This window comes from Stutzerimonas sp. VN223-3 (assembly GCF_045999685.1).
In the GTDB taxonomy this organism is placed as follows: Bacteria; Pseudomonadota; Gammaproteobacteria; order Pseudomonadales; family Pseudomonadaceae; genus Stutzerimonas; species Stutzerimonas stutzeri_AR.
In genome coordinates this window covers 738094-841023 of sequence record NZ_RBEC01000003.1, presented here as the reverse complement: position 1 = coordinate 841023, position 102930 = coordinate 738094, and the positions used below count along the sequence as shown (strand labels likewise).

At 59.2% G+C, this 102930-nt stretch carries 88 protein-coding genes, 2 tRNA genes, 1 other RNA gene, 1 pseudogene and 1 riboswitch; of the genes and pseudogenes, 47 read left to right on the top strand and 45 right to left on the bottom strand.

The window, feature by feature from the left end:
- Positions 1–10: 10 nt before the first annotated feature.
- Positions 11–82: pseudogene (locus D7241_RS19825) on the top strand (hypothetical protein); the annotation flags it as partial.
- A gap of 1052 nt (positions 83–1134) precedes the next feature.
- Here the strand turns inward: D7241_RS19825 and D7241_RS19820 are convergent.
- On the bottom strand, positions 1135–1374 hold the full coding sequence (locus D7241_RS19820) for a helix-turn-helix domain-containing protein (RefSeq protein WP_408102938.1): 240 nt from the start codon (positions 1372–1374) through the stop codon (positions 1135–1137).
- A gap of 105 nt (positions 1375–1479) precedes the next feature.
- On the opposite strand from D7241_RS19820, the gene D7241_RS19815 reads away from it, so the two are divergent.
- A complete protein-coding gene (locus D7241_RS19815) occupies positions 1480–1902 on the top strand; it encodes a hypothetical protein (protein WP_408102937.1) in 423 nt (140 codons plus the stop codon).
- A 548-nt stretch (positions 1903–2450) separates the two neighbouring features.
- Here D7241_RS19815 and D7241_RS19810 read toward each other — a convergent pair.
- The 4 genes from D7241_RS19810 to D7241_RS19795 form a co-directional block, all read right to left on the bottom strand.
- Positions 2451–3854 (bottom strand): hypothetical protein, encoded by a 1404-nt coding sequence (locus tag D7241_RS19810; protein ID WP_408102936.1) that lies wholly within the window; start codon positions 3852–3854, stop codon positions 2451–2453.
- 158 nt (positions 3855–4012) lie between these two features.
- Positions 4013–4600 (bottom strand): helix-turn-helix domain-containing protein, encoded by a 588-nt coding sequence (locus D7241_RS19805; protein WP_408102935.1) that lies wholly within the window; start codon positions 4598–4600, stop codon positions 4013–4015.
- 5 nt (positions 4601–4605) lie between these two features.
- Positions 4606–5025: a hypothetical protein gene (locus D7241_RS19800; protein ID WP_408102934.1), complete on the bottom strand. Its 420-nt coding sequence runs from the start codon at positions 5023–5025 to the stop codon at positions 4606–4608.
- A 152-nt stretch (positions 5026–5177) separates the two neighbouring features.
- Positions 5178–5804 (bottom strand): recombinase family protein, encoded by a 627-nt coding sequence (locus D7241_RS19795; protein WP_408102933.1) that lies wholly within the window; start codon positions 5802–5804, stop codon positions 5178–5180.
- A gap of 198 nt (positions 5805–6002) precedes the next feature.
- On the opposite strand from D7241_RS19795, the gene D7241_RS19790 reads away from it, so the two are divergent.
- Positions 6003–6674 carry an HNH endonuclease gene (locus tag D7241_RS19790; RefSeq protein ID WP_408102932.1) on the top strand — a complete coding sequence of 224 codons (672 nt, stop codon included), beginning with the start codon at positions 6003–6005 and terminating at the stop codon, positions 6672–6674.
- A 42-nt stretch (positions 6675–6716) separates the two neighbouring features.
- On the opposite strand, the gene D7241_RS19785 is transcribed toward D7241_RS19790, so the two are convergent.
- The 6 genes from D7241_RS19785 to D7241_RS19760 all read right to left on the bottom strand — a co-directional run bounded on the left by D7241_RS19785 (position 6717) and on the right by D7241_RS19760 (position 15654).
- Positions 6717–8618, bottom strand: coding sequence for a DUF6538 domain-containing protein (locus tag D7241_RS19785; RefSeq protein WP_408102931.1), 1902 nt, complete (start codon positions 8616–8618; stop codon positions 6717–6719).
- A 112-nt stretch (positions 8619–8730) separates the two neighbouring features.
- Positions 8731–9109, bottom strand: a transfer-messenger RNA (tmRNA) gene (ssrA, locus tag D7241_RS19780).
- A gap of 153 nt (positions 9110–9262) precedes the next feature.
- Positions 9263–9559: a hypothetical protein gene (locus D7241_RS19775; RefSeq protein WP_408102930.1), complete on the bottom strand. Its 297-nt coding sequence runs from the start codon at positions 9557–9559 to the stop codon at positions 9263–9265.
- A gap of 164 nt (positions 9560–9723) precedes the next feature.
- A complete protein-coding gene (locus tag D7241_RS19770) occupies positions 9724–12561 on the bottom strand; it encodes an FAD-binding and (Fe-S)-binding domain-containing protein (RefSeq protein WP_408102929.1) in 2838 nt (945 codons plus the stop codon).
- 54 nt (positions 12562–12615) lie between these two features.
- Positions 12616–13785, bottom strand: a complete 1170-nt coding sequence (gene lldD / locus D7241_RS19765) for an FMN-dependent L-lactate dehydrogenase LldD (protein WP_408102928.1) — start codon at positions 13783–13785, stop codon at positions 12616–12618.
- A gap of 174 nt (positions 13786–13959) precedes the next feature.
- The gene (locus D7241_RS19760; protein WP_408102927.1) at positions 13960–15654 is read right to left on the bottom strand and encodes an L-lactate permease; all 1695 of its coding nucleotides are present in this window, start codon (positions 15652–15654) and stop codon (positions 13960–13962) included.
- A 279-nt stretch (positions 15655–15933) separates the two neighbouring features.
- Between D7241_RS19760 and D7241_RS19755 the strand changes: the two genes are divergently transcribed.
- On the top strand, positions 15934–16722 hold the full coding sequence (locus tag D7241_RS19755) for a GntR family transcriptional regulator (protein WP_408102967.1): 789 nt from the start codon (positions 15934–15936) through the stop codon (positions 16720–16722).
- Positions 16723–16806: 84 nt separating this feature from the next.
- Here D7241_RS19755 and smpB read toward each other — a convergent pair whose 3' ends face one another.
- On the bottom strand, positions 16807–17289 hold the full coding sequence (smpB, locus tag D7241_RS19750; RefSeq protein ID WP_255981108.1) for an SsrA-binding protein SmpB: 483 nt from the start codon (positions 17287–17289) through the stop codon (positions 16807–16809).
- A gap of 217 nt (positions 17290–17506) precedes the next feature.
- Between smpB and D7241_RS19745 the strand changes: the two genes are divergently transcribed.
- Both D7241_RS19745 and D7241_RS19740 read left to right on the top strand, forming a co-directional pair.
- Positions 17507–17941, top strand: a complete 435-nt coding sequence (locus tag D7241_RS19745) for a type II toxin-antitoxin system RatA family toxin (protein WP_255981628.1) — start codon at positions 17507–17509, stop codon at positions 17939–17941.
- Positions 17934–18266: an RnfH family protein gene (locus tag D7241_RS19740; RefSeq protein WP_408102926.1), complete on the top strand. Its 333-nt coding sequence runs from the start codon at positions 17934–17936 to the stop codon at positions 18264–18266. Before D7241_RS19745 ends, D7241_RS19740 begins: the two co-directional genes overlap by 8 nt.
- Before the next feature lie 58 nt (positions 18267–18324).
- Here D7241_RS19740 and D7241_RS19735 read toward each other — a convergent pair whose 3' ends face one another.
- Positions 18325–18828, bottom strand: a complete 504-nt coding sequence (locus D7241_RS19735) for an outer membrane protein assembly factor BamE (RefSeq protein ID WP_408102925.1) — start codon at positions 18826–18828, stop codon at positions 18325–18327.
- A gap of 94 nt (positions 18829–18922) precedes the next feature.
- On the opposite strand from D7241_RS19735, the gene fur reads away from it, so the two are divergent.
- Positions 18923–19330 carry a ferric iron uptake transcriptional regulator gene (gene fur, locus D7241_RS19730; protein WP_255981111.1) on the top strand — a complete coding sequence of 136 codons (408 nt, stop codon included), beginning with the start codon at positions 18923–18925 and terminating at the stop codon, positions 19328–19330.
- A gap of 53 nt (positions 19331–19383) precedes the next feature.
- Here the strand turns inward: fur and recN are convergent, their stop codons facing one another.
- Entirely contained in the window at positions 19384–21060 is a 1677-nt protein-coding gene (recN, locus tag D7241_RS19725; protein WP_408102924.1) for a DNA repair protein RecN, read from the bottom strand.
- Between the two features lie 226 nt (positions 21061–21286).
- Between recN and grpE the strand changes: the two genes are divergently transcribed.
- The 8 genes from grpE (at position 21287) to D7241_RS19685 (ending at position 31534) form a co-directional block, all read left to right on the top strand.
- On the top strand, positions 21287–21856 hold the full coding sequence (gene grpE / locus D7241_RS19720) for a nucleotide exchange factor GrpE (protein ID WP_408102923.1): 570 nt from the start codon (positions 21287–21289) through the stop codon (positions 21854–21856).
- 95 nt (positions 21857–21951) lie between these two features.
- On the top strand, positions 21952–23865 hold the full coding sequence (gene dnaK, locus D7241_RS19715; protein WP_408102922.1) for a molecular chaperone DnaK: 1914 nt from the start codon (positions 21952–21954) through the stop codon (positions 23863–23865).
- Between the two features lie 174 nt (positions 23866–24039).
- The gene (gene dnaJ / locus D7241_RS19710) at positions 24040–25167 is read left to right on the top strand and encodes a molecular chaperone DnaJ (RefSeq protein WP_408102921.1); all 1128 of its coding nucleotides are present in this window, start codon (positions 24040–24042) and stop codon (positions 25165–25167) included.
- 78 nt (positions 25168–25245) lie between these two features.
- On the top strand, positions 25246–26052 hold the full coding sequence (gene dapB / locus D7241_RS19705; RefSeq protein ID WP_408102920.1) for a 4-hydroxy-tetrahydrodipicolinate reductase: 807 nt from the start codon (positions 25246–25248) through the stop codon (positions 26050–26052).
- A 193-nt stretch (positions 26053–26245) separates the two neighbouring features.
- A complete protein-coding gene (gene carA, locus D7241_RS19700; RefSeq protein ID WP_408102919.1) occupies positions 26246–27394 on the top strand; it encodes a glutamine-hydrolyzing carbamoyl-phosphate synthase small subunit in 1149 nt (382 codons plus the stop codon).
- 36 nt (positions 27395–27430) lie between these two features.
- On the top strand, positions 27431–30652 hold the full coding sequence (carB, locus tag D7241_RS19695; protein WP_408102918.1) for a carbamoyl-phosphate synthase large subunit: 3222 nt from the start codon (positions 27431–27433) through the stop codon (positions 30650–30652).
- A complete protein-coding gene (greA, locus tag D7241_RS19690; protein WP_255981127.1) occupies positions 30649–31125 on the top strand; it encodes a transcription elongation factor GreA in 477 nt (158 codons plus the stop codon). The genes carB and greA overlap by 4 nt, the downstream gene beginning before the upstream one ends.
- A 10-nt stretch (positions 31126–31135) precedes the next feature.
- Positions 31136–31534: a DUF4149 domain-containing protein gene (locus D7241_RS19685; protein ID WP_408102917.1), complete on the top strand. Its 399-nt coding sequence runs from the start codon at positions 31136–31138 to the stop codon at positions 31532–31534.
- A gap of 23 nt (positions 31535–31557) precedes the next feature.
- On the opposite strand, the gene yhbY is transcribed toward D7241_RS19685, so the two are convergent.
- Entirely contained in the window at positions 31558–31869 is a 312-nt protein-coding gene (gene yhbY / locus D7241_RS19680; RefSeq protein ID WP_408102916.1) for a ribosome assembly RNA-binding protein YhbY, read from the bottom strand.
- Positions 31870–31951: 82 nt separating this feature from the next.
- On the opposite strand from yhbY, the gene rlmE reads away from it, so the two are divergent.
- The 16 genes from rlmE to D7241_RS19600 all read left to right on the top strand — a co-directional run bounded on the left by rlmE (position 31952) and on the right by D7241_RS19600 (position 47803).
- Positions 31952–32602 (top strand): 23S rRNA (uridine(2552)-2'-O)-methyltransferase RlmE, encoded by a 651-nt coding sequence (gene rlmE / locus D7241_RS19675; protein WP_408102915.1) that lies wholly within the window; start codon positions 31952–31954, stop codon positions 32600–32602.
- Between the two features lie 189 nt (positions 32603–32791).
- Positions 32792–34702, top strand: a complete 1911-nt coding sequence (gene ftsH, locus D7241_RS19670) for an ATP-dependent zinc metalloprotease FtsH (protein WP_408102914.1) — start codon at positions 32792–32794, stop codon at positions 34700–34702.
- Positions 34703–34720: 18 nt separating this feature from the next.
- The gene (folP, locus tag D7241_RS19665; RefSeq protein WP_255981133.1) at positions 34721–35572 is read left to right on the top strand and encodes a dihydropteroate synthase; all 852 of its coding nucleotides are present in this window, start codon (positions 34721–34723) and stop codon (positions 35570–35572) included.
- 9 nt (positions 35573–35581) lie between these two features.
- Positions 35582–36919 (top strand): phosphoglucosamine mutase, encoded by a 1338-nt coding sequence (gene glmM / locus D7241_RS19660; RefSeq protein ID WP_408102913.1) that lies wholly within the window; start codon positions 35582–35584, stop codon positions 36917–36919.
- Positions 36920–36985: 66 nt separating this feature from the next.
- Entirely contained in the window at positions 36986–37741 is a 756-nt protein-coding gene (tpiA, locus tag D7241_RS19655) for a triose-phosphate isomerase (RefSeq protein WP_408102912.1), read from the top strand.
- 4 nt (positions 37742–37745) lie between these two features.
- Positions 37746–38126, top strand: a complete 381-nt coding sequence (gene secG / locus D7241_RS19650) for a preprotein translocase subunit SecG (protein ID WP_255981136.1) — start codon at positions 37746–37748, stop codon at positions 38124–38126.
- A gap of 11 nt (positions 38127–38137) precedes the next feature.
- A tRNA-Leu gene (locus tag D7241_RS19645) sits at positions 38138–38223 on the top strand.
- Positions 38224–38313: 90 nt separating this feature from the next.
- Positions 38314–38390, top strand: a tRNA-Met gene (locus tag D7241_RS19640).
- 130 nt (positions 38391–38520) lie between these two features.
- Complete coding sequence (gene rimP, locus D7241_RS19635) at positions 38521–38979, top strand: ribosome maturation factor RimP (protein ID WP_408102911.1); 459 nt, start codon at positions 38521–38523, stop codon at positions 38977–38979.
- Positions 38980–39026: 47 nt separating this feature from the next.
- On the top strand, positions 39027–40508 hold the full coding sequence (gene nusA / locus D7241_RS19630) for a transcription termination factor NusA (RefSeq protein WP_255981139.1): 1482 nt from the start codon (positions 39027–39029) through the stop codon (positions 40506–40508).
- A gap of 29 nt (positions 40509–40537) precedes the next feature.
- A complete protein-coding gene (gene infB / locus D7241_RS19625; RefSeq protein ID WP_255981141.1) occupies positions 40538–43033 on the top strand; it encodes a translation initiation factor IF-2 in 2496 nt (831 codons plus the stop codon).
- A 123-nt stretch (positions 43034–43156) separates the two neighbouring features.
- The gene (gene rbfA, locus D7241_RS19620) at positions 43157–43546 is read left to right on the top strand and encodes a 30S ribosome-binding factor RbfA (RefSeq protein ID WP_408102910.1); all 390 of its coding nucleotides are present in this window, start codon (positions 43157–43159) and stop codon (positions 43544–43546) included.
- A gap of 3 nt (positions 43547–43549) precedes the next feature.
- Complete coding sequence (gene truB, locus D7241_RS19615) at positions 43550–44467, top strand: tRNA pseudouridine(55) synthase TruB (protein WP_408102909.1); 918 nt, start codon at positions 43550–43552, stop codon at positions 44465–44467.
- 117 nt (positions 44468–44584) lie between these two features.
- Positions 44585–44854, top strand: coding sequence for a 30S ribosomal protein S15 (rpsO, locus tag D7241_RS19610; RefSeq protein WP_255981147.1), 270 nt, complete (start codon positions 44585–44587; stop codon positions 44852–44854).
- Between the two features lie 170 nt (positions 44855–45024).
- Complete coding sequence (pnp, locus tag D7241_RS19605; protein ID WP_255981149.1) at positions 45025–47130, top strand: polyribonucleotide nucleotidyltransferase; 2106 nt, start codon at positions 45025–45027, stop codon at positions 47128–47130.
- A gap of 298 nt (positions 47131–47428) precedes the next feature.
- Positions 47429–47803 carry a BON domain-containing protein gene (locus D7241_RS19600; protein WP_255981151.1) on the top strand — a complete coding sequence of 125 codons (375 nt, stop codon included), beginning with the start codon at positions 47429–47431 and terminating at the stop codon, positions 47801–47803.
- 66 nt (positions 47804–47869) lie between these two features.
- On the opposite strand, the gene D7241_RS19595 is transcribed toward D7241_RS19600, so the two are convergent.
- The 16 genes from D7241_RS19595 to dksA all read right to left on the bottom strand — a co-directional run bounded on the left by D7241_RS19595 (position 47870) and on the right by dksA (position 66817).
- Positions 47870–48178, bottom strand: a complete 309-nt coding sequence (locus D7241_RS19595) for a DUF2845 domain-containing protein (protein ID WP_408102908.1) — start codon at positions 48176–48178, stop codon at positions 47870–47872.
- A gap of 15 nt (positions 48179–48193) precedes the next feature.
- Positions 48194–48493: a DUF2845 domain-containing protein gene (locus D7241_RS19590; protein ID WP_408102907.1), complete on the bottom strand. Its 300-nt coding sequence runs from the start codon at positions 48491–48493 to the stop codon at positions 48194–48196.
- A 1-nt stretch (position 48494) separates the two neighbouring features.
- On the bottom strand, positions 48495–51443 hold the full coding sequence (locus D7241_RS19585; protein ID WP_408102906.1) for a DUF748 domain-containing protein: 2949 nt from the start codon (positions 51441–51443) through the stop codon (positions 48495–48497).
- Between the two features lie 84 nt (positions 51444–51527).
- A complete protein-coding gene (locus D7241_RS19580) occupies positions 51528–52544 on the bottom strand; it encodes a class I SAM-dependent rRNA methyltransferase (protein WP_408102905.1) in 1017 nt (338 codons plus the stop codon).
- Positions 52545–52658: 114 nt separating this feature from the next.
- Positions 52659–53534, bottom strand: a complete 876-nt coding sequence (locus D7241_RS19575) for an oxygenase MpaB family protein (protein ID WP_408102904.1) — start codon at positions 53532–53534, stop codon at positions 52659–52661.
- Between the two features lie 142 nt (positions 53535–53676).
- The gene (gene pgi / locus D7241_RS19570) at positions 53677–55341 is read right to left on the bottom strand and encodes a glucose-6-phosphate isomerase (RefSeq protein ID WP_408102903.1); all 1665 of its coding nucleotides are present in this window, start codon (positions 55339–55341) and stop codon (positions 53677–53679) included.
- Between the two features lie 357 nt (positions 55342–55698).
- The gene (gene panD, locus D7241_RS19565; protein WP_025240609.1) at positions 55699–56079 is read right to left on the bottom strand and encodes an aspartate 1-decarboxylase; all 381 of its coding nucleotides are present in this window, start codon (positions 56077–56079) and stop codon (positions 55699–55701) included.
- Positions 56080–56178: 99 nt separating this feature from the next.
- Positions 56179–57042 carry a pantoate--beta-alanine ligase gene (gene panC, locus D7241_RS19560; protein ID WP_408102902.1) on the bottom strand — a complete coding sequence of 288 codons (864 nt, stop codon included), beginning with the start codon at positions 57040–57042 and terminating at the stop codon, positions 56179–56181.
- The gene (panB, locus tag D7241_RS19555) at positions 57039–57839 is read right to left on the bottom strand and encodes a 3-methyl-2-oxobutanoate hydroxymethyltransferase (RefSeq protein WP_408102901.1); all 801 of its coding nucleotides are present in this window, start codon (positions 57837–57839) and stop codon (positions 57039–57041) included. Before panB ends, panC begins: the two co-directional genes overlap by 4 nt.
- A gap of 170 nt (positions 57840–58009) precedes the next feature.
- On the bottom strand, positions 58010–58504 hold the full coding sequence (gene folK, locus D7241_RS19550) for a 2-amino-4-hydroxy-6-hydroxymethyldihydropteridine diphosphokinase (protein ID WP_255981172.1): 495 nt from the start codon (positions 58502–58504) through the stop codon (positions 58010–58012).
- A complete protein-coding gene (locus D7241_RS19545) occupies positions 58504–59901 on the bottom strand; it encodes a polynucleotide adenylyltransferase PcnB (RefSeq protein WP_408102900.1) in 1398 nt (465 codons plus the stop codon). Before D7241_RS19545 ends, folK begins: the two co-directional genes overlap by 1 nt.
- Before the next feature lie 658 nt (positions 59902–60559).
- Positions 60560–61987 (bottom strand): sigma-54 dependent transcriptional regulator, encoded by a 1428-nt coding sequence (locus D7241_RS19540; protein ID WP_255981176.1) that lies wholly within the window; start codon positions 61985–61987, stop codon positions 60560–60562.
- 172 nt (positions 61988–62159) lie between these two features.
- Positions 62160–65114 carry a sensor histidine kinase gene (locus D7241_RS19535; protein ID WP_408102899.1) on the bottom strand — a complete coding sequence of 985 codons (2955 nt, stop codon included), beginning with the start codon at positions 65112–65114 and terminating at the stop codon, positions 62160–62162.
- On the bottom strand, positions 65098–65274 hold the full coding sequence (locus D7241_RS19530) for a hypothetical protein (protein ID WP_003095129.1): 177 nt from the start codon (positions 65272–65274) through the stop codon (positions 65098–65100). The genes D7241_RS19535 and D7241_RS19530 overlap by 17 nt, the downstream gene beginning before the upstream one ends.
- Positions 65275–65377: 103 nt before the next feature.
- Positions 65378–66280, bottom strand: coding sequence for a tRNA glutamyl-Q(34) synthetase GluQRS (gene gluQRS / locus D7241_RS19525; protein ID WP_408102898.1), 903 nt, complete (start codon positions 66278–66280; stop codon positions 65378–65380).
- Positions 66281–66373: 93 nt separating this feature from the next.
- On the bottom strand, positions 66374–66817 hold the full coding sequence (gene dksA, locus D7241_RS19520) for an RNA polymerase-binding protein DksA (protein WP_408102897.1): 444 nt from the start codon (positions 66815–66817) through the stop codon (positions 66374–66376).
- Positions 66818–67009: 192 nt separating this feature from the next.
- Here dksA and D7241_RS19515 point away from each other — a divergent pair, with 192 nt between their 5' ends.
- Positions 67010–68182, top strand: a complete 1173-nt coding sequence (locus D7241_RS19515; protein ID WP_408102896.1) for a pyridoxal phosphate-dependent aminotransferase — start codon at positions 67010–67012, stop codon at positions 68180–68182.
- Complete coding sequence (gene sfsA / locus D7241_RS19510; protein ID WP_408102895.1) at positions 68182–68889, top strand: DNA/RNA nuclease SfsA; 708 nt, start codon at positions 68182–68184, stop codon at positions 68887–68889. Before D7241_RS19515 ends, sfsA begins: the two co-directional genes overlap by 1 nt.
- A gap of 118 nt (positions 68890–69007) precedes the next feature.
- Here the strand turns inward: sfsA and D7241_RS19505 are convergent, their stop codons facing one another.
- The 5 genes from D7241_RS19505 to D7241_RS19485 form a co-directional block, all read right to left on the bottom strand.
- Positions 69008–70330, bottom strand: coding sequence for a PQQ-dependent sugar dehydrogenase (locus D7241_RS19505; protein ID WP_408102894.1), 1323 nt, complete (start codon positions 70328–70330; stop codon positions 69008–69010).
- Between the two features lie 42 nt (positions 70331–70372).
- Positions 70373–70900, bottom strand: coding sequence for an MgtC/SapB family protein (locus D7241_RS19500; RefSeq protein ID WP_408102893.1), 528 nt, complete (start codon positions 70898–70900; stop codon positions 70373–70375).
- A gap of 65 nt (positions 70901–70965) precedes the next feature.
- Complete coding sequence (locus D7241_RS19495; protein ID WP_408102892.1) at positions 70966–71988, bottom strand: DUF5924 family protein; 1023 nt, start codon at positions 71986–71988, stop codon at positions 70966–70968.
- A gap of 105 nt (positions 71989–72093) precedes the next feature.
- On the bottom strand, positions 72094–72579 hold the full coding sequence (locus D7241_RS19490; RefSeq protein ID WP_408102891.1) for a DUF2726 domain-containing protein: 486 nt from the start codon (positions 72577–72579) through the stop codon (positions 72094–72096).
- 469 nt (positions 72580–73048) lie between these two features.
- Positions 73049–73636: a TIGR00730 family Rossman fold protein gene (locus D7241_RS19485; RefSeq protein WP_408102890.1), complete on the bottom strand. Its 588-nt coding sequence runs from the start codon at positions 73634–73636 to the stop codon at positions 73049–73051.
- A 730-nt stretch (positions 73637–74366) separates the two neighbouring features.
- Between D7241_RS19485 and D7241_RS19480 the strand changes: the two genes are divergently transcribed.
- The 4 genes from D7241_RS19480 (at position 74367) to D7241_RS19465 (ending at position 78527) form a co-directional block, all read left to right on the top strand.
- A complete protein-coding gene (locus D7241_RS19480) occupies positions 74367–75278 on the top strand; it encodes an SDR family oxidoreductase (RefSeq protein WP_408102889.1) in 912 nt (303 codons plus the stop codon).
- Positions 75279–75615: 337 nt separating this feature from the next.
- The gene (locus D7241_RS19475) at positions 75616–75903 is read left to right on the top strand and encodes a PA4642 family protein (RefSeq protein WP_408102888.1); all 288 of its coding nucleotides are present in this window, start codon (positions 75616–75618) and stop codon (positions 75901–75903) included.
- A gap of 311 nt (positions 75904–76214) precedes the next feature.
- Positions 76215–77726, top strand: a complete 1512-nt coding sequence (gene mqo / locus D7241_RS19470) for a malate dehydrogenase (quinone) (protein WP_408102887.1) — start codon at positions 76215–76217, stop codon at positions 77724–77726.
- Between the two features lie 216 nt (positions 77727–77942).
- A complete protein-coding gene (locus D7241_RS19465; protein ID WP_408102886.1) occupies positions 77943–78527 on the top strand; it encodes a YajG family lipoprotein in 585 nt (194 codons plus the stop codon).
- Between the two features lie 224 nt (positions 78528–78751).
- On the opposite strand, the gene D7241_RS19460 is transcribed toward D7241_RS19465, so the two are convergent.
- Entirely contained in the window at positions 78752–80128 is a 1377-nt protein-coding gene (locus tag D7241_RS19460) for a DUF1329 domain-containing protein (protein WP_408102885.1), read from the bottom strand.
- Positions 80129–80581: 453 nt separating this feature from the next.
- On the opposite strand from D7241_RS19460, the gene D7241_RS19455 reads away from it, so the two are divergent.
- Complete coding sequence (locus tag D7241_RS19455) at positions 80582–80854, top strand: hypothetical protein (RefSeq protein WP_255981207.1); 273 nt, start codon at positions 80582–80584, stop codon at positions 80852–80854.
- Between the two features lie 19 nt (positions 80855–80873).
- Here the strand turns inward: D7241_RS19455 and D7241_RS19450 are convergent, their stop codons facing one another.
- Positions 80874–82037, bottom strand: a complete 1164-nt coding sequence (locus tag D7241_RS19450) for a 1-acyl-sn-glycerol-3-phosphate acyltransferase (RefSeq protein ID WP_408102884.1) — start codon at positions 82035–82037, stop codon at positions 80874–80876.
- A 95-nt stretch (positions 82038–82132) separates the two neighbouring features.
- On the opposite strand from D7241_RS19450, the gene D7241_RS19445 reads away from it, so the two are divergent.
- The 4 genes from D7241_RS19445 (at position 82133) to D7241_RS19430 (ending at position 84214) form a co-directional block, all read left to right on the top strand.
- A complete protein-coding gene (locus D7241_RS19445; RefSeq protein WP_255981210.1) occupies positions 82133–82315 on the top strand; it encodes a CPXCG motif-containing cysteine-rich protein in 183 nt (60 codons plus the stop codon).
- Positions 82315–82575: a DUF2007 domain-containing protein gene (locus D7241_RS19440; RefSeq protein WP_255981636.1), complete on the top strand. Its 261-nt coding sequence runs from the start codon at positions 82315–82317 to the stop codon at positions 82573–82575. Before D7241_RS19445 ends, D7241_RS19440 begins: the two co-directional genes overlap by 1 nt.
- 75 nt (positions 82576–82650) lie before the next feature.
- A complete protein-coding gene (locus tag D7241_RS19435; protein ID WP_408102883.1) occupies positions 82651–83271 on the top strand; it encodes an SOS response-associated peptidase in 621 nt (206 codons plus the stop codon).
- A gap of 133 nt (positions 83272–83404) precedes the next feature.
- Positions 83405–84214 carry a M48 family metallopeptidase gene (locus D7241_RS19430; RefSeq protein ID WP_255981214.1) on the top strand — a complete coding sequence of 270 codons (810 nt, stop codon included), beginning with the start codon at positions 83405–83407 and terminating at the stop codon, positions 84212–84214.
- Positions 84215–84237: 23 nt separating this feature from the next.
- Here D7241_RS19430 and D7241_RS19425 read toward each other — a convergent pair whose 3' ends face one another.
- The 4 genes from D7241_RS19425 to D7241_RS19410 form a co-directional block, all read right to left on the bottom strand.
- Positions 84238–84681 carry an ester cyclase gene (locus D7241_RS19425; protein ID WP_408102882.1) on the bottom strand — a complete coding sequence of 148 codons (444 nt, stop codon included), beginning with the start codon at positions 84679–84681 and terminating at the stop codon, positions 84238–84240.
- 85 nt (positions 84682–84766) lie between these two features.
- On the bottom strand, positions 84767–85354 hold the full coding sequence (locus tag D7241_RS19420) for a TMEM165/GDT1 family protein (protein ID WP_255981218.1): 588 nt from the start codon (positions 85352–85354) through the stop codon (positions 84767–84769).
- 18 nt (positions 85355–85372) lie between these two features.
- Positions 85373–85577: riboswitch (yybP-ykoY riboswitch) on the bottom strand.
- Between the two features lie 40 nt (positions 85578–85617).
- Positions 85618–86616 carry a methyltransferase gene (locus tag D7241_RS19415; protein WP_408102881.1) on the bottom strand — a complete coding sequence of 333 codons (999 nt, stop codon included), beginning with the start codon at positions 86614–86616 and terminating at the stop codon, positions 85618–85620.
- Positions 86617–86675: 59 nt separating this feature from the next.
- On the bottom strand, positions 86676–87638 hold the full coding sequence (locus D7241_RS19410) for a 2-hydroxyacid dehydrogenase (protein WP_408102880.1): 963 nt from the start codon (positions 87636–87638) through the stop codon (positions 86676–86678).
- Between the two features lie 60 nt (positions 87639–87698).
- On the opposite strand from D7241_RS19410, the gene D7241_RS19405 reads away from it, so the two are divergent.
- Together D7241_RS19405 and D7241_RS19400 are read left to right on the top strand one after the other, a co-directional pair.
- Positions 87699–88328 (top strand): LysE family translocator, encoded by a 630-nt coding sequence (locus D7241_RS19405; protein WP_408102879.1) that lies wholly within the window; start codon positions 87699–87701, stop codon positions 88326–88328.
- Positions 88329–88534: 206 nt separating this feature from the next.
- Positions 88535–90217: a fatty acid--CoA ligase gene (locus D7241_RS19400; RefSeq protein WP_408102878.1), complete on the top strand. Its 1683-nt coding sequence runs from the start codon at positions 88535–88537 to the stop codon at positions 90215–90217.
- Here the strand turns inward: D7241_RS19400 and D7241_RS19395 are convergent.
- Complete coding sequence (locus D7241_RS19395) at positions 90214–92259, bottom strand: ATP-binding protein (protein ID WP_408102877.1); 2046 nt, start codon at positions 92257–92259, stop codon at positions 90214–90216. The two genes, D7241_RS19400 and D7241_RS19395, sit on opposite strands and share 4 nt — an antisense overlap.
- Before the next feature lie 364 nt (positions 92260–92623).
- On the opposite strand from D7241_RS19395, the gene D7241_RS19390 reads away from it, so the two are divergent.
- The 3 genes from D7241_RS19390 (at position 92624) to D7241_RS19380 (ending at position 99382) form a co-directional block, all read left to right on the top strand.
- Positions 92624–93280, top strand: a complete 657-nt coding sequence (locus D7241_RS19390) for an OmpA family protein (RefSeq protein WP_408102876.1) — start codon at positions 92624–92626, stop codon at positions 93278–93280.
- Positions 93281–93437: 157 nt separating this feature from the next.
- A complete protein-coding gene (locus tag D7241_RS19385; protein WP_408102875.1) occupies positions 93438–97142 on the top strand; it encodes a CHASE domain-containing protein in 3705 nt (1234 codons plus the stop codon).
- A gap of 98 nt (positions 97143–97240) precedes the next feature.
- Positions 97241–99382 (top strand): putative bifunctional diguanylate cyclase/phosphodiesterase, encoded by a 2142-nt coding sequence (locus D7241_RS19380; protein ID WP_408102874.1) that lies wholly within the window; start codon positions 97241–97243, stop codon positions 99380–99382.
- Positions 99383–99561: 179 nt separating this feature from the next.
- On the opposite strand, the gene D7241_RS19375 is transcribed toward D7241_RS19380, so the two are convergent.
- Both D7241_RS19375 and pta read right to left on the bottom strand, forming a co-directional pair.
- On the bottom strand, positions 99562–100476 hold the full coding sequence (locus D7241_RS19375; RefSeq protein ID WP_408102873.1) for an acyltransferase: 915 nt from the start codon (positions 100474–100476) through the stop codon (positions 99562–99564).
- Positions 100477–100805: 329 nt separating this feature from the next.
- Positions 100806–102908 carry a phosphate acetyltransferase gene (gene pta / locus D7241_RS19370; protein WP_408102872.1) on the bottom strand — a complete coding sequence of 701 codons (2103 nt, stop codon included), beginning with the start codon at positions 102906–102908 and terminating at the stop codon, positions 100806–100808.
- Positions 102909–102930: the final 22 nt, after the last annotated feature.

Genomic DNA, 102930 nt, shown 5'->3' with positions numbered 1-102930 from the left:
GAACGATTTACTGCAGCTGCTCGCTGATGGCCGCTTTCATTCCGGTGAAGAGCTTGGAGCCGTCCTGGGTGTGAGTCTCTCGATTCGCTACATCGAGACTGGCGGAGGCTGGTATCGAGCCCTTGGCCGAGACCACTAACGGACTGTACAAGGCCGAGTTGTTTTACCATCAATCATGGAAAAGTCGCGAGGCCGTGGGATGGCCAATCTGCAGTGAGTACACTAGTGCAGGAGTGGGCGAGCAATGTCAATGCGCGCACGGGAGCCGTCTGGCCATCGAGCTGATGACCTCGACAGATGGAGCCGACCACGCGGTAATTTGACCTTTTCCGTATCGGCACCATAAGCATGGCCTGGGTCATACACGGCTTCAAACCAGAACGCGTTCTGACGACGAGGCGGCGTACCTGCAGGTCTGTTCATCGATGCCCAAACAATCAGAAAGTCCTGGGATCACCGCCGCGACTGCCTTCCTTGTGGACGAGCACCGTGCGGTGAAGAGATCCTTGCGTTCATCAATGGCGCGCCGCTCAAGCTGTTCACCGCGTCGCTCCGTGCGAGCGCTAGGGTAAATGTCTGCGCTGCCCGTCCAAGCCGAATGCCGCGATGCTGAGCGCGCCGTTCTCGCTATACTCCGCGCATTGCAGGGCTATTTGAAAAAGTTTGAGCGACTCCCACTAATAAGCGAATGATAACCTACAGAATCTCATGATTCAGTAGACGAGCTCATCGTGATGAAGGACGGGCAGGGCTGTTGGCTTGCTGCCCAGCTGGAAAACTCGCGAGCTTTTCCAGGTCTAGAGGTGGACTAACGCATAGATGCTGATGGACACCATGGATGTCGGCGGCGCTGAAAGACCTGTATTTTCTCAATTTCAGGGCACAAAAAAGGACGTCCGTGGACGCCCTTTTTTGTGTATTTGGTGGAGCCGGGGGGATGGTCAACCGCGTCTCCGTTCCCCCACTGCAAGCCGCTGGTCCGTACGCTTGAGCCGCAGCGCTTACGCTGCGATGTCACACCTTCGTGGGCGTGGTTGATGGTTCAAGCGGAATCTACGCTGCAGTCTAAAACGTCGCAAGTGGGGATTTGAACTCGCGTCCGGTACGGCATTCCGTACGGCTGACTTCACGCCCTCATGAAGTCTCATGGCGGACTAAAAGCGAAGCTGGCTCAACCCTTAGCGCCATCGCAATGCGCTCGATGTTGTAGATCGTCACGTTCTTCTCACTCCGCTCAAGCATGCCGATGTATGTGCGATGCACGCCAGCTCGCTCTGCCAGCGCTTCCTGCGATAGGCCAAGGTGAAGGCGCATGCTTCGCACGTTCGCGGCGAATACGTTGACCAGCGGTGAGAGTTCGGGTTTGAGTGGCATGCGGCCACTCTCGCTAGGTGCATACCATGGTTCTACATACTATGATTAGCGTACGGCTATTGGCGGATGTAGCCGGAGCTGTCTGAATCACAAAAAGGAGTCGCGATGAGCTTTAGGGGGCTAGTACTAACCGTGGTTGCGCCGGTTATGATCGGCGTAGGTTATTGGGGGAATGCCGAGGCGGCGATTGAAAGTAACTGTTCGGCAAATCTAGGCGGAGCGGTAAGTTGTGAATTCACTAATACAGGCGCTAAGAAGGACGGCGCATGTATCGTGATGGAAGTTGTTCGCAGCTATGATGCGAAAAATTACTCTTACCCTTCTATGGGTGGGAAAGGCGCAGTTTTAACGTCTAATAAAATCTGCTCGGGTCTTGTGGAAGCGGGTGACATCCGTGAGCGCAACCCAGAAGTTACGTGGAATATTGGCGAAAGAGTTACGTCGCCAATGGGTTTTTGTGCTTCTGACAACCCATGGTTTAAGGCCTCAAATAACTGCACAATCCAGACGAAAGAAATACCGCTTTAACTAGCCAAGTGGAGCATTACTTCAATAAGGCTGTTTAAGCGACAACCTAGCGGTGTGTTCAATAGCGCGCCGCAGTTTCGCCATCGGAGGGCGTATGAAGCTGAGAAATACAGTTGGTCTTGCAGTTGTGGCGATGGTGTTGTCGGGGTGCTCAATCACTCCCGTTGAGCAGCGGGCGCCATTCAAAGTGGTTGAAGTCAACATGCTTCAAAGCAGCTTTACAAGGCGCTACGAAATCCGGTGCCATGTGCGAGTTCATACAGCTCAAGCGGCGAGTTTGATTCGGACGATCGCAGCTTCCATATTTACTATATCTACTCGCCCTGGAATCACGGCCCCGTCAAGGCTGATTTCGTTACTGGCACAGCCATGGGCGATGATAAAACCCTTTTGAGGATGCATAGCGCGCAGTCAAAGCCTGCGTCGTTGCGCTATCTGCGCCGAGCTACAACCGGCAGCTGCGAGTAACCCGCCTACGCCTCGATCTTTGCCTTGCATGCGCTCGCGAGAGCGCGTACAGCAAAACGGAAAGCGCGAGCGCTGGGTAGTTAGCTCTCACCGCTCAAAAGCTCTTCTAGGCCTTGGTGGAGCGCTCTGCCGCCATTTCTCGTTGAGGTACAGGCATAGTCCGGCACAGTGCTCCTCCCCCTAACTTTCTTGAGGATATCGGCGGTTAGCTGGTGCTCCTTGATGCAGTAGCCAGCCCACCAACGGTGGTTTGTGATTGCTTCGATGTGAACGGCAAGATTGTCGAAGCGTTGCCGATATTCCTTGGCAAGTGCTGACTTGAGCGCCAGCCTTACCGCTTCGAGGCGGTCAGCCGGGATGCATACAATCCCGTGCAGGTGAAGTGGGTGGTTCTCGGCGCTGGCGCCGTGTGTGTATTCAAGGTTGAAACCAAGATCAGTGCTTATCCCCAGTTTTGCCAGTGTCCGCTGGATGACTTCCGCAATGTGGTTGGCCGGGCCTCGCTTCGCAGCGAGCGCCTTTTTCGCTGTGGGATGACCTAGCCGAATGGTCACGGCGACCGCATTAGGTTGGCGTGCCAGCCAGAGCAGCCGGAAGAATTGTTTGGTGTCTGCCGGCACATGCTTCGACCAGTCAGCCAGCTGACCGGGGCCTTTCCCTGCGTATGACTGCGCCACTTTAACGATGAAACTGATTCTTGCTTCAATCTGAGCTATCTGCTCATGATCAAGGTCTGGGTCTAGGTTGCTAATAGCTACTACGTTCTGCTCTCGCATGCTTTGGAAGTTCGCTAGAAGCCCCGCCTTATGGGCGGTTGAGAGCTTTACGTAGCTGGCGCGTCGCCTGCTGTTTTTTGCATCTGCTCCAGAAATGGCCAATGCCGGCTCAGAAGGTTTTTTTGCTAGTGGACGCTGTCCTTCGCCTGTTTCGGCGGATGAAAAGGCTCCCCACTCTGCTGGTCTAGAAGCGTTCACTGGCAAAAAGCTGTGCTCGTTCTCTTCGTGCGCGCCGAGCTTCGCTATTTCCGGGTGCGCTTCCGTTCGAGCGTGAGCTTCATCTAGTAAGCTATCCAACGCCGCCAGATCTTTCTCTAGCTCTTCGTCTACCGGCTCACTCTCCACGAAGCCGCCAAATAGCACTTCTATGAGGCCTCGTTCACTTGGTCTTTCGTACGGAACATCTTCGCTAGGTGGTCCGACTTGAGCATTAGCTTGCGATGATTGCTCGCTCTGCGAATTCGGCAGCTGTCTTACTAGCGAGTGGTGATGCTCGGCCAGAAGCTCGTCGCACATACGATCAAGCTCTTGCTCTAGCTCCTCGGGGGTCTTATGAAGTCGGTCGTCCTCGGCTTCAGTAAGGCTGCTTGTCTCGTCGGCATGCTCTCGGACGGTTAGCGAGTGGCTGTGATAAAGCGTCGCTTCTAGCTCGTCAAAAAGCGCTTCGCGCTCCTCCGGGCTCAATGTCGTGGCTATCGTCTCGCGCATTGTCCATGCTCGCTGTCATCGCCCGTTCCTCTGCCAGATTTTCAAAATCTGGTCGTGCGCAGAGATCGCTATGGGGTCGGGTCGACATTACTTTTCTAAGGGTTCGACAACCAGGCCTGCCGTATCAGGTTCGGCCCGGTGTCGGCTCTTTGTGGTCTTCAGTTCTGCACCAGCTCCACTACCCCGGTGTCTTCTTCGGTCAGCAGTGAGTTGCCAGAGATGCGCTCGGCTGCTTCGCGGCGCTGCTGCTCTCGAATCTCCCGGACGTCATCGTCGGTCATGATTCGAATGCGAAGCTCGGACAGCTCTTCAACGTGTGTGGCTTCTGCCAAGCGATCAAGCGGCAGGGCGCGTCGCGCCACCTTCTGCGTAAGATCAAGCGCTGTGGCTGCTGCCACCACTGTTCGCATCATCTGATAAGGCGTGCTGGTGCTGGGGTCCAGCGCTTCCATAGCTTCTACTACCTTCCCCCGGATCATGCGGGAAAATGCGAGATCGTCCAGCACCAGCGCGGCGGCGTGCTGTTGTACCGCGTCCAGATCGAAGGCGGTGTTGAGCATGCCTTGACGTGCTTGCTCGACAAGAATTTCGGTTGCAGCACCAGCAACAGCGCTGCGGCGCTTCAGAATGCGCTTAGTGGTAGATAGGGATAGGTCGAGCTTTTCAGCGATGGCCGGGCAGGAATAACCCGCTTCGCGAAGTATGACGGCTTGGGCTTCGATGTCCGGCGTGGTCTTCGTGCTCATTCCGCTTACTCTTCAACGATAAGCAGGGACGGTGGCAGGTTTGCCAGCGCATTGAGTTCATTCGCTAGCTCGTGCCAGTTGTTGCGCACGTTGTACATCGGCGCGCCTGACAGCCTAACGATTGTTTTCAGCTCTACCGGAGCTATATCGAAGATGGTTTTTCCATCGGCTGTGAGTGCGTCGAGAGTTGCGGTGATGATGGCTTGGCGAGTTTTAGCGCGTTGAGTGCAACCGGCAGTTGGCTGATTGCGGCATCGTCGACTCGATTTAATGCCATGGGTTCGGCAGAAGTGGTAAGCGGAATTTCTTGTCCAACGGGAACCGTCAGAGCGGGGAGCAAGTTTGTTGAGTAGATCGGCAAGGCGCGAATAGCTGCCATTGTCGGATTGCATGAACTGCTTAGAAGTTGTCTCTATGTATTGCATTCGTTACCCCTTAGCAACGATGTGAAAAATTCTTCCCGATAGGGCGTCCTCCAAGTGTTTGTGGTTCATGGTTAAGGCGCTGTTTAATTCAGCGCCAATATTCTATTGCGTTTGGCGTCTTGTGTCTAGAGTTGTGCTTGACTTTGGCTTGCTTATATGTGTAAGGATTTTGGGAGTTCGGCCTTGGCTCGATAAACAGTCGCCACGCCGCACTTTGCAAGTCTTGCTATCTCCTCAGCAGAGGCGTCCGGGAACTTCAACAACATCTCTTGGGCTGTAACCCATGATTTCGACTTGCCACGGGTTTTAATCATCTCGCCACGCTCCTTGCGGCGCTCAAGCCCTTGTTTGATCCGCTCGACTCGTTTCTGTTGGTCGAGTCGGGCCATGGTTGCCATCAGGTCAAGAAGCATATCGTTGATAACCCTCAGAACCTGGCTAGCGATGTCGTCGCTGTTGGCTAGCTGGTGCGTGGTCGGAAGGTCTACCACTACTAACCTGAGTCCCTTGCATTCGATCATGCTGCGAAGCTGTTTCCATTCGTCCTGAGACAAGCGGGACAGCCTGTCCACGCTTTCGCATAGCAGCACATCAGCCGGCTCAGCTTCGTCGAGCAGGCGAATCAGCTCCGGGCGCTCCAACTTCGTGCCGCTGATGTTCTCGGCGTAGATGGCGGCAATGGTCATGCCTCGGTCAGCCGCAAACTCTCGCAAGATTTGCTCTGCGCGGTGGCTGTCTTGTTCCTTCGTCGATGCTCTCAGGTACAGGCGGGCTTTCACGGTGGACGTTCTCAAGTAACTATATAGTTGATTGTCAAATGATAGTTCGATCAATTGCCCTGCGTCTACAGGTTTTTTGATAGTCCCGATGCGAGAGCTTGGCGTCTCTCAGATGGGTATAGACATCTGATAAGGTAAAGCTTGCTAGGTTTCGGCCCGGCTACATGCAAGGCCAAGGACTGGGGGCTGAGAGCTGAGATGGCAAATCTTTACGCTGATAAAAAATGGGCAGCGTTCAGGGAGCGGGTAATAGCTCTCGATGGTGGGGAGTGTGTTGTCTGTAGCCGCTCAAGGTTAGATGGGGTGGTATTACAAGTCCACCATAAACGTTACATCAGCGGTAGGAAGCCTTGGGAGTACGATACGCTTGATTGCGAAACTCTGTGCCGAGGGTGCCACGCTCGCGAGCATGGCGAGATAATGCCGGATACTGGGTGGGAGTACGTTGGCGAAGATGACCTGGGGGAACTAGTCGGTAATTGTGAACTTTGCGATACCGCAATTCGCTACGTTCACTATGTCCAGCACATGCACTGGGAGCAAATGGGGGTGGGAACCGATTGCTGCGATAGCTTGACTGGGACAAAAGAGGCTAGCGAGGCGAAGAAGCGGATGGGGCGGTTTAAGCGCTTTATGAGCCCCGAAAGATGGCGTCCGGACTCCGGCGGGCAAAGAGCTACGTACAAGGGGTTTCACGTCGTTGTGGTGGTTGATAAGGGTGCCTATAAGCTGCGGATCAATGGAGTAACAGGCAGTAAGCAGCACGAGAGCTTGGCAGCGGCGCAGAGCTATCTGTTTGACTTTATCGATGAAGGAGAAGCGAAGGACTTCTTCGAAAAAAAGAAAGCCGGTCAGGTTAAGCGGAGATGACTCCCTGGGAGCCATCTTGGCAAATCCTCATAGCTAAGTTAACTAAACAATTCTCTTTCTGGCCTTTGATGCCCGTCCCTTACCATTTCGCCAACCTTTAATGCTTCCATCGAGCTTTTCCCCAAGGCGAAGAGCAAAGTCAGTGTTGTATCCTTGTAAGTCACGTATGGCTTGGGGAATGGGCATGTGCTCAATCGCGGTAAGCATTTGTCGTGGGGTGGCCGGCTGATCGTAGTGCTTGTGCATCACGATGCTAGGTGCGTGCCCGATAATAGTTTGTATTGTTCTTTCGGCAATACTTTTGCCATCTCGAATAGCATCATTCAGAGCGGTGGTTAGAGTCTTGCGGAAAGAGTACAAGGTCTTTCCATCCTCAGCTTCTGTATGAACGCCTACACGCCAGAAGTAGCCTAGTTTTTTCTCGCCACTGCTAGGGATTGAGTTGAAGTGGCGGCCAGCGTTTTTCAGCCAACCCTCTTTATTGTTTTCGGCTCCCTCTTCTGGCTCGGCATAGCTGAGCCCATCGCCGTATAATTTTTTCTGGCCAGACCTACGCTGTTCGTCAACGTACGCCAAAAATCCTAATTCAAGTATTCGAGGATGTAATGGGACGATTCGATCTTCTCCAGTCTTGATGCGTTTACGTTCGGAAGTACCCGGTGGGTCTTCGCGGAAACTAATACACCAGACTAACTCTTTGCTTTTCCCCCGCTCGCTATTTAGAAGTTGCAGTGATATGTCGTCAACGTCAAGTTGAGCCAGTTCATTTGCCCTGGCCCCGGTGAAATAACCAAGCAACGGTAGCCAATAGTGAAAGGGATAAACCACTCGTAACCTAGGGGGTAACTTGCCTTTATATGTATATCCACCAAAGATTTTGTTTAAATCATCATCTGTAAATGGCTTGGCTGACTCAGTTTCTTCATCGGGTCGGCGCTCTAACTTCGTATAGCTGATGGCGTCCACCGGGAGACTAGTTAGGTCATTCTCACGGGAAAATCTATGCTGCCGTTTGAGCGCGGTGATCAAGCCATTCATGGTTTCCGTATACGTCAACTCTTCTCGGTCACTGGTCTTAAGCTCTTCCAGTGCGGTCAGCCTGCCAGCTTCAACTGAGGCGGTTGCGCCGCGCTTTAGCTTGCACGCGTTTCGGTAGGCTTGCCGCCAGTCGTCTTTAGTGAGGGAGCCGACAGGCTTGTGATTGGTCAGGATGGTGGCGCAGCGGGCTTTCCGGTCGTAATCCTTCCGGGTTCCTTCGTTGTTGACTGGCCCGCCGCTCTTAGTGTCTTTCAGTTCATGCTCTTGGCGTAGTTCTTCTTCCCATACCTGATACAGCGTCCATTCGCTTGCCTCGGGCTTCAGGCCGCTTGCTGGGGTTGGCGCTGATGCGGCTATCGCGGCAGCGGGGGCGATGTCGCGCAGAGCGAGTGCATCCCGGAGCTTAGGCAGGGCGGTTCGCAGCTCGGTTGGCTGATAGGGTCGGGAAAGTTCCAGCAACTGCTGCGCCAGTGTTTTTTGCGCGTTAGGGATAGGGCGGTCGTGCCGTCCTGTCAGCAGCTCAGCGATGCAATGGCGGCGCTGGCGCTCTTCGATCTCCGAGTCAGACAGCGGTTGCTTTATCGCTTGCGGTTGGCTCGCAGCGCTGGACCACAGGCCAGCGCCGTTGCTCGTTCTACCGCAGAGCTCCTCGAAAACGTCGAAGTCTTCCTGGCTGGGTTCGTAGTTGTTGTGCTCTGTCATGCGCGAAGCTCTGTCGAAGATCGAATCGAAGCGCACAGCATGCTGTCGGGCGCGTTTGAGCGCCAGCCTTTCGCTATCAGTTTTCAGCGAGCGCCGAATCTCTCTTTTGCCGTTGACTAATGGGCGCAGCGTAGCGGGAATTACCATGCGGAAGTAGAAGGTTCCGTGGCGGTTCCTGGTGAGGTAGGTGGGGGCGAATTTCATCCTAGGCACCTGCAGATGCCTCACTTGGATGTGACTGCTCAATGTCACACCTGCCGAAAACGGCAGGCTCAGACAGCACAAAGCCCCGGAGTACGGGGCTCTGCGCTTAAAGTGGTGGAGCCGGGGGGATTTGAACCCCCGTCCGCCAGCTCTCCACTGTCGGTACTACATGCGTAGCCAAATCTATTGAATTAACTCCGCGCCGCCCGATTGGCAGGGTGCTTGGAGCGAGCTGCATGAGTTTTAGCCGTTACGTCTGCAGCGAACTTGGCGGCGATCCTGTTCTATCTGACAGTCATTTCGGGTTTACAGGCATCCCCTAGTGACCGCTGGCGCCGAAGCGACCAGATGAAGGTTAGGCGGCTAGCGCGTACCCTTCGTAGTTGTCGTCGTTGGCAACTATAAGTTTGCAACAGTGGATTTACGAGTTCTGTTACCAACTCGGCATGCACCTAGAGTTTTGTTACCGGCGTCGAATCCTAATCGGCCCCATGAAGCGTGTTGCGGCCTCATGTACTGGCGCAGTGTACGCCAGAACCTCTGGCTCGTCGAACGCTTCATTGGTCAGTTGGGAAGCTTTGTCGGCTTTCAGAACGGAACAGAAATCGGCAAGGCCAACAAGCGGTGACCTTGCCTGTCCTGGCTCAGTTGCCGGTGCCGCTAGTGCTGGAGCTGCCGGAGCTGCCGGGGCCTTCTAGTTCCTGTAGTGCCTTGGTGGAATGTGCGATGCAGGCTTCGGTATCGCCAGATTGCTGAGCCTGGCGCGCCTGTTTGACCAAATCCTCAACTTCGCTAAGAGCAGGCTCGCCGAGGGTCGCCTGGCTGGTGGCCATATTGTCGTCGATTTCCTGCATATTGAGCTGGCAGAGGTCTTTATCGGCAGCAAATGCAGCGGGACTGGCGATCAGAGCTGCAGCAGCAAGTAGGGCAAATTTTTTCATGAGCATCCTCCAGGGAGTTAACTTCCCGGCGGGCCTGCCTGATTGTGCAATTGCGCGGCGGCGCCGAGGCGAGTCGAGCCTCTTTCAATACCGGGCTCATATCTTCCGACTACGGCTTCGCTCGAGCGTTTCATCTTTTGTGTCCAGCATCGCTACGAGCCTGCTTAAACAGAGGTGTCAGCGGCTCTGGCCCGGCTGTTGCGGTTCACCAGATAAATCAGTCCGTGGTAGTCGATGCCGCCGTGTTGCGACAGGCCGATCTCGCAGGTGCGGCTGGTAGAGATGCCTTCGCTGCAGTCCCGCACGGCATCTTTCAAGTTACGCAACGAGTAAGCGTTGAGCTCTGGCGTAGTGAAGCCCTTATCGCCGGCGAAACCGCAGCAATGCATGCCCTCTGGTACCACAACGTCGCTGGCGCAGCGGCGGGCGATATCGATCAGGGCCTGTGCTTCGCCAAGATGTTGTGTGCTGCATGTGACATGCACGGCGATGGGTGCCTGTTGCGGCTCGAAGTCCAGCCTGTTGAGCAAATGCGTGCGAATGAAGCGCACCGGATCGAAGATCTGTAGGCGCTCTTCAGCCAGCCCTTGAACTAGTCGCAGTGTGCAGGGGCTAGTGTCGCAGTAGATCGGGTCGAGCCCGCCACGGCTGGCCTTGAGCAGAGCATCCAGGAGTTCCTGCCGCTTGTGCTCGGCCTGTTCGGCATAACCTTTGGAAGCGAATGGCTGACCGCAGCAGAGGGTGTTCAGATCATCGGGAAATACGACCTGATAGCCACCCTTCTCAAGCAGCGTGCGAGTGGCGTCGAGCAATGACTCTTGTTCCTGATCGCGTGCGGCCGGTCCCATGGCGCGGGACACACAAGCGGCCAGATAGACCACACGCGGTCGTTCGTCCCGCGTTGTCGGCTTAGGTAGATGAAGGCGCTGCAGCGGCTGCGGCATGGCCGGCGTCCACTGCGGTACGCGCCCCTTGCTGGCCTTGCTGAATGCTTTGGACGTCTTGCTCAACAGACGCGTGCCCATCATCAGATGCGCGCCGTTGGCCACGTGCAGCATGAAGCGGGTGCCTTGGACGGCTGTGCTGAAATGATCGGCCAGCCAGTTGGCAGTACCGGTCTTGGTCGCTTCCTTGCCACGCAGCTTGCGTACCAGATCGCCGGTATTGATGCCCACCGGGCAGCGCTGGGCGCACAGGCCGGTGGCGGCGCAGGTCTCGACGCCGTGGTAGTGATAGAGGCGTTCGATCTCGGTGGTATCGATACCCGCCCGCTTGCGTGCCTGGATATCGCGCCAGACAACGATGCGTTGGCGTGGCGTCAAAGTCAGTCCGCTAGACGGGCAGACTGGTTCGCAGAAGCCGCATTCGATGCACTTGTCAACGATCTCATCGGCAGCCGGCATCGGTTTGAGGTGCTTGAGGTGGATCTGCGGATCCTCACTGAGCACCACGTCCGGATTGAGGATGCCCTGGGGGTCGAGCAGGCGCTTGATCTTCCACATCAGCTGATAGGCGTCGCGCCCCCATTCCAGCTCGACGAAGGGCGCCATATTGCGGCCGGTGCCATGCTCGGCTTTGAGCGCGCCGCCGAACTCCACAGCAACCAGCTGCGTGACGTCCTGCATGAAAGCTTCGTAGCGCGCCACTTGCTGCGGTTCATCGAAGCCCTGGGTGAAAACGAAGTGCAGATTCCCTTCCAGTGCGTGGCCGAACAGGATCGCCTCGTTGTAGGCGTGCTTGTCGAACAGCTGAATCAGACGATTGACACCCTCGGCTAGACGCTCGATAGGAAAGGTGACGTCTTCGATGATCACGGTGGTGCCAGTCTGACGCACCGCGCCCACGGCCGGAAAAGTGTCCTTGCGAATCTTCCAGAGCTGGTCGTAGACCAGCGGGTCTTCGCTAAAGTCGACCTGTTTCTCCACCGGGAAATGAGCAATGGAATTCATGATCAGGTTGATCTGCTCATGCAGCAACGAGTGGCTGGCGGCACGCGACTCGATCAGCAAGGCGCACGCGTTGGGCGACAGCGCCTTGACCCACTCGGGCATGCCGGCCTTGTTCTCAACCGAGCGCAGGCTGCGGCGGTCGAGCAGTTCCACCGCGGAAACCGGCTGCTGTTTGAGTACCGGCACGGCCAGGCAGCAGGTTTCCACGTCGGGAAAGACAACGAGCGCGCTGGCCTTGTGCGGATGATCCGGCACGGTGTCGTAGGTCACCGCGCTGATGAAGCCGAGCGTGCCTTCGGAGCCAACCATCAAATGGTTGAGGATGTCGAGCGGCTCGTCATAGTCGATCAGCGCATTGAGCGAAAAGCCGGTGGTGTTCTTCAGGCGGTACTTATGGCGAATCTTCGCAGCCAGTTCGGTATTGGCGCGAGTGGTGCGGCCAAGCTCGGCGAGCTGTTCGAGCAAGGCGCCATGGCTTTGGCGAAAGGTCGTAACGCTGGCGGCATCTTCACTGTCGACGACGGTGCCATCGGCCAGCACAAGGCGCAGACCGGCCAGGGTCTTGTAGCTGTTTTGCGAGGTGCCACAACACATGCCGCTGGAGTTGTTGGCGACGATGCCGCCGATCTTCGCTGCGTTGATTGATGCCGGATCGGGTCCGATCTTGCGCTGGAAAGGTGCTAGCACGGCATTGGCGTTGGCGCCGATCACGCCCGGCTGAAGGCGGATCTGCGCTCCATCGTTGCGGATTTCTCGGCCGTTCCAGTTATCCCCGAGTACGATCAGCACGGAGTCGGAAATCGCTTGGCCAGAGAGACTGGTGCCGGCGGCACGAAAGGTCACCGGTACGTTTTGGGCGTGGGCCAGTTGCAGCAATCCCACCACTTCGGCTTCGGATTCGACGCGCACCACCAGTTTCGGAATCAACCGGTAGAAGCTAGCGTCGGTGCCGAACGCCAGCGTGGATAGCGGGTCGTCGAAGCGCCGTTCCGCCGGAATCAACCGTTCGACGGCAGCGAGAAAGTCGTTCGGCAGAGCGGCAGGCGCGTTCATATAGGCTCCAGGAAATGAAGCGGGCCGCGGCGGGGATCGCGCGGCCTTGTAGGCTTATTCGACGTGTTTGGTCGTCTGGTACTGTCCAAGTTCGCGAACTAGCGAATCGGTGGTGATTTCGCTGATGGCCTTGGCGCCGGTCAGCACCATCGCCACGCGCATTTCCTTGTCGATCAGATTCAGCAGGTTGGTGACACCGGCCTCGCCGTCGGCCGCCAGTGCATAGGCGAAAGCCCGGCCGAGCAGCACAGTATCCGCGCCTAGGGCGATCATCCGCACCACGTCCAGGCCGCTGCGAATGCCGGAGTCAGCGAGAATCTTCAGATCACCTTTAACCGCATCGGCAATAGCTGGCATTGCGCGAGCGCTGGACAGAACGCCGTCGAGCTGACGGCCGCCGTGGTTGGAGACGATGATGCCGTCGGCGCCAAAGGTGACGGCGTCGCGGGCGTCTTCGGCATCGAGGATTCCCTTGATTACCATCGGGCCGTCCCAGAATTCGCGGATCCATTCCAGATCCTTCCAGGAAATCGAAGGATCGAAGTTTGCCGCGAGCCAGCCGATGTAATCCTCCAGCCCGGTCGGATGGCCGCGGTAAGTGGAAATATTGCCCAGATCGTGCGGTTTGCCGTGCAGGCCCACATCCCAGGCCCAGAACGGGTGGGTCATGGACTGAAGCATGCGGCGAATGTTGGCGTTCGGGCCGCTCATGCCCGAATGTGCATCGCGGTAGCGGGCGCCTGGGGTGGGCATGTCCACGGTGAAGACCAGCGTGGTGACGCCTGCTGCCTTGGCACGTTCCAGGGCATTCTTCATGAAACCTCGGTCCTTCAGCACATAAAGCTGGAACCACATCGGCCGCTTGATCGCCGGGGCCACTTCCTCGATCGGGCAGACCGATACGGTGGACAGTGTAAATGGAATACCTTTCTTGTCGGCGGCGCGGGCAGCCTGGACTTCGCCTCGGCGAGCAAGCATGCCGGTTAGGCCGACAGGGGCCAACGCGACCGGCATTGACAGGGTCTCGCCGAACAGCTGGGTCTCCAGGCTGAGTTCCGACATGTTGCGCAGGACGCGCTGGCGCAGGGCGAGGCTGGCCAAATCGTCGACATTGCGACGCAGTGTGTATTCGGCATAGGCGCCGCCGTCGACATAGTGGAACAGAAACGGCGGGAGTTTGCGTTTTGCTGCGGCGCGGTAATCCGTAGAGGCGGAGATGATCATCGTTGTTCTCACCGGTTAAAAACGAGGTAGTCTCGAGGTGCTCCCCGTCTTCGACGAAGGAATCGTTATCGGTTGGCTTTACCCTATCAACGCGTGATTTGGGATGCGCGATGATACGGGCGAGGATCAAACGTCTTTACCCCGAACATTTCGGGGCAAAGGCCATACATGGAGTCAGGTGCCGACCAGCGGGTCCGTCACACCCATCAGGTAGATTGCCACCATGCCGATCACTCCTGTGAACAGTACGTAATAAAGCGTAGGCCAAACGGTCTTGCGCAGGGTGACCCCCTCGCGACCCAAAAGGCCGACGGTGGCGGACGCGGCGACCACGTTATGGATCGCGATCATGTTGCCCGCGGCCGCGCCGACAGCCTGGACGGCTACGATCATTGCGCCGGAAATACCCAGCGAATGAGCGACGCTGAATTGGAACTGGCTGAACATCATATTGCTGACGGTGTTCGATCCGGCGATGAACGCACCCAGTGCACCCACGGAAGGGGCGAGCAACGGGTAAATGCCACCGACGCTGTCGGCAACATAGCGCGCCATGGCGATCGGCATGCTTGGCAAATCGCTGGCGTTAACGCCGGAATTGATCAAGATGCGCACCATCGGCACGGTGAACAGCAGGACGAAGCCTGCACTAAGCAGCACGCCGCTGGATTCCTTGACTGCGGCTTTCAGCTCGGCGGCGCGCATGCCATGCATGAAGAAGGTCATCAGTACGACTGCGACAAGAATGCCGCCTGGCAGATACAGCGGCTCGATACTGGCGCTGACACCGCTCTCGCCGAGGATGTTGGCGAAGGCCATGGAGACCGACTTCAATGCTGCGGTCACCTCTGGGAAGACCCGACTGATAACCAGAATCGCACCCACTAGCACGTAGGGCAGCCAGGCGCGAAAGGCACTCATTGGTCGTGCGGCCAGGTCGTCCAGCTTCATCTCGACGGTGCCCACCCATGCGGCCGGCCAGTCTTTAGCATCAGCGAAGTCCCAGGTGGTCTTCGGTACCAGAAAGTTGAAGCGAGCAGCGGTGGTGACGATAGCCAAGCCGATCAGGCCGCCGAGCAGCGAGGGGAATTCTGGGCCGAGCAGCACTCCCGTGGCTACGTAGGGCAGGGTAAAGGCCAGGCCGGCGAAGATTGCGAAGGGCAGGACCTCGAAGCCAGCCTTCCAGCTTTTTTCCTTGCCGAAGAAGCGCGTCAGCATCATCGCCATGATCAACGGCATTACGGTGCCAACGATGGCGTGGGTGATTGCCACACTGCTGGTGATCTGCTGCAGGAAGGCTTGCCAGCTCGCGCCTTGAACGACCAGCTGAGCACCGAGCGTGGCGGTATCCAGTCCGCTGTTGACACCCACTACGATAGGTGTGCCTACCGCACCGAAAGACACCGGTGTGCTCTGTACCAACATTCCCATTAGTACGGCGGCCATGGCCGGAAAGCCAACCGCGACCAGCAGCGGCGCGGCGATGGCGGCCGGAGTGCCGAAGCCGGAAGCGCCCTCGATAAAGCAACCGAACAACCAGGCGATGATAATCGCCTGGATTCGGCGGTCGGGGCTGATGGTGGTGAAGCCTGCACGAATGGCAGTGATCCCCCCCGAATGCTTGAGAGTATTCAACAGCAGGATTGCGCCGAAAATGATCCACAGTAGGCCGAGGGTGATGACCAGGCCCTGCAGGCTGGAGGCGATGATCCGGGTAAAACTCATGTCCCAGACGAACAGGCCGATGGCGGCGGTGAACAGAAACACCACTGGCATGGCGCGGCTGGCGGGCCAGCGCAGGCCGATCAATAGTACGGCAGCGAGCAGAATTGGAGTAAAGGCGAATAGGGCGAGCAGTCCGTTAGACATGTTCCGGCTCCCAACGTCGCGTGGAGCGGATGAGGCCCGGCTGGGCCTGTAACGAGCGAAAATCTGGAGACCGCATTAATTAGTCCTCTTTTTGTTAATACTCTGAACTTGTAAATTGGTAATACCAATTATCCATAGAGCTCGGCCAGCGTAAGAGTTCGGTCGCCCTTGCGTCAATTAGCAAGCTATATACTTTGGTCGCACCGAACCGTTGTTGCGGCGCATGGAATGCCTGACTACGCTGGCATTCGTTCAGTGGTCAAACCAATCGAGGAAGTCATGGAAGTGGGAATGGTGCGTCAGCGGAGGCTGGCCGATAACATCGTGGAACAGCTCGAAACCATGATTCTCGAGGGCACGCTCAAGGCTGGGGAGCGCCTGCCAGCGGAACGAGTGCTGGCCGAGCAGTTTGGCGTATCCCGTCCTTCCTTGCGGGAGGCCATTCAAAAGCTCGCGGCGAAGGGGCTGTTGATCAGCCGCCATGGCGGCGGCAATTTCGTTGCCGAATCCCTGGGTTCTACCTTCAGCGATCCGCTGCTCCATTTGTTGGAGAACAACGCGGACGCACAGCGCGATCTGCTGGAATTCCGTCATACGTTGGAAGGCAGTTGCGCCTATTACGCCGCGCTACGGGCTACGGAGGTCGATCAGCAGCGGCTCGGCGAGGCATTCGCAGTGCTGCAGGACTGCTATCTGCGTGACGGCATGGTGACTCGAGCCGAGGAGGGCGCAGCCGATGCGCGCTTTCATCTGGCTATCGCCGAGGCCAGTCACAACGCTGTGCTATTGCATACGATTCGGGGCCTGTTCGATCTGCTCAAGCGCAACGTGGTGACCAACATCGGTGGCATGTACGCGCTGCGCAAGGAGACTCGCAACATGCTCATGCAGCAGCATCAGGAACTTTACGACGCGATTATCGCTCGTCGGGCCAACGAGGCGCGCGAAGTGACCCATCGTCATATCAGCTACGTGCAGGAAGTGCTTGCCGAAGGGCAACAGGAAGCGCAGCGGCTAGCGCGAGCGCAGCGACGACAGGGTAGGGCTGAGAAGCCCACTGAGGGCTAAGGCGATGGGGCCGAGGAAGGCTGGAAGCTGAGTTGCTGAAGCAGCACGGGCGAGAAAGACGCTTCCTTGCTAGAGCTGATCCGGTCAGTCTTCCTTGCCTTTGGTGCGCATAGCGCGCTGGATTTCCCGGTCGGAGTCGCGCTCTTTCTCCGTGTGGCGCTTGTCGAACTCTTTCTTGCCTTTGCCTAAGGCGATGTCACACTTGATCAGGTGCTTTTTCCAGTAAATCGACAGGGCAACACAGGCGTAGCCCTTTTGCTGCACCGCGCCGAACAGCTTGCCCAGCTCGCGCTTGTTCAACAGCAATTTGCGGGTGCGGGTGGGGTCGGCGATGACGTGAGTGCTGGCTGCGGTGAGTGGTGTGATATGACAGCCCATGAGCCAGGCTTCGCCATCCTTCAGCAGAACGTAGCTATCGACGAGTTGCGCCTTGCCGGCACGCAGACTCTTTACTTCCCAGCCGGCCAGAACGAGACCCGCCTCGAATTTCTGTTCGATGAAGTAATCGTGTAGCGCTTTCTTGTTTAGCGCGATGGTCCCGGGGGACTGTTTCTTCTGTTTGGCCATAGGCTGCGCATTATAGGGAGTCCCGCTGCGGCTGGCGATAACCAGCACGCTACGATGGTATGAAACTTGAGAGGGGCGCGCTTATCCCAGACAATATGCTCTTTGCGCGCGTTCAGGCCCGGTGCGGCGGAACCTGCGTATGGCTCTTGCTCTCGGTGATCGCTCGTCGCCGCTTGCTGTGGCGGTCTCTGACCGTCGAATGACGAAGAAGGTCTGCATGACGACGCATATTCAACGCTCGGCGCTACTGCCGTATCCGGCGCACGCGCTGTTCGACATGGTCAATGACGTAGCCAGCTATCCGCAGTTTCTGCCTTGGTGTTCCGCTACCGAGGTGCTGTCCAGCAGCGAGACTCAGATGCAAGCAAGCATGACGGTAGCGAAAGCCGGCATTAGTCAGCGTTTCCTCACGTGTAACGAGTTGCAGGCCGGTAAACGCATCGAGATGACTCTCGAAGAGGGGCCATTCAGTCATCTGCATGGCATCTGGGAGTTCAAAGCGCTGGGTGAGAAGGCCTGCAAGATCAGCCTTGACCTAACCTTCGATTACGCCGGTCCGTTGGTCCGGGCTACTCTTGGTCCGCTGTTCAATCAGGCCGCTAATACGTTGGTCGATGCGTTCTGTGATCGGGCGAAACAGCTCTATGGATAAGCCGATCATCGCGATTGAGGTGGTCTACGCGCTTGCCGATAAGCAGAAGCTGCTGCGCCTGACAGTCCCTCAAGACACAACGGTGCGTCAGGCTGCGGTCCTTTCAGGAATGGACGGTTTCTTTCCGGGACTTGATTTGGCAACCGCACCGCTTGGTGTTTTCGGTAAGGCGGTACCCAAGCCGGACGAACGTGTGCTTGAAGAGGGTGAGCGGGTGGAAATCTATAGGCCGCTGATCGCCGATCCGAAGGAAGTGCGTAAGCAGCGCGCGGCGAAGGCGGCGCAGAACAAGGCTGGCGATTCGCGCGGCGGATCGGCTGCTTAGGGTTGTGGTAACAGAAAGCGAGAAAGCCCGGGGTGCCGGGCTTTCTTTTATCTCGCGCTCAGTTTGTTTCCAAACTGTCCGGAGTTGGCACCGGGACCGGCTCGGCAGCGTCGACGTCACGCTGAATCTGCTCGAGCAGTGAGCCGGGTTCGGTAGCCTCTGGCTCGGTGCGAACCGGTGTTTCGGTGGCCGGCTGATCAGTGCCGAGGATGGCCTCGTCGCGGCTGACGCCCGGCTTGAAGTCGCCGGCCAGGCCTGCCAATTGGTCGTTGGCGTTGAATACGAGGCTTACGCCTTCCTGCTGGCGCTGACTGCCACCCGGCTGGATGCTGTACAGGTAATCCCAGCGGTCGGCATGAAAGGTGTCGGTGATCAGCGGGTTGCCCATGATAAACCGTACTTGCGAGCGGGTCATTCCGGGGCGTAACTGGTCTATCATGTCCTGTGTAACGACATTGCCCTGTTGAATGTCGACCTTGTAAACCCCGGGGAATGAACAACCGGCGAGTGCGAACAGGCCCACAAGCGTGAGACTGGACAGCATGAGCTTGGTGTTTTGCATCGGTAGGTGACTTCCACTATCTTGGCTGGGCAAAGACCCGGATCATACCCGTATTGAAGGAGGCTGCGAAACAGCAGCAGCGAGAAAGCCAACCATGGTTGAAAATAGCGAACTACGCAAAGCTGGCCTCAAAGTGACCCTCCCTCGGGTCAAAATCCTGCAGATGCTGGATACCACTGACCGGCGCCATATGAGCGCTGAAGACGTCTACAAGGCGCTGATGGAGGCCGGCGAGGATGTCGGTCTGGCAACTGTCTACCGAGTGTTGACCCAATTCGAGGCCGCCGGCCTCGTGGTTCGGCATAATTTCGATGGTGGTCATGCGGTGTTCGAGCTTGCTGACAGTGGCCATCACGACCATATGGTCTGTGTCGACAGTGGCGATGTCATCGAGTTTTTCGATTCCGAGATCGAAAAGCTGCAGAAAGAAATCGTCAAGCGCCACGGTTATGAGCTGGTCGATCACAATCTGGTGCTCTACGTGCGCAAAAAGGCTGAGTGAGCGTCGGTGCAGAAAAAATAAAGGCGATCCGCGGGTCGCCTTTTTCATTTCCGCTAAGAGGCCTGGACTGAGCCGATCATCTGTCGGGCGTGGGCCAGCGCCTGTTCGGTCAAGTCAACTCCGCCAAGCATTCTCGCGATCTCCTCGACTCGTTCTCCATCTTCCAGCGTTGCCACAGCGGTGTGGGTCTCGTCGCTGCCGCGAGCCTTGTGCACGAATAGGTGATGGTGCCCTTGCGCCGCAACTTGCGGTAGGTGAGTAACGGTAAGTACTTGTCCGCGCTCGCCCAGACGGCGCAACAACTGACCGACCACTTCGGCGGTGGGGCCACCAATGCCGACGTCCACTTCGTCGAACACCAGTGTTGGGATCCGCGAGGTCTGAGCGGTGATTACCTGGATTGCAAGGCTGATGCGCGACAGTTCGCCACCAGAGGCGACCTTAGCCAGTGGTCGAAGTGGCTGCCCTGGGTTGGCGCTGACGAGAAACTCCACCTGTTCCAGTCCGTGTGGCATAAGGTCGCCTTCTGTGCTGGGCTTCAGCACGACGTTAAACTTGCCGCCCGGCATGCCCAATCGCTGAATCTCCGCTTCGACCGCTCTCGCCAGTGTTTCTGCGGCTTGTTGGCGGGTAGCGCTCAGCTCTCCAGCCTTTTCCCGATAATGTCGCTCATATGCAGCAAGCTCTTCGCCGAGTTGCTCCAGCGCGTCATCATTGGCGTTCAGGCTTTCCATCTCCTCGAACAACCGTTGTTGTAAGGCTGATAGTTCCAGCGGTTGCACCCGGTGCTTGCGCGCCAAGGTATAGATGCTATCCAGCCGTTCTTCCAGCGCCTGCTGGCGCTGCGGATCGGAATCGAAATGGTCAAGGAATCGGTTCAGCTCGCCGACCGCTTCTTCCACTTGGATCTGTGCGCTGGAGAGCAGGTTGACTGCTTCGCCGAGTGCACCCGGTTGATTCTGAAATGCGGTGAGGCGTTGCAGACTCGATGTCAGCGCTGACAATACGTTTCCCGCATCGCTCTCGCTGCATAGGTCGATCACTTGGCGGCAGGCGCCGAGCAGGTGCTCGGCGTTGGCAAGGTTCTTGTGCTCCTGCTCCAGATGTTCCAGCTCGTCCTCACCAAGGGCGAGGGTTTCCAGTTCTTCCAGCTGATAGCTCAGCAATTGATGGCGAGCGCGCTGCTCATCGCTGCTGTTACTCAGGCGCTCTAAGGTCTGCCGGGTCTGGCGCCAGCGTTGTGCAGCCAACTGAACCTGGCGCGCCAAGTCTTGGCTGCCGCTATATTCGTCGAGCAGACGTCGATGGGTATCGAGCTTTAGTAGCGACTGGTGTTCGTGCTGGCTGTGAATATCGATCAGCAATTCACCGAGCGCCTTAAGGTCCCCCTGAGGACAGGGCGTGCCGTTGATATAGCCGCGCGAGCGACCTTCGGCAGTAATTACTCGGCGGAGAATGCATGGGCCGTCGCTATCCAGGTCGCGCTCCACCAGCCAGGCCCGCGCGTCGGGAATGTCGTCCAGATCGAAGCTGGCAAGAATGTCGGCCTTATCCGCGCCGATGCGCACCACGCTGCTGTCGGCGCGGTCGCCAAGGGTCAATCCGAGTGCGTCGAGCATGATCGACTTGCCGGCGCCGGTTTCGCCACTGATCACGCTCATGCCGCGCTTCAGCTCAAGGTCGAGGTGCTCGACGATGGCGTAGTTATGAACAGACAGATGAACCAGCATGGCAGGGCTCCCGCGTAGATGACTGGCTATTTATACAGTTCTTCTGGGGAAGGCTTCAAGCGGCAAACTACAGGCGGCAAGAACTCTCAGCCACGATCGGGTGCAACTCTTGCTCGCGGTCGATAGCCTGTAGCTGCCTCCAGCCCTTGAAGCCGTGCTCGTCGCCCCCATATAGCGGCACAAGCGCGGGCTGACCGCCCGCTGAAGTCTTGATGAGGAGGATCGCATGGCCGACGAGCAGAACCTGGACAACCAGACCCCTGAAGAGAACGAGACCGAGCAAGCCGAAGTGGCCGAGGATCTGGCTGCCCGCGTGCAGTCACTCGAAGAGCAACTCGCGGCGGCGCAGGATCAGTCCCTGCGGGTTGCGGCCGAGCTGCAGAATATTCGCCGCCGCGCCGAGCAGGATGTGGAAAAGGCGCACAAGTTCGCGCTGGAAAAATTTGCCGGTGATCTGCTGGCCGTTGCCGATAGTCTCGAGCGTGGTCTCGAGCTGTCGAGTCCGGATGACGAAGCAGTCAAGCCGATGCGCGAAGGCGTCGAGCTGACCTTCAAGTTGCTGCTCGATACCCTGGCGCGCCATCAGCTGGCACAGCTAGATCCGCAGGGCGAGCCCTTCAATCCTGAGCATCACCAGGCCATGGCCATGGAAGAAAGCACTCATGCCGAGCCTGGCAGCGTGCTCAAGGTTTTTCAGAAGGGCTACCTGCTCAACGGTCGGTTGCTGCGTCCGGCAATGGTCGTAGTCAGCAAGGCGCCAGCGGAAACCCCGCCTTCGATTGATGAGAAGGCTTGAATTTCGGCTATTGAACCCCATCTCGTAGCCAAGCGTTTTTGTGTTACCCGCTGCCGGTAATCAGGCGCGGATCAATCAAGTTCGGAGAGAAGCATATGGGCAAGATTATCGGTATCGACCTGGGAACGACCAACTCCTGCGTCTCCATTCTGGAAAATGGCAAAGCTAAGGTGATCGAGAACGCCGAAGGCGGCCGCACCACCCCGTCGATCGTTGCGTATGCCAATGATGGCGAAATCCTGGTCGGTCAGTCGGCCAAGCGCCAGGCGGTGACCAACCCACACAACACTCTGTACGCGGTGAAGCGACTGATCGGTCGTCGTTTCGACGAAGAAGTCGTGCAGAAAGATATCCAGATGGTCCCGTACAAGATCGTCAAGGCGGACAATAGCGACGCGTGGGTAGAAGTGAGCGGCCAGAAGATGGCACCGCCACAGATTTCGGCGGAAATCCTGAAAAAGATGAAAAAGACCGCCGAAGACTACCTCGGCGAGCCGGTCACCGAGGCGGTAATTACCGTTCCTGCCTACTTCAACGACAGCCAGCGTCAGGCCACCAAGGACGCTGGACGCATCGCCGGCCTGGACGTAAAGCGCATCATCAACGAGCCGACTGCGGCTGCGCTGGCCTACGGCATGGACAAGGCCAAGGGCGACCACACCGTGATCGTCTATGACCTGGGCGGCGGTACCTTCGACGTGTCGGTGATCGAGATCGCCGAAGTCGACGGCGAGCACCAGTTCGAAGTGTTGGCCACCAACGGTGACACTTTCCTCGGTGGTGAGGACTTCGACATTCGCCTGATCGACTACCTCGTCGACGAGTTCAAGAAAGAAAGCGGCATGAACCTCAAGGGCGACCCGCTGGCGATGCAGCGCCTGAAAGAAGCCGCCGAGAAGGCCAAGATCGAGCTGTCCTCCAGCCAGCAGACCGATGTCAACCTGCCGTACATCACCGCGGACGCGACGGGTCCGAAGCACCTGAACGTGAAGATCTCTCGTGCCAAGCTGGAAGCGCTGGTCGAGGATCTTGTGCAGCGCACCATCGAGCCATGCCGCATGGCGATGAAGGATGCCGGTATCGACGTTTCCAAGATCGACGACGTGATCCTGGTCGGTGGTCAGACCCGTATGCCGCTGGTGCAGCAGAAGGTCGCGGAGTTCTTCGGCAAGGAAGCGCGCAAGGACGTCAACCCGGACGAAGCCGTCGCCATGGGTGCTGCCATTCAGGGCGCCGTTCTGGCTGGTGACGTTAAGGATGTGTTGCTGCTCGACGTGTCCCCGCTGACCTTGGGTATCGAAACCATGGGTGGCGTGATGACCGCGCTGATTGAAAAGAACACCACTATTCCGACCAAGAAGTCGCAGGTGTTCTCGACTGCCGATGACAACCAGAGCGCCGTGACCATTCACGTGCTGCAGGGCGAGCGCAAGCAGGCTGGGCAGAACAAGTCGCTGGGTCGTTTCGATCTGGCCGAGATTCCGCCGGCTCCGCGTGGCGTGCCTCAGATTGAGGTGACGTTCGACATCGACGCCAACGGCATCCTGCACGTGTCTGCCAAGGACAAGGCCACCGGCAAGCATCAGTCCATCGTGATCAAGGCTAACTCGGGTCTGTCCGAGGAAGAAATCGAGCAGATGGTGCGCGACGCCGAGGCCAACGCCGAGGAGGATCGCAAGTTCGAAGAATTGGTCACTGCGCGTAACCAAGGCGATCAGCTGGTCCATGCGACCCGCAAAATGCTGACCGAAGCCGGCGACAAGGCGACCGAGGAAGACAAGGCCAGCATCGAGAAGGCTATCGGCGAGCTGGAAGTAGCCATCAAGGGCGACGACAAAGCCGAGATCGAAGCCAAGATCGCTGCGGTTTCCCAGGCCTCCACGCCGCTGGCACAGAAGATGTACGCCGAGCAGCCTCAGGGCGGTGAGGGCGAGCAGGCTGGCAATAACGCGCAATCCGGCGACGATGTGGTCGACGCCGAGTTTGAAGAGGTCAAGGACAACAAGTAAGCCGCGGCTTATGACCTCCATGAGTGGAGAGGGCGCAGCGGCTGCCATCCTGGTCGCTGCTGCCTTTAGCTCCAACCCGAAGCGGTGATGCCGCGACGGGCTTGATCGCCGCGCGGGGGCTTGCTCCCGCGTCGGCGTGTCTGGAGGGTACGAATTTGAAGGTTCAGGAAATTTATGGCCAAACGTGACTATTACGAAGTGCTGGGTGTCGAGCGCGGCGCCAGCGAGGCGGAGCTGAAAAAGGCTTATCGCCGCCTCGCGATGAAGCACCATCCGGACCGTAATCCCGGAGATAAAGCGGCTGAAGACGCGTTCAAGGAAGCCAACGAGGCTTACGAAGTGTTGTCCGATGCGAGCAAGCGCCAGGCCTACGATCAGTACGGTCACGCCGGCGTCGATCCGCAGATGGGTGCAGGGGCGGGCGCCGCGTACGGCAACGCCAACTTCTCCGATATCTTCGGTGACGTATTCAGCGATTTCTTTGCCGGCGGACGCGGCAGTTCACGTGGTGGCGCCCAGCGCGGTAGCGACCTGCGCTACACGCTTGAACTGGATCTGGAAGAGGCCGTTCGCGGCACCACGGTCACCATCCGTGTGCCGACGCTTGCCGAGTGCAAGACCTGCGATGGCTCCGGCGCCAAGAAGGGCACCAGTCCTGTTACCTGTACCACCTGCGGTGGTATTGGCCAAGTCCGTATGCAGCAGGGCTTTTTCTCCGTTCAGCAGACCTGCCCGCGCTGCCATGGCAGCGGCAAGATGATTTCCGATCCTTGTGGCAGCTGTCACGGCCAAGGGCGCGTCGAAGAGCAGAAGACGCTTTCGGTCAAGGTTCCATCGGGCGTCGACACCGGCGACCGTATCCGTCTGACCGGCGAAGGCGAGGCAGGTGCTCAGGGTGGTCCGGCGGGCGATCTGTATGTCGTGGTCAACGTACGCGAGCACCCGATTTTCCAGCGCGATGGCAAGCATCTGTATTGCGAGGTGCCGATCAGCTTCGCTGATGCAGCTTTGGGCGGCGAGCTGGAAGTTCCGACTCTGGATGGTCGCGTCAAGCTGAAGATCCCCGAGGGGACCCAAACCGGCAAGCAGTTCCGCCTGCGCGGTAAGGGCGTTGCCCCTGTCCGTGGTGGTGCGGCAGGTGATCTGCTGTGTCGTGTCGCGGTGGAAACTCCGGTCAATCTAGGCAAGCGTCAGCGCGAGCTGCTTGACGAGTTCCGCAAAACGCTGCAAAGCGACAGCTCCCACTCGCCCAAGGCCAGCGGCTGGTTCGAGGGTATGAAGCGCTTTTTCGGCGATCTATAAACAGAAGGCTGCAGGCTGCAGGCGATAGGCTTCGAGCTTTCGCCTGAGGCCTGAGGCCTGCAGCCTGGAGCTGACTGGATGCGACGTATTGCAGTAATGGGCGCCGCCGGGCGCATGGGTAAAACCCTGGTCGAAGCCGTACAGCAGACTGGTGGTGCCGCGGGATTGACCGCCGCGATCGATCGGGCCGACAGCACCTTGGTTGGCGCTGATGCAGGCGAGCTAGCGGCCATCGGCAGGATCGGTGTACCGCTGATTGGAAGCGTTGAAAAGGTCGTCGAGGAGTTCGACGTGCTGATTGATTTCACCCACCCTTCGGTGACATTGAAAAATCTTGAAGTCTGCCGGCGTGCTGGCAAAGCCATGGTGATCGGCACGACTGGTTTCTCGGTTGAAGAGAAGGAAAAGCTGGCCGCGGCGGCAAAGGACATTCCCATCGTTTTTGCTGCCAACTTCAGCGTGGGCGTCAACCTTTGCCTGAAGTTGCTCGACACCGCTGCGCGAGTCCTCGGTGACGAAGTCGATATCGAGATCATCGAGGCACACCATCGGCATAAAGTCGACGCCCCGTCCGGCACAGCATTGCGCATGGGTGAGGTGGTTGCCGAAGCGCTCGGTCGCGATCTGCAGAAGGTTGCGGTATATGGCCGCGAGGGGCAAACAGGGGCGCGCGAGCGGGATGCCATAGGCTTCGCTACCGTCCGTGCCGGCGATGTCGTCGGGGATCATACGGTGCTATTCGCAGCCGAAGGCGAGCGGGTCGAGATCACGCACAAGGCTTCCAGCCGCATGACTTTCGCCAAGGGGGCTGTCCGCGCGGCGCTGTGGCTGGAGCAGCAGCCTGCAGGTCTGTATGACATGCAGGATGTGCTCGGGCTGCGCTGAAGCTACGTGCCGCCTGGCGCGTTGGGCAGATTTCGGCTGGACCCGAAAGGGTGTTTTCTGTAAGCTTCCCGTTTTAGTGTGTCCACTAAAAGTTGCGCAGAAATGACTCAAACAAAAAGCGGGATGACCTTCACACGTCATCCCGCTTTTTTACAATCTGCGCCTGCTTCAGCCTTGATCTTTGGGAGGTCTCTTGACTAAGCCAGCCCCTACGCCAGCCATTCTGGCCCTTGCCGATGGCAGCATCTTTCGCGGCGAATCCATCGGCGCCGATGGGCAAACCATTGGTGAGGTGGTGTTTAACACCGCCATGACCGGCTATCAGGAAATCCTCACCGATCCATCCTATGCCAAGCAGATCGTCACCCTGACCTACCCGCATGTCGGCAACACCGGCACGACTCCGGAAGATGCCGAGTCGTGGAAAGTCTGGGCGGCTGGCCTGGTGATTCGCGACCTGCCGCTGATTTCCAGCAACTGGCGCGACAAGCAGTCCTTGCCGGACTACCTCAAGGCCAACGGCACCGTTGCCATCGCCGGTATCGATACCCGCCGTCTGACTCGTATCCTTCGCGAGAAGGGCGCCCAGGATGGCTGCATCCTGGCAGGCAACGACGCCACCGAAGAAAAAGCGCTGGAGCTGGCGCGAAGCTTCCCTGGCCTCAAGGGCATGGACCTGGCCAAGGAAGTCAGTGTCAAGGAGCCCTACGAGTGGCGTTCGAGCGTCTGGTGCCTGAGCGACGATGGCCATGCCGAAGTGCCCGCCAGCGAGCTGCCTTATCATGTGGTCGCCTTCGACTACGGCGTGAAATACAACATCCTGCGCATGCTGGTGGCGCGCGGTTGCCGTGTCACCGTGCTTCCGGCCCAGTCCACCGCTAGCGATGCGCTAGCCTTGAACCCGGACGGCATTTTCCTCGCCAATGGTCCAGGGGATCCTGAGCCCTGCGATTATGCGATCAAGGCAATCCAGGAAATGCTCGAAACCGATATCCCGATGTTCGGGATTTGCCTCGGCCACCAGTTGCTGGCCCTGGCGTCCGGTGCCAAGACGGTGAAAATGCCGAACGGCCACCACGGTGCCAACCATCCGGTACAGGACCTCGACACTGGCGTAGTGATGATCACAAGCCAGAACCATGGCTTCGCCGTAGAAGAGTCCAGCCTGCCGAGCAATCTGCGCGCGACCCATAAGTCGCTGTTCGACGGCACCCTGCAAGGCATCGAGCGCACCGACAAGGTCGCTTTCAGCTTTCAGGGGCACCCCGAAGCCAGCCCGGGCCCGCACGACGTCGCGCCGCTGTTCGACCGTTTCATCGAAGCCATGGCCAAGCGCCGCTGAGCCTGCCGACTGACCCAAGGATTCGAGAGTAAGAAAATGCCAAAACGTACAGACATCAAAAGCATCCTGATCCTCGGTGCCGGCCCGATCGTTATCGGCCAGGCGTGCGAGTTCGACTATTCCGGTGCCCAGGCGTGCAAGGCGCTGCGTGAGGAAGGCTTCCGCGTCATCTTGGTCAACTCCAACCCGGCGACCATCATGACCGACCCGGCCATGGCCGATGCGACTTACATTGAGCCGATCAAGTGGGCCACCGTCGCGAAGATCATCGAGAAGGAGCGCCCGGATGCGCTGCTGCCGACCATGGGCGGCCAGACCGCGCTGAACTGCGCGCTGGACCTGGAAAAGCACGGCGTACTCGAGAAATTTGGCGTCGAGATGATCGGCGCCAATGCCGACACCATCGACAAGGCCGAAGACCGTTCGCGCTTCGACAAGGCGATGAAGAACATCGGCCTGGCGTGCCCGGTTTCCGGCATCGCACACAACATGGACGAAGCTTACGGTGTGCTCGACAAAGTCGGCTTCCCTTGCATCATCCGCCCGTCGTTCACCATGGGTGGCACCGGTGGCGGCATCGCCTACAACCGCGAAGAGTTCGAGGAGATCTGCGCCCGCGGTCTCGACCTGTCGCCGACCAGCGAACTGCTGATCGACGAGTCGCTGATCGGCTGGAAGGAATACGAGATGGAGGTTGTCCGCGACAAGAAGGATAACTGCATCATCGTCTGCGCCATCGAGAACTTCGACCCGATGGGCGTACACACCGGTGACTCCATCACTGTGGCTCCGGCGCAAACCCTCACCGACAAGGAATATCAGATCCTGCGTAACGCCTCGTTGGCGGTACTGCGCGAGATCGGCGTGGAAACTGGCGGTTCCAACGTGCAGTTCGGTATCTGCCCGAACACCGGCCGCATGGTCGTGATCGAGATGAATCCGCGCGTTTCGCGTTCCTCGGCTCTGGCTTCCAAGGCCACGGGTTTTCCGATCGCCAAGATCGCAGCAAAGCTGGCCGTGGGTTACACCCTCGATGAGCTGCAGAACGACATCACCGGTGGGCGCACCCCGGCCTCCTTCGAGCCTGCCATCGATTACGTCGTCACCAAAATTCCGCGCTTCGCTTTCGAGAAGTTTCCGAAGGCTGACGCCCGCCTGACCACTCAGATGAAGTCTGTCGGTGAGGTCATGGCCATCGGCCGGACTTTCCAGGAGTCGGTGCAGAAAGCCCTGCGTGGCCTGGAAGTCGGTGTATCCGGTTTCGACCCTAAGCTCGATCTGGCCGACCCAGAAAGCGAGAGCACCCTCAAGCGCGAGCTCACCGTACCAGGCGCGGATCGTATCTGGTACGTGGCTGATGCCTTCCGCGCCGGCAAATCTGTCGCCGAAGTCTTCGACCTGACGCGCATCGATGAATGGTTTTTGGTGCAGATCGAAGATCTGATCAAGGAAGAAGAGCGGATCAAGACCTTGGGCCTGTCCAGCATCGATCGCGATGTGATGTACAAGCTCAAGCGCAAGGGCTTCTCCGATGCGCGCCTGGCCAAGCTGCTCGGCGTCACCGAAAAAAATCTGCGCGCTCATCGCCACAAGTTGAAGGTGCTACCGGTCTACAAACGCGTCGACACCTGCGCCGCTGAATTTGCGACCGATACGGCCTACATGTATTCGACCTACGAGGAAGAGTGCGAAGCCAATCCGTCGAGTCGCGACAAGATCATGATCCTTGGTGGTGGGCCCAACCGTATTGGCCAGGGCATCGAGTTCGACTATTGCTGCGTGCACGCGGCGCTGGCGATGCGCGATGATGGCTACGAGACCATCATGGTCAACTGCAACCCGGAAACCGTCTCCACCGATTACGATACCTCGGATCGCCTGTACTTCGAGCCGGTCACGCTGGAGGACGTTTTGGAAATCGTCCGTGTCGAGCAGCCCAAGGGCGTGATTGTCCAATATGGCGGACAGACGCCGCTAAAACTGGCTCGTGCGCTAGAAGAGGCCGGCGTGCCGATCATCGGCACCAGTCCTGACTCCATTGACCGTGCCGAGGATCGCGAGCGTTTCCAGCAAATGGTTGAGCGTCTTAATCTACGTCAGCCGCCGAACGCCACCGCGCGTAGCGAAGAGGAAGCCTTGGCCGCGTCCAAGGTCATTGGTTATCCGCTGGTGGTACGCCCTTCGTACGTGCTGGGTGGCCGGGCGATGGAAATTGTCTATCAGGAAGAAGAGCTGCGTCGTTATATGCGTGAGGCGGTCAAAGTCTCCAACGACAGCCCAGTGTTGCTCGACCATTTCCTCAATTGCGCTATCGAAGTCGATATCGATGCGGTGTGTGATGGTGAGCATGTGGTGATCGGTGCGATCATGCAGCACATCGAACAGGCGGGCGTGCACTCTGGCGACTCTGCCTGTTCCCTACCGCCTTACTCGTTGCCAGCGCATATCCAGGACGAGATTCGCGATCAGGTCAAGAAGATGGCCCTGGAGCTTGGCGTGGTCGGCCTGATGAACGTGCAGATGGCCGTGCAGGGCGAGGATATCTTCGTCATCGAAGTCAACCCGCGTGCCTCGCGTACCGTTCCCTTCGTGTCTAAATGCATTGGCGTTTCGCTGGCGATGATCGCGGCACGCGTTATGGCAGGCAAAACGCTGGCCGAAGTCGGGCTGACGGAAGAAATCATTCCGAACTTCTATAGCGTCAAGGAAGCCGTATTCCCGTTCGCCAAGTTCCCTGGCGTTGACCCGATTCTCGGTCCGGAGATGAAATCCACCGGCGAGGTGATGGGGGTCGGTGACAGCTTCGCCGAAGCGTTCGCCAAGGCGCAGCTCGGTGCTAGTGAAATTTTGCCGAACAGCGGCTGCGCGTTCATTAGTGTGCGTGACGATGACAAGCCGCATGTCGAACAGGTGGCGCGCGATCTGATCGGGCTTGGTTTCGAGGTGGTTGCCACCGTCGGCACCGCCAAGCTCATCGAAGCTGCCGGATTGCCGGTGCGCCGAGTCAACAAGGTGACCGAAGGTCGTCCTCACGTTGTCGACATGATCAAGAATGACGAAGTTACTTTGATCATAAACACTACTGAAGGACGTCAGTCCATTGCTGACTCGTACTCGATCCGTCGTAACGCCCTGCAGCACAAGATTTGCTGTACCACCACCCTGGCTGGTGGGCAGGCGATCTGTGAGGCGCTGAAGTTCGGTCCCGAGAGGGCTGTGCGTCGCTTGCAGGATCTTCACGCAGGAATCAATGCATGACTAAGTATCCAATGACTGTCCAGGGCGCTCGCGCCTTGGAAGATGAGCTCAAGCATCTCAAAACCGAGCTGCGTCCGCAGATCACCCAGGCTATCGCCGAAGCACGCGAGCTGGGGGATCTCAAGGAGAATGCCGAATACCATGCCGCCCGGGAGCAGCAGGGCATGGTCGAGGCGCGCATTCGTGATATTGAAGGCCGTCTGCAAAATGCTCAGGTCATCGATGTGGCCAACATCCCGCATACCGGCAAGGTGATCTTCGGTACTACCGTGGAAATTGCCAACGTCGAAACGGATGAAGCTGTGACGTACCAAATCGTTGGTGACGACGAGGCGGACATCAAGCGCGGCAAGTTGTCGGTCAGCTCCCCCATTGCCCGCGCCTTGGTCGGCAAGGAAGAGGGTGATGTGGTAGCGGTAAAGACACCTAGCGGGTTGATTGAATATGAAATAGTTGAGGTTCGCCATCGCTGATCGCCAACCCATGCGCGCTGGCGTGGTCAGCTGGCAGCTGGCCCAGACGTTCTGGGTCGGCGGTCTCTGGTTATTGCAGTTCGTCGTGCTGCCAGCATTGGCAAAAATTGGCCTCGCGCCGCTGCTGATCGAAGAGATCGCGGCTAGTCTGCGGCCGCTCTTGGTCGGCTTTGCCGGATTCTGCGTGTTGCTTCAAGCTATAGTGCTTATCCAGCTCAGCGGCTTTCGCAGCTTATGGCGAGACCTGCGTGGTCAGTTGTTGCTGTCGGTACTTTTGCTTGCGGCCAGCTATTTCGCTGTGCGGGCTGGATTCGTCGAATCGCCCTATTGGCTGGTGTTCAGCTATCTGGTGATGGGGCTGTGTGGACTGATACTGGTGTTGCAGGTCGCTCCCGGGCGGGAGCGATAGTCGAAGGCGGGCCTGTAAATGGCTCAGCCTTGGAAGCGATGTACGTTGGAGAGCTGCTTGTTCACCTTCGGGTTCTTGCGATAAACCAGCGCCATCTTGCCGATGGCCTGAACCAGTTCGCAGTCGCCGACTTTGCACAACTCCTCCATCACCGCTCGACGATCGTCGCGCTCGGTTATTCGCAGCTGTACCTTGATCAGCTCGTGATCGCTCAATGCGCGCTCCAGCTCGGCCTGGACGCCCTCGGTCAGTCCGTTTTCGGACACGATCAGGACCGGCTTCAAATGGTGGCCGATGGATTTGTATTGTTTCTTCTGCTCGTTAGTGAGCGGCATAATTCGACCCTTGCGTCAGAACCCTTGAAAACGGCGGCTAGTGTAACTGACACGCCTTGAGCCGCACAGATGAGGTATCAGCTTGGCACGCTCCAAGACCAGCCCGCGTTGGCTGAAAGAACATTTCGATGACCCGTACGTGAAAATGGCGCAGCGGGACGGCTATCGTTCCCGGGCGAGCTACAAGCTGCTCGAGATTCAGGATAAGGATCGAATCCTGCGCCCGGGCATGACCGTGGTCGATCTCGGCGCTGCACCGGGAGGCTGGTCTCAAGTCACCAGTCGTGTCATCGGCGATCGGGGGCGCTTGATCGCTTCCGATATCCTGCCCATGGATAGCATCGCTGATGTGACCTTCGTGCTCGGCGACTTTACCGAGGATGAGGTGTTTGCCGAAATTCTCCAGGCCATCGGCGAAACGCAGGTCGACCTTGTGATTTCCGATATGGCCCCCAATATGAGTGGAGTGAAGGTTGCTGATCAGGCGCGAGCGATGTTTCTCGGCGAGCTGGCCTTGGACTTGGCAATGCGCGTGCTGCGCCCGGGTGGTGATTTCCTGATCAAGATTTTTCAGGGTGATGGCTTCGATGCCTACCTGAAGGACGTACGACAGAATTTCGAAAAGGTGCAGATGCGCAAACCATTGTCTTCAAGAGATCGCTCGCGCGAGCAGTATCTTTTGGCCCGCGGTTACCGGGGTGAAGGTAACGAGGCGGATTCGCCGCGGTCATAGTTGAAGACGACGAAAAAATCCCTGCAAGCCGCCAACTGCTTGGATTTCGGGCTAGCATGTTTCATATCGGGTTACAGACCAAGCTGCCCGTTCAGCGACGTTGTGTAGTAAGTTAAGCCGAGCGAACCATCGGCCGTCATGCAGGCTTCCGATAGCGGGCCTGCTCCAGAGGGTAGTGAATTGAACGACATGGCAAAAAACCTGATTCTGTGGTTGATCATCGCCGCGGTCCTGGTGACGGTGATGAACAATTTTTCCAGCCCGGCCGAGCCGCAAACGCTCAACTATTCGGATTTCATCGAGCAGGTAAAAGAGGGCGGGGTTGAGCGCGTGACCGTGGACGGCTATGTCATCACTGGCAAGCGCAGTGACGGCGAGACCTTCAAGACCATTCGTCCGGCCATCCAGGACAACGGGCTTATCGGCGACTTGATCAACAATGACGTTGTGATCGAAGGCAAGCAGCCAGAGCAGCAGAGCATCTGGACTCAGCTGCTGGTTGCCAGCTTCCCGATCCTGGTGATCATCGCTGTGTTCATGTTCTTCATGCGGCAGATGCAGGGCGGTGCCGGCGGCAAGGGCGGGCCGATGAGTTTCGGCAAGAGTAAGGCGCGTCTGCTTTCCGAGGACCAGGTGAAGACCACGTTTGCCGATGTTGCTGGTTGTGACGAGGCGAAGGAAGAAGTCACTGAGCTGGTCGAGTTCCTTCGCGACCCGGGCAAGTTTCAGCGTCTCGGTGGGCGAATTCCTCGCGGTGTGCTGATGGTGGGGTCCCCGGGTACCGGTAAGACACTGCTGGCCAAGGCGGTAGCCGGCGAGGCCAAGGTTCCGTTCTTTACCATCTCCGGTTCCGACTTCGTCGAAATGTTCGTCGGGGTGGGCGCCAGTCGTGTACGCGACATGTTTGAGCAGGCCAAAAAGCACGCACCCTGCATTATCTTCATCGATGAGATCGATGCGGTTGGTCGTCACCGCGGTGCCGGTCTTGGCGGTGGTCACGACGAGCGCGAGCAGACCCTCAACCAATTGCTGGTGGAGATGGATGGTTTCGAAATGAACGATGGCATCATCGTTATCGCCGCGACCAACCGCCCAGACGTGCTTGACCCTGCACTGCTACGCCCCGGCCGCTTCGACCGTCAGGTTGTCGTCGGTCTGCCGGACATTCGTGGTCGCGAGCAGATTCTCAAGGTGCATATGCGCAAAGTTCCGCTTGGCGACAGTGTCGAGCCGGCGCTGATCGCTCGCGGTACTCCTGGTTTCTCCGGTGCTGACCTGGCCAATCTAGTTAATGAAGCCTCACTGTTCGCGGCGCGAGCTGGCAAGCGTGTGGTGGAAATGAAGGAATTCGAGCTGGCCAAAGACAAGATCATGATGGGTGCTGAGCGCAAATCGATGGTCATGTCCGAAAAAGAGCGTCTCAACACGGCCTACCATGAAGCGGGCCATGCCATCGTCGGACGCATCGTGCCGGAGCACGATCCAGTTTATAAAGTTTCGATCATTCCTCGGGGCAGAGCGTTGGGCGTCACGATGTTTCTTCCCGAGGAGGATCGCTACAGTCTTTCGAAGCGTGCCTTGATCAGCCAAATCTGCTCATTGTTCGGCGGCCGCATCGCCGAGGAGATGACGCTTGGCTTCGAGGGTGTTACGACCGGGGCGTCTAACGACATTATGCGTGCCACTCAGCTGGCTCGAAACATGGTGACCAAATGGGGCCTGTCCGAGAAGCTCGGCCCGCTGATGTACGCTGAAGAAGAGGGCGAGGTGTTCTTAGGCCGTAGTGCGGGAAGTCAACACACCAATGTTTCCGGCGACACCGCAAAGCTGATTGACCTGGAAGTGCGCAGCATCATCGACCAATGCTACGGCACGGCAAAGCAGATCCTCGCAGACAATCGCGATAAGTTGGATCTGATGGCCGAGACGTTGATGAAATATGAAACCATTGACTCCGAACAGATCGACGACATCATGGCGGGCCGGACCCCGCGTGAGCCTCGTGATTGGCAGGACGGTTCCGGGCCTACCGGGACGCCTGCACAACCTGAGGGCGGCCGCCCGCAGACGCCGATCGGTGGTCCAGCCGGCGAGCACTAAGCCAAGGCCTACTTTTCAATGACCGAAATGTTGCACCCAACCCGGCTGTCCTGTGGCAGCCGGGTTCTTGATTTATCCGTCCCCCATGTCATGGGCATTCTTAACGTTACGCCTGACTCGTTCTCCGATGGCGGCCAGCATGTTGGTGTCGAAGATGCGTTGCGCCATGCCTCGGCGATGGTTGCCGCTGGCGCGACGCTGGTCGACGTGGGAGGGGAGTCGACCCGCCCCGGTGCGCGCGTCGTTTCGCCGATCGAGGAGTTGGAGCGCGTCGCTCCGGTCGTTGATGCGATTGCTCGCGAGCTCGACGTGGTTATCTCAGTCGATACCTCGACACCTGCGGTAATACGCGAATGCGCGCGTCTCGGTGCCGGTCTGATCAATGATGTTCGTTCGCTCTCTCGCGATGGGGCGCTGGATGCCGCTGTCGATAGCGGTCTTCCGGTGTGTCTGATGCATATGCGCGGTGAGCCGGCCGACATGCAGAATGATCCCAGCTACCGGGATGTTACATCCGAGGTAGTTGAGTTCTTACGAGAGCGGATGAGGGTGTGTGCCTCGGCCGGCATTCCGGCAGAACGGATTATGTTGGACCCGGGGTTCGGCTTCGCCAAGAGCCTGTCGCATAATCTCAGCCTGTTCAAGCATATGGACCAGCTTCACGCTTTGGGGCGTCCATTGCTGATAGGCGTTTCGCGAAAGAGCATGATCGGGCAGGCGCTCGAACGCGACGTAGCGCATCGCTTATATGGAAGCCTGGCTCTTGCAGCGCTGGCCGTGACCAAGGGCGCTAGTATCTTACGTGTACACGACGTGGCTGAAACGGTTGATGTGGTTCGAATGATTGCTGCAGTGCAGACGGCAGAATAGGAAGTCACCATGAGCAAAAAGTATTTTGGAACCGATGGCATTCGCGGTCATGTAGGGCAGTTTCCGATCACTCCGGACTTCATGCTCAAGCTTGGATGGGCTGCCGGGATGGCTTTTCGTAAGCACGGCAAGTGCCGCATTCTGATCGGTAAGGACACCCGCATTTCCGGATACATGTTCGAGTCCGCCCTGCAAGCCGGGCTCTCCGCTGCGGGCGCTGATGTGCTGCTACTCGGGCCAATGCCGACCCCGGCGGTCGCATATTTGACACGTACTTTTCACGCTGACGCGGGTATCGTGATCAGTGCATCGCACAATCCGCATCATGATAATGGCATCAAATTCTTTTCCGGGCGTGGCACCAAGCTGCCGGACGAGGTCGAGCTGATGATCGAAGAGTTGCTTGATGCGCCGATGACCGTCGTAGAGTCAGAGCAGCTTGGCAAAGCGTCGCGAATCAACGATGCGGCCGGTCGTTATATCGAGTTTTGCAAGAGCAGTGTGCCGACTAGCACTGACTTCTCGGGTATGAAGGTCGTGCTCGATTGTGCGCATGGTGCGACCTACAAGGTGGCCCCTAGTGTGTTTCGCGAGCTTGGGGCAGACGTGGCGGTTATCGCTGCGCAGCCTGACGGCCTCAATATCAATGCAGGCGTTGGGTCTACCCATGTAGTGCAGCTGCAGAAAGCTGTGGTCGAGTATGGTGCGGATTTCGGTATCGCCTTCGACGGGGATGGCGATCGCGTGATGATGGTCGATCACACGGGTGCACAGGTGGATGGCGACGAACTGCTCTACATCATCGCCACCGACCTACAGGATCGTGGCTACCTGACTGGAGGTGTTGTTGGGACGCTGATGAGCAATCTGGGGCTCGAATTGGCGTTGAAGGCACGCGATATTCCGTTCGTTCGGGCGAAGGTGGGTGACCGGTACGTAATGGCAGAGATGCTTGAGCGTGACTGGGTGCTTGGCGGCGAAAACTCAGGGCACATAGTCTGTGCGCAGCACGTGTCTACCGGCGATGCGATTATCGCTGCGCTTCAGGTTGTGCTGGCATTGAGACGTCGCGGTCAGAGCCTCGCGCAGGAGCGTCTGGCCTGGAAAAAGTGTCCGCAGGTCTTGATCAATGTGCGTTTCGTGGGTGATCGTGACCCTATTTCTCACCCTCAGGTACAGGCAGTCTGCGACAGTGTTACCGAGCGCATGGCGGGACGTGGTCGCGTGCTGTTGCGCAAGTCGGGAACCGAGCCTTTGGTTAGGGTTATGGTCGAGGGCGACGATGAGAAGCAGGTCCGCAGTTATGCCGAAGAACTGGCGAACGTAGTTACGGAAGTTTGTGTGTGATTCCCGCTTGCCAGGTTTGTTTCCGTTGAGTACCATCTGCGCCCACTTTGACCGACGAGGTAAAGCATGCGTCGCCCCTTGGTAGCTGGTAACTGGAAAATGAACGGTACCCGCGCCAGCGTCGCAGAGCTGATCGAGGCGCTCAGCCAGCAGGATATTCCTGCAGCAGTAGAAGTGGTGGTTTTTCCGTCCTTTCTGCATTTGGCTCAAGCTGTAAGTGGCTTGGACGGCGAGATGATTGCCGTCGGCGGCCAAGACTGTGCAGCAGAAGCTGGCTTCGGTGCTTTTACCGGTGAGCAGTCTGCTTCCCAGTTGGCTGATGTTGGTTGCGAATGGGTTCTGGTTGGTCACTCTGAGCGACGCTTGATTTTGGGCGAAAGCGACGAGGTGGTGAGCAAGAAATTCGCCGCGGCGCTGGAGTGTGGAGTGATCCCGGTGTTGTGTCTTGGTGAAACACTGGAGCAGCGCCAGGCGGGCCAGACATTGAAAGTGGTAGAGCGTCAGCTGGCTCGCATAATAGCTGATGTTGGAATTTCAGCCTTCGAGAAGGCGGTTGTGGCTTACGAGCCGGTCTGGGCAATTGGTTCCGGGCTTACGGCGACGCCGCAGCAGGCTCAGGAAGTGCATGCTGCCATTCGAGAGCAGTTGGCGCGTAAAGATCAGCGTATCGCTGAAGGCGTGCGTGTTTTGTACGGCGGCAGTGTGAAGGTGGAAAATGCCGCCGAGCTTTTCGGAATGGCAGATATCGACGGGGGGCTTATCGGTGGCGCCTCTCTGAAAGCGAATGATTTCGGCGCGATTTGTCGTGCCGCAGGGAACTGATCAGATGTTGCAGACTGTTGTGATTGTGGTGCATCTGCTGGTTGCCATTGGTGTGGTATTGCTTGTGCTACTGCAGCAGGGCAAGGGTGCGGATGCTGGTGCGTCTTTCGGTTCGGGTGCTTCGGCAACTGTTTTCGGAAGTCAAGGTTCCTCTACCTTTCTTAGTCGTTTTACTGCTATACTCGCCGGCGTTTTTTTTGTGACAAGTCTGGGGTTGGCGTTCTTTGCAACGCAGCAAGCTGATCAGATGTCGCAAGTTGGCTTGCCGGATCCAGCAGTGCTGGAGGTGCCTGTCAGCAAGCCAGCGGTTGAGGATGTGCCTGTTCTGGAGTCCGCTCCGTCTGCGGATAGCACCGACGAGGTGCCGGAGATACAGAAGCAGTAGCAAAGGTTTTTGCCGAGGTGGTGGAATTGGTAGACACGCTACCTTGAGGTGGTAGTGGCCATAGGCTGTAGGGGTTCGAGTCCCCTCCTCGGTACCAAACAAGTAGGCCCGCAGATGCGGGCTTTCTTGTTTCAGTGTTTTGGTTGACCTGTGATAGGTGCGGTCGTATAATTCGTGCCCAGTTTGACGCGGGGTGGAGCAGTCTGGTAGCTCGTCGGGCTCATAACCCGAAGGTCGTTGGTTCAAATCCAGCCCCCGCAACCAGTTGATGAAGAGCCCCTAAACAAAGGGGCTTTTTATTGGCTTCAAGCCAGGTCGCCGGCATTTACAGGCGATCAATAGGGATGGGCGTTTCGCCCATTTTTCATTTGTACAGCATGCGCGAGGGACTTCGATGTCGAGCAAGCTAGAACAGTTGCAGGCCTTGTTGGCCCCGGTGGTCGAGGCGCTTGGCTATCAGTGCTGGGGTATCGAATTCATTTCCCAGGGTCGGCATTCCTTGTTGAGGATCTACATCGATCATTCCAACGGGATTCTTGTCGATGACTGTGAAAAGGTCAGTCGGCAGCTCAGTGGTGTTCTCGACGTCGAAGATCCGATCAGTTCCGATTACACCCTTGAGGTGTCTTCGCCTGGTATGGATCGGCCACTGTTCACGCTTGAACAGTACGTTGCGCACGTGGGTGAACAGGTAAAAATAAAGCTGCGCTCGCCCTTCGAGGGCCGGCGCAATTTCCAGGGTCTTCTCCGCGGGGTCGAAGAGCAAGATGTGGTGGTGCTGGTGGATGATCACGAGTATCTGTTGCCGATAGACATGATCGACAAGACAAATATTCTTCCACGTTTTGAATAAAGCGCGGATCCCGCGGACCCAATGGATTGCGAAAGGCGAGGCGTACGATGAGCAAAGAAGTACTGCTGGTGGTGGAGTCGGTATCCAACGAAAAAGGCGTACCGGCCGGTGTGATTTTCGAGGCATTGGAGCTGGCTTTGGCCACTGCTACCAAGAAGCGCTTCGAAGACGAAGTTGACCTGCGTGTTGAAATCAATCGGCAGAATGGTAGCTATGAGACCTTCCGCCGTTGGACGATTGTCGAAGAAGAAGAATTCGACGATCCGGCACACCAACTGACCGTCGACATGGAGCAGGCTCTCGAGGCCGGCGCTAAGATTGGAGACGTTCTCGAAGAAAAGATCGAATCCATCGAGTTCGGTCGTATCGCTGCGCAAACTGCCAAGCAAGTCATCGTGCAGAAGGTTCGTGAGGCTGAGCGTGCACAGGTGGTCGAGGCCTATCGCGATCGCCTGGGTGAAATCATCTCCGGTACGGTAAAGAAGGTCACCCGTGACAGTGTCATCGTTGATCTTGGCAATAACGCCGAGGCGTTGCTTGCACGCGAAGATATCATTGCGCGCGAGACCTTTCGTGTCGGCGCTCGAGTGCGAGCGCTGCTTCGTGAAATCCGCACAGAGAACCGCGGGCCGCAGCTGATTCTGTCGCGTACAGCGCCGCAAATGCTTATCGAGTTGTTCCGTATCGAAGTGCCGGAAATCGCCGAAGGGCTTATCGAGGTAATGGGCGCATCGCGCGATCCAGGCTCGCGCGCCAAGATTGCCGTTCGTTCCAAAGACAAGCGCATCGATCCGCAAGGCGCCTGCATTGGCATGCGCGGCTCGCGGGTTCAAGCGGTCTCTGGAGAAATTGGTGGCGAGCGTGTCGACATCGTGCTGTGGGATGAGAATCCGGCGCAGTTCGTCATTAACGCAATGGCCCCAGCGGAAGTCGCTGCCATCATCGTCGACGAAGACGCCCATGCCATGGATATCGCTGTTGGCGAAGACAACCTGGCTCAAGCGATCGGTCGTGGCGGGCAGAACGTGCGCCTCGCCAGCCAGCTGACAGGCTGGACGCTGAACGTGATGACCGAGGCGGATATTCAGACCAAACAACAGGAAGAAACTGGCGACATCCTGCGCAATTTCATCGAAGAGCTGGATGTCGATGAGGAACTCGCGCAAGTACTGGTCGAGGAAGGTTTCACTTCGCTCGAAGAAATCGCCTACGTCCCAATGGAGGAAATGCTCGGCATCGAAGGCTTCGACGAAGATATCGTCAATGAGCTGCGGACCCGCGCCAAGGATCGCCTGCTGACCAAGGCTATCGCAACGGAAGAAAAACTGGCAGACGCCCAGCCGGCCGAGGATTTGCTCGAGCTGGAAGGCATGGACAAGGAACTGGCGGTCGAGTTGGCGATGCGGGGTGTCATTACTCGCGAAGACTTGGCCGAGCAGTCGATTGACGACCTACTCGACATAGACGGCATAAATCAAGAACGTGCCGGCAAGCTGATCATGGCCGCCCGAGCCCACTGGTTCGAGTAAGTAATTTAGCGGCCTGAGGAGAGAGATGCATGACGCAAGTCACGGTGAAAGAACTGGCCCAGGTGGTCGACACACCGGTCGAGCGACTGCTACAGCAGATGCGTGAGGCAGGACTGTCGCACACCAGCGCCGAGCAAGTAGTGACCGATAATGAAAAGCAGGCCCTGTTGGCGCACCTCAAAAGCAGCCACGGTGCCAAAGTGGATGAGCCGCGCAAGATTACCTTGCAGCGCAAAACCACTACCAAGCTGAAGGTCGCTGGCAGCAAGACCATTAGCGTTGAAGTTCGCAAGAAAAAGACCTTCGTCAAGCGCAGCCCCGACGAGATCGAAGCCGAGAAGCAGCGCGAGCTGGAAGAGCAGCGCGCAGTGGAAGAGGCTGCTCGTCAGAAGGAAGCCGAGGAGGCGCGCCTGCGTGCCGAAGAGGAAGCGCGTCGTAAAGCCGAACTCGAAGCCAAGGCAGAAACTCCATCAGCTCCGCAGGCTACCGCAGAGCCGGTAGCTACCGTTGCCGCACCTGTCGCCCCGACCGCTCCGGTCGAGGAGCGCAAGAAGGACGAGCCTCGTCGCGCAGAAAAAACTCGTAGCGATGACGACGAGCGTCGTGACCGCAAGCAGGCCCAGCATCGCCCATCGCTCAAGGCGAAGGCTCCGTTGTCACGTACTGTGCGCAGTGGTGAAGACGATGCCGATGGCTTCCGTCGTGGTGGCCGTGGCAAGTCAAAACTGAAGAAGCGCAACGCACATGGCTTCCAGAGCCCGACCGGCCCGGTCATTCGTGAAGTTGCGATTGGTGAAACCATCACCGTTGGCGATCTTGCGCAGAAGATGTCCGTTAAGGCTGCCGAAGTCATCAAGTTCATGTTCAAGATGGGCACTCCGGTAACTATCAACCAAGTGCTGGATCAGGAAACTGCCCAGCTGATCGCCGAAGAACTGGGTCACAAGGTCCGTCTGGTCAGCGATAACGCATTGGAAGAGCAACTGGCGGAACTGCTGAAGTTCGAAGGCGAGGCCATCACCCGTGCACCGGTAGTGACCGTGATGGGCCACGTCGACCACGGCAAAACCTCCTTGCTCGACTATATTCGTCGCGCCAAGGTTGCTGCTGGCGAAGCTGGCGGAATCACTCAGCATATCGGTGCCTATCACGTTGAAACCGAGCGTGGCATGGTTACCTTCCTCGACACCCCAGGTCACGCTGCGTTTACCGCAATGCGTGCCCGCGGTGCTCAGGCGACCGATATCGTAATTCTGGTCGTTGCGGCGGACGACGGGGTCATGCCGCAGACCATCGAAGCTGTTCAGCATGCGAAGGCCGCCGGTGTTCCGCTGGTCGTTGCTGTGAACAAGATCGACAAGCCGGGAGCTGATCTCGATCGTATCCGCAGCGAGCTGTCCGCACACGACGTCACATCCGAGGAGTGGGGCGGCGACACGCCGTTCGTGCCGGTATCGGCAAAGATGGGTACGGGTGTCGACGATCTGCTCGAAGCCGTTCTACTGCAGGCGGAAATTCTTGAGTTGACTGCAACCCCGTCCGCGCCTGGTCGTGGTGTGGTCGTCGAATCGCGTCTCGATAAGGGCCGCGGCCCGGTGGCTACCGTGCTGGTTCAGGACGGTACGTTGCGTCAGGGCGATATGGTACTGGTCGGTTCGAACTACGGCCGCATCCGCGCCATGCTCGATGAAAATGGCAAGCCGATAAAAGAAGCAGGCCCGTCGATTCCGGTCGAAATCCTCGGTCTGGACGGCACACCGGACGCCGGCGATGAGATGAGCGTGCTGGCTGACGAGAAAAAAGCGCGTGAAGTCGCCCTTTTCCGTCAGGGCAAGTTCCGCGAAGTCAAACTGGCCCGTGCCCACGCTGGCAAGCTGGAAAACATTTTCGAGAACATGGGACAAGAAGAGAAGAAGACGCTCAACATCGTCCTCAAATCCGATGTCCGTGGCTCGCTTGAAGCGTTGCAGGGCTCGCTCGGGGGGCTGGGTAACGACGAGGTACAGGTGCGTGTGATCGGCGGCGGTGTCGGTGGTATTACCGAAAGCGACGCCAACTTGGCGCTGGCCTCCAACGCTGTACTGTTCGGCTTCAACGTTCGTGCCGATGCTGGCGCGCGAAAGATCGTCGAGCAGGAAGGTCTGGATCTGCGTTACTACAACGTGATCTACGACATCATCGAGGACGTTAAGAAAGCTCTCACTGGCATGCTCGGCAGTGACGTGCGCGAGAATATTCTCGGTGTGGCGGAAGTTCGCGATGTGTTCCGGTCGCCCAAGTTCGGTGCTGTGGCTGGCTGCATGGTCGTCGAGGGTATGGTTCACCGCAATCGTCCGATCCGCGTTCTGCGCGACGACGTGGTCATTTTCGAAGGCGAGTTGGAATCCCTGCGCCGCTTCAAGGATGACGTCGCCGAAGTGCGTGCCGGCATGGAATGCGGTATCGCGGTGAAGAGCTACAACGACGTCAAGGCTGGCGACAAGATCGAAGTGTTCGAGAAAGTCGAAGTGGCTCGTTCGCTCTAAACAGCAGCTGCAAGCATCAGGCGGCAAGTTTCAAGAGGCGGCTCCGGTTGCCGATTGAGCTTGCCGTTTGGCTTTGTGGTTGGAAATTTCATAGCTTGCAGCTTGCAGCTTGAGGCGGATCTTATGGCCAAAGAATTCAGCCGTACCCAGCGTATCGGCGACCAGATGCAGCGCGAGCTGGCGCTGTTGATTCAACGTGAAGTCAAGGACCCGCGCCTGGGGCTAGTCACCATTACCGGTGTCGAGGTCAGTCGTGATCTTTCCCATGCCAAGGTGTTCATCACTATCATGGGCAAGGATGACGACGAGGATGCGGTCAGAGGCAATCTTCGGATTCTCAACGATGCCAGCGGTTTTTTAAGGATGCAGCTGGGTAAGGCGATGAAACTACGCACCGTGCCTCAATTGCATTTCAATTACGACGCCAGCGTTCGTCGCGGTGTGGAGCTGACGTCGCTTATCGAGCGTGCCGTCGCGGAAGATCGCAAACACAGCGATGACGGTGGAGAATAACGTTTGGCACAGGTAAAACGCGTTCGCCGCGCAGTCAGCGGCATCATTCTCCTCGATAAGCCCCGCGGTTTTAGCTCCAATGCAGCGTTACAAAAGGTTCGCTGGTTGCTCAACGCCGAGAAAGCCGGCCATACGGGTAGCCTCGATCCGCTGGCTACCGGCGTGCTGCCATTGTGTTTCGGTGAGGCAACCAAGTTTTCTCAGTACCTACTAGACGCCGACAAGGGCTATGAAACATTGGCGCAGCTTGGTGTCACCACTACGACCGCCGATGCGGAAGGCGAGGTGCTCGCACGCAAGCCGGTAACGATCAGCCAGGCGCAGCTCGAAGCAGTACTTCCGCAGTTTCGTGGAGACATCCAGCAGGTGCCGCCGATGTATTCGGCGCTCAAGCGCGATGGCCAACCACTGTACAAGCTGGCGCGTGCAGGAGAGGTGGTGGAGCGCGAGCCGCGTTCTGTTACCATTGCGAGCTTGGATTTGCTTTCGTTGGAAGCGGATCAGGCCCGCTTTGCCGTGGCGTGCAGCAAAGGCACCTATATTCGGACGCTGGTCGAGGATATCGGGCACGAGCTGGGTTGCGGTGCACACGTGGCCGAGCTGCGTCGGACCCAGGCTGGGCCTTTCCACTTGGCTCAGACAGTCAGTCTCGAGGAACTCGAACGAGTACATGCCGAGGGCGGTGCGGACGCGGTCGACGCCTTTCTAAAGCCGATCGATAGCGGGCTCGAGCATTGGCCGCTGCTGCAGCTGTCAGAGCACAGCGCCTTTTATTGGCTGCATGGCCAGCCGGTACGTGCGCCGGAAGCGCCGAAGTTCGGCATGCTGCGGGTACAGGATCATAATGGTCGCTTCATTGGCATCGGTGAAGTGAGTGAAGACGGGCGTATTGCGCCGCGTCGGTTGATTCGGTCGGAATGACCGATACGCAGTGCGCCTCAAAGCGTGCCGCGTTACGAGGATGGCTGTCGGCAGGCACGGTCATTCCTTATTTAAAACACGGGACACGTCCCGGCCTGTTCATATAAGGAGCCCATCATGGCACTTAGCGTTGAAGAAAAATCCCAGATCGTTAACGAGTACAAGCAAGCTGAAGGCGATACCGGTTCTCCGGAAGTGCAGGTTGCCCTGCTGACCGCCAACATCAATAAGCTGCAAGGTCACTTCAAGGCCAACGGTAAGGACCACCACTCCCGTCGTGGCCTGATCCGTATGGTCAACCAGCGTCGTAAGCTGCTGGATTACCTGAAGGGCAAGGACACCACTCGTTACAGCGCCCTGATCGGTCGTCTGGGTCTGCGTCGTTAAGACGTAGCGAGCTTGAAGCCGGGAGCTGGAAGCTTGAAGTTGTATGTCGGAGGAGTTCTCCGCTTCCAGCTTCGGGCTTCCAGCTTTTTGGCTTTTGCAGGAGAGATCGGGTCCGATTCCCGCCGCTCCCGCCGATTTCCCCCAAAGGCAATAGAGAGAAGGAAAACACCGTGAACCCGGTAATCAAGAAATTCCAGTTCGGTCAGTCGACCGTTACCCTCGAGACTGGCCGTATCGCCCGTCAAGCCTCCGGCGCAGTGCTGGTCACCGTTGACGAGGACGTCACCGTATTGGTGGCCGTCACCGGCGCCAAGACAGCAGACCCAAGCAAGGGCTTTTTCCCGCTTTCAGTTCATTATCAGGAAAAGACCTACGCAGCCGGCAAGATCCCTGGCGGCTTCTTCAAGCGCGAAGCGCGTCCATCCGAGAAGGAAACTCTGACCTCGCGACTGATCGATCGCCCGATTCGTCCGCTGTTTCCGGAAGGTTTCCAGAACGAAGTGCAAGTTATCTGCACCGTCGTGTCGACCAGCAAGAAGACCGATCCGGACATCGCTGCGATGATCGGTACCTCCGCTGCGCTGGCCATTTCCGGCATTCCGTTCAACGGTCCGATCGGTGCCGCGCGCGTCGCCTTCCACCCGGAAACCGGCTACCTGCTGAACCCGACTTACGAGCAGCTCAAGGCATCCAGCCTGGACATGGTCGTCGCGGGTACCAAGGACGCCGTGCTGATGGTCGAGTCCGAAGCCAAAGAGCTGACCGAAGACCAGATGCTGGGCGCCGTATTGTTCGCCCATGACGAATTCCAGGCTGTGATCCAGGCTGTAACCGAGCTGGCTGCTGAAGCCGCCAAGCCGACCTGGGACTGGCAACCGAAGGCGGAAAACACGGCTCTGCTCACTGCCATTCGTAGCGAGTTCGGCGAGGCGATTTCCCAGGCCTACACCATTATCATCAAGCAGGATCGCTATGCGCGCCTGGGTGAGCTGCGTGACCAGATCGTCGCCAAATTCTCTGGCCAAGAAGGCCAGCCTTCTGCCGGCGAAGTGAAAGACGCTTTCGGCGAAATCGAATACCGTACCGTGCGCGAGAACATCGTCAACGGCAAGCCGCGTATCGACGGTCGTGATACCCGTACCGTACGTGGCTTGAACATCGAAGTCGGCGTGCTCGACAAGACCCACGGTTCGGCGCTGTTTACCCGTGGCGAAACTCAGGCGCTGGTGGTTGCTACCCTGGGTACTGCGCGTGACGCCCAACTGCTCGACACGCTCGAAGGCGAGAAGAAAGACCCCTTCATGCTGCATTACAACTTCCCGCCGTACTCGGTGGGCGAGTGTGGACGCATGGGCGCTACCGGTCGCCGCGAAATTGGTCATGGCCGTCTGGCCCGTCGCTCCGTTTCTGCCATGCTGCCAAGTGCCGACGAATTCCCATACACCATCCGTGTCGTTTCGGAAATCACCGAGTCCAACGGTTCCAGCTCCATGGCTTCGGTCTGTGGTGCTTCGCTGGCGCTGATGGATGCCGGCGTACCCATGAAGGCACCAGTTGCCGGTATCGCCATGGGTCTGGTCAAAGAAGGCGAGAAGTTCGCCGTATTGACCGACATCCTCGGTGACGAAGATCACCTGGGCGACATGGACTTCAAAGTTGCCGGTACCGCCAAGGGCGTCACCGCGCTGCAGATGGACATCAAGATCCAAGGCATCACCGAAGAGATCATGGAGCAGGCGCTGGAGCAGGCGCTGGAAGCGCGTCTGAACATCCTTGGCCAGATGAATCAGGTCATCGCGCAGTCGCGCACCGAGCTGTCGGCGAACGCACCGACCATGATTGCGATGAAGATCGACCAGGACAAGATCCGCGATGTTATCGGCAAGGGCGGCGCCACTATCCGTAGCATTTGCGAAGAAACCAAAGCCTCGATCGATATCGAAGACGACGGCTCGATCAAGATCTTCGGCGAAACCAAGGAAGCTGCCGAGGCCGCCAAGCAGCGCGTACTGGGCATCACTGCCGAGGCCGAGATCGGTAAGATCTATGTTGGAAAGGTGGAGCGCATCGTCGACTTCGGTGCCTTCGTCAATATCCTGCCGGGCAAGGACGGTCTGGTGCATATTTCGATGCTGAGCGATCAGCGCGTCGAGAAAGTCACCGACGTGCTCAAGGAAGGCCAGGAAGTGAAGGTTCTGGTATTGGACGTCGATAACCGCGGTCGTATCAAGCTATCAATCAAGGATGTGGCAGCTGCCGAAGCCTCCGGCGCCTAAATGCAACGGCGATAGCGATGAAGAAAGGACCCTCCGGGGTCCTTTTTCATTCCTCAGTATTCACGGACCACCCTTTTATGAAAACGGGTGTCGCGCTTGCGGCATCTGGGTTGCAAGTTGCACGCTTCGCTGAGGCCGAACATGCAGTGTGCTAGTGGCTTTCAGCTACTGCTTTTATTAAGTTATTGATTTTAAAGTACATTTTTTGGGTAAAAAATGGCATGGTGCTTGCGATGTTACCTGTGAATCTGCGGTCGGAGTGATGCCGCAGACATTTGAAGAAAACAGGAGTGCCACTATGAATATGATCCAGAACTCTCTTACCGCTGCTGCCGCCGTCGCTGCGCTGAGCTTGCCTATGACAGGCGTTGCGTTCGCTGACACCACGCCAGCGCTGGATAACACTGATACCGTCATGCTGGCCACGAACGACACTATGGATAAGGCTGGCGATGCTGTTTCCGATACCTGGATCACCACCAAGGTGAAGTCGTCCCTGCTGGCCGAAGATGCCACTCCCGGTATGGATATCGAAGTAGAGACCAAAGATGGTGTGGTGTCGCTGTCCGGCACTGTCGCAACTGAGGCCGAGCGTGAAATGGCCGTCAACAAGGCCAAAGCTGTGAAAGGCGTCCGCGACGTTTCTGCGGATGGCCTAAAAACTGTCGACTAATCGAAATCTCCCCATCGCGTAAGCGGTGAGAACGAGCCCCACCTTCGCGTGGGGCTTTTTGTGATTTCAACGACCGCGTTGGCTCTCTATTCGGCGCAAGCGGTTCCCTTCGAACCGTAGGAAATGGTACATGCCGTTGTTCGGCCCGTAGACCCACTCTTCAACCTGCACTTCCTGGCGGAAGCCATATTCATCGACGACTTCCTTGTAGCCGACTAGCGAGGCGCTGGACGGCTCGCCGCATTTGTTTCTGACTTCGGCTGTAGACGCTTCAAGGCTGACCAGGGCGCTGTTACAACGATAAGTCGAGGACGCTTGGGCATTGCAAGCGAACATGAACAGGCTCAGCAGGACGACAGGCAAAGCGGGAGGCATGGAAAATCCTTTTGTTCAGCGAGCGCGGCGCGACTCGATGCGTGTCAGTCGGTTGCCCTCGAAGGTGAGAATGCTGAGCATGCCGTTGTTGGGACCGTAAAGCCATTCCTCTATGACCAATTCCTGCCTGGCCTGGGGACCAAGCGTGTAGCCAATCAGATCGCGCTGAACAGGTGCGCCGCACTTGCGTTCTACTTCGAATGCCCTATCGCCAGTGCTGACCAGTTGGCTGCCGCAGCGTAGCGTATCGGCCTGCGATAGCGAGGCTGAAAGCGCCAAAACGAGTAACAGGGCACGACCGATAAGAGCTGGCATTTCACTCGGTTCCAAGGTGCAAGGGCGTCGGGATTTGTCCGTCCTGTCCGGTATGGCTGATGCCAGTGTCCAGCAGGTATACCCGCGAATCATCCAGGCCTGCCTGTTCGACCAAATATTCTTTGATTGAACTGGCACGGTCGCGGCTCAACCGACGCAGCAGGGCGGTGCTGTCTGCTCGGCTGGCTACCACCGCGTCGCGCATCTTCTCGCTGCGTACCTGCTCGTCGAGCTCGTCCCATTGAGCAGGCGGTTGTTGTCCAAGCCTGCTGCGGTAGATGCCCTCTAGCAATGCGGTTTTCTCCTCCTCGCCGACTTCCAGCTGCGCGGCATCGGCAGGCACCTTGTCGCCACGACGTTGCAGCATTTTGTACCAAGTTTCCTGATATTCGCGTTGCAACCACTGTTCGGCCAGCAGCGGCCCGTCCGCTTGTGGCGAGCTCTGGCCTTCGACTTCAAGGCGTAACACTGGGCGTTCCTGCAGAGCATGGGCCAGGGTGTCAAGGTTGCCGCGCGCCTGCTGATCGAGGTCGCTGCTGCCTGGAGCGAAGAGCACTTGGCTGAGGTCGCCCTGGTCGCCACCCGCGAGCCCGGCAAGAAACTTGAAAGGTGCCTTGACCGCGCGCGCGATGAGGTTGCGCAGTGTCTGCCAGACGATGGGCATGACATCGAATTGGGGGTTGTTGAGGTTGCCCTGTACCGGCAGCTCGATAGAGATCGTGCCCCGACTGTCCTTCAATAGCGCGACGGCCAATCGCACCGGCAGGTCAACTGCCTCGGGGCTGTCGACCTGCTCGCCGAGCTGTAGCTGCTGCAGCACGACTTTATTTTCGGCATTCAGTTGGCCCTGCTGGATGCGGTAATGCAGGTCGAGATCGAGCCGGCCCTTGCGGATGCGGTAACCGGCGAACTTGCTGGAGTAGGGGGAAAGGGTGGTCAGTTCGACTTGCCTGAAGCTGGTAGCGATATCAAGACTCTGCAACGGATCGAAGGGGGTGAGCTCCCCCTTGATGCTCACCGGTGCGTAGCGGTCGACCTTACCTTTGATATCAACCGAAGCTGACAACTGTTCCCGATTGTCGATCGTTCCGATTTCGCCATTGAGCTCCTGCACCGCCGTGATAAACGGCGGGCGCAAACTGAGGTCGGAGAAATTCGCCGATCCGTCGTTGATTGAGATTCCGCCGATGTGGATGGCCATCGGCTCCGTCGGCTCCGTTGCGCCGGGAGTTGCGTCGCTATCGGCGGTTGGCGTCTTGTCCACCAGCAGATCGTTGATGTTGGTGGTGAGGTCTGGATTGATGATGAAGCGTGCATAGGGCTGCGTCAGGTCGATACGCTCTATCTGTAATTGCTGAGGGTGTCGGTAATCGAGCCCGCCGAGCTGCAGACGCTGCCATTTGACGAAGTCGCGGTCGTTGATTGTATCCAGCGTGTGCATCTGGGTGATCTCGGCAGCCCCTCCGAGATTGAACGCCAGCGGTTCGGTGCCGGTCAGTTCGAATTCCAGTTGGCTGGCCAGGAGCCCGCTGCGTAATTCCAGATGCACGAAGGGTGTCAGGTAGGCCTGGGCGATGCGCAGGTCGATATCCTGCGTCTTGATGCTCAGCCTCCCTGTAGCAGGCTTTAGTTGCAGCTGCCCCTCTGCCTGCAGCGAGCCCTGATTGCCAACGGCTGTGTCCAGTTCGAGGCTGAAAGGAGAGGTGCCCAGACTGTCGAAGTCGGACACATCGAGATTCAGCGGACCCAGCTCCAAGGTGACTTCTTCATCTGGCACGCGATCGCTCAGATGCACCTGATAGTCGCGCAGCTGTGCGTCACGCAACAGAACCTGCCAGGCATTACTGTCTGCTGTAGTACCGTCGTCAGACGAGGGTGATTGCGGTGGCTCGGTATTGTCTGTTTCCTGGATCGTCTGGCTCTGGTCATCGGCTGCATCCGGTGAGGATGTGAGCAGCTTCTGCCAGTTCAGCTCGCCGTCGTGCTCACGGGTTGCCCAGGTTTCTAGCTTGCGGCTTCGCAGCTGACCGATTACCACCTGCTGCTTGGCCAGATCCAGCGAAGTCTGGCTGATTTCCAGGTTTTCCAGTTGAACCAGCGGCTGTCCATCGGGGGCGTGGAGTTTAAGTGGCGCCAGTTGCGCATTCAGATCGCTCAGTTGCAGCTCGGTGCGTTCCGCAAGGTCGAGTCGATAGTCGCTGGCGAAACTCAGTTGACCTTCCTGTAGCTGCAGCGGTATCGCGTCATGTGCATATGCCCAGAAGTCCTTCAGCATCAGGTTACTAATTTCTAGCCGACCGGACGACCTGATCGGTGCCAGATTGACCTGTCCTGTCCAGTCCACACGGGCACCGCTGGGGCCGGTGGCGACCAGGACCGCGTCGGCTGCGTCATCCGAACGGGTGGCGAAGTTGAGCAATTCGAAGTTGAGCGAATCGAGCAGAAAATCGATAGGCTCCTCGGGTCGTTGATCGGCGAAGTGGACCGAGCCTTTCACCAACTGAAGCCGGCCGATGCGCAGTGCGAAGGGTTCGTCATCAGTCTCGTCCGGGCTCTCCTCGTCTGTAGCGGGTGGCAGATCGAATAGCTGGGCCAGATTGAGTACGCCGTTCTTGTCGAAGACCACTTCGGTGTGCAGTTGAATCAGTTCTATGTTCTCGATCTGCAGGACGCGACGCCACAGGCTGCTCCATTCCAGGTCGAGATAGAGGCGCTCAAAGCCGAGTTGCTGCTGTTTTTCTTCGCCAAGGCGCAGGTTGAACAGTGTGAGTTCGAGACTGAACGGGTTGAATTCGATCCGCTCCAGCCGTGCCGGTACCGTTGCGTACTGAATCAGCTGCTGATTCACGACACGCTGGGCGACACCGGGCAGTATCAGAAAGCCGAGGAGGCAATAGCAGACCAGAGCGGCCATCAGGCCGATGAGTACGCGCTTCATTCCGTTGGGCATGCGGATCTACTTTCCAGGCGATGGAATGCCTTGGAGTATGGCACGAGACGCGGGTTCCTCTGGCACGCTGGCGTCTACGGCACTTCACAATTGCAGTACGAGGACCTTCAGTGGGGGCTGTCCGTCGGCTGACGGAAAATCCGCTGCGGGTGACAGTGCCTGCCAATGACGTACCGGCCTTCCGGCCTTGGTCGCGCAGCGCAGCACCTGTTCGCGCCAGTCTTCCAGATGGACCTTCGCCAGGTTGTTGCAGCAGATCAGCACGCCACCATCGGCGGTGGCGAGCAGGGCGGGTTTGAGCAGGCTTTGGTAGTCACGTAACAGGTCGACCGTGCCGAATGCGCTTTTCGACCAGGCCGGAGGATCGAGCAGTACTAGGTCGAACTGCTTCGGTGCGAGGCGGGGATACTCAGGAAGCTGACGACCGCGTCGCTGCGGAACCGGCAAGCCCGCCAACTGCCGGATGGCCGGAAAATAGTCCGATTGAACGAACTGCATGGGCGCCAGGTCGGGGTTGAGCGCGCCGTTCTCCCGCCCGACCGCCAGGTTGCTTTCGGCGAAGTCCAGGTTGCAGACCTCGCGCGCACCGCCGGCTGCGGCGCAAAGACCGACGCCGCAGGTATAGGCGAAAAGGTTGAGAACCGACTTGCCGGCGCTGTTGGTCTTGACCCAGCCGCGAACATTGCGCAGATCGAGAAACAGCAGCGGATCCTGGCCGCTGTGACGAGCGCGCACGCGGTAATTGATGCCCCATTCCCGCCCGACCTGATCTTCCAGTGCGGTTGCATCGGCGCGGTACACCGGGTCGTTTCTATCGATGCGCGAATTGCCCTGGGAGCGGTCGTTATAGACGAGAGACAGGTGCCCGCCGAGGCTTGCGCAAACCTGCTCATGCAGGGCCAGCAGCGCGTCACGTTCGAGGGTTTGATGAAAGCTCTGCACCAGTAGCTGCGGGCCGTAACGGTCGACCGTCAGGCCTGGAGCACCTTCCTGGCTGCCGTGGAACAACCGGTAACAGTCGGTAGCCTGGTCGTGTAGTTGAATGAGCAATCCTTCGCGATTGCGGTAGGCGGCGCGCAGAGCCTGTTCGAGAGAGGGCATGCGTGGCGACTCGGAGAAATGGGCGCGCAGTTTATCGGAAAACACCGGCGTTGAGCCTGCGTGATGCTGTCTCAGCGTTCGGGGCGACTCCACCTGCAAAACTTGCCAAGCAGGCTAGCGGCTTGGCAGGCCCATGCGGCGCCGCGCTCGATGTACCGAACCACTGCGCACCGCCCAGCGAAGCACAGGCGCGGTGCGCCTGACCCCGAACCGGATCAATTGGCGCTGGTGCGGTCCCTGCTGTAGCCCAAGCATGGCGCTTGCCCAGTCCGGCAGCAGCTCAACGCCGGCTTGCATCATCAGGGCGCCAAAAGGTCTAGCCAACATGCTGGGCGCCGGGGCGCTGAAAAGTACGCGAATGATCTCCCGGGAGCGCTCGTCACATCGTAGCTGTGGCCGTACTGCCTCCAGGTAGTTCGCGACCTGTTCTCTGGAGCGCGGTACGTTCCGTGCGCCAAGACTTTCGGCAATTAGGGCGACTTCCGCGTAATAGCGATCTTGCTCGTTATCGGGGAGGGCGGGATTTAGGTAACGCAGATGCGCTTTGATAAAGCTGCTGACCTCAGCCACATGCACCCAGGTCAGCAAGTCTGGATCGTAGGCGGCGTAGGGACGACCGTCGGCGGCGTGTCCGGTGACCTTCAGGTGGATCGACCGGACCCGCTCGATCAACCGCTGTGCATCGGCCTGGCTGCCAAATGTCGTTGCCGAGATGAACTGGCCGGTGCGGCGTAGGCGACCAAGCAAGTCTTCGCGAAAGTTCGAGTGATCCCAGACACCTGCCAGTGCCAGCGGGTGCAAGGCTTGCAGCAGTAAGGCGGAAATGCCGCCGACCAGCATCGAAGTGAAGTCGCCATGCACGCCCCAGCAGACCGAGTCCGGGCCGAACAGTCCAGGGTCGCCCGGCGGATTTTCATAATCGATGCCGCCGATGGCCAAGCCGGTGAGGCTGAGCACCTGCGATTCGATACGACGGCGGATAAATTCCATGGCGGCGATAAGCGATGGCTTGAGAAAAACAGGATGTTACCCGAAGCCTTCGTGTTACCGGTCAGCTGTGATGCGATGGGAAGGGCAAGGCGAAAGGAGGGCCGGACAGCGATGGCTACGCTGCCCGGTTACATCAGTCAGATCAGCCGCGATGACGACCGCGGAAGAAATCGATCAAGCCCTGAGTCGAGGCGTCTTCAGCTGGCGGCGCATCGAAGCTGGTCATCTGACCGTAGACGGCCTTGCCCAGATCTTTGCCCAGTTCGACGCCCCATTGATCGAATGAATTGATTCCCCAGATCACGCCCTGCACGAACACCTTGTGCTCGTACAGGGCAATCAGTGCGCCGAGACGTCCCGGACTGATGGTTTCCATGACGACCGTATTGCTCGGACGGTTGCCTGGAATCACCTTGTGCGGTGCGAGGCGCTGGATCTCGGCTTCGCTCATGCCCTTGGCTCGGAGTTCGGCTTCGGCTTCTTCGCGGGTCTTGCCCAGCATCAGTGCCTGACTCTGTGACAGGCAATTGGCGTAGAGCCACTCGTGGTGATCGGCAACCGGGTTGTGACTGACGACCGGCACGATGAAGTCGGCCGGAATCAGCGGGGTGCCCTGGTGCAGCAGTTGATGATAGGCGTGCTGGCCGTTGGCGCCGACGCCGCCCCAGATCACCGGGCCGGTGGTGCAGGAAACCGGCGTGCCGTCCTGGCGGACGCTCTTGCCGTTGGACTCCATGTCCATCTGTTGCAGGTGTTTGACGAAGTTGCGCAGGTAGTGATCGTACGGCAGGAAGGCGTAGCTCTGTGCGCCCCAGAAGTTGTGGTACCAGACGCCGAGCATCGCCAGCAGAACAGGCATGTTGCTTTCGAACGGCTCGTTGAGGAAATGCTGGTCCATGCTGTAGGCACCGGACAGCAGATCCTTGAAATTCGACATGCCGATTGCCAGTGCAATGGGCAGGCCGATCGCTGACCACAGCGAGTAGCGACCGCCAACCCAGTCCCACATCGGGAATATGTTCTTCTCGCGTATACCGAAGTCGACTGCGGCCTGCTTGTTACTGGTCACCGCGATGAAGTGACGGTAAAGCTTCTCCTCGGTGCCGCCCTTGCCCAGGTACCAGGTGCGCGCGGCCTGGGCGTTCTTCAGCGTCTCGAGAGTTCCAAAGGTTTTGCTGGAAATGATGAACAGTGTGGTTTCGACGTTCAGCTTGGCGGTCACCTCGCGGAACTCGCTGCCGTCGATGTTGGCCAAATAATGGGTGCGAACGCCGTGCTGAGTGAAGGGCAGCAATGCTTCGGAGACCAGCTGCGGGCCGAGGAATGAACCGCCGATACCGATGTTCACCACGTCGGTAATGGTTTTGTCGCTAAAACCACGCCACAGGTTGTTGTGGATGCGGGTAACGATGTCCGTCATCTGCGCCAGCGCGGTGTGCACGTCACGGATGATGTTCTCCCCGTCGACGATCACCGATTCGCCCATCGGACGACGCAGCGCAGTATGCAGCACCGGGCGGTTTTCCGAAGCGTTGATCCGTTCGCCCTCGAACATGGCGTGAGCGGCCTGTTCCACACCCGCTTCGCGGGCCAGATTGACTAACAGCGTGCGGGTTTCGGCGGTAATTAGATTCTTAGAGTAATCGAGAAACAGGCCACAGCAGGAAACCGACAGATCATTGAAGCGTGTCGGGTCGGCCTTGAACGCCTCGCGCATGCTGAAATTTTGCATCGTCAGGCGGTGTTCTTCCAAGGTCTTCCAGGACGGCAGACCGGTGGCATCGAGGGGGTGCTGGTAATAGCTCATGGTGGTGCGGCTTCCTTTGCTTGGCGGACTGCCTGCGTATCTGCGCGTCCATGCGACGGCATGGATGCCTACAGCCGTCGGACAGTCATTCGATCAACTGACACGCTGGCCTTCATCCTGAACGAAGTAGATGCGTACCGCTCCATGGGACGAAGCGGCGACGGCACAATCCTGTGCGTTCGAGACTGGTCTGACTTGGAAAAACGCCCGGCGTTCCGAGCGCTCGCCGTCCGTGTTACCAATACTAGCCAGAACACTGGGACCATTGCAGATTTCGCTTGTCAGGGGAAACCCCCAAGACACAAAAAAGCCCGCAGCGTAGGTGACGTTGCGGGCTTTCTGTACAGCTCATTTCGATCAGGCGACCTGTACCGGAATGGCGTTGCTGGTATGGCTGAGATCGCCGTCGGCGCCCATATAAAGAACGTGGGGTTTGAAACTAGCCAGCTCGGCTTCGCTGTAGTGCGCATAAGCGCAGATGATCAATCGATGACCGACGCCGGCCTTGTGGGCTGCCGCGCCGTTGACGGAAATGATCTTCGAACCTTCCTCGCCGCGGATGGCGTAGGTGGTGAAGCGTTCACCGTTGTCCACATTGTAAATTTGGATTTGCTCGTATTCGCGGATGCCGGCCAGGTCCAGCCAGTCACCGTCGATGGCGCAGGAGCCTTCATAATCCAGCACCGAGTGGGTCACCTGGGCGCGGTGCAATTTGGCCTTGAGCATGATGGCGTGCATGGCGGGTTCCTCCGGGTGCGCAAGCGGCGCAGAGTGTGCACGAACCCTCAGATGTGATCAAGACCGAGGGGCGGGCGGGGCAGTGCCGATGGTCGGCGGTTATACGGATGTGGGTCTGATATCAACCAGCAGGTTGTCGATCAGACGGGTCCTGCCGAGGAACGCTGCTACTAGAATGACCAGCTCGCGTGTATCGGCTGTGGCTGGCTGCAGATCCGTCGCGTTACGGATTTCCAGATAGTCGGGACGTAGGCCGGCTGCTTGCAACGTCTGTTGTCCCTTGGCCAGTAGTGCCGGGTAATCGCGGTCCCCGTTGCGAATCGCATCCGCCAGCTGATTCAGCGTGCGGTATAGCGCTGGGGCAGTGGCGCGTTCGTCGGCACTGAGGTAGCCGTTGCGCGAGGACAGCGCCAAGCCGTCTTCGGCACGCATGGTCGGCTCGCCAATGATCTGCACCGGCATGTTCAGATCACGCACCATGGTGCGGATCACTGCCAGCTGCTGGAAATCCTTCTGGCCAAACACGGCGAGATCGGGCAGCACCATATTGAACAGCTTGCTGACTACGGTCGAGACGCCATCGAAGTGCCCTGGACGACTGCCGCCACAGAGCCCCTCGGATACGCCGGGAACTCTGACGATCGTTTGCAGCGCCTGACCATGGGGATACATCTCCTCCACGCTGGGCGCAAACAGCAAGTGGCATCCCGCATCGAAAAGTTTCTCCTGATCTGCCGCAAGCGTGCGCGGGTAACTGGCGAGGTCTTCATTGGGACCGAACTGCAGCGGATTGACGAAGATGCTCGCGACGACGAAGTCGGCGCGCTGGCCCGCTTTCTTTACCAGGGCGATATGACCGGCGTGCAGGTTGCCCATGGTCGGTACAAAGCCGATGCGCTTGTCTTCCCCGCGTGCGCGCGCCACTGCGGCGCGCAGGTCGGCGACGGTTTTTACCACGTTCATGACGAAAACCCGTGTTCGGCGGCCGGGAATTCCACTTTTTTCACTGACTGAACATAAGCTGCGATGGCGGATGTGATGTCGCCGTGTTCCCGCATGAAATTCTTGACGAATTTAGGAGCACGTCCGCTCAGGGACAGACCGAGCATGTCATGCAGTACCAGTACCTGGCCGTCGGTTGAGCTGCCTGCACCGATGCCGATTACCGGCACCGAAACCGCTTGGGTAATGCGTGCCGCAAGTTCACTGGGCACGCATTCAAGCAACAGCATTGCTGCGCCCGCCGCTTCGAGTGCCTTGGCGTCCGCGATCATCTGCAGCGCCTGGGCTTCCTGGCGACCTTGCACCTTGTAGCCACCCAAAACGTTGACTGTCTGCGGGGTGAGGCCCATATGCGCGCAGACCGGAATGCCGCGTTCGGTCAGCAGGCGGATGGAATCGGCCAGCCAGGCTGCGCCTTCGACCTTGATCATGTGCGCGCCGGCTTTCATCAGTGCGGCTGAATTGTTCAACGTCTGCTCGACGGTGGCGTTGGCCATAAAGGGAAGATCCGCGACTATCATCGCGCCACGGTTCCCACGCTTGACGCAGGCGGTGTGATAAGCCATCTCGTCCACTGAAACGGGGAGCGTGCTGTCGTGACCTTGCAGGACCATGCCCAGGGAGTCGCCGATCAGCAACATCTCCACTCCGGCTTCGCAGGCGGTCTTGGCGAAGGTCGCGTCATAGCAGGTGAGCATGACAATCTTCTCGCCTTTCTGCTTGAGGCCTTGCAGGGTAGTCAGGGTTACGTCTGGCATTGATGCCGTCCTCCTAAAGCCTCTGAGATCACGATTGCAGTCGGAGCGTCAGCGATGGGGCGGGCTTGCCCCACTCGATGCGTGCCGGCAGAGGGCGCTTATAGTCCCGATGGCGGCGTGCTAAGTCAATCGTGAGTGTTACCTGCGTTGTTACAACTGTTACCGAGTGGTTACAGCGGCTCGTCCAACCGCTCGAGACCCTCGAATGGGCAGGCTGCGAGCAGATCGACAAGGCGGCGGCCGTCGGCCAGTCGCAACGCTTGAGGTGCCACATCTGCCAGGGGATACAACACGAATGGCCTGGCGTGCAGATGATAATGCGGGACTGTCAGGCGTGGCTCGTCGATGATGCGGTCACCGAACAGCAGGATATCCAGATCCAGCGTTCGTGGTCCCCAGCGCTCGGCTTTGCGTATCCTGCCCTGGGCCAGTTCGATGGCTTGCAGCGCCTCGAGCAACGCCAGCGGTGCCAGCGAAGTATCCAGAGCGGCGACGGCGTTGTTATAGCGCGGTTGGTCCGGTGGTCCGAGCGGGTCACTGACATAAAGAGAGGAAACGGCGGCAATCCGGGTTTCGGGAGTTCTGGCCAATGCGTCGAGTGCTTCGCGCAATTGCTGACGAGGTTCGGCCAGATTACTGCCGAGGCCGATATACACGCGTTCCATCAGTCAGTAGAGGCTGGCGCGTTTTCGCTAGGTCCGCGCTTACGGCGGCTGCTACGACGGCGCTTGCGCGGTGCGCCGGCGCCATCATCCTTGCTGCTGAGGCCGCGAATCATGTTGCGACGCTCGCTATCACTGGCTTCCTGGTAGTCGGTCCACCATTCGCCCAGGTCGTCGGTTTGCTCCCCGGCGCTTTCGCGCAATAGAAGAAAATCGTAGCCAGCGCGAAAGCGTGGGTTTTCCAGCAGTTGATCGGCGCGACGTCCCTGGCGACGTGGCAGGCGTTCTTGCATGTCCCAGATTTCCCGCATCGGCATGGTGAAGCGTTTGGGAATGGCGGTGCGCTGGCATTGTTCCCAAATCAGGTCATGCGCAGCTTCCTGCATGGCCGGAATAGGCGGCAGGCCACGGGCCTGCGCTTCGGCAACGCGTGCCGGTAGTGCTGGCCAGAGCAGGGCGGCAAAGAGAAAGGCGGGGGTGACCGGCTTGCCCTGGGCGATGCGTTGGTCGGTATTGGCCAGGGCATTGCGAATCAGGGTGCCTGCGTATTCCGGATTGTCTTCCAGCGCCTCGGCGCTGGCTGGGAACAGTGGCGCGAAGAGGTCGTAATCCAGCAGCAACTCGAAGGTACGCTCGGCCTTGCCGCTGAGGAACAGCTTGATGATTTCGTCGAACAGGCGGGCTGAAGGCACATCGTTCAGCAGATCGGCCAGATCGGCAATCGGCTCGGCGCTGTGTTTTTCAATGTCGAAGTCCAGCTTCGCGGCGAAGCGGATCGCCCGCAACATGCGCACCGGGTCTTCCAGGTACCGTTGTTCGGGATCGCCGATCAGGCGGATCAGCCTGTTACGGATGTCGTGAACGCCGTGGGTATGGTCGAGAATGCGCTCGGTCGACGGATCGTAATACAAGGCATTGATAGTGAAGTCGCGACGCTGGGCATCGTCTTCCAGCGTGCCATAGACGTTGTCGCGCAGGATGCGGCCGCTTTCGTTACGCGAAGCCAGGTGGCTGGCCTCGTCGTCATCTTCTTCCGGGTGATTGGCGCGGAAGGTGGCGACCTCAATGATCTCTCGGCCGAAATGCACGTGAACCAGCTTGAAGCGGCGACCAATGACTCGGGCATTGCGGAACTCGGCGCGTACCTGTTCGGGCGTGGCGCTGGTGGCAACGTCGTAGTCCTTCGGGTCCAGCTCCAGCAGCAGATCGCGGACGCAACCGCCCACGACGTAGGCCTCGTACCCTGCATGCTGAAGTCGCTCGACGACGCTGACGGCGTGTCGGCTGAGATCGTTGCGATGCAGCGAATGCTGCCGGCTGGACAGTATTTCGGGAGTGCGACGAGGATGCGGGAAGCGGCGCAAGGGAGAACGAAAAGACTGGAACAGCTTTTTCAGCATGGGAGGCACTGTGTGGCGAAATGACAAGGTGGCGAAGGGAATAGCCACGAAACGAGCGTGGATTCTAGCACCGGGAACAGGGATGGTGAACGAAGCGCGGGGAGGTGTCAAAACAACGGCCAAAGCCAGAAAGCACTAGGGGGAGCCGAAGCTCCCCCTTTAAATGATGTCGCGTGCTTTGTTGTTATTAGTATTTCGGGCGTGTTGTTTTTGTTTGATCACCCGTTCCTTTCAGCTATCGCTTCCGGGAATCGCTCCTACGTTGGGAGCAAAGAGCAAACGGATTTCTTTGGTCGCTGATTTGCCATCGATCAAATGATCCAACCAGTTCAGGCTCTGCTTATGCAGTTCTTGTTGTTCTCAGCCTGGTCGTGGGGACAAAACCCCATTTGGCATTTCCTCTCCAAAAGAATCAGTTAGCTACGCCTCCGCCTTCTTGTATTTATTCTGCTAGAGCCGGTACGTCTTGTTCTTATTGTGGGTCTGCTTGTTATTGTTGTTGTGCCAGATAGAAAGCATTTGCCGTGCCAGTTTTAAAAAATGCTTTGTAATCAGTAGCTTGTGTTTTTTATCCGTTGATCTCGCTTGCGCGGACCCGGTTTCCCGTTACCGATAAACCCGGTTTCTGTTACGTGTCGGTGAGGTAGGTAACAACTCGCTACCCGGTGGCGCTCGATTTGCGTCGGGGGATTCCCAGGCGCTGGCGACGTTCCCACAGGCACTTGCGGCTGATGCCCAGCTTGCGGGCGAGCTCGGTCTCGGTCATGTGGTCCTGATGCTCAAGCACGAAATGCTGAAAATAGTCTTCTAGCGACAAATCTTCGGTCGGCTCGTTGCTGGTCGAGACGGCGGAACCCAGCGAAGCACAGGATTCATCGAAATCGTCATCGAGAGCGTCGATCTCAATATCGATGCCCAGTAGCTCGGCGCTAATCTCCGCGCTCTCGCTGAGGATTGCCGCCCGCTCGATGGCATTCTCCAATTCGCGCACATTGCCCGGCCAAGCATAGAGCCGTACAGCCTGCTCGGCCTCGCGAGAAAAATGCAGTTCGTCGCCGCCCATGCGCTCGCACTGTCGCGCCAGAAAGGCCTTGGCGATCTCCAGCACGTCGCCGTCGCGCTCGCGTAGAGGCGGTAGCTTCAATGCAATGACATGCAGCCGGTAATAAAGGTCTTCGCGAAACTGTCCACTCTTGGCCAGCGTCTTCAAGTCGCGGTGGGTCGCGGCGATCAGGCGCACGTCGACCTTTTGCGACTGGGTAGAGCCGACCCGGCGGATCTCACCTTCCTGCAGCACGCGTAACAGCCGCGCCTGTGCTTCCAGGGGGAGTTCGCCGATCTCGTCCAGAAACAATGTTCCGCCATCGGCAGCTTCGACCAAGCCGGCGCGACCTGCGCTGGCGCCGGTGAACGCACCTTTTTCATGGCCGAAGAGCTCGGACTCGATCAGCGTTTCTGGGATCGCGGCGCAATTGACTGAAATCATGGGCGCCCTGGCCCGACGGGAGAGATTGTGCAGGGCGCGAGCGACGAGCTCCTTGCCAGTGCCCGATTCCCCCTGGATCAATACATTAGAGTCGGTCGGTGCGACCTTGCGGATCTTGCCGAACAGGTCCTGCATCGGGCTGCAGCGGCCGATGATGCCGATCTCGCTGTTGCCCGCGTTGCCTTGGGTCGTAGTCCCGGTGGCGGTAGATGTGCCGCGCAATGCGGCAGCTGGTGCGGTGGCTGCCTGTTGCCGATCGTTGAGGATGCGCGCCACGGTCTGCAGCATCTCGTCGTGGTCGAAGGGCTTGGCGATGTAGTCCACAGCGCCCATTTTCATCGAGTCCACCGCCGAGCGCAGGCTGGCATAGCTGGTCATGATCAGCACCGGAGTGCCCTCGGCGAGCTTGATCAGTTCGGTGCCGGGCGCACCGGGCAACCGCAAATCGCTGACGATGAGATCGAAACCCGGAATGCTGAAGCGCTCTTGCGCTTCCTGCACCGAACCGGCTTCGCTGACCTCGTACTGGTTGCGTTCGAGTAGTCGGCGCAGGGCGGAGCGGATGATGGTTTCGTCTTCGACGATCAGAATATGTGACATCAGTACTCTCTCGACGGTCTGGAGGCGGTTACAGGCCGGTGGGGCATGGCGCGGAGCAAAGCTTGTCCCGGGGCGCCAGCGCATGCGGGCTGACCCTTTGTAAGGCTCTGCCTGGCCAATTGCATGCGGTGTCGTTCACGGCCAATAGCAGGCGAAAACGCTGCTCGCCTCGTCAATCAGTGGCATTTGTTGCCTCGACATACCGCGGCAGGGTGATGCGCAAGCGGGTGCCGCGTTGGGTCTCCGGGTCTGCCGGGCTGTCGATATCGATCTGGCCATAATGCTCTTCCACGATCGAATAGACCAGCGCGAGGCCCAGCCCCGTGCCTTCGCCGGGGTCTTTAGTAGTGAAGAAGGGCTCGAACAGACGGTCCTGAATCGACTGCGGGATTCCGCTACCTTCGTCTTCGACGATGAGATATGCGGTCTGCTCGGACACCTCGCTACGCACACGAATCGCACCGCCGGGCTCCGAGGCGTCGCGGGCGTTGGACAGCAGATTGATCAGCACCTGTGCGAGGCGTTGCGGATCGCCTTCAGCAAGATGGTCTGGGTCGCAGAGGTTGAAGAAACGAACCTCGGTGCCGTGCCGGTTGAGTGAGAGTAGGGCGATCGCATCCTGCGTGACCTCGGCCAGACTTACCGGGTACAGATCCTGCTGCCGTCCCCCGGCATGGGCGAAGCTCATCAGCGATTGGACGATCCGCGAGACGCGCTTGGTCTGTTCCACGATCTGGTTGCTGATTTCACTGATTTCACTGTCGGCTTCGCGCTCTTCTCGCAGGTTTTGCGCCAGGCAGGCAATGCCAGTGATCGGGTTGCCGATCTCATGGGCGACTCCGGCGGCCAGCCGGCCGATACTGGCCAGGCGTTCGGAGTGAACCAGGCGGTCTTCCAGTTGCTGGGTTTCGGTGAGGTCTTCGATCAACAGGACCAGGCCGCTGTTACCAGGCGCCAGCGGCTCGGCGATGGCCGCCTTGTGTAGATTCAGGCAGCGGCTGTGGCCATCCAGTTGCAATCGCTGCTTATGTAGATGCTCGTCGCTTTGCTCGATGAAATCCATCAGCAGGCTCTGCCAAGGCTCGGCGATGGTAGGCAGACGCGAACCAACCACTTGCAGTGCTGGAATCTCGGTGAGTTCTTCCAGCGCACGGTTCCACATCAAAATTTCCTGGTCCTTGGCCAGCGAGCAGACGCCCATCGGCAGCTCCTGTAGCGTCTGGCGGTGATAGCGGCGTAGCGCATCGAGTTCTGCGGCAAGGCCGGTCAGGCGCGAGTGGTATTCCTCCAGGCGGCTTTCGATGAAGTGAATGTCTTCGGTGACGTAACCATCCGCGCCGTTCTTGTAAGACAGAAAATTCTCGACGATATCCTGCGCAACGCTCGGGCCCATGAGGCCCGACAGGTTCGCCTCGATGCGGTCGCGCAGCCGGCGCAGGGCATAGGGGCGATGCTCATCGAAGGGTAGCTGTAGGTCTCGCAGGGCCTGTTCCACTTCGCGCTGTGCGGTCTTGGCACCCAGCGGTTTGGCTAGCTGGGTGGCGAATTCCTGCGGCGAGCCGGCTGCCAGTTCGCGTCGTTGTGGTCGGCGCACGTTCTCCACGGCGCAGGCTTCGGCTGCGGCCTGCTCCTCGGCGCTAGTTTCGGTGAACAGCGAGAACAGTGAGAATGCCAGGACGTTGATTGCCAGCGAGGCGATTGCCGCCAAGTGCCAGCTAGTGTCGTCAAGCACGTAGACGACGTTGAGAAACGGGATGTAGAAGCCGTCGAGATTGCCTACCAGCGGCAATAGCATCGTTACGACCCAGACGGCGATTCCCGCCAGCAGTCCGACGATATAGCCACGGCGGTTGGCGGTCGGCCAGTAGAGCACCGAGAGCACACCAGGCAGGAACTGCAGCGTGGCGACGAAGGCAACGATGCCCAGGTTGGACAGGTCCTGTTCCGCCCCCAGCAGGAGGTAGAAACCGTAACCGGCCATGATGATCGCCAGGATCAGGCTGCGTCGGGTCCATTTCAGCCAGCGATAGATGTTGCCTTCGGTAGGCGGCTGATAGAGCGGTAACACCAGGTGGTTGAGTGCCATTCCAGACAACGCCAAGGTACTGACGATGATCAGCCCGCTGGAAGCGGAAAGCCCACCAACGAAGGCCACAAGTGTCAGTGCCTCGCTCTGCGCCGTGATGCCCAGACCGAGGGTGAAGTACTCTGGATTGGTGCTGACGCCGAGCTTGAGGCCCGCCCAGAGAATTAGCGGTACGGCCAGGCTCATCAGCAATAAATACAGTGGCAAACCCCAGCTGGCGCTGACCAGGGCACGCGGGTTGAGGTTTTCGGTGAACGTCATGTGATACATGTGCGGCATGACGATGGCCGAGGCGAAGAACACCAGCAACAGGGTTCGCCAGGGGCCTTCCTGCAGTGGCGTATGCAGTGCCTGCAGCGCTGACTGGTTCTGCAGCAGCCAGATTTCCAACTGATGTGGGCCGCCGAACACGGCATACAGCGCATACAGGCCAATGGCGCCGAAGGTCAGCAGTTTGACTACCGACTCGAAGGCAATGGCGAACACCAGCCCCTCATGTTTCTCCCGCGTAGCGATATGTCGAGCGCCGAAGAGAATGGTGAAAAGCATGATCATCACGCAATAACCCAGCGCCACCCGCTCCTGCAGCGGCTCGAGGGTGAGGATGCCAATGGCGTCGGCCACCGCCTGAATCTGCAACGCCAGTAATGGCAACATGCCGATCAGCATTACGATGGTGGTCAGCGCGCCGCTCCAGGTGCTACGGAAGCGGAAGGCGAACAAATCTGCCAGCGAAGCCAGCTGGTAAGTACGGGTGATGCGCAGGATCGGATAAAGCAGCACTGGCGCCAGCAAAAACGCGCCGCACACGCCGAGGTAGGTGGCTAGAAATCCATAGCCGTACTGATAAGCCAGCCCGACGGTGCCGTAGAACGCCCAGGCACTGGCGTAGACGCCGAGAGACAGGGTGTAGGTCAGCGGATGACGGATCACCCAGCGCGGGATCAGCCCGCGTTCGCTGACCCACGCAACCCCGAACAGCATCAACAGATAGGCGACGCTGATCAGGATCAGATGGCTGAGGCTAAAGCTCGTCTGCATCGCGCTGACTCTGAAGGATGAAGGTCACCACGATGAGGATCAGCCACAACAGGTAGGGCCGGTACCAGGCGCCGTTGGGATCGATCCACCAGTCCATGATCGCGGGGGAAAACAGATAGATCCCCACCACCAGGAGCAGCACCAGTCGGTAAATGTACATGCTGGAACTCGTGTCGGAAGTAGGCGGATGGTAAAGGAAGCGGCGCCAAGCCTATAGCAGGTCCAGGCGCCATGCCACTGCTGGCCACCAGGCATGAGCTCGTCTAGCGCAGTTGCGCCTCGGCCAGCGTACGGCAACGCGGGATACGCTCGGCGTTCCAGCGGGCGGTCGCCCAGGTCAGTATCTCGTCGGGTAATGCGTCGTTCAGTTCGATTGTGGTCGGCTGACCGAGGGCACGCAGCGCTCGAAGCAAGAGCGGAGTGGCCTCGTGCGGTTGCAACGGTGGGGAGCGGTAACGCTTGCCCAGTTTATGACCGTCAGGCTGGATAATCAGCGGGACGTGCAGATAACGCGGTTGTGGTAGGCCGAGCAATTGCTGCACATACAGTTGGCGCGGTGTCGAATCGAGCAGGTCGGCACCGCGCACGATGTCGGTCACTCCCTGCCAGGCGTCATCGAGTACCACCGCCAACTGATAGGCGATAAGCCCGTCGCGACGGCGGATGACGAAGTCACCAACGTCTTGGTCCAGGAGCTGACGGAACTCGCCTTGTACCCGGTCAATGAAGCTGTATTCCCGGTCCGGCACGCGCAAGCGAATGGCGGAGCCCTCTACGTCTCGCCCGGCGTCACGGCAAAATCCGGGATACGGTCCGGCGAAGGGTTGCAGTTGCTTGCGCGAGCAATCGCAGGCATAGGCGTCGCCAGCTTGCCAGAGACGTTCGATTATGGCGTTGTAGAGGTCCAGCCGCTCGCTCTGGCGCACCATCTTTCCATCCCATTCGAAGCCGTAGGCTTCCAGCGCTTGCAAGATGGCGTCTTGCGCACCGGGCATTTCGCGTGGCGGGTCGAGGTCTTCCATACGCAACAGCCAGCGGCCACCGACAGAGCGTGCATCTAGATAAGAGGCGAGCGCCGCGATCAGCGAGCCGAAATGCAGGTATCCGCTTGGGGTGGGCGCGAAGCGACCAACATAAGGCGGCGTATCGGAATTGGATGAGGGCATGGCGGGCCGGCTCGGGTGAAAATCAGCGAGGCGGGATGCTGCGGGCGTGCGAGAGCTGAAATGAAGCGGGGCGCCGAAGCGCCCCGTTCGGGATCAGGAACCGATCTGCTTTTCCTTGATCTCCGCCAGCGTCTTGCAGTCGATGCACAGCGTGGCGGTGGGGCGGGCTTCAAGACGGCGGATGCCGATCTCGACGCCACACGAATCGCACCAGCCGTATTCGTTGTCTTCGATCAGTTGCAGCGTCTCGTCGATCTTCTTGATCAGTTTGCGCTCGCGGTCGCGGGCACGCAGTTCCAGGCTGAATTCTTCTTCCTGGCTGGCACGGTCGGCTGGATCGGGGAAGTTGGCCGCTTCGTCCTGCATGTGATGCACGGTACGATCGACTTCTTCCATCAGTTCCAGCTTCCACTTGTTGAGGATGCCGGTGAAATGAGCGCGCATATTGTCGCTCATGTATTCCTCGCCCTTGGATTCCTTATAGGGCACGAAGGCGCGAATCAATTGGTTGTTAGGTGTCGTTTTGGTAATGGGCATGGATGAACGCCTCTCGCTATGTCCATTGCGCAGGATAGTGAATCCCTCTGCCGGCCCGTGCCGGCCCTGCGGCTGCAAGCGGGCGAACTTACCAGATCGTATCGGGGTGCGCTACTCCCGAATATCACGGTGGCTGCGGTGTCAGAGGGACCTTCGGTAGAATTCACGTTTTGTACTCATCAGGAAGGTCAGATGACCTCGTCATATAGCGCGCGTAGCCGTGCAATCGAACCCTTTCATGTCATGGCATTGCTGGCCCGGGCCAACGAGTTGCAAGCATCGGGACATGATGTCATTCACCTGGAAATCGGCGAGCCGGACTTCACCACCGCCGAGCCCATCGTCGCGGCTGGTCAGGCTGCTCTCGCTGCAGGCCATACCCGCTACACCGCCGCCCGAGGGCTGCCGCAGCTGCGTGAGGCAATTGCCGGTTTCTACGAGCAGCGCTATCAACTGTCTATTGACCCCGAACGCGTACTGATTACTCCCGGTGGATCTGGTGCGCTGCTGCTTGCCAGCAGTTTGCTGGTCGATCCCGGTAAGCACTGGCTACTGGCTGATCCTGGCTATCCCTGTAACCGGCATTTCTTGCGTCTGATCGAAGGTGCCGCCCAGCTGGTGCCGGTTGGCCCCGATGTGCGCTATCAATTAACGGCCGATCTGGTCGAGCGCTATTGGGACAAAGACAGTGTGGGCGCTCTGGTTGCCTCGCCAGCCAACCCCACCGGCACATTGTTGACCCGGGATGAACTGGCGAGCCTTTCTGTAGCGCTGAAGGGCCGTGGCGGACATCTGGTGGTGGACGAGATCTATCACGGCCTGACCTACGGCACCGATGCCGCCAGCGTACTTGAGGTGGATGACGACGCCTTCGTGCTCAACAGTTTTTCCAAGTACTTCGGCATGACCGGCTGGCGCCTCGGCTGGTTGGTGGCTCCAGAAGAGGCGGTGCCGGAATTGGAAAAGCTGGCGCAGAACCTTTACATCAGCGCTCCGACCATGGCGCAGCACGCCGCATTGGCCTGCTTCGAGCCGGCGACGCTGGAAATACTCGAGTCGCGCCGAGCCGAGTTCGCTCGTCGTCGCGATTTTCTGTTGCCGGCCTTGCGTGAGCTCGGTTTCGGCATCGCCGTGGAGCCCGAAGGTGCGTTCTATTTGTACGCCGATATCAGCGCCTTTGGCGGCGATGCCTATGCCTTTTGCCAGCATATGTTGGAAACCCAATTCGTGGCGATTACGCCGGGCCTCGACTTCGGTCGCTACCAAGCTGGGCATCACGTGCGCTTCGCCTATACGCAGGATCTACCCCGGCTGGAGCAGGCGGTCGAGCGCATCGCGCGTGGCTTGCAGAGCTGGAAAGGCTGATGCGCTTTACGATGCCCCTGGAGCGGGGCCGACTGGTCCGGCGTTACAAACGCTTTCTGGCCGATATCGTTACCGAGGCTGGTGAGCACCTGTGCATCCACTGTCCAAACACCGGGTCGATGCTCAATTGCATGGGCGAAGGCGCGCGGGTCTGGTTCCAGCGCAGCAGTGACCCGAAGCGCAAGCTGCCCGGTACCTGGGAGCTGGTCGAAACACCTCAGGGCCGCCTGGCCTGCGTCAACACGGCGAGGGCCAATCGACTCGTCGAAGAAGCGCTGCTGGCGGGTGTGATTGAAGAATTGGCGGGTTTCACCGCGCTCAAGCGGGAGGTGGCCTACGGCGTCGAGAACAGCCGGGTGGACTTCCGCCTGGATTATCCGCACGGCCCGGCATTCGTCGAGGTCAAGAGCGTGACGCTTGGCTTTGGTGATACCGCTGTGGCGGCGTTTCCCGACGCGGTGACCACTCGCGGAGCACGCCATCTGCGCGAACTGGCGGCCTTGGCGCGCGACGGTGTGCAAGCGGTGCAGCTGTATTGCGTGAATCTATCCGGGGTCGAGGCCGTGCGACCGGCGAGCGAGATCGATCCGCTGTATGCCGCCGCATTGCGTGATGCAGTAGAGGCGGGCGTCGAGGTGCTGGCCTATGGTGTCGAGATTTCACCCGAAGAAATCCGCCTGACGCGACGGCTGCCGGTGATTGTTTGAGCGAGCAGGGGCTCATCAGGCCGCACGGAAACAGGTAGGAGCGAGCTTGCTCGCGATCAGGTGTGGCGGATGAATGGATGCCCTTCGGATCGCCAGCAGCTTGCTCCTACGAGGCCGTTCAGCCGCCGCTTGGCGTCACGCGCCAGATCACGTCACCAACGTCATCGGCGACCAGCAGCGCGCCAGTCTTGTCGACGGCGACGCCGACCGGGCGGCCCATGGCTTGCTCTTCCTCATTGAGGAAACCGGTCAGAACGTCTTGCGCATGGCCGTCCGGCTCGCCGTTTTTGAACGGTACGAAAATCACCTTATAGCCGCTTCGGGGTTTGCGGTTCCAAGAACCATGCTGGCCGATGAACGCACCGTTGCGGTAACGCTCCGGCAGCAGCGAGCCTTCGTAAAATGCCAATCCCAGCGAGGCGGTGTGGGCGCCGAGGGCGTAATCGGGGACCAGTGCTTCGGCAACCAGATCCGGTCGCTGCGGTTTGACGCGCTCGTCGACATGCTGGCCGTAATAGCTATAGGGCCAGCCGTAGAAGCCGCCGTCCTCTACCGAGGTCATGTAGTCCGGGACCAGATCGCTGCCGATCTCGTCGCGTTCGTTCACTGTGGTCCAGAGCGCGCCACTGTCGGGCTGCCAGGCCAGCCCGTTGGGGTTGCGCAAGCCCGAAGCGAACAGGCGCAACGTCTTCTTCTGCGGGTCGACTTCGAGGATCGCCGCGCGATTCTCCTCAGCCGCCATGCCGTTTTCGGCGACGTTGCTGTTCGAGCCGCTGGTGACATACAGGCGCGAGCCGTCCTGGCTGGCGATCACGTTCTTGGTCCAGTGATGATTGATCGGCCCAGCGGGCAGGTCGACAACCTTTTCACCCTGGCCCTCGATGCGAGTGGCGCCTTCCTCGTACGGGAAACGCACCAGCGCGTCGGTATTGGCGACATAGAGTTGGTCTCTGACCAGTGCCATGCCGAACGGCGAATTCAGCCCTTCAAGAAAGGCTGTACGCTTTTCCGGCGTCCCATCACCGTCCTTGTCGCGCAGCAGGGTAATGCGGTTGGCGCTTTCGCCGCCGGAGCCGGCGCGTGCCATTACCTTTTTCATGATCCAGCCGCGAATGCCCTTGCCGTCTTCAGGCTTGGGCGGCGCATCGCTTTCGGCGACCAAGACGTCGCCATTGGGCAGCACATAGAGCCAGCGTGGATGATCGAGATCGCGCGCGAACGCCTCGACATGCAAGCCGGGCGCGGCTTGCGGCGCTGCCCCGTCAGGCCAACCGGTAGCTTCGGCGATATTGACGGTTGGGATCAGCGATTTTTCGGGCGCCGGAAGTATAGGGTCCGGCCCGTAACCTGCCTCCACCGGGACTTTGGCGGTAGCGCCGCACCCGGTAAGGCCGAGCACGAGGGACGACGCAGTAATCAGATAGGCATAGTGGCGTAGCATGGGCGACTCCTGCATATGTCTGAATAGGGCGCCGCGCTCGAATCATGGGCCCTGTTCGCGGTCGCGGCCTTGTTTGTCGTCATCCTGCGAAGCCGTGGCGGCGTGTTGTTCCAGTCGCGGCATAAGCAGAAATATCACCAGTGCGAAGAACGTTGTGAGCACGGCCGTGGCTTCGTGGCCGAGCCCTGCAGCGACGCCAATGGCAGCGGTGAGCCAGATGCCTGCGGCTGTGGTCAGGCCTTTGACATCCTGAATAGAATTTCCCTTGAGTATGGTGCCTGCGCCCAAGAAGCCGATGCCGGTGATGATGCCTTGCATTACCCGTGATACATCCGCGAGCGGCATGCCACCTTCCAGCGGCACCAGCACGAACAGCGCGGCGCCCAGCGACACCAGCATGTGCGTTCGTAATCCTGCCGCCTTGCCTTTGTATTCACGCTCGTAACCAAGCACGCCGCCGAGTACCGCGGCTAACAGCAGCCGTACCGACACGCGGATCGCATGCTCGAGGTCGGGAAGGTCGGAAAATTCTGACGCGACGGTGCGGCCCAGTATCTCCCACCATTCCATGATCACCTCCGGCTAGCGCCGCGATTGCGGCTGTCTGGCGTTCGAGTCATGGCGCGCCAGGCGGTTCACTCGACAACCTCGAAGCGCAGCATGCCAATCATCTGTCCGGCCTCGGTCATGACCCTGACACGCCACTTGCCTTGCGCGTCGTCGGGGAAGTTGCGCTTGTGAGTCCAGGCGCGATAACCCGCTTCGCGGCCGCCATTGATGTCCAGCGGAATGCGGTCGACGCGCCGGCCGTTGTGCATCCATTCATGGTAGATGCGTTCCTTCAGGCCGCGCGGTGCGTTGATCGCGGTGAACGCATAGAGCCCATTGGTGCGCAGCTCTGCGCTGGTCAGCTGACGCAGGCGATTGCCAGGTTCGCGCGAGGCATCGTCCATGCTCATGGTCACCGCTACGTCGGTCAGCCACAGGGTCGCTGGTGGCACCCAGGTGCGTCCCATCCAGCCCGCCAGCCCGACGACTATTGCAAGCAGCGGAACCGCGATCAGGCTCTTCCAGTTCCATGTCCGGAGCAACCCGCTGAGACTCGGTAACGCCAGCACCACGGCGATACCCAGCGCCCACAGATAACTCTGCGGCGTCGACAGATGAAAGATGATCGGTAGCGCCGTCAGCAGTACGGCGAACAGAGTCAGCGCGTGGAAGGCCAGATAAATCCAGCGTCGCGGCGCCAACCATTTGTAGTACAGCGGGTCGACCAGCGAGATCAGCGCAGCGACGCCCAGCATCACCGTGAACACGGATTGGCCACTGTTCCAGGTGGTGGTGATGAAGAAGAACGGGATGATGAAGAACAGGCTTTCCTGATGCACCATCTGGGTGACGTAGCGCAACAGCGGTCGTGGCACTTTCCAGCCGAACCAGCGCTCCAGGCTGCGGCGCAGGCTATTTTCCAGCATCAGCCAGAGCCAACTGACCAGCATCACCGCGGCGATGACTTTGGCGAGGCCTGCTTGGCGCTCCACCAGTACGAAGCTGGCGATACCCGAACAGAAGCCGAACAGGGCGACAGTGCCCGGGTAGCGGCGGATTAGGCGCGAGGTCAGATCGCAAAGGGCGGAAAGCCGGGATTTCAGCGGCATATCGAGGTCACGTTGAAGGTTCTCTCCGAAAAGGCGCCAGGCTGCACGCTGGTTGGCATTCGGTGTTTGCCAATTATGCGCTCGGCGGGCAAGGCGGTAGCGTGGTTACGACACGGCCGCAATGGCGTGATCGATGGCGGTGCGTATCTCGCCATAGGAGCGCGCCGTTTCGGGCGTCAGGCGCACCAGCGGCAAGCCGATGGTCTGGCAAAGGTCATCGAGGAAGGCGTTGGCTTCGGTTGCCTGCTCCATCTCGATGGCGCAGAGCAGGTCCAGCGTCTGCCGGTCGCACAGGAGAAAATCGAAACGAGCCGCCGAGATCCGGTTGGATGCCTGGTACCAGGGCGCTCGCCGGGGTATCGCCGTGACCTCGACCACGTCAGCGACACGCACTTTGCTCAGGATCACGTGGTCGTCATCCGCCGCCTGTTGCAACAATACAAACAGTTCCCGTTCGGCCGGTTGAAAGAACGGCCGCTTCAGCTGATAGGGCATGCGCAGGGCGGGATGATTGAATTGCCGCTGCTTGATATAGAAGACCAGGGCGAAGCAGACGAAGGCCACGAGCACCAATCCGAGAAAAGCCGTCATTTCACATCGTCCCGCTCGGCCGGTGGCAGAGCTCGGGTTGCGATAGTGTCGGGTCGGACACGCATGGGCAGCTCCAGATTTTGAACGTCGATATTGGATTCGGTGGCGGAAGGGGAGTTCGCTTTCATACGAGGAGTAGTTATCCCGTTTATCTGTGCGCCGTTCTGTGGATAAGCTTGGGATCAACCGTTGGGGGCCATGCAGTACTAAGGTTTGCATCGTTTGGTTAACGTTTGTTCAACTCTGCATCGCTTCGCTTGTGGGCATAACAACGATCTTGATGCAAGGTGTTATTCGTTGATTTAAAAAGGAATACCCAACGCTGGCGGCGTGCAAAAACAGTTATCCACGATTGCTGTGAAGAGTCCTGTGGATAACGTTCAGCGAACGTTGGGCGAGTCCCATAGGTGTTGGGCTGCGGTCAGTTGTACGATTTTTGTCCACCTGACCGTTCGATATCAATGATGCTTCAGGCCGAAGGGTGGACGCCCCACCGGGTTTCCGTACTGGGTTGCCAATCGTTCAGCATTTGTAGCAGCGCTTGTGGTGACTCGCTGCGCTGAAGCATGCCGCGTTGCTGCGCCCGCACGAAGCCCTCATCCACGAGGTGGTCAAGGAACTGGCTAAGCTTGCTGTAAAACTGATTTACGTCGAGTAGGCCGAGCGGTTTGCTGTGATAACCGAGTTGCCCCCAGGTCCAGACTTCAAACAGTTCCTCCAATGTGCCGAGGCCGCCCGGCAGCGCAATGAACGCATCGGAGAGTTCGGCCATACGCGCCTTGCGGGCGTGCATTCCATCGACCACTTCCAGCCGGGTCAGCCCTGGATGGCCGATTTCCTTGTCTTTCAGGCTCTGCGGAATAATGCCGATCACCTCGCCTCCAGCGGCCATGGTGGCGTCTGCAACGACCCCCATCAGGCCAACCGCTCCGCCGCCGTAAATCAGCCTGATGTCATTCGCCGCCAGGGTCTGGCCAAGCGCGATAGCTGCCTTTTGATAGGCGGGGTTGAGGCCAGTGCTGGCGCCGCAGAATACGCAGATCGATCGCAGGGACATCATCCACTCCGTCAGTTGAATGGTCGAAAGGTTACCTCCCGGCGCGGATTACGGCCAAGCGGATCGGATCAATATTCCAGGTATTCGATGCAGGCACCGCCCGCGGCCAGGGCGTAATTGGCAAATAACATCCGGAACAAATCGAAGCTGGGCATTACGGCACTCCTGCGCTGACTCCTAGATAGGCGACAGGTTATGCCTCCGCTTCGCCTGCGGCTCTTAGCTTGTAGATATGGCAACGATAGCTTTCAGCGGAGATATGAAAATCATCCCCGATTATGGTGCAAAGGTCTGTGGATAACCTCTTGACGCCTTGCCTGGAGCCGCGTCGACGCTGGCGCTTCGGTTAGTGAGCGTTTTTTGAGCAGAGCGAATTAACGCCATAAGTTATTGAAATTTCGGTTAAAAATTGGGGCCTAAAAAATGCCCAGTTCTGGCCAACTGGTTTTAGTTATTCAGTAAAGCTGTGGAATGGTCTGTGTATAACATGGGGAAACGGGACATTAAGGTCCGCTGCGACTGCGTGTCAGGGCGCTGAACGAAAAATAATCACTCGAATCGCCATGACAGTCTGCGCGCTGCCGATCGCGCCGACCCAATCTGGACGGAGCGGGTCATCATCCCGCAGCGTTATGCCGGGGCATTCAGTCGCGGCCCTTTGATTGTGAGCCGGGTTGGCCTCGCCGACACTCGCTGCACCTTATAACAACATCCGCTGGAGGAATTCCAAATGAGTGAAGCCATCCGCTTCGAAGACAAGGTTGTGATCGTGACTGGCGCTGGTGGCGGTCTCGGCCGCGCCCATGCGCTACTGTTCGCCCGTCATGGCGCCAAGGTGGTGGTCAACGATCTCGGTGGTAGCGCTCAGGGCGAAGGCGCCAACAGCTCGGCTGCCGATCGCGTGGTGGAAGAAATCCGCGCAGCTGGCGGCACGGCCGTGGCCAACCACGACTCCGTTACCGATGGCGAGAAGATCGTGCAGCATGCCTTGGACAGCTTCGGCCGCATCGATGTAGTGGTGAACAACGCCGGCATTCTGCGCGACAAGACCTTTCACAAGATGGAAGACGCCGACTGGGATCTGGTCTACCGGGTGCATGTCGAAGGCGCCTACAAAGTCACCCGCGCCGCCTGGCCGCACATGCGTGAGCAGGCGTATGGTCGGGTGATTTTCACGGCTTCCACATCCGGCATTTACGGCAACTTCGGCCAATCGAACTACGGCATGGCCAAGCTTGGTCTCTATGGCCTGACCCGCACCCTGGCGCTGGAAGGCCGCAAGAACAACATCCTGGTCAACGCCATCGCACCTACCGGCGGTACCCGCATGACCGAAGGGCTGATTCCGCCGCAGGTCTTCGAGCAGCTCAAGCCCGAGTTGGTGAGCCCGCTGGTGGTGTTTCTGGCGAGCGAGCAATGTCAGGAAACCTCCGGCCTGTTCGAAGTGGGCGGCGGCTGGATGGGCAAGGTGCGATGGGAGCGTAGCCTAGGCGCCGGTTTCGACCCGAATACGGGCTTCGATGCCGAAGATGTAGCCGCCAACTGGACGAAAATCTGCAACTTCGAAAACGCCTCGCATCCAGCCGACAACATGGAAGCGTTGAAGGAAATGATGGCCAATTTGCAGAAGTACGCCGGCTAAGCTCGGCAAACGCTGCGATAGGGCGTCGGAAACGTCAGTGCGCTCCCGGCGCTGTCGTCGCTGTCTTCGGCAACAGTCCAGGGCCCTGGTCCGCGCCTGGGCCAGGTCCTGCACATGGCCAGGCGCGAACAAGGATGGAAAGTTCATGTGAGATACCCTGCGTGCGCGAGCGCCAGTTAGGCACAGGCCGAGCTGCACAGCGCTGTCTTGGCCAGCCGTAGCCGGCAAATCGCCATTTTCGTGTAAGACCTTGGTCGCAAGCGAGCCTGGTGCGTTGAGTGCGTTCGTCCTGCGGAGTAAACTGCCGCCCCCGTAAGGCTCGTCGACTGGAGTGGACATGCGTAAAGACAAGAAAAAGGTGGTCGGTGAAGAGATCTCCGACGAGTCGATCAAATTGTTTCTTGAGCCTGAGCCTACGGACGATACGCCGCCGGCATTACACAAGTTGATCAAGGCTTATCGCGGTTTGCGCGTCGATGATTTCGAGCGCTTTCTAGGTTTCTTTGTCGAAGCCGGGTACGACCTGAATGCGAAGGATGCCAAGGGGCAGGACTTCGTTGCGCTGATCGCCGATCAACGCCAGGCTGAGCCCTATATTGAGTTGATCCGGGCCGCTCGCAGCTAACGACTACATTCGCATCGGTGAATTGCTGCCGATGCAGGCGACACCGTTTGGACCGGCTGAGCGATTGGCAGCCACACTGGTTTTTCTCGCTGCACGTGTCCCGTAGAGCCCAGGCTTATCGCCCTGCTCCGGGAGCTTCGGAGCGAGAGGGAGGAAGGCCAAAAGCCGTTCTTCCGACAGCGGGCAGACACCATGGGGTGCCTGCCTTCGGGCACAAGCCCGAGCAGCGGTTTAGAAACCCTCCTCCGTTTCTAGTCGCCTGGCTGGTGGTTCTACACGATCGCGTACTGCGGTCGTGACAGTTTAATGCTGTGATTCTGGAGAACGCGTTAATGGCGCAACACGATAGCGAAGCCGTGGATATGGTGCTGGTGGGAGCCGGCATCATGAGTGCGACCCTGGCAGTCCTGCTCAAGGAACTCGATCCCAACATCAAGCTGGAGATCGTCGAACTGCAGGAGTCCGGGGCCGTTGAAAGCTCGAATCCCTGGAACAACGCTGGCACCGGCCACGCCGGGCTCTGTGAACTGAACTACACGCCGGACAACAAGAACGGCCCAATCGACATCAAGAAAGCCGTCACCATCAACACCCAGTTCGAAGTGTCCAAGCAGTTCTGGGCCTATCTGACCGGTCGCGAAGGCTTCGGCAGCCCCAAAGACTTCCTCAATGCCGTGCCGCACCTGAGCTTCGTTCGCGGCGAAAAGAACATCGATTTCCTTAAGCGCCGGTTCGAGGCGTTGAAGGTTCATCACGCCTTCGAAGACATGGTCTACAGCGAAGACCGCGCCACGATGGAAGAGTGGATGCCGCTGATGATGCCGGGCCGCCCCGCCGACGAGCCGATTGCCGCGACTCGCGCCATGAACGGCACCGACGTCAATTTCGGTGAGCTGACCCGACAGATGCTGGTGTACCTGGCAGCCAAGCCGGGCGTGAAGATGTCCTATTTCCAGAAGGTCACCGGCCTTGCGCGCAACGGCAAAGGCTGGCGCGTGGAAATCAAGAACACCCGTGATGGCAGTAGTCGTGAAATCGATGCCGGTTTCGTCTTCCTCGGTGCCGGCGGCGCGGCGTTGCCTCTGCTGCAGATGTCCGATATCGAGGAAGGCAAGGGCTACGGCGGCTTCCCGGTCAGTGGCCAGTGGCTGCGCTGTGACAATCCGGAAATCGTCAAGCAGCACCAGGCCAAGGTCTACAGCCTGGCGGCCGTAGGGGCTCCGCCGATGTCCGTGCCGCATCTGGACACGCGTGTAGTGGATGGCAAGAAGTCGCTGCTGTTCGGACCGTACGCGGGCTTTACCACCAAGTTCCTGAAGCACGGCTCGCCGCTCGATCTGCCGATGTCGATCCGGCCGGGCAACCTCAAGCCGATGCTGGCCGTGGCGCGCGACAACATGGATCTGACCCGCTACCTGATCAAGGAAGTGCGGCAATCCATGAGCGATCGGCTGGAAACCCTGCGCGGCTTCTATCCGGAGGCCAAGGCCGACGACTGGCGCCTGGAAGTGGCCGGTCAGCGCGTGCAAATCATCAAGAAGGATCCGAAAAAAGGCGGCATCCTGCAGTTCGGCACCGAGCTGGTGTCAGCCAAGGACGGGTCCATCGCTGCGTTGTTGGGTGCCTCGCCAGGCGCTTCGGTGACCGTTTCGATCATGCTTGATTTGATCGAGCGCTGCTTTTCTGAGCAGGCGAAGAGCGCGGCGTGGAGCAGCAAGCTCGGCGAAATTTTCCCGGCCCGCGAGAAGGTTCTGGAAACCGACGCAGCGGCCTACCGCGAAGTCGTCGCCGTGGTCGATAAGCGTCTGGGGCTGACTGAGTAAGTCTGGCTTGATTTGCGTTATTGGAAGCCGCGCTGCTTGTCATGAGCCGCGCGGCTTTTTTATGGGTTCAGAATTCCGGCGTTTATCTCAGGCCTGCGTGTCAGTGCAATGAACGGAACGTTGCTGGCGCCGTACGGGTCTTTAGCGCATCACTGTCGGACGGTTGCAGTGCTGGTTATACTGCGCGCCATCCGTCCCTAACCTGGAGAAAACAGCATGCTGCAACGCCTGTTGTTCAGTCTTGTCGCCGTGTCGGCATTGTCTCTCGCCGGCTGTGCGCACAGCCCGCAACAGCTCGACCCGACACCGAAGCTCAACGAAACCATCAACCCGGTCGGCCAGGGGCAGCCGGTGGTTGTGCGGGTAGTGGATGGCCGCCCGTCACCGACGCTCGGCACTCGGGGTGGTCTGTACCCAGAAACCAGCGCGGTAATCGTGCCGAAGGAAAAAATCATCCCCAAACTCCAGGCTCAGGCTGAAGCTGCGGTCCGTCTGCTTGGTTTCACGCCTTCGGCCAACGCCTACAATGCTCCGCAGCTGACCTTGACCCTGGCCGAGCTGAAGTACCAGTCGCCGAAAGAAGGTTTGTACGTGACCGAAGCGAACGTCGGTGCGACCTTCCGCATCGAGGTACAGAATGGTGGCCGTCGCTACACCGGACGCTACGGCGCCTCGCTGAACCAACGCTTCGGCATGGCGCCGAACGAGCAGACCAACACGAAGCTGGTTAGCGAAGTGTTGAGCGATGCGTTAACCCGCGTGTTTCGGGATCAGAGCATCAGTCAGGTGCTGACTCAGTAACGCTTCAGCGCAACGATCTTCCGGCCACGCGCTGGCACTGGGAACCCGCATTTGATGCGGGTTCTTCGTTTCAGGGGCGCAGGCAGCGATTCGTCAGGCATGACGATAACGGGTGCGCCCGCCGCTGGCCTTTCAACCCACCAGTAAGCTCGCACCAGCATTGGAAACAAAACGCCCCGAACCAGTCGGGGCGTTTGCTTTTCATGCGACAAATACCGCAGAGGTCAGCGCACGCCGGAGTTGCGCAGGGCAGCTGGGGTGTACTGGTTGGAATTGGCCTTGTAGTTATAGGTGTAGGGGTTCTTTTCCTCGTTCTTCATGCCCATCACCAGATAACGACCGGAGACCAGGTCATACAGGGTTTCCATGGCGTACAGCGGAACCTGATCATTGTAGATGTACTCGGCATGCGCCTCGGCGACGCGCCAGAGCATGTTGCGACCGTCGTAGTGATCGATGACCGCGGCCTGCCAAGTGTCCTCGTCGATGAAGAAGTGGCGCTTGGCGTAGATGTGGCGCTCACCGGTCTTCAAGGTCGCCTCGACTTCCCACACGCGGTGTAGTTCGTAGCGGGTCAGATCCTGATTGATGTGGCCGGGCTTGATGATGTCGTCGTACTTGAGCTGCGGCGAGTCCAGGCGGTAAGAGTTGTAGGGGATGTACATTTCCTTCTTGCCCACCAGCTTCCAGTCATAGCGATCCGGGGCGCCGTTGAACATGTCCAGGTTGTCGGAGGTACGCAGGCCATCGGCTGCAGTGCCCGGACCATCGTAGGCGACCTGAGGTGCGCGGCGAACACGACGCTGGCCGGCGTTGTAGATCCAGGCCATGCGCGGCTCTTTCACCTGGTCCAAGGTTTCGTGCACCAGCAGGACGTTACCGGCCAGGCGCGACGGGTCTGTGACCTGTTGCTTGAAGTAGAAGAGGATGTTGCCGTGCTTCTCCGGGTCGTAGTCGGTCAGGGTATTGGTGTAAACCACTTCGTCGACGAACTTGACCAGGCTGTAGCTGCCGTTCACCTGCGGCGTGGCCTGTGCCACGACGCGGCGGGCCGAGCCACCGCGATAGCGGGTGACGTGGTTCCAGATCACTTCCAGACCGTCCTGGGGAATCGGGAAGGCTACCGCCGTATCGAAGTTCTCCAGCCCGTTGCCGCCGCGAACCAGCTTGGCCTGGGTCGCGTTCTTCTTCGCCGCGTCATAGATCTGCTGCGGTACGGCAGCGCTGCGGCGGGTTTCGAAGACCGGTAGGCGATAGGTCTCGGGATAACGCTTGAGCATGGCGATCTGGCCAGGGCTCAGGTTGTCCTTGTACTGCTCGAAGTTCTGCGCGGTGATGGTGAACTTGGGCTTGTCGTTCGGGTAAGGATCGCTGACGAAGCCATCAGCGCTGATGGCGGCCGCGTCGGTTGGCAGGCCTCCGGTCCAGGCGGGGATGGTGCCGGCGGCGTTGCCGGCTTTCTCGGCGCCGAGAGGTGTCAGGCTGTCACCTAGCTTGGCTGCGTCCGATTCGGACACCGCAGCCATGGCTCCATTTGCTAGAACGGCGGCCGCCAGCAAAGAGAGAGTGAGTGCCCCCGTTTTCAATATCTTCTTATTCATTGTTCTGTCCTGTTGATCCTGAGTAGCTGATTCCCTACGAGGTGCAACCGTAAGCGCGGCGCTCGAAGGTGGCGACTTCCACGGAAGAAGTAGCGGGCCGGTACAGGCCCGGTAATGGCGTCAAAGAGACGCAGCGATTACAAGTTGCCGTTTGCTCGACTCCGTGGCAGTCCCGTCTGGTTGCTCAAGCCAGGCGCACGCTCTATTTCGGTTGTTCGAGGCGAGGTGAGGGTGAAGCTGCGAGGGACTATAAGTCAACGATCTAGGCACGGCCTATCTGCATAAATGGCGCAAATACCCGGCAAATTGCCATCCCTTGGTTGCGTCTCGCTTGGTCGCATCTCGTTTGGTCGGAAGCCGGCTGAACCGGAGGCTGCGCTTCGGTAGACTTCGCCGTCGCACCCAGGATGCCCTGGGCTTATTTTTCGGCGTGCCGGGGAGGTTCGGTTGTCAATGCAATTCGACGTATCGGGTTTGGCCAGTCTGGCCTTGTTGCTCAATTCAATGGCGCTGCTGATCGCGGTCGGTGGCGCCTGGCTGCTATTGGCGACGCGCTGGCGCCAGCAGCTAGCGGTCAATTCCTCATGCCTGGCCGGGCACAGCGTGCAGGCGGTCGAGCAGACCAGAATGTTGGCGACCCAGCGCATTGACCGTTTCTTCTATTGCTTCGGTTTCAGCAGCCTGGGATTGGCCTGGCTGTTGTCCTCGCTCACCCGGTTGGTATGAGCCGCCAGCCAGGCATCATTTAGAGACTCAGGCCTGCCTTCAGCCGGTGCTGATTACGCACCGGTGTGGCGTATTGCTGGATCAAATAGGGCTGTTGCACGCTTGGACAGGCGGCCAGGCGCTTGCTCCATTCGGCCTCGGCGCGGGCAATTTCCTCAGAGCTGAATAGCTCGGCGAGGCTGGGGATCGACAGCTCCGGATCGCGGCCATCCCAAATTCGGTACGCCAGATAATTCACCGGAAACAGGCGGTAGTCGCACAGGATCTGCTGGTCGATCCTGGCGGCGAGCTGCTTGGCATCCTCTGGAACTTCGGTGATCGGTGTGCCGAAACTCACATGCACGCGACCTTTGTAACCGGTGATTCCAAGCGCGATGCTTGTGTCGTCTTCGCCGGGCGCTTTGGTGTAGGTGCCGGTCGTGGCGCGGATATAAAGCTCGCGAGCCTTGGCTTGATCGCAGGGATCATACTCGTAGCTGATCGACACCGGCGTTGGGCGCAGCTCCGTCAGTACGCTGGCGAACGGCTCGTCTTTGCGGCTCATGTGCAGCATCTTCAGGATCGCCGAATCGGTGCGATCGTCACCGTCTTTGGCGCGGCCTTCAGCCTGGGCGATCCATATCGACTCGCCATCGTTGCGGATCGAGTGGTTGATATAGGCGGAGAGCAGTTGGTAGGCGGCGAGTTTTTCGCGTCGGCCGGTGACCGAGCGGCGCACGATGAAGCTCTTGTTTAGCCGCATCAGGTCACTGACGAAGGGCCGTTGCAGCAGGTTGTCACCGATGGCGATGCGCGGCGTGCGCATCTTCGCCTGGAACACCGCGTAATTGACGAATGCAGGATCCATCACGATATCGCGATGGTTGGCCATGAACAGATAGGCGCAGCCGGGCTGAAGTTTTTCCAATCCGGAATAGGTGATGCCATCGGTGGCGCGCTCGATGGTGCGGTCTACGTACATCTCGATCCGCGCTTGAAGCGTGTCGATCGAATGGATGCTGGCGAACTCGCGGCGCAGTCGTTGCGCTATAAGTGGTTTAAGCATCCAGCCCATCGGGCTGGCCAGTCGCGGAAAGCGAAAGTGCACCAGGATGTCGAGGAACTCCCGGTCGGCGAACAGCCGCGCCATCACGGCAGGGACTTCGGCGTCGGCATAGGGTCGGATGGCTTCGAATTCGTCCATCATGCTCTCTGTAAGGGAAACGACTGAATGACCCCAACTGTCTTGAGGTCGAAACTGGACGGCGATTATAGCGGCAAGTCACGCAGGAGACGCTGATGCTCGAAACACAGGATTACCAATGCCCCTATTGCGGCGAAGTGGTGGAGGCGCTGCTTGATCTGAGTGGCGGCGATCAGCGCTACATCGAAGATTGCGCGGTCTGCTGCCGGCCGATCATTTTCGATCTGCGAACCGATGGCAGCGATTGGCAGCTCGATGTATTGCGGGAGGATGAATGATGCGACGTATTTACGAACCCCGCGATCTGCTCGAGGCCGAGATGCTCTGTGGAATGCTGGAAGCAGAGGGTATCGAGGTATTTCTTACCGGCCGGCATCTGATCGGTGCGCTAGGCGAGTTGCCAGTTGCCGGCCTGCTCGGGCTGATAGTGGCGGATGAGCAGACCGAGCGCGCGCGACAGCTGATCGCTGAGTACAATGGCGCCGAACCGATGCCTGGTGATGAACCCGAAAGCTATCCGGGCGAGCTCATCTGCTAGTTGCTGGCGGAAGATCGCCTACAATCCACGCCGTTGTTTCGGTGCCCACGTTCCTCAGCCCAACGAGTCCTGTTCATGTGTGGCCGCTATGCCCTGTTCCGCTGGAGTCCGGCCTTTGCCGCGCTGCCGGGTTTTCCCGCTGATCAGCAGCCGCACTGGAGTCTGGCGCCGGGAGCATCGGTATTACTGTTACGTCAGCTAGACGACGAGCTGCAGCTCAGCAGTGTGCGCTGGGGTCTGACCCCAGCCTGGTTGACTGACTTCACCCGGACGCCAGCACAGGCGCGTGCGGAAACGCTGGCCGAGCAGCCAATGTTCCGCGACGCCTTCCGTCAGCGCCGTGGCGTGCTACCGGCCAACGGCTTTTATGAATGGCGCGGCACCGCGCGCAAACGGCCATACTGGATGACAGCTGAGGATTCGCTGATGTATTTCGCGGCGATCTGGGAAGCCTACCCGGTACAGGGCCACACTTATTTCAGCGCGGCCGTGGTAACGCTGCCGGCGGCGAATCAGCGGCGGCCGCTGATGCTGGACCAGGCGGCTATGGCCGCCTGGCTCGATCCCCAAACCCCGCTCGAAGTACTTCAGACATTGCTTGTGGCGCGCCAGCCAGCGCTACGCGAGCGGCCGTTGGCGACTATCGTCAACGACCCTAAGCTGGATGCACCAGAATGCCTGACGCCGGTTAACTAGCCGCCTGGCCCCAGACTTCGGGCGGGTTGATCAACGCCGCGGCCGTCCAGCCAGACACCTAAGCCCGGCTGGCCGGTTGCCCGGTAGGCGGGCTCGCTCTAGCATACGGCGCAGAATCCACGGGAGACGCGACATGCTCAAGCCGCATCCATTTACCCTTTTCCTTGCAGCCTCCGTGCTCGCCGGTTGCCAGGCGGTCAATACCACCAGTGGCGGTGCCGTCGGCGTCGACCGCAAGCAGTACATGTTCAGCATGCTGTCGACCGAGCAGGTCAACCAGATGTATGCGCAGTCTTATCAGCAAACTCTGAGCGAGGCGTCGCAAAAAGGTGTGCTTGAGAAAAGTAGTGCGATCACCAAACGCGTCAATGGCATTGCCCAGCGGCTGATTGCCGAAGTGCCGGCGTTCCGTCCGGACGCGGCGCAGTGGAACTGGGAAGTCAACGTCATCGACAGCCCGGAACTGAACGCCAACTGCGGCCCGGGCGGCAAGATCATTTTCTACACCGGGCTTATTGAAAAACTGAACCTGACCGACGACGAGATCGCTGCGGTCATGGGGCACGAAATCGCCCATGCGCTGCGCGAACATGGCCGCGAGGCGATGTCCAAGGCTTACGGCGTGCAAGTGGCGACGCAGATCGGTTCGGCATTCGGCGTCGGCGATGGCAGTTTGCAGTTGGCGAATATGGGCGTCGAATATCTGATGACACTGCCAAACAGCCGCAGTAATGAGAACGAGGCCGATCTGATCGGCCTGGAACTGGCGGCGCGGGCGGGTTACAACCCGAACGCGGCGGTCAGTCTGTGGAAGAAAATGGCGGCGGCGGGCGGTTCCGCACCGCCGGAATTCCTCAGCACGCATCCTTCGTCGAGCAGCCGCACGCAGGCCCTGCAGGAAAATATTCCGAAGGTGATGCCGCTATACCAGAAGAATCGTTGAAGCCTGCCGCTGCGCCGTCCGGTTCAGGTCGGCGGCAGCGGAATCGGGATTGGGCTATCCATACCCAGCTGTTGCCGGGCGCTTTCCAGGTCGAACAGCGTGTTGATTTCTTCGATGTCGCCGCCCGGGTTGAGTGTCCATATCGACATGGCGGCGACCGTGAGGATCTTGCCGCTCGGAGGATGTCCGAAAACCGTTTTCTCCAGGGTGCCGAACAGCGTGCTGGACGTAACGACGCGGTTGCCCTCGCTGAGACACTCGTCCACTACCACTTCCAGATCCGGCATCGCCTGACGGATTTCCCGCACGATCAGGCCGAAGCCAGCGCTGTTGACCGGCTGTGCAATGAATGAACTTTTGTAGCTGAAATAGCGGCTCTGCAATTGTTCGGCCAGCGCCAGTCGGCCCTTGCTCCAGCTCAGGTCGATGTGCTGCTGAACCCGCCGTTTTCGTTCCTCCGGTGACATGCAGCCTGCTCCCCCTGAAATGCCGCCAGAACGCGGTGAATACCCACTCTAACAGCACCGGGAGCGCGGCAATTTGCGCTGCGTATCAGACTGGAAGCATGCCGCTCAAGGTCAGCGCCTGGTAGGCCGCATACAGGGCCAATGCTGCGAAGCAGATGGCTGCGATTCTTCGGATCAGCGTGAGCGGCATGCGATCAGCGGCGAAGTTGCCGGCCAGTACCACCGGTACGTTGGCGAGCAGCATGCCCAGCGTGGTGCCGACAATGACCAGGATGAAATCGGGGTATTGCGCGGCCAGCATGACGGTCGCAACCTGAGTCTTGTCGCCCATTTCCGCGAGGAAGAATGCGATCAGGGTCGCGACGAACGGGCCGAAACGGCGCCCGCGAGAAGCTTCGTCCTCTTCGAGTTTGTCTGGTACCAATGTCCACAATGCCACTGCGGCGAAGGAGGCAGCCAGAATCCAGCTGAGGATGGCGGGCGAGACCAGCGAAGATACCCAGTTGCCGACCGCGCCGGCGGCCGCATGGTTGGCCAGGGTGGCGACGACGATACCCCAGATGATCGGCAGCGGTCGCCGATAGCGGGCCGCCAGCAGCAGAGCGAGAAGCTGGGTTTTGTCACCAATCTCAGCGAGCGCAACGATCAGGGTGGGGATGTAGAACGATTCCAACGGACTTCCTTGCAGGGGCGGGTCGACGAAATCACCATGACACGCATCGCCTGCCCGCCCCGGGTCAGGTATACGTGTCATGGGTCTTGTCAAACCGGGCGTGGCTGCCGAGGCAGGCCGCGCGGGTCGCATGCGCCATGGTCTGTGGACCAAGTATGTTGACGCATGCCAGGCGAGCAGGGCGCTCACCGGAGACTACTCCCCCAGGACGGGCGCGAGTTTGCCCAAGCATGGCGCGTTGTGCAAGTCGGGCCTGTAGTCAATCAGGCGCGTCGCGCCCGGTAGATGCGAAAGCCGTCCGCATTGACGAGGGTTTCGCAGCGACCCAGATGCGCCTCGATCAAAGGTGGATATTTGAGGAAGGCGTTGGCGACCAGGCGTAGCTCACCGCCTGGCCGCAGGTGGCTGGCGGCGCGCTGAAGGAGTGTCTCGCTGGCCTCATAATGGGTATGCACGCCTTGATGGAACGGCGGATTACTGATGATCGCGGCGCAGTCTCCCGGCGCAGCATCGATGCCGTCGCCGGCAATGACCTCTGCATTCAGGCCGTTGGCCGCCAAGGTCATGCGGCTGCTTTCGACGGCAAACGCATCCACATCCAGCAGCACTACGTCGTTATGCGGATAACGCCTTTTCAACGACGCGCCGATGACGCCAGCGCCGCAGCCGAAATCCAGCAGCCTACCCGCCGGCAAATCATCTAGTTGGTCCAACAGCAGTGCGGTACCGCGATCAAGCCGGCCATGACTGAATACGCCCGGTAGGCTGACGATTTGCAACGGGCCGTCCGCCAGTTCCAGACTGAAGCGCTGCGCAAGGAGTTGCAGATCGGGAATAGGCGGGCTGCTCTCCACCTTGACCTGCCAGAGCTGACAATGCCGGGCGCTGTCGAGCTTGCGTGGCTCGCCGAACGGCGCCAGTTGTTTGGCCGCTCGCTCGACGCCGGCGCGCTTTTCCCCGACCAGATACAGCAAACGGCCTGGTAGCCTGGCCGCCAGTGCATTGAGCAGATAGTCGGTCAGCTCGCGGGATTTAGGTAGGAACAGCACAGCGGCATCGAAATCGGCCGCTGACGCCTTTACGCCAAATGCGCAGCGTTCACTGAAGCGGGCTTGCATCGTCTTATATTCGCCGGCGTGCCAACTCCAGCCTGTGGCCCCGCGCAGTTGGCCGAGCAGGTCGTCGGCCGGCAAGCCGGCGAGCAGCACGTCGCCGCTGAAGAGTTCGGCCTGGCGCAGCAATACTTCGCTTCGCGGATCCATCGGTGCCTCCGGGCAAAGCGGGCGAGCTTAGCAGCCTGTCCCTGGCTGCAGAAGTCGCGTCAACCTACTTGGCGCTTCGGCGCGCCGGCGAAAAACGCCTCGGCGTTCTCGCTTAGCTGACCGACGATGCGCTGGCGAGCTTCGCGGCTGCCCCAAGCGCTATGCGGCGTCACGATCAGGCGCGGTACGTCTGCGGCCAGCAGCGGGTTGTCGACGCTCGGTGGCTCGCTAATCAGCACATCGGTGGCGGCGCCGCCCAGATGGCCGTGGCGCAGGGTGTCCGCCAGTGCCTGCTCGTCGATCAGGCCGCCGCGGGCGGTATTGATGATGAAGGCCGATGGCTTCATCAGCTGCAGTTCGCGCGCGCCGATGAGGTTGCGTGTTTGCTCGGTCAGCGGGCAATGCAGGGTCAGTGCGTCGATCTGCGGCAGCAACTCGTCGAGCTCCAGACGATCCGGACGCGGCGGGCGGCCCGGCAGATTGCCAGTCAGCACGCGCATTCCCAGTGCCTCGGCCAGCCGGGCTACGGCGCTACCCAGCTCGCCATGGCCGAGCACGCCGAGGGTCTTGCCGGCCAACTCGACGATGGGAAAGTCCAACAGGCAGAATTGGCCGCTTTCCTGCCAGCGCCCGCGGGCCACGGCGCCTTGGTAATCGGGTAGTCGTGTGGCAAGTGCCAGCAACAACATCAAGGTGTGTTGGGCGACGGTGGCGGTGCCATAGGCCTGGCAATTGCAGACGGCGATGCCGCGCTGCCTGGCTGCCACCAGATCAATGTTGTTGACGCCGGTCGCAGCGACCAGAATCAGCTTCAGATCCGGGCAGGCGGCGAATACTGCATCGTTCAGCGCTATCTTGTTGATGATGGCGACCTGGGCACCTTGCAGCCGCTCGATAATCTGCGCATCGCTGGTCTGCGTGTGACAAATCAGTTCATCGAAGGCTGACTGCAGCGGAGCCAGATCTAGGTCCCCCTGATCGAGCGGGGAGAGGTCGAGGAATACTGCGCGGCGATTGCTCATGGACTTTACTCGTATGATCAGCGGGCGGACGTCCCGCCCCGGAATAGCGGAGTCGATTAGATGTACTGGATGGAATTTCTTACCGTGGCGCTGGTGCATCTGCTTGCCGTGGCCAGCCCCGGTCCGGATTTCGCGGTGGTCGTGCGCGAAAGCGTGACCCGCGGTCAGCGAAGCGGCAGTTGGACGGCCATCGGTGTCGGCAGCGGCATCCTGCTGCACGTGGGTTATTCGTTGCTCGGGATTGGTCTGATCGTCTCGCAGTCGATCGTGCTGTTCAACCTCTTCAAATGGCTGGCGGCCGGTTATCTGTTCTATCTCGGCTTTCAAGCGCTGCGCGCAAAGCCTGTCGCGGTCGGTGACCTGGCTCCGCCCTGCCCGGAGGAGGCACGTTCCGCCAGGCGTGCTTTTACCGTCGGTTTCGTCACTAACGGTTTGAACCCCAAGGCTACGCTATTTTTTCTGTCGTTATTCACCTTGGTTATCGACCCCCATACCCCTCTCGCCGTTCAGGCTGGCTATGGGTTATATCTGGCGTTCGCCACTGGTCTGTGGTTCTGCCTGGTGGCTTGGCTGTTCAGCCGCGAGCGCGTGCGGGCCGGTTTCGCCCGCATGGGGCACTGGTTCGACCGGGTGACCGGCGCGGTGCTGATCGGCCTCGGTGTGCGCCTGGCGGCAAGCGAGATCGCTTAGTGGGTAGTTTGCAAAAACGACCTGTTAGCCCGCAGCTGTAGCTGCGCAGGCAGTTGCAACGTTCTGTTGCACAGCCAGGCTGCGGGCTGAACGGTTGCGATGCAGACTGTCGGAGCTGAAGTTGTTCGGTGGGTGCTGCCGCGACGGTCCGGCGCTTGCCCAGGTTTTAGAGCGCATCTCATAACATCAATAACAAGGAAGCCCCTATGCTGCAGACCCGCGTGATCAAACCCGCCACGAATGCCTACCAATACCCCCTGCTGATCAAAAATCTGCTGCTGTCGGGCCAACGCTACGAGCGCACTCGCGAAATCGTCTACCGCGACCAGCTGCGTTTCGATTACCGCACCCTCAATCAGCGCATCGCGCGGTTGGCCAACGTACTGACGACTGCTGGGGTCAAGGCCGGCGACACCGTGGCGGTGATGGATTGGGACAGCCACCGCTACCTCGAATGCATGTTCGCGATCCCCATGATCGGCGCGGTTGTGCATACCATCAACGTGCGCCTGTCTGCTGAGCAGATTCTCTACACAATGAACCATGCCGAGGATCGCTTCGTTCTCGTCAACAGCGAGTTCGCTCCCCTGTATCAGGCGATTGCTGGTCAGCTCACTACCGTCGACAAGACGTTGTTGATTACCGATGCGCAAGACAAAAGCTGCGAACTGCCCAACTGCGTCGGGGAATATGAAAGCCTGTTGGCCGCCGCGAAGCCGCACTACGATTTCCCCGATTTCGATGAAGATTCGGTTGCCACTACCTTCTACACCACCGGTACGACAGGAGATCCCAAGGGTGTCTACTTCACCCATCGCCAGTTGGTTCTGCATACGCTTGCCGGGGCGATAACCGTCGGCAGCCGTGAAAACCCGCAGCTGATGGCCGCGGGCGATGTCTACATGCCGATCACACCTATGTTCCACGTACACGCTTGGGGCTTGCCGTACGTGGCGACGATGCTGGGACTCAAACAGGTCTATCCGGGACGTTACGACCCGGAATTGTTGATCGACCTATGGCGCCGCGAGAAGGTGACCTTTTCCCACTGCGTACCGACCATCGTGCAAATGCTGCTCAACGCCAAGGCTGCGCAAGGCGTGAATTTCAACGGCTGGAAGATCACTATCGGCGGCAGCGCGCTGACCCGAGGCCTCTACGAATCGGCTCGAGCCTGCGGCATGCAGCTGGTGGCCGCGTACGGCATGTCGGAAACCTGCCCGCTGATTTCCGGAGCCCATATCAATGATGAACTGCGCCAGGCCAGTGAGGACGAGCAGACCAGCTATCGACTCAAGGCCGGTATCCCCGTGGTGCTAGTCGACGCCGCGATCCAGGCGCCGGATGGCAGCTTCCTGCCCGCCGATGGCGCATCCCAGGGCGAACTGGTACTGCGGGCGCCATGGCTGACCCAGGGCTACGCCGGCAATCCGGAAAAGAGCGAAGAACTGTGGGCTGGGGGTTGGCTGCATACCGGTGACGTCGCAACCATCGACGAGATGGGTAATATCGACATTCGTGATCGCATCAAGGATGTGATCAAGACCGGCGGCGAGTGGATTTCCTCCTTGGCACTGGAAGGCCTGATAAGCCGCCACGAGGCCGTGCGCGACGTGGCGGTGGTTGGCGTGCCGGACGAGCGTTGGGGCGAACGCCCGTTCGCCTTGCTGGTACTGGGCGAGGGCAAACAGCTCGATGCACGGACCCTTCAGGGTTTCCTCGAACCTGCCGTGGAGCAGGGCCATATCAACAAGTGGGCGATCCCGCAGCAAATTGCGGTAGTCGCCGATATTCCCAAGACCAGCGTCGGTAAGCTGGACAAGAAACGCATTCGGGTAGACATCGCTCGCTGGATGGAAGAGGGCAGCAGCGCCATCTCGTCGATCTAGGCCACGCCATTGTTCTGACCAGATCCCAGCATGCTGCGGACCTTGTCTTCGAGGGCTGTAATGCTGAAGGGTTTGGTCAGGACCTTGTAATCGTGCAAGACATTGCTGCGGTGCAGTACCGATCCGTCGGCATAGCCAGTGATGAATAGCACGCGTAGCGACGGGCGTTTTTCTCGTGCCGCATCGGCGAGCTGGCGTCCGTTCATGCCGCCGGGCAGGCCAATGTCCGAGATCAACAGGTCCAGGTGCGTATTACTGTCGAGGATACGCAGTCCGTTGGGGCCGTCGGCGGCTTCGAGGGTCTTGAGTCCCATTTCCTGCAACACCTCAGACACCAGCGTGCGTACGTTGGGTTCGTCATCGACCACCAGAACGATCTGGCCTTCGACCGGGGCGGACACCAGGCTCGCCGCGGTCGGGATATCCTCGCTAACAAGCGGGCCGTGGTGGCGCGGCAGGTAAATCCAGACGCTGGTACCTTCGCCCACGGCGCTTTCAATACGCACGCCGCCGCCTGATTGTCTGGCGAAGCCGTAGACCATGGATAACCCGAGCCCTGTGCCTTCACCCAGTGGTTTGGTGGTGAAGAATGGATCGAAGACGTAGCCTAGCTTTTCCGGTGGGATGCCGACGCCAGTATCGCTGACACCAAGTGCCACGTATTCGCCTGGCTGCAGGCCTAGCTCATGGGCGGCTGGCTCGCTCAGCAAGATATTTTCGCTGATCAGCGTCAGGCGGCCGCCGTCCGGCATGGCGTCGCGGGCGTTGATGGTCAGGTTGAGCAGCGCGTTTTCCAGCTGATTTGTGTCGCAGAGCGTAAGCCAGAGGTCGTCGGATAGCCGGCTTGAGTAATCCACCAGCGGGCCGGTAGTGCGCTGCAGTAGCTCCATCATGCCCGCGACCAGGGCATTAATATCGGTGGGACTGGGATCCAATGTTTGTCGGCGCGAGAAGGCCAGCAGGCGATGGGTCAGAGCCGTCGCGCGGGTGGCCGAACTCAGTGCGCTGCCTACGTAGCGCTGCAGATCGTCGACTCGGCCTTGCTGCAGGCGCACCGAGAGCAACTCCAGCGAACCGATCACGCCGGCCAGCAGATTATTGAAATCATGCGCCAGGCCACCGGTGAGCTGACCTACTGCCTCCATCTTCTGCGACTGACGTAATGCTGCCTCGGTCTTGGCACGCGCCGCGACCTCGGCATTGACGCGTTGCTCGAGGGTTTCGTTGAGGCGATGCAGCGCATGTTCGGTACGTTTGTGCTGGGTAATGTCGAGACAGGCACCAACCATGTAAGAAGGCTTGCCGCTGGCATCGGCGAAGGTCTGCCCCTTGTCGAAAATCCAGCGCTCGCTGCCGTCTGGCAGGATCACCCGAAACTGCATCTCGAAGTCGTCGCCGTAGTGTGCGCAGAGTTCGCATTGCTGGACGATGCCTGCCCTGTCGTCGGGATGAACCTTCTCGAGAAAATCGCTGAGCCATCCCGAGGCCATACCTTCCAGCCCGAGCAGCCGCTGCATGGGCAGGTCCATGTCCAGGCGGTTGTTGTGAAGATCCCAATAAAAGGTGCCGGTGCCGGAGGCCAGCAGCGCCGCGTTCAGACGCTCGTCGCTTTCGCGCAGGCGCAGTGCCGCCGACTCCTGCTCCAGCAAGCTGTCCGTGACATCTTCGGCCTGATGAATGATGTGGCTGACCCGGCCGTGCTCGTCGAATACCGGCGAGTTGATGACGTCCCAGTAGCGATTTTCGTAACCGCCGCCAGCTTCGTCCGGGCGACGCAGCGCGTAGCTCACACGCTTGAGTCGCTGCGGTTCGCCAGTGCGCGCCACCTCCGCCAGCGATGTGCGCAACAGGCCGACACCCTGCGCGCCAGAACTGGAGGCGTCTCCACCATCGAAGATTTCGAATAGCGGCTCGCCGATCACGTTTTCGCGACGCGTCATGGTGACTCGCAACCGCTGATCGCTTGCGGCGACCATGGTGTAATCGGCGTCGTTCGCGACCACCAGCACGACGCCTGGCAGAGCGTCGAAAATGCGCTGCATATCCTGTATGTCGATGGCTCAGCTCTCCCCGGCCAAATGCAGGCCCGTGTGTTCTCTATAAGCTAGTAGTTGCCGATTTTCGAAAATAATTCCGATTCATTTCGAAGAGTCGGTTCGGCCAATACGTCCAATCGCTAATTTCCCGGTCCGCTGCCGGGAGGCTGCACCGTCTACGGTGGCCATATTTCAGAGATGACAGCTTTCAGCTTGAGATCATGTTTATTTCAACAGGTTGTTCCGTTGCGACAGGTTCGTCGGTACGTTCCGGTTCAGTGCCCGGCTGGGTGTTAACCTAGCGGCGCATTTTCAGCCTGTGGCGGGTCTCGTTCGGCAGGCTGACGTCTTGGAGATAAAGGAAGTAACCATGAAAAAGCTCAGTAACCTGACTGCACTTGCCGCCACTTTCGCTCTGTTGGCGGGCTGTACCAACAATCCCTATACCGGCGAGCGAGAGGCGGGCAACGCAGGTATCTATGGGGGCATCGGTGCGATCAGCGGCGCTGTAATTGGCGCCGCCACGTCCAGCAAGAAAGACCGTGCCAAGGGCGCCCTGATTGGTGCAGCGGTGGGTGGCGCAGCCGGTGGCGGCTACGGATACTACGTCGATACCCAGGAAGCCAAGCTGCGCCAGACGCTGCAGGGCACTGGCGTTCAGGTTCAGCGCGACGGTGATAACTTGACGCTGATCATGCCGGGCAATATCACGTTCGCGAGCAGCTCGGCGGATATTTCCAGCGGTTTCTACCCGACGCTGAATTCGCTGGTGCAGGTGTTCAAGGAGTTCAACAAGAACGGCATCGACATTATCGGCCATACCGATAGCACCGGCTCGCAACAACTCAATCAGGACCTGTCGAATTGCCGCGCACGCAGCGTCGCCGCCTATCTGGAAGGCAATGGCGTTGCCGCTTCGCGAATCTCGTCCTATGGAGCCGGCTCGAGTCAGCCAATCGCCAGCAACGAAACCGCGTCTGGAAAGGCACAAAACCGCCGTGTAGAAATCAACCTGCGGCCGCTCTAAAAGACTCTTAAAACAGGCGAGGCCCGCAATAGCCTCGCCTGTGCCATTTAAGTGGCGTCATATTTTTATCTTTAATTCGTCTACTATTGAACCTCTCAGCGATACGCGACTCTGAAGCTCGTGACAGCGAGCCATGTAGTGGCACTGAGGAGGTCGAATGGATGATCGCACCGCTCTCCATTCTCGCAAGCCTTGGTTGCCATTGGCGGTGACGTTGGCCTTGATGGTAGGGCTCGGAGGATGGGTCGGCTGGCAATGGCATGTTCAGGAAATGCGGATTCGCGCCGAGCAGGCGCAGCGATTCAACCTGGCTGTCAATGATGTCGAAAACACGCTACGTGAGCGCATGCGCGCCTATGAAATGGTTTTGCGTGGTCTCGCTGGCCTTTTCGTTGGCAGCGATGCTGTCTCGCTGAACGATTGGAACCGTGCCTCGGACCAGCTTCAACTTCAGGACTTCTACCCGGGCATCCAGGCCCTCTCGCTGGCGCGTTACGCGCGCGACGAAAATCTTCAATCCGTTCTCGCCCGGATCCGCGGGGATGACCGTGCCGATTTCCGCATGTATCCACCCGGCAAGCGCGACGAATATCTGATCGCCGAATACATTCACCCGCTCGACTGGCGTAACCGTAGAGTGGTCGGCTTCGACATGTTCAGTGAGGAAACCCGCCGGGAAGCCATCATCGGTGCGCGCAACATCGGCACGCCGATGCTTACCGGGCCCTTGCGCCTCAAGCAGGAAACCGAGCAGAACGCACAGGTCGGCATCCTGTTATTCCTGCCGCTGTACCGAACCGGCGCGCCGACTACGACGCTCGAAGAGCGGCAAAGCGCCTTCGTCGGTACCCTGCACGGCGCGTTCCGGCTGACCGATCTGATGGAGGGCGTGCTGGGTTCGCGCAGCAAGTTGTTCCAGCTGCAACTGTTCGATGCTGCCGCGCCGGATGAACCGCTGCTGGTGGGGCGTGCACCGGTTAGCAGCGATGCGGGCTTTCACCGCACCCGCAATATTTACATGTATGGCCGCAGCTGGCAGCTGGAAGTCGCCAGTACGCCAGAATACGAGGCCATTTTGCGTAGCTCTGGGCGGGCCTTCAGTCTGGCGGCGGCAATGACCGCGGCGGTGCTATTTGCGCTGCTGATAGGCGGCTATCTGTACCTGCGCGAGCGAGCGCTGCGCAGTAGTCAGATTCTCGGGGCGCAGCTTCAAGAGCGCGAAGCACGGTTTCGCCATCTGATCGAGCAATTGCCAGTGGCGACCCTGCTATGCGATTCCCTGGGGCGTATAGAACTGGCGAACCAGAGTGCCGCGTCTCTACTTGGCAGCAGTGCCGATTTGCTTGCGGGCGAACGTCTGCGTCGCTATGTCCCAGGCGCACTGGATGTACCCTCGCACGAGCAGCGGCTCGAGGCCAACCTTCAGGAAAGCCAGGCGCTGCGCGAGGACGGTACGCCGATACCTGTTTCGTTGAGTCTGACCAGTTTCAGTCGGGACGACGGTATTCACCATCTGCTTAATCTGGTCGATCTGCAGCAGCGCAAGCGCGATGAGGAGCGTTTCCGTAATGTGGTCGAAGCGTCACCGAATGCCTTTTTGCTGTTCGACTACGATGGCACGATCATCATGGTCAATCGGCAGACCGAACTGTTGTTCGGTTATAGCCGGCAGGAGCTGCTGGGCCAGTCGGTCGATCTACTGATCCCCGAGTCGATGCGCAAGATCTACTTGGAAGTACGTCACCGTTTCGTTCAAGCGCCGGAAACACGCCGCCTGGGCGATAATCGCGAACTATTCGGCCGCCACCGGGAGGGCCATCTGCTACCCGTTGAAGTTGGCCTATCGCCATTGCGCAGCGGCGAAGAACAGTTGGTACAGGCGGTCGTGATCGATATCGGTCACCGCAAGGCGGCCGAACGACGCTTGCGCGATCAAGCCAACGAGCTGGTCATCGCCAACCGCTACAAATCCGAGTTTCTTGCAAACATGTCCCATGAGCTGCGTACGCCGCTCAATAGCATCCTGATCCTGAGCGATCAGCTCAGGCAGAACGCGGCCAGCAACCTCACCGAGAAGCAGGTCCGGCATGCCGACATCATTCATCGCGCCGGGCACGATCTGCTGCAGTTGATCAACGACGTGCTCGACCTGGCCAAGATCGAGGCTGGCCACATGCAGATCAAGCCGGAGCCGCTGGATCTGGCCGAGCTGTTGGTGGAGGTGACTGCCGGGCTACAGCCCATGGCCGAGCAGAAGGGGCTGACGCTGAGCACGCGGATTGACCCGGATATACCGGTGTCTGTCATCAGCGACCGTGCACGCTTGCAGCAGATCCTGCGCAACCTGATTACCAACGCACTGAAGTTCACCGAGCAAGGCTCCGTGGACATCCGCGTCGCGTGCAAGCCGGCTGAGACTCCAACCGACGACGATGTGCTGCAAATTTTTGTCAGCGATACCGGCATCGGTATCGCTGAGGATCAGCACGAGCGTATCTTTCAAGCCTTCCAGCAGATTGACGGCTCGATCAGCCGGCAGTACGGCGGCACGGGACTTGGCCTTGCGATTGCGCGGCAACTGGCCGAAGTCCTCGGGGGCGGCATCAGCCTCAGAAGCGCGCCGGGTAAAGGCTCTTGTTTTACCGTCGAGCTGCCGCTGAAGCCGGCGACGACTACAGAAGTCCGGACGTTGCGGCCATCCCAGCGCCGTGGCCAAGGGCGTGGTCTATTGATCGTCGAAGACGATGCCGATTTTGCCTCGGTGGTAGCTGAAGTCGGACAGTCCCACGGTTTTTCCAGCGTGATCTGCGGCACCGGTCAGGAGGGGCTGGATGCCCTCGAACGAGACCGTTTCGCTGCGGTAATCCTGGATATTCTGCTTCCGGATATTAGTGGCTGGCAGGTGCATCGGATGTTGCGAGCCGATTCGCGGCATCAGGGCATGCCGGTATACGTCATTTCCTGTGTGCCACAGCCGGATGGATGGTCGGATGACGGTTCACGCTATCTGCTCAAGCCGGTGGCGCAGTCGGAGTTGGAGCGCCTATTCATTGAGCTGGCGCGCGAGGAAGCCAATCCAACATGGTTGCTGCTGGTCGAGACTGATTCCGAGCGGCGCCGGCAACTGCGCGAGCATTTCGAAAGCCTTGGATATCGAGTCACCGATTGTCAGCGCAGCGAGGATGCGCGACTGGCCTATGCGGAGCATCCGTTTACCGTGCTGATCATAGATTTCGACCTTCCCGATGAAGATGGTCTGGATCTTCTCGAGGCGCTCGATCGCCTGCGTTCGCTAAAAGATGTACGCGTTGTATTGAACAGCCGTGAATCGCTCTCGGAGAAGAATCTGGGGCGGCTTCGGCGCTATTCGTCGGTTGCGTTGTCAAAAACAGAGGGACTGGAGCATATGGATGATGCGTTGAAACCCGCCGCAGTCGAATCTGCGGCCCCGTACACAAACGAGGTGGAGCACCCCATGCTGGGGCAGCGCGTGCTGCTGGTAGACCCCGATGTACGGGCCATCTATGCCATCAGCGCGATGCTCGACGAGCAGGGACTGCAGGTGGTTCCGGCCACAACCAGCACTGAGGCGCTCGAACGATTCGATGACGATGCCTTCGATCTGGCATTGGTGGACATGGCACTGCCGAATAATGACGGCGCTGCACTGATCCGCCAGCTGAGAAACGACTATGGTTGTCAGGTGCCGATCGTGGCGTTGGCAGCTGATGCCGATCCGGCCGTTCGCGATCAGAGTATCGCGGCTGGTGCCGACGATTTTTTGTTCAAGCCGATCGATGGCCCCAAATTGGTCGAGTTGTTGCGCCGCTGCCTTGGGCGTGCTGATGACCTTGGTCCATAAAGGAGAAAGCGTGTGACGCATCGTTCATGCCGGGCTGGCGTCCTTGCCGACGCCGCCGAAGTCGGAATCTACCGTGTGCTGAGCAGGGGAGCCGGTTAATGCTGCGGGTACAAGCCAAAGCACAGCCACGTACCCGCACGCTGCTGGTGGTCGATGATCGCGAGGCAAATCTGGTCGCGATGGAAGCCTTGCTGGGTGATGGCGACTGGCAGGTCCATACGGTGAATTCCGGTGAGGCAGCCCTGCAGGCGCTGCTCGATCTGGATGTGGAGCTCGTGTTGCTGGATGTACAGATGCCGGGAATGGATGGCTTCGAAGTCGCGCGACTGATGCGTGGCAGCCCACATACCCGCTATACCCCGATCATCTTCGTCTCGGCCATCGCGCACACCCGCGATTCGGTGTTGCGTGGTTATGCCACGGGTGCGGTGGACTTCATTCTGAAGCCCTTCGATCCGCAGGTGCTCAAGCACAAGATCAATACACTGCTGAGCCACGAGCATAATCGTCGTGATCTGCAACTGCTCACCCAGCAGCTCGACAGTGCTCGGGCGTTCAATGCATCGGTACTGAACAATGCCGCCGAAGGCATTCTTGTGGTGGGCGAAGACGGCTACATCAATTTCGCCAACCCGGCGATCGCGCAAATGCTACATACCAGCGTCGATGCCCTGCAGGGCACCGCGCTGGTCGATCACCTGGCTTCTCCGCAGATGCCCGACGTCTGGCGCGACACCGATTTCTACAAGCATTGGCGCAGCGGTGATACCTATCGCCTGCACGAGGCGCAGCTGAACACCACCCGTGGTACCACGCTGCCAGTGGCCCTGTCGTCATCGCCGTTGCCTCGCCAGCAGCGCTCGATGGTCGTCATCGCGCTGGACATGTCGGTGGTGCGCAATCTCCACGTTCAGTTGGAAACCCAGGCGGTAACCGATTCGCTGACGGGTCTGTTGAATCGTCGAGGCTTCCATCAGGCGCTGGACTCGGCATTGGCTAGGGTCGACCGGAATGGCAAGCGCATGGCCATCCTCTATATCGATCTTGACGGCTTCAAGCGCATCAACGACTCGCTGGGGCATGATGCCGGCGACGAGATTCTCTGCCGCGTGGCTCGGGTGCTGGAAACCTGCATGCGCCCCTACGACATCATCGCGCGCATGGGTGGCGACGAGTTCACTGCGCTGCTGGACTCTCTCGATCATCCAGAGGATGCCGCCAAGGTGGCCGAGAAGCTCATCGAGCTGATTTCGGTTCGGCACATCATCGACGGAACCGAGGTCACCCTTGGCGCCAGCATCGGCATTGCGCATTTCCCCGACAGCGGGCAAAGCGTGGAAGAGCTGCTGCGTTCGGCGGACATGGCCATGTACGAAGCCAAGCGCGCCGGGCGGCAGCAATACCGTTTCTTTTCCAAGGAAATGAACGGCCGTGCCCATGCGCGCCTGATGATGGAAGAAAACCTGCGCAGCACCATCGAGCGCAATGGTTTCGCCCTGGCTTATCAGCCGCAGGTGATCCTCGAGACGGGCGAATTGCGCGGCTTCGAGGCCTTGCTGCGTTGGGATTTTGCCGGCCGCGGCATGGTCGAGCCGAACGTCTTTATCCCATTACTGGAAGAAACCCGGCTTATCGATCGTGTCGGCGAATGGGCGCTGCGCGAAGGCTTGGCGCAATGTCGCGATTGGCGTGAGCGGTTCGGCGAAAAGCTGATCCTGAGCTTTAACGTCAGCCCGGTGCAGTTCGGCCGGGCCGGATTACTCGACGAATTGCGCCGCCTGCTCGACGAATATCAGCTCGACCCCCGTCAGTTGGAGCTGGAGGTCACCGAAGGCGCGCTGATGCAGAATCTTGAACAGAGCTGCGACAAGCTCCGGCAGTTGCGCGAATTGGGTGTGCGGGTAGCGGTGGATGACTTCGGCACAGGCTATTCGTCACTGGCCTACCTGCGACATTTCGATCTGGACACGCTGAAGATCGACAGACTGTTCATCGCCAATATGCTCGATTCGCCGCGCGATGCCGCGGTGGTCAGTACCATCATCGATCTGGGGCGGAACCTTGAGCTCGAAGTCATCGCCGAGGGCGTCGAAACGCTGGCTCAGCGTGATTGGCTGATCACCCATGGTTGCCAGGTGATGCAGGGCTTCCTGGTGGCGCCAGGACTGACGGTCGACGATGCTCTCGCATTTCCCCGCGAAGTCGATTGGCTGCAGCTGGATCACCAAACGGCCGGATGATACCGGCCTGTACGGTCAGCTAGTGGCCTGTACGGCTAGTTGGTTAACTCAAGTTCGGATGGCTGGGGTTCTGAGACAAGGCGCTGCGACAAGTCATAGCTGGCTATGGCGAGGAGCAGCAACGCAGTATCAGAACCTCAGGCGCCGAAGTTGATTAACTGAACTAGCCACACAGGCCACTAAGGCTGGCGGCTCGGCGGAAATTGGCGGTGCAGCGCCTCGAGCGTGTCGTCCTTGTCGCTCCATAGTTCGTTGACCCACTCCTGGAAACTCAGCCGATAGCGCTCGTCCTGATCGTAACTGCGATGCAGGAACTCGGCGGGAATCGGCAGCGAATCGATGCGCATCACCACCTGGCCGATCCGGCCGCAGAGCAGATCCCAGAAACTCGGGTTGCCGTCCGGGTAGTGAATGGTGACGTTGATCAGCGAGGTCAACTGTTCCCCCATGGCGTCAATTACGAAAGCGATGCCGCCGGCCCTGGGTTTTAGCAGGTAGCGATAGGGCGAGGCTTGCTCATCGTGCTTGTCCTGGGTGAAGCGTGTGCCTTCGAGGAAGTTGAATACCGAAACCGGATTAGTCCGGTAGCGCTCGCACGCCTTGCGGGTGGTGGCCAGATCTTCGCCACGTTTTTCCGGATACTTGGTCAGGTAATCCTTGGTGAAGCGCTTCATGAAGGGAAACTCCAGCGCCCACCAGCACAGGCCGATCACCGGCACCCAGATCAGCTCCTGTTTGAGAAAAAATTTCAGAATCGGCATGCGTCGGTTCAGCTGATATTGCAGCATCAGAATGTCGGCCCAGCTCTGATGGTTGCTAGTGACCAGGTAGGAGTGCTGCATGTCGACCTTTTCCAGGCCCTGCACGTCCCATTGCGTGCGCCGCACCTGATCCATCCAGAAGCCGTTCACGGCCATCCATGACTCCGCGATCCAGTGCATGCCGAAGCGCAGCGCGCGCTGAACGCGAGGAATCGGCAGCGCCAGCTTGAGCAGCGAAAGGGCAAAGAGCGGCCAGCACCAGAACAGCGTGTTCAGCGCCAGGGTCAGGCCGGCGAGGGTGCCTCGCAGGGGAGCGGGAAGGAAGCTCAGCATAGGTCGTCTCGTCGATACGGCTGATTCGAGGCGCCAAGGGTAGCGATTGCGCGCCGAACTGCAACTGTCGCTAGTGCCGGTCTAGCGACGTTTTGTATCAAGCAGATAGCAACCGGTAGCAAAACGCAGGGGCGGGCGAACGTAGGGTGGGCCGGGCGGCGCTCCGCTTCAGCCCACCGGGACTTTTCATGCACGTAGGTAGGCCTCAGCCCACCAGAGCTTTTCAGGCGAGTTGGTAGGCTGAAGCCCACCCTACGGGACGCCGCACGGCCCACCCTACGGTACGGGTCCCCATCGCTGGTACGCCCGCCAAGCTTTTGTTTCAAGCTTCAGGCTTGCTCGCCAGCGCTATCGGCCTGTAGGGCGGTGAGGGCAATGGTGAAGACGATGTCGTCCACCAACGCACCGCGGGACAGGTCGTTCACCGGCTTGCGCAGGCCTTGCAGCATCGGACCGACGCTGATCACGTTAGCGCTGCGCTGAACCGCCTTGTAGGTGGTGTTGCCGGTGTTCAGGTCAGGGAAGATGAAAACAGTGGCCTGACCTGCAACCAGGCTGTTCGGCGCTTTTTGTTTGCCGACGCTGGCGACCGAAGCGGCGTCATATTGCAGCGGGCCATCGATTGGCAAGTCGGGCGCGCGCTCCTGGGCGATGCGTGTGGCTTCGGCGACTTTTTCCACCTCGGCGCCGCTACCGGAGGTCCCGGTGGAATAGCTGATCATCGCCACTCTTGGCGTGACGCCAAGGGCGACGGCAGATTCAGCGCTCTGCAACGCGATCTCTGCCAGCTCGGTAGCGCTCGGGTTCGGATTGACCGCGCAATCGCCATAGACCAGTACCTGATCCGGCAGCAGCATGAAGAACACCGAAGAGACCAGGCTGTAGCCAGGCGCGGTCTTGATCAGCTGCAGGGCCGGGCGGATGGTGTTCGCGGTGGTATGTACCGCGCCGGAAACCAGGCCATCCACTTCATCCAGCGCCAGCATCATGGTGCCGAGCACCACGGTGTCCTTGAGCTGTTCACGCGCATCATCTGGGGTGAGGCCTTTCGCCTTGCGCATTTCGCACATGGGTTCGACGTAGTGGTTGATGATCAGCTCGGGGTCGAGGATTTCCAGGCCAGCCGGCAGGTCGATGCCCTGCTCGCGCGCGACTGACTGGACCTCTTCCGGCTTGGCCAGCAGTACGCAACGGGCAATGCCGCGTTCCTGACAAATCGCCGCGGCGCGGATGGTGCGTGGCTCGTTGCCTTCGGGCAAAACGATGCGCTTGTTCGCTTGCTGGGCGCGCTTGACCAATTGATAGCGGAACGCCGGCGGTGACAGGCGCAACTCGCTGCGGGGCACGCTGAGGCGTGTGTGGAGCAATTCGGGTTGCAGATGCTTGGCAATGAAGTCGGTCACCTGGCGCGCGCGCTCGATGTCGTCTACCGGGGTTTCCTTGTTCAAACCGAACAGGCTGGTCGCGGTATCGTAGGAACCGGTCTGCACGGTCATCACCGGTAGGCCGCCGTCGAGAGCCGCCTTACACAGCTCAAGGATGCGTGGGTCCGGGGCGAAGTCGCTGCAAAGCAGCAGGCCGGCGAGCTCGACGCCATTGAGTGAGGCCAGGCTCGCCGCAAGGATGATGTCGTCGCGATCGCCGGGAGTGACGACCAGCACACCCGGTTGCAGCAGCTGCACGGTATTGGGGACGGCTCGGGCGCAAAGCACGATTTTGTTGACGCGGCGCTGCTCAGCGCCGCCGGCGTGAAGCACTTTGGCGTCCAACAGCTGGGCAATGTCGCGGGTACGCAGGGCGTTCAGCTCTTCAGCGAAGGGAATCGCGCCGAGCAGCTGGAAATCCTGGGAGCCAAGGAGTGGCAACTGCTCCTTGAGCCGCTCGACGAATGCTGGCACGCCATCGTTGCTTTTGACCTTATTGAGCACCACCCCAAGCACCTTCGGGTCCTTGGCACCACCGAACAGCTGCGCCTGGATCTCGATACGTTCGGCCATGCGTTTGAGGGTGTCGCCTCCTTGTGCCGAAATCAGGATGATTTCCGCGTCGAGGCTCTTGGCCAGATGGGTATTGATGCGCGAGGTGTGGTTGAACTCACGCGTCGGCACCATGCCTTCGACGATCACTACATCCTTGCCTGCCGCGACTTCCTGATAGCGGCTGATTACATCTTCGAGCAGCAGATCGAGTTCGCCATCGGCCAGTTGTCGCTCCACCTGTTCCAGCGGCAGCGGTTCGGGCGAGGAAATGCCCAGGGTGTTCTCCACCAGCACGCAGGAGCGTTCGCGGTCCTGATCGAGCGCGAACGGCTGGGCGATTGGCTTGAAGAAGCCGACCTTCAGCCCAGCGTGTTCAAGCGCGCTAATCAGGCCGAGGCTGATGGAATTGAGGCCGCCGCCGAAACCACAGGGGGCAAGGAAGAGCGTATGCATAGGGATCTCCGGTCGAGAAGAG

Excerpts from the sequence above, each read along its gene's own strand:
- greA (WP_255981127.1), top strand. The coding sequence starts at position 30,649 with ATGACTAAGTATCCAATGACTGTCCAGGGCGCTCGCGCCTTGGAAGAT.
- D7241_RS19480 (WP_408102889.1), top strand. The coding sequence starts at position 74,367 with ATGAGTGAAGCCATCCGCTTCGAAGACAAGGTTGTGATCGTGACTGGC.
- D7241_RS19505 (WP_408102894.1), bottom strand. The coding sequence starts at position 70,330 with ATGCTACGCCACTATGCCTATCTGATTACTGCGTCGTCCCTCGTGCTC.
- infB (WP_255981141.1), top strand. The coding sequence starts at position 40,538 with ATGACGCAAGTCACGGTGAAAGAACTGGCCCAGGTGGTCGACACACCG.
- panD (WP_025240609.1), bottom strand. The coding sequence starts at position 56,079 with ATGCACGCCATCATGCTCAAGGCCAAATTGCACCGCGCCCAGGTGACC.
- D7241_RS19455 (WP_255981207.1), top strand. The coding sequence starts at position 80,582 with ATGCAATTCGACGTATCGGGTTTGGCCAGTCTGGCCTTGTTGCTCAAT.
- D7241_RS19475 (WP_408102888.1), top strand. The coding sequence starts at position 75,616 with ATGCGTAAAGACAAGAAAAAGGTGGTCGGTGAAGAGATCTCCGACGAG.
- D7241_RS19410 (WP_408102880.1), bottom strand. The coding sequence starts at position 87,638 with ATGAGCAATCGCCGCGCAGTATTCCTCGACCTCTCCCCGCTCGATCAG.
- rimP (WP_408102911.1), top strand. The coding sequence starts at position 38,521 with ATGTCGAGCAAGCTAGAACAGTTGCAGGCCTTGTTGGCCCCGGTGGTC.
- smpB (WP_255981108.1), bottom strand. The coding sequence starts at position 17,289 with ATGGCCAAACAGAAGAAACAGTCCCCCGGGACCATCGCGCTAAACAAG.
- ftsH (WP_408102914.1), top strand. The coding sequence starts at position 32,792 with ATGGCAAAAAACCTGATTCTGTGGTTGATCATCGCCGCGGTCCTGGTG.
- D7241_RS19530 (WP_003095129.1), bottom strand. The coding sequence starts at position 65,274 with ATGTACATTTACCGACTGGTGCTGCTCCTGGTGGTGGGGATCTATCTG.
- D7241_RS19785 (WP_408102931.1), bottom strand. The coding sequence starts at position 8,618 with ATGAAATTCGCCCCCACCTACCTCACCAGGAACCGCCACGGAACCTTC.
- D7241_RS19760 (WP_408102927.1), bottom strand. The coding sequence starts at position 15,654 with ATGTCTAACGGACTGCTCGCCCTATTCGCCTTTACTCCAATTCTGCTC.
- carB (WP_408102918.1), top strand. The coding sequence starts at position 27,431 with ATGCCAAAACGTACAGACATCAAAAGCATCCTGATCCTCGGTGCCGGC.
- folK (WP_255981172.1), bottom strand. The coding sequence starts at position 58,504 with ATGGAACGCGTGTATATCGGCCTCGGCAGTAATCTGGCCGAACCTCGT.
- lldD (WP_408102928.1), bottom strand. The coding sequence starts at position 13,785 with ATGATCATCTCCGCCTCTACGGATTACCGCGCCGCAGCAAAACGCAAA.
- D7241_RS19390 (WP_408102876.1), top strand. The coding sequence starts at position 92,624 with ATGAAAAAGCTCAGTAACCTGACTGCACTTGCCGCCACTTTCGCTCTG.
- D7241_RS19400 (WP_408102878.1), top strand. The coding sequence starts at position 88,535 with ATGCTGCAGACCCGCGTGATCAAACCCGCCACGAATGCCTACCAATAC.
- sfsA (WP_408102895.1), top strand. The coding sequence starts at position 68,182 with ATGCGCTTTACGATGCCCCTGGAGCGGGGCCGACTGGTCCGGCGTTAC.
- pgi (WP_408102903.1), bottom strand. The coding sequence starts at position 55,341 with ATGAGCTATTACCAGCACCCCCTCGATGCCACCGGTCTGCCGTCCTGG.
- D7241_RS19450 (WP_408102884.1), bottom strand. The coding sequence starts at position 82,037 with ATGGACGAATTCGAAGCCATCCGACCCTATGCCGACGCCGAAGTCCCT.
- panC (WP_408102902.1), bottom strand. The coding sequence starts at position 57,042 with ATGAACGTGGTAAAAACCGTCGCCGACCTGCGCGCCGCAGTGGCGCGC.
- gluQRS (WP_408102898.1), bottom strand. The coding sequence starts at position 66,280 with ATGCCCTCATCCAATTCCGATACGCCGCCTTATGTTGGTCGCTTCGCG.
- fur (WP_255981111.1), top strand. The coding sequence starts at position 18,923 with ATGGTTGAAAATAGCGAACTACGCAAAGCTGGCCTCAAAGTGACCCTC.
- secG (WP_255981136.1), top strand. The coding sequence starts at position 37,746 with ATGTTGCAGACTGTTGTGATTGTGGTGCATCTGCTGGTTGCCATTGGT.
- D7241_RS19540 (WP_255981176.1), bottom strand. The coding sequence starts at position 61,987 with ATGTCACATATTCTGATCGTCGAAGACGAAACCATCATCCGCTCCGCC.
- D7241_RS19755 (WP_408102967.1), top strand. The coding sequence starts at position 15,934 with ATGGAAGTGGGAATGGTGCGTCAGCGGAGGCTGGCCGATAACATCGTG.
- D7241_RS19375 (WP_408102873.1), bottom strand. The coding sequence starts at position 100,476 with ATGCTGAGCTTCCTTCCCGCTCCCCTGCGAGGCACCCTCGCCGGCCTG.
- D7241_RS19600 (WP_255981151.1), top strand. The coding sequence starts at position 47,429 with ATGAATATGATCCAGAACTCTCTTACCGCTGCTGCCGCCGTCGCTGCG.
- D7241_RS19430 (WP_255981214.1), top strand. The coding sequence starts at position 83,405 with ATGCTCAAGCCGCATCCATTTACCCTTTTCCTTGCAGCCTCCGTGCTC.
- tpiA (WP_408102912.1), top strand. The coding sequence starts at position 36,986 with ATGCGTCGCCCCTTGGTAGCTGGTAACTGGAAAATGAACGGTACCCGC.
- dnaK (WP_408102922.1), top strand. The coding sequence starts at position 21,952 with ATGGGCAAGATTATCGGTATCGACCTGGGAACGACCAACTCCTGCGTC.
- D7241_RS19810 (WP_408102936.1), bottom strand. The coding sequence starts at position 3,854 with ATGCGCGAGACGATAGCCACGACATTGAGCCCGGAGGAGCGCGAAGCG.
- D7241_RS19585 (WP_408102906.1), bottom strand. The coding sequence starts at position 51,443 with ATGCCCAACGGAATGAAGCGCGTACTCATCGGCCTGATGGCCGCTCTG.
- D7241_RS19745 (WP_255981628.1), top strand. The coding sequence starts at position 17,507 with ATGACGACGCATATTCAACGCTCGGCGCTACTGCCGTATCCGGCGCAC.
- grpE (WP_408102923.1), top strand. The coding sequence starts at position 21,287 with ATGGCCGACGAGCAGAACCTGGACAACCAGACCCCTGAAGAGAACGAG.
- D7241_RS19800 (WP_408102934.1), bottom strand. The coding sequence starts at position 5,025 with ATGCAATACATAGAGACAACTTCTAAGCAGTTCATGCAATCCGACAAT.
- yhbY (WP_408102916.1), bottom strand. The coding sequence starts at position 31,869 with ATGCCGCTCACTAACGAGCAGAAGAAACAATACAAATCCATCGGCCAC.
- D7241_RS19575 (WP_408102904.1), bottom strand. The coding sequence starts at position 53,534 with ATGGAATTTATCCGCCGTCGTATCGAATCGCAGGTGCTCAGCCTCACC.
- D7241_RS19535 (WP_408102899.1), bottom strand. The coding sequence starts at position 65,114 with ATGCAGACGAGCTTTAGCCTCAGCCATCTGATCCTGATCAGCGTCGCC.
- D7241_RS19395 (WP_408102877.1), bottom strand. The coding sequence starts at position 92,259 with ATGCAGCGCATTTTCGACGCTCTGCCAGGCGTCGTGCTGGTGGTCGCG.
- D7241_RS19515 (WP_408102896.1), top strand. The coding sequence starts at position 67,010 with ATGACCTCGTCATATAGCGCGCGTAGCCGTGCAATCGAACCCTTTCAT.
- D7241_RS19425 (WP_408102882.1), bottom strand. The coding sequence starts at position 84,681 with ATGTCACCGGAGGAACGAAAACGGCGGGTTCAGCAGCACATCGACCTG.
- D7241_RS19405 (WP_408102879.1), top strand. The coding sequence starts at position 87,699 with ATGTACTGGATGGAATTTCTTACCGTGGCGCTGGTGCATCTGCTTGCC.
- D7241_RS19770 (WP_408102929.1), bottom strand. The coding sequence starts at position 12,561 with ATGAACGCGCCTGCCGCTCTGCCGAACGACTTTCTCGCTGCCGTCGAA.
- pta (WP_408102872.1), bottom strand. The coding sequence starts at position 102,908 with ATGCATACGCTCTTCCTTGCCCCCTGTGGTTTCGGCGGCGGCCTCAAT.
- dksA (WP_408102897.1), bottom strand. The coding sequence starts at position 66,817 with ATGCCCATTACCAAAACGACACCTAACAACCAATTGATTCGCGCCTTC.
- D7241_RS19485 (WP_408102890.1), bottom strand. The coding sequence starts at position 73,636 with ATGTCCCTGCGATCGATCTGCGTATTCTGCGGCGCCAGCACTGGCCTC.
- D7241_RS19590 (WP_408102907.1), bottom strand. The coding sequence starts at position 48,493 with ATGCCAGCTCTTATCGGTCGTGCCCTGTTACTCGTTTTGGCGCTTTCA.
- D7241_RS19815 (WP_408102937.1), top strand. The coding sequence starts at position 1,480 with ATGAGCTTTAGGGGGCTAGTACTAACCGTGGTTGCGCCGGTTATGATC.
- nusA (WP_255981139.1), top strand. The coding sequence starts at position 39,027 with ATGAGCAAAGAAGTACTGCTGGTGGTGGAGTCGGTATCCAACGAAAAA.
- D7241_RS19805 (WP_408102935.1), bottom strand. The coding sequence starts at position 4,600 with ATGAGCACGAAGACCACGCCGGACATCGAAGCCCAAGCCGTCATACTT.
- rpsO (WP_255981147.1), top strand. The coding sequence starts at position 44,585 with ATGGCACTTAGCGTTGAAGAAAAATCCCAGATCGTTAACGAGTACAAG.
- D7241_RS19495 (WP_408102892.1), bottom strand. The coding sequence starts at position 71,988 with ATGCCGCTGAAATCCCGGCTTTCCGCCCTTTGCGATCTGACCTCGCGC.
- D7241_RS19490 (WP_408102891.1), bottom strand. The coding sequence starts at position 72,579 with ATGACGGCTTTTCTCGGATTGGTGCTCGTGGCCTTCGTCTGCTTCGCC.
- D7241_RS19460 (WP_408102885.1), bottom strand. The coding sequence starts at position 80,128 with ATGAATAAGAAGATATTGAAAACGGGGGCACTCACTCTCTCTTTGCTG.
- D7241_RS19545 (WP_408102900.1), bottom strand. The coding sequence starts at position 59,901 with ATGCTGAAAAAGCTGTTCCAGTCTTTTCGTTCTCCCTTGCGCCGCTTC.
- D7241_RS19440 (WP_255981636.1), top strand. The coding sequence starts at position 82,315 with ATGCGACGTATTTACGAACCCCGCGATCTGCTCGAGGCCGAGATGCTC.
- D7241_RS19595 (WP_408102908.1), bottom strand. The coding sequence starts at position 48,178 with ATGCCTCCCGCTTTGCCTGTCGTCCTGCTGAGCCTGTTCATGTTCGCT.
- D7241_RS19685 (WP_408102917.1), top strand. The coding sequence starts at position 31,136 with ATGCGCGCTGGCGTGGTCAGCTGGCAGCTGGCCCAGACGTTCTGGGTC.
- D7241_RS19465 (WP_408102886.1), top strand. The coding sequence starts at position 77,943 with ATGCTGCAACGCCTGTTGTTCAGTCTTGTCGCCGTGTCGGCATTGTCT.
- recN (WP_408102924.1), bottom strand. The coding sequence starts at position 21,060 with ATGCTGGTTCATCTGTCTGTTCATAACTACGCCATCGTCGAGCACCTC.
- rbfA (WP_408102910.1), top strand. The coding sequence starts at position 43,157 with ATGGCCAAAGAATTCAGCCGTACCCAGCGTATCGGCGACCAGATGCAG.
- D7241_RS19740 (WP_408102926.1), top strand. The coding sequence starts at position 17,934 with ATGGATAAGCCGATCATCGCGATTGAGGTGGTCTACGCGCTTGCCGAT.
- dapB (WP_408102920.1), top strand. The coding sequence starts at position 25,246 with ATGCGACGTATTGCAGTAATGGGCGCCGCCGGGCGCATGGGTAAAACC.
- folP (WP_255981133.1), top strand. The coding sequence starts at position 34,721 with ATGACCGAAATGTTGCACCCAACCCGGCTGTCCTGTGGCAGCCGGGTT.
- dnaJ (WP_408102921.1), top strand. The coding sequence starts at position 24,040 with ATGGCCAAACGTGACTATTACGAAGTGCTGGGTGTCGAGCGCGGCGCC.
- D7241_RS19735 (WP_408102925.1), bottom strand. The coding sequence starts at position 18,828 with ATGCAAAACACCAAGCTCATGCTGTCCAGTCTCACGCTTGTGGGCCTG.
- D7241_RS19500 (WP_408102893.1), bottom strand. The coding sequence starts at position 70,900 with ATGGAATGGTGGGAGATACTGGGCCGCACCGTCGCGTCAGAATTTTCC.
- D7241_RS19790 (WP_408102932.1), top strand. The coding sequence starts at position 6,003 with ATGGCAAATCTTTACGCTGATAAAAAATGGGCAGCGTTCAGGGAGCGG.
- D7241_RS19380 (WP_408102874.1), top strand. The coding sequence starts at position 97,241 with ATGCTGCGGGTACAAGCCAAAGCACAGCCACGTACCCGCACGCTGCTG.
- D7241_RS19820 (WP_408102938.1), bottom strand. The coding sequence starts at position 1,374 with ATGCCACTCAAACCCGAACTCTCACCGCTGGTCAACGTATTCGCCGCG.
- glmM (WP_408102913.1), top strand. The coding sequence starts at position 35,582 with ATGAGCAAAAAGTATTTTGGAACCGATGGCATTCGCGGTCATGTAGGG.
- D7241_RS19580 (WP_408102905.1), bottom strand. The coding sequence starts at position 52,544 with ATGCCCTCTCTCGAACAGGCTCTGCGCGCCGCCTACCGCAATCGCGAA.
- D7241_RS19435 (WP_408102883.1), top strand. The coding sequence starts at position 82,651 with ATGTGTGGCCGCTATGCCCTGTTCCGCTGGAGTCCGGCCTTTGCCGCG.
- D7241_RS19415 (WP_408102881.1), bottom strand. The coding sequence starts at position 86,616 with ATGGATCCGCGAAGCGAAGTATTGCTGCGCCAGGCCGAACTCTTCAGC.
- D7241_RS19385 (WP_408102875.1), top strand. The coding sequence starts at position 93,438 with ATGGATGATCGCACCGCTCTCCATTCTCGCAAGCCTTGGTTGCCATTG.
- D7241_RS19775 (WP_408102930.1), bottom strand. The coding sequence starts at position 9,559 with ATGAAAAAATTTGCCCTACTTGCTGCTGCAGCTCTGATCGCCAGTCCC.
- D7241_RS19445 (WP_255981210.1), top strand. The coding sequence starts at position 82,133 with ATGCTCGAAACACAGGATTACCAATGCCCCTATTGCGGCGAAGTGGTG.
- panB (WP_408102901.1), bottom strand. The coding sequence starts at position 57,839 with ATGCCAGACGTAACCCTGACTACCCTGCAAGGCCTCAAGCAGAAAGGC.